The sequence below is a fragment of the Opitutus sp. sgz309028 genome (genome assembly GCF_059821195.1).
In genome coordinates, this window is the sequence record NZ_JCAMRR010000002.1 from 345,266 (window position 1) to 460,608 (window position 115,343).

Consider the following 115,343-nt stretch of genomic DNA (forward strand, 5'->3'; position numbering starts at 1 on the left):
GCATGCGCGACGCGCAATCGATCCTCGATCAGATGATTTCGTTCTGTGGCGGCGAGATTTCCGAAGCGGACGTGCTCGACGTCTACGGGCTCGCGTCGGCCGAGAAGATCGCCGAGCTGGGTGCAGCGCTGGCGGCGGGCGATCACGCGAAGATCGTGGCGGTCGTCGACGATTGCGACGCCAACGGTCGCGATCTGGTGCGCATGTTGTCCGATTTGCAGGTCGTGGTGCGTAGCGCGCTGCTCGACGCGATCGCGCAGGGCGGACGCAGCAAGGCGCTCGGCACGGAGCTCTCGACGGAGCAACTCACGCGCATGCTCGACGGGCTGCGTGAGGGCGAGGGCGCGGTGAAACTCGGCCTGGCGGAAAAGATCAATTTTGAAGTGACCTTGTTGAAGGCGGTCGAGGCGAGCCGTGCGCGCGCCATCGACAGTTTGATCAAAGAACTCGCAGCGCTGGCGGACGAAACGCCGGCGGCGGGTGCCGACGAAAAAAAAAAGACCTGATTGACCGGCTCGAGGACGCGCTGGGCGCACGAGTCGCCGAAGCGGAGGCAGCAACTCCGGCGGCAACTAGCGAACCGGCGCCAGCGGCGCGGAATGAGGCTCCGCCCCCCGCGGCCGAAACGCCCGTCGCAGCGAACGACGTCCCAGCATCCACCGAGGAAGTGCCGGACTACAGCGAGACGAACGCCTGGCCGAGCGAAGCGGAAGAATCGGCGTTTCTCGCCGAATCGCGCGAGCGCGGCGAACCCGTCGTGCCGGCGGCGCGGGCCGCGGCCGATGACGACGCGGAGGACGATCGGAAAGCGCTGCCGAAACTCGACGAACTTGTGACCCGGATTCCGGCCGAGACGCGCGAGCTGCTCGACGAGTTGTTTCGCGCGAAATTCGTCACGGTCCGTCGCGTGCGCAAAGCCGACTTGAAATCGTCGGCTTCGAACTGACCCGGCGGCATGGCGCAAGCGGGCGCTGCTCGCGAGCGCGAGCTCAGCTCGGCCAGTGGCCGCTCGGAATCAGCGGCCGTTCGCCAACCGGGGGCAAATAGAGATAGGTTTCGACCGCGTCCTCCGCGAACGGCGGCAGCAGGCGCACGCGGTCGCGGCGATACAGTCCTTCGCCCGTGCCCTCGAAGGCGTCGAGCCGCGCGAGCGCGGCGGGCGAGACCCGCCAGACCTCACCGCCGACGCCGTGGCGGTCGGCGGCGGCCGCGACCATGCCCGGGTATTCGCCGAGATGATACAAACGGTAGCCGGGCTCGGTGCGGGCCTCGCCGACGAACGTTTCGCCGGCGAGCACGTGGTGGTTGAGGGCGCCGCGTTTCAGCGTGCCGTAGACGAAGACGAGCGTGTCGTCCGCGCTCACGCGTCGGATTCGCCGAGCAGCTCGACGACCACCGCGGTGGTGTTGTCGCGGCCCGAGCTTTGCACCGATTCCTCGACGATGCGCTTCGCGATCGATTCGCCCGGCGGCGTGGTGCGCACGAGTTCCTCGATCTGGCGGTCCCAGAGCCCGTCGACGAGGCCGTCGGAGCAGATGAGGAAACGATCGCCGGGTTCGTGGCCGACGGCGCCGAGTTGCGGTTCGACGAACTGGTTGCCGGCGCCGAGCGCCTGCTGGAGGGCGTTGCGGCGCGGATGCGTGCGCGCTTCGCGTTCGTTGATGGTGCCGTTGCGGCGGAGTTTGCCGACGAAGCTGTGATCGTGGCTGACCTGCGTAAGCCCGCCTTCGCGCGGCAGGAAGTAGATGCGGCTGTCGCCGACGTGGCCGAAATACATCCACTGCGGCGTGAACCAGCCGAGACTGAGCGTGCAGCCCATCCCGGCGCATTCCTCGTAGGCGTAACCGAGCTTGAGCAGGTCGTTGTGAATGTCGCTGAGCAACTCCTGCAGGACGTCCTGGAAGCCGGTGGTGATGCCGGTGGCGGAAAGACGGAAAGCGCGCGGCAGCAGCCGGGCGACGCGATCGACGGTGATGCGGCTGGCAAACTCGCCGGATTTCTCGCCGCCCATGCCGTCGCTCACGGCGAACACGAAGTCCGTTCCCGTCAGCGAAGCCTCGCCGGTTTTGCCGAGGTAGCGCAGTTCGTTGCCGTCGAAATTGAGCGCGAGAAACGTGTCCTCGTTGTTCGGGCGGAAGCGCCCGACGTGCGTCAGGCCGGACCAGCGGATTCGGCTGGAGCGCGGCGCATCTGGAGGTGCGGGCGGGATGGCGGCAGAGCCGTCGGCGATGCTCATTGAGCGATGGTCGGTTTCAGCGAATGGCCTTCGCCGCCGTCTTCCAGCAGCGTGGCGAACTCGAAATCGATGATGCAAAACCGACCGTCGGAGATGCGGTAGGTGATGTTGCGCAACTCGCGGTCCTCGTGGCGGACGCCGTATTGCTCGAGTTCGGCGAAGATCTCCTTCTGGCGCTCGGGATTAAGCGTGTCGACCCTTCCGCCACAGTGAGTCGTGACGATCTTCAGATGCGCGGGGTCGACCTCGAGAAGCTTCGGCACGAAATTGCAGCCGCGTTCCTCGAGCCGGCGCAACACCCGCACCTCGTGTTCGAAGCGCTCCTTCGCCATGTGTCCCCGAAACGTCTTGTGCACGCGTCCATCGTAGCCGATGCGAACGAGGGCGCGGGCGGTGTCTTTGACGTCTTGCATTCCGGTGCGGGGAGGAAACGAAACAACTCACGCCCGAAGTCGCTGGCAAGCGCGGGTCGCGTCGCCCGGGGTTCGGAGACGAAAATGAATGTTTTTCATCTGAAACGCAGAAACATGCGTCATATGTTCATAAGTTGGTGAGGTCGCTGGGGGTGGTGGCATACCACGTGCTAATCTCCAAAGCGGTTCTCTGACCGGGTTTGAACAAGGAGGCTGGGCCCCTAGCCACTTGACGATCCCGGCGCAGCAAGCCCAGAAACAACCCGCTCAATCCGACCTCCTCTATGGCCAAATACAAATTGGAATACATCTGGCTCGACGGCTACACGCCCCTGGCCAACTTGCGCAGCAAGACGCAAATCAAGGACTATGCCAGCTTCCCGAAGCTCGAAGAGCTCCCGAATTGGGGCTTCGATGGCAGCTCCACGAAGCAGGCGGAGGGGAAGAGCTCGGATATCGTGCTGAAGCCGGTCGCCGTTTTCCCGGATTCCACCCGCAAGAACGGCGTGCTCGTCATGTGCGAGACGTATCTCCACACCGGCGAGCCGCACCCGACCAACTCGCGGGCGACGATCCCGGACGATCCGGATACGTGGTTCGGTTTTGAGCAGGAGTATTTCTTTTTCCAGGACGGCGCGCCCCTCGGCTTCCCGCGGGACGGCTATCCGGCGCCGCAGGGCCCGTATTACACGGGCGTCGGCTACAAGAATGTCGGCGCGCTCGCGCGTGACATCGTCGAGCAGCACATCGACATCTGCCTCGACGCGGGGATCAATCTCGAAGGCGTGAATGCCGAGGTCGCGAAGGGCCAGTGGGAGTTCCAGATCTTCGGCAAGGGCTCGAAGAGCGCCGCCGACCAGATGTGGGTTGCCCGTTACATCCTGACCCGCCTGTGCGAAAAGTATGAGATCGACATCGAGTGGCGCTGCAAACCGATCCTCGGTGCCTTCAACTCGCCGCTCGATTGGAACGGCTCCGGCATGCACTCCAACTTCTCGACGAAGTATATGCGCGAGGTCGGCGGCAAGGCCTACTTCGAGAAGCTCATGGCCGCTTTCAACAAGCACATGGACGAACACATCGCCGTCTACGGTCCGGAGAATCACCTCCGCCTCACCGGTCTCCACGAGACGCAGTCGATCGACAAGTTCACGTATGGCGTGGCCGATCGCGGCTCCTCGATCCGCGTGCCGCACAGCTTCGTCAACAGCGGCTACAAGGGCTACCTCGAAGACCGCCGTCCGAACTCGGCCGCCGACCCGTATCTTGTCGCCGGTCGCATTCTCAAGACGATCCTGACGGTTCCGACGACCTGAGGGCAGCGCCTTTTCTGAATCACCGACGCCGCTTCCGCGAGGAAGCGGCGTTTTTTTTTCTCGGAGGCGCTGCGCGTTCTCGCAAGCGTCCGGACGTCGCCTGCGAAAAGGCGTTCTCCTTGGATTCCCATCGCTTCAACCCCGTTGCTCGTCCGTCGTTCTGGGAGTGGGCGCAGGTGGCCCTGCTCGGCGCAAATCTGGCGTGGACCACGCTCTGCCTCGGCGGCTTCCGGCCCGAGACCCAGGCAATCACGACTGCCCTTACGGCGGCGCTGCTCCTGGTGCATCTGCTGGCCGCCGGGCTGAATCGCGCCCGGATCCATCCGGCGGGCGCGTGGCTGCTGCCGTTTCTCGTTTTTGCCGCGATCAACGTCCTTTGGGTCACGCCCGTGCCGTGGCTCGGCTGGAGCGACTGGATCGGCTGGGCGCAGCTGCTCGCGGTGTTCTGGGTGGTTTTGAACGGCATCCCTTCGCGGCCCGCGCGGCAGACGCTTTTCTGGATGCTGGTGACGCTTGCGGCCGTCGCCGTGTTGCTGGCCTGTTACCAGCGATTCGTGCGGCCCGACTGGCTGATGCTCGGCCGCCGGCAGGCGCCGCAGTTCATCGGACGAGGGAGTGGATCGTTCGGCATTCCCAACAGTCTCGCGGCGCTCCTGCTGTTGCTGCTGCCACCGCTTGCCGCCGGCGCGGTCAGGCGGGGCGCGAGCGCAGTCGGGCGAACGCTCAGCGGCTATCTCGCCGCGGTGCTCGCGTTCGGTCTGTTTCTCACGATCAGCCGCGGCGCCTGGCTGGCGCTTGCGCTCGTGCTCGCGGCCTGGCCGTTGTGGGGATTGCGCGGCTCGCTGGGTCGGCGGCTCGCGGTCGTGGCCCTGGTCGCCGTCGCGCTTGGCGGCGTGATGACGGTTCTGTATCTCAACGTGGCGCCGGTGCGGGAGCGGCTCAGCCTGTTGCAGCGCGATCTCGGCGAACGCTCGCGGCCCATTCTCTGGCGCGGTGCTTGGAAAATATTCGAGGAGCACCGCCTGTGGGGCGGCGGCGCCGGCAGCTTCAATCTTCGCTTCGAGAAGCACCGGCCGGAATCGTTTCAGGACAACCCGCGCTGGGCGCATAATGATTATCTGAATACGCTCAGCGATTACGGCGTCGTGGGATTCGTCCTGCTGTTCGGCGGCGTCGGCGGGGTGGTCTGGCAGGCGGCGCGGGCGCGTCGGGCGGCGAGGCCTGCGCCAGGCCCGCCTTCGTCGTCCCGGTTGCAGCCGCTCGTCGCGGGGCTGGCGGCGTTTGCGACGCAGCTCTTCGTGGACTTTCATTTCAAGATTCCCGCACTCGCGCTCGCATTTGCGACGATGGCCGCGCTCGCGGTGCGCGAAGCCTGGCCGCACGATGAAGCCGGCTCTGGCGCCGCGAGGCCTGGCGTCCGCTGGCGTCCGATGCTGGCCGGTGGCGTGGCGTTGGCGATCGCGGTTGGATTTTTCGGGTTCATCGCTCCGCTTCAACGCGCGGAGGCGTTGCGTTATGGGGCGCGCGAAGCGATCGATCGACTCGCGATCTGTGGTGCGGACGCCCCCACCTGGCCGCCCGTGCTGGCGGGCGCGGCTGCGGAGTTGCGGCGGGCGACGGAGCTTTCGCCCCGTCATGCCGGAGCGTGGGCCGACCGCTCCTATGTCACGGCGCTGCGCGCGAGCGTCGAGCCCGCGAACAGGAAATCCCTGTCTCATGAGGCGGAAGCGCAGGCGCGCCGCGCACTCGCGATCGCGCCGGCTGTCCCCGAATTCTGGATTCGTTTGGGGGTGGCGCTGGATTTGCAGGGTCGTTCGCGTGAGGCGGGAGCCCCGTATGTCGAAGCGCTGAAGCTCGCCCCGGCCAGCGCGCTGATGTGGTATTATCGCGCGTATCACCTGAGTCTCGACGCGCGCCGAGCCGACCTGGCGCGTGCGGCGGTGGAGTTTTCCTTGCGCCTTGACGGCGGAAATCGTGCCGCGCATGCATTGCGTCAGCGATTGGCCGAACGCAGCCGCGCTCCTTAATCCCAGCTCACATGCGCCTGACCCAATTGCTCCCGTGGCTGCTGCTTTGCGGCGTGTTTTCCTTCGTCGCTCCCGCGTCCGCGCAAACCGCGCGTGTGCCTGGTCGCATCGTCGTCGCCAAGCTCGTGGGCAACGTCACCGGCAGAAGCCAGGCCGACGGAAGTGTGCGCGAGCTGAAGAAAGGCGACGAGCTCGCGCAGCAAACCGTCGTCACCACCGGCGCCGGCTCCAGCGTGATCCTGGTGTTTTCCAACGGCGCCTCGCTGAACCTCGGCGCCGACTCGTCGATGTCGATCGACGAATTCCTGCAGGATCCGTTCAGCTCGACGATCGCGGTGGCCGAACTGACCGCCGAGCCGACGTCCTCGCAGACCAAGCTGAATCTCACGCGCGGCGAACTCGTCGGCAACGTCAAGAAGCTCAATCAAGGCGCGGGCTCGAGCTTCACGATCAACACGCCGGTTGGCGCGGCGGGCATTCGCGGCACGACGTTCCGCATCGTTTTCCGACCGGATGCCAGCGGCAAAGTTTTCTTCACCCTGAGCACCGCGGAGGGCTCCGTGTTGTTCGAGGCGCCGGCCGCCGAAGGGGTTGCGGTCGAGACCGGCAAGGAAGTGGTCGTGAACGTGGAGGTGGAGGTCGACCCCGATACCGGCACCGTCACGGTGACTTCGCCCCCTGAAGTCCAGGCACCGCAGGATATTCCCGTGGAGACGCGCGTGCAGATCGAGCAGGCCGCGCAGGATATCGTGACCACGTCGACGGAGGTCATCGTGACCTCCGTGACGAACCCCGACAACTCCTCCGGCAATAACCAAAACGGCAACAACCCGGAAAACGATCCGCCTCCGGGCAACGATCCGCCCGCTGACAATGCTCCGCCATTTACGCCACCTCCTCCGCCGCCGAATACGACTCCGGGCGACGGACTTTAAGCGCCGCGTTCAGAACCTTTGCGCGGCCAGCGTAAACTGTTTTGCCCCGTAGGAAGCGCCTCCTAGCGTCGCGAGCGTGGTCCGGCCGAAAAAGACATCTGCGCTCGCGTCGCTGCGCTGGCTGCTGCTGCTGGCGATCCCGGCGTTCTGGTGCGTCGTCGCGCAATTCGGCGGACTGGCGTTCCTGGAAAACAAGTTGCTCGACTGGCGGTTTCGTTTTCGCGGCGAGATCGATGCGCCGGTCAAACTGGTTTACGTCGATCTGGATTCGCAGTCGTTGAGCGAGATCGGCGGGATGCCATGGAGCCGCAGCTATTTCGCGCGCGTGGCGTCGGTGCTGCTCAACGAGGCCAAGGTCCGCGCGATCGGCATCGACGTGGTCTTCTCCGAGAACGGCGTCGCCGAGGTGACGGATCAGCGCAAGCAGGTGGCGGGCAATCGCGAGTTCGCGCAGTTCCTCGTGAAGGCACCGCCGGTCGTGCTCGCGGCGTCTTACGCGGCCGCGGTCGACCGCGACATCAATCATGCGATCGTCGTGCGCGAGTTGCCGCGCGTGACGCAGCTCCGCCAGGGCGAAACCGGCGAACTGCCCGAACTGCCGAGTTTTCGTATCCATGAACAGAATGCGAATGCGCGTTGGTCGCCGCCGCTCGTCGGTCTGATCGACACGATCGACGGACAAACGCGCACGGTGCCGGCGTTCGCGCCGACGCCGGTCAGGAATTACCTCCACCTCGCGATCGAGCTCGCGCGTTTGTATTATGGCGTTTCGCCAGACGGCGTGGTCCTCGAGCGCGACCGGCTGGAACTGAAGCGCGAGGACGGATCGGTGGCGGCGCGCTTGCCGCTGCGCGAGGGACAACTGCTGGAGGTGAACTGGTTCTCCGCCTGGCTCTCGCCGACGCGAAATCCGCGGATCTCGTTTTCCACCGTGTTTGGTTACGCGGAACTGCTCGGTTCGGCGGACGAGGCAGAACGAAAGGCCGCGGCGGAGTTCTTCGCGCAGCCGGAGTTTCGCGATGCGATCGTGCTGATCGGCCCGGTCGATCCGCTGCTGCAGGATCTGGCGCCGACGCCCTTTGACGAAGCGCCCGTGCCCAAAGTTGGCGTGCATGGCAATGTGCTCAAAACGATCGTGGCGGGAAAATACCTGCGGCGTCTGCCCGACTGGAAGGGCGTGCGCTGGGGCGATTTCGCGATCGTCTTTGCGCTCTCGTTTGCGGTGAGCGCGCTTGCCACTGCCGGCGGAGCGCGGGCGACGCTGAGCAAGCTCGGGAGCTTGTTGCTGCTCGTGGGTTTTGCGGCACTCGGATTCTGGTTGTTTTCGGCGTATCAGTTCGTGTTGCCCCTCGCCGCACCGCTGGGAGCGGCGTTCACGACGAGTTTTGCGGGTGTGATCTGGCAGCTGATCGAGGAGCAACGGCAAAAGGGCCGGATCAAGGGGATGTTTGGCACGTATGTTTCTCCGCAATTGGTGGAGCGCATGATCGAGTCGGGCGAGGATCCGCAGCTTGGCGGACACGAGGAGGAAATCACCGCTTACTTCAGCGACATCCAGTCGTTCTCGAGTTTTTCGGAACGACTCGCGTCGGGTCCGCTGGTCGAGCTGATGAACGAATACCTGACCGCGTGCACCGACATCGTGCAGGAGGAGGGCGGCACGCTCGACAAATACATCGGCGACGCGGTGGTGGCGATGTTTGGCGCGCCGATCGCGCTGCCGGATCACGCCTATCGGGCGTGTGTCGCGTCGCAACGCGTGCACCAGCGGCTGGGTGAGTTGCGCGCAAAGTGGAAAGCGGAGGGCGGACGCTGGCCGGAGATCGTGTGGCACATGCAGTCGCGCATCGGGCTGAATTCGGGGCCGGCGACCATCGGCAACATGGGCAGCCGCACGCGTTTCAACTACACGATGATGGGCGACAACGTGAACCTCGCCGCCCGCATGGAGAGCGGCGCGAAGAGCTGGGGCGTCTTTACGATGTGTAGCGGGGCGACGAAACGCGCCTGCGAGCAACACGGCGGTGACCGGTTGGTGTTCCGGCCGCTGGGCCGCATCGTGGTGAAAGGCCGCACGCAGCCGGTGCCGATTCACGAAATCGTCGGGTTGAAGGAGCACGTGACGCCCCGCGCGCGCGAGTGCATCCAGATTTTTGAGACGGCGCTGGCGCGCTACTACGAACGCGATTGGGAAGGTGCCGGCCGCTTGCTGGCGCAAAGTCGCGAGTTGGAGCCGAACCTCCCGGGTGAGGTGCCGGGCGTCGCGAGCAATCCGTCGCTGGTGTATCTGGATATCGTCGCGCACTATCGCCGCCAGCCCCCGCCGGAGGGCTGGGATGGCGTGTATGTGATGAAGGAAAAGTGATGCCGAGCTGCGTCCGGCGGCGGCGGATTCCGGTGGCGTAGCGACGGAAAAATAGTGTCGCCGCGCCCGCGGCAAATTGCTGCCATGGCGTGCTTCCCATGACTACCCCAGCTGACGCTCTTGCGGTGATCGACGGTTCGCTCTGCGAACTTGACCGGACGGGAGATCGCATCTTGCGGCACGCCCCTTTGGCGACCGCGGTGGTGGAGTTTCGCCGGAGTCCGTTTCGCACTTACGTGCGCGAGCATCCTTACGGCCTGCTGCCGGGCCTGCCTAATCTCTACTGTCTCGACGGCGACGATCGTCTGCTGTGGATGGCGGAGTGGCCGGCGACGAACGATCCTTGCGCCGTGATCGTCGGCGAGGAAAACGGGGAACTGCACGTGATGTCGGTGAGCGGCGCCACGGTGCGGCTCGATGCCGCGACGGGCCGGCTGCTCAGCTGGCGCGCGCACGTGGCGGCAACGGCCTGAGCCTGCGCCGCTCGCGGAACCATCGCCGGGCGGGCAAAAAAAACGAATCCAGGCTTCGTATTCGAAACCTGGATTCTTCGAGAGGCGGCGGGCCGCCGCGATGCGTCGGGTCGTTTACGACGGCATCGGCAGCGGACCGCTGCGGGCCGGCATGGGCGCGAAATCCGGCGGCGTCAGGCCGCTGACGAGGTCGGCGACCTTGACCGGCTGGCCGGTTTCGAAGCAGCGATTCGCGGCGATGCCGACGAGGATCGACGCCGCGCCGCCGCGCTCGTCCGAGGCGCGCCGGTATTTGTCGGCCGGAGCTTCGGGCAGGAAGATCTCGTCGAGCATGACCTTGTCCCCGCCGCCGTGGCCGCCGGTGCCCGTCCACGGCTGCACGGTTCGCGGCGCGCCGCGCAGGGGAATGACGCGGGTGCTGATTCCTCCCGCGGCGATGCCACCCTGCACGGTGTCGGTGCCGCTGACGTAGATCTGCTCGGCAATCGAATGCTCGAGGCGGCCCAGGGTGCCGTTGAAGGCGATGGTGTAGCCCTCCCAGGCATTGAAGGCGTTGAGCGAGTAGGCGAGGGAGACGTTGTTGTCGTATTTCACCAGCACGTTCATCGTATCCTCAATGTCGATGCGCGGATTCCACACGCATTGGTCGCGGAAGTAGCCGTCGTATTTTTCCTGGTCGAGATAGAGCGCCTTGAGATTGGGATTTGCGGCGAGATCCATGAAGAAGCCGCATTTGTCCTTCTCGGGGCAGGTGTGGCAGCGTTCGTGGTGGCTCTGCAGGCCGAAGCGCCGCGCCATCTCGGGCGTGTAGAACTCGCGCTTGCCGGTGGCGAAAACCGAGACCGGCATCGCCCCGAGCCACCAGTTCACGAGGTCGAAGTGGTGGGTGGCCTTGTGCACCATCAGGCCGCCGGAGTTTTTCTTTTCTCCGTGCCAGCGGCGGAAGTAGTCGGCGCCGTGATGGGTGTTGAGCAGCCAGTGAAAATCGACCGAGCGCACCTCGCCGATCTCGCCGCTCATCAGGATGTCCTTCACCTGGGTGCGCGGCGGCGAATAGCGGTAGTTGAAGGTGACGCGCAGGTTGCGGCCGGTGTTCTTTTTGGCGTCGAGGATGCGCTGGCATTTCTCCGCGGTGGTGGTCATCGGCTTCTCGGTGATGACATCGAAGCCCGCCTCCATCGCGCGCACGATGTAGTCGTCGTGCGTGGAATCCATCGTGGTGACGATGACGACGTCCGGCTTCGTCTCCGCGAGCATCCGATCGAAATCGGCTGCGGCGTAGCCGCGCGGCGGCGTGGCGCCATTCAGCTTCGAGCGGGCGCGGGCGTGTTCGATGCGACCGGCGTTGAGATCGCAGAGGCCGACGAGCTCCGCGTATTGGCGGTAATCGCGCTCGATCGCGTTCTGATACATGAAGTGACGCGAGCCGGTGCCGACGATCGCGTAACGCTTGCGCCGCGCGCCGGCGGAGTCCGCCGCGAAGAGCGAGGGGCCGAGTGCGGCGACACCGACGCTGGCGGTGGAGAGGGTTTTTACGAACGTCCGACGATCGATCAGGGTTGGGGTATTCATGAGGAGAAACGCAGTCAGCTTGACGCCGTTTTTCCCGCCAAGTTGCGGGGTGCGCTCGTTGTTGCCCGGCTTCCTCATCATCCACCAACGCCCTGCAATGGTGCGCAGGCGCCGAGTGGAAGTGTCATACATTATATGACACTCTGGTTCGGTGAAGCGGGAATGGGAGGCGTCGAGGTGGGAAGGGGGGCGAAAGAAAAGGGCCGGTCGACGACCGGCCCCGAGGGAGATGAAACTCTGCCCGTGCGCTTACTTCAGGAGCATGTCCTTCACGGTGCGGCCGGCGGGGATCATCGGCAGCACGTGCTCGGTGTAGGGCACGATCACGTCGAGGACGTAGGGACCGTCGTGATCGAGCATCTCCTGGATGGCTTCCTTGAGCTCGCTCTTGAGGTGCACGCGCCGGCCTTTCACGCCGAAACCTTCGGCGATCTTGACGAAATCGGGGTAGAGGCCGGAGAGGTTGTCGGGGCTGCCGACATTGGTTTCGTCGCCGAGAACCGTATTGCCGCGGACACTACCGTAGAAGCGGTCCTCCCATTGCACGACCATGCCGAGGTGCTGGTTGTTCAGGATCATGGCCTTCGCGGCGATCTTCTCGATCTTGCAGGTGGCGAGCTCCTGGATGTTCATCACGAAAGAGCCGTCGCCGTCGATGTCGATGACCTGCTTGTCGGGACACGCGACTTTCGCGCCCATCGCCGCGGGATAACCGAAGCCCATCGCGCCGAGCCCGAGCGAGCTGATGTAGCGGCGCGGTTCGTCGAAACGGTAGAATTGCGCGGCCCACATCTGATGCTGGCCCACGCCGGTGCAGATGATGGCGTCGCCCTTGGTGAGCTCATAAAGAGCCGCCACGGCCTCCTGCGGGACGATGTGCTTGCTGGCTTCGTAGCGGAACGGGTGTTCCTTCTTCCACGTGGCGATCTGCGCGTGCCACGCGGCGGTGTCGGGCGGGGTGAACTTGTTGGCGGCGGCGAGCTCGTTGAGGCGGCCGAGCGCGTATTTGATGTCGCTGACGATCGGGAGCAGGACGCGCTTGTTCTTGTTGTGCTCGGACGCGTCGATGTCGATGTGGACGACCTTGGCTCCGCCGGCGAACTTCGAGGTGTCGCCGGTGATGCGGTCGTCGAAACGCGCGCCGACTGCGAGGAGGAGATCGCTCTGGTCGACCGCCCAGTTGCCGTAGGCGGAACCGTGCATGCCGAACCACTGCATCGAAAGCGGGTGAGTCTCCGGGAAGCCGCCGACGCCCATCAGCGTGGTGGCGACCTGGATGTTCATCTTTTCGGCGAAGGCCTTCAGCTCGGCGCTCGCGTCGGCGGAGATGATGCCGCCGCCGGCGTAGATCACCGGGCGCTTCGCTTCGGCGATGAGCCCGAGCACGTGCTTCAATTGCTCATCGCTCGCGTGCTGCGTGGCAATGGCATAGGGATTGCGAAACTCGATGGTGGGCGGGAAAACCGGCTGGAACTTCGCCTGTTGCACGTCCTTCGGGAGATCGATGATGACCGGTCCGGGACGACCGCTGCGGGCGAGGTGGAAGGCCTCCTTAAATACGCGCGGAATGTCGTGCACGTTCATCACCAGATAGGAGTGCTTCACGATCGGCAGCGTCATGCCGTAGAAGTCCGTCTCCTGAAACGCCATCTTGCCAATGTATTTCGAATACACCTGGCCGGTGATCGCGACCATCGGGATGGAATCCATGAACGCGTCGGCGATGGCTGAAACGAGATTGGTCGCGCCCGGGCCGGAGGTGGCCATGCACACGCCGACCTTGCCGGTGGCGCGGGCGTAACCTTCGGCGGCGAAGGAACCGCCCTGCTCGTGGCGGGGAAGGATGGTGCGGATCTTGTCGGTCCGCGCGAGCGACTGGTGCAACTCCTGCGAGGCACCGCCCGGGTAAGCGAAAATCACGTCAACTCCTTCGCGGATCAGGCACTCGACGACGGCGTCGGAGCCCTTCATTTCGCGGCCGATTTCGGCTTTCGGAAAGGCGGAGGGAGAGGTCGTGGATTTCATGGTCGGCTAGGTTGGGAAAAAGACTGGCGAGCAAAAACCCTGTGCCAGGGAGTGGCAAGCTTCCGAATGGGAAAGGTTGCCCGCGCCGCCCACCGGAAAAGAGGCTCGCGCCGGGCTTTCGCGGTTCGCACGGTGATGGCATGCTGAAGCTGCTTTTCATCGGCGACATCGTGGGCCGACCAGGCCGCGACATCGTGAACGAGAAACTCGGGCGATTGCGCACCGAACACGCGCTCGATTTTGTCATCGCCAACGGAGAAAATTCCGCCGCCGGCAGCGGCATCACGGCGACGATCGCGCGGTCGCTGCTCGAGGCCGGAGTCGATGCGATCACGCTCGGCGACCATGTCTGGGATCAGCGCGGTTGGGAATCGGAGATCACGCAGATCGAGCGCGTCTGCCGTCCGGCCAACCTGCCTGCGTCGAATCCGGGCTGGGATCATCTCATCATCGAAGCGCGCGGCTTCCGGCTCGGTGTGTTCACCGTGCTCGGGCGTCAGTTCATGGGCTTGAAAGCGGATTGTCCGTTTCTTTGCGCGGATCGGATGATCGATCAGCTGCGCGCGCAGTGCGACGCGATCATCGTCGAAGTTCACGCCGAGGCCACGTCGGAGAAGCAGGCCCTGGGCTGGTATCTCGACGGGCGCGTGACCGCCGTGATCGGCACGCACACGCACGTGCCGACGGCGGATGCCTGTGTGTTGCCGAAAGGCACGGGGTTCATCTGCGACATCGGCATGACCGGTCCGTATCAGGGCGTGCTCGGCCGGCAGATCGAACCGGTGGTGAAAAAATTCGTCGACGGCATGCCGCGACGTTTCGAGATCGCGACCGAGGACGTGCGCCTGTCCGGGGCGATGCTCGAAATCAGCGCGTCGATGGCGCGCGTGGAAAAGATCGAGCTGCTGACGGTGAGGCGCTGAGGCGGCGCGAGCCGGCCGGGCGTGGAGGCAAAACCCGCGCCCTTCGGTGTTCGCCTCAGGAATGCGCGACGCCCGCTTCCTCGAATACGCCGAGGTGGCGATAGCGTTGGTAACGGGCGTCGAGCAGCTTCTCGCCCTTGAGCGATTGCAGCTCGCGCAGGTGCTTTTGCAGGGCTTTCTGCAAGCCCGCGGCGGCGGTTGGGAGATCGTTGTGGGCGCCGCCGAGCGGCTCGGGAATGACTTCGTCGACGACTCCCAGCTCCGCCAGTTTGCCGGCGTTGACGCGCAGGGCCTCGGCTGCTTTGGGCGCCGCGGCTGCGTCTTTCCAGAGAATGGCGGCGCAGCCTTCGGGCGTGATGACCGAATAGTAGCTGTTTTCGAACATCAGCACGCGGTCGGTGACGCCGATGCCGAGGGCGCCGCCGGATCCACCTTCGCCGACGATGACCGCGATCGACGGCACGCGCAGCATCGCCATCTCGCGAAGATTCACGGCAATCGCTTCCGAGACGTGGCGTGCTTCGGATTCGACGCCGGGATAGGCGCCGGGCGTGTCGATGAAAGAGAGGACGGGAAGGCCGAACTTTTCGGCGAGGCGCATCAACCGGAGCGCCTTGCGGTAACCCTCGGGCTGCGGCATGCCGAAGTTCCGCTCGATGCGCTCCTTCGCTTCGCGGCCCTTCTGCTGGGCGATGATCATGATCGCCTCGCCGTTGAGGAACGCGGTGCCGCCGATCAAGGCCCGGTCGTCGCGATACTGGCGATCGCCGTGCAACTCCTGGAAATCCTCGCAGAGGAGGTTGACGTAATCGAGGGCGTAAGGGCGCTTCGGATGACGCGCGATCTGCACGCGCTGCCACGGCGTGAGGTGCGTATAGATCTGGCGCCGGGCCTGGTCGATCCGCTGTTCGATGCCCGCGATCTCTTTCGAGAGATCGAGGTGTTGTTCGAGCGATTTTTGGTGAAGCGAATCGAGCTCTTTCGCGAGTTCGCGGAGCGGTTTCTCGAACTCGAGCACGTAAGCGGACTGGTCCATAAGCAAGAAGGGAGAGGGAAGGCTACGGGTGCGCCTTTGCGGCTGTCAACGGGCTCGACAACGCCAGCGCTTCACAACGTGCCCGCTCCGGTCTCCGGATTCTTGAGCTGATCCTTCCAGCTGAGGATCTTTGCCTGGGCGCCGAAATGCTCGGCGCGGGCTTTGTCGCCGCGTTCCATCCAGATCCGCGACAACGTGGTGTTGATGAACAAATCCGACGGCCGCAGCGCGTGCGCCTTTTCGGCGGCGGCGAGCGCGGCGTCGAGATGCCGGCGCGAAAAATTAACCTCGGCCAGCGCGTGCCAGGCTTCGAACGACGTCGGCGTGACGGTCGTGGCCTGCTCGAGTTTGGCGATGGCGGCGTCCGTCTCGCCCAGCGCGAAGTCGGCAGTGGCGTCTTCGATGAGGTGTTGAAGTTCGTCGGGCGTCATGATCGTGCGCCAGTGTGGGACGATTCGCACAAAAAGAAAGGACGGCCTTGCGGGCCGTCCTCGTGGGAAACGGAGGAGCGTTGCGGTTACTTTTTGCCGGCTTCGACCGCGAGGCGCAGCTTGACCTCGTCGCCAAGCGCTGTGGACAGCATCGCGGGGCCGCTGAGATTGAAGTCGGATTTCTTGATGGTCGTGGTCGCCTCCCAGCCGGACAGCGTCGAGCCGCGCGGTCCGGGGCCGACGCCGAGCAACGTCGTCGCCAGCACCACTTCCTTCGTCACGCCCTTGATCGTGAGATCGCCGGTGACGTCAAAGGTGTCCGCCCCGGTTTTCTTCCAGCTTTTGCTTTTGAAGGTGGCGGTCGGGAATTTTTCGGCCTCGAAAAAGTCACCGCTGCGAAGGTGATTGTCGCGTTTCTCGCTGGCGGTATTCACGGAACCGATATCGACGGTGGCCTCGACGGAGTTCGCCGCCGGGTTCTCCGCGTCGTAAACGATCGTGCCGTTGAACTTCGTGAACGTGCCCGGGACTTTGCTGACGAAGTGACGGATGTCGAAGCCGACCGAGGAGTGGACCGGATCGATGACATACGTTTCGGGGGCGGCGGACACGAACGTGCAGGGCAGCAGTCCGAGAACGGCGAGCGGAAGAAGACGGGGGATGCGGATCATAGTGAAGGGATTGGGTTCAGATGTGCGGCGTGGAGTGAGCGGGATTCCGGATCAAGTGCAACTGGAATTATTACATTTCGCCGGGGTCACAGGATCAGCATCGCGTCGCCGTAACTGAAAAAGCGATACTCGCGAGCGATCGCCTCCGCGTAGATCTCGTGCAGCCACGCGATGCCGTCGGTCGTTCCGGGCGCGAGAAACGCGGCCACGAGACAGAGCAGGGTCGAGCGCGGTTGGTGAAAGTTCGTGATGAGCGCATCGACGCCGCGAAAGGTTCGCGGCGGATAAATGTAGATTGCCGCCTCGTGCGCGAAGGACTGTTCGTCCGCGAGCGGCGCGGCGTGGTGCGACAGGAAATCCTCGACCGTGCGCACGGTGGTGGTGCCAACGGCGACGCGCCGGCCGGCGAGCGGCGGAAAGAGCGCGCGCTGCGTGGCGGGCGGCAGCTCGTAGAGTTCGCGGTGAATGGCGTGGGCTTCGACGGTGTCGCTGGCGATGGGCTTGAACGTTCCCAACCCGACGTGAAGGGTGACGTCCGCGGTGCGCACGCCCTGCGCCGCGAGCGTGGCCAGCAATTCGGGCGTGAAATGCAGACCGGCCGTGGGCGCGGCGACGGCGACCTGGCGGCGACGGTCGGCGTAGACGGTTTGATAGCGTTCGAGATCCTCCGGACGGCGCGTGCCCGCCTCTTTTCTTTCGATGTAGGGTGGCAGCGGCACGTCGCCGAGGCGGTTGGCGACTTCCGTGATCGGTGTGTCGTTCGGCGTGGTGAAGCGCACGAGTGCCGAACCGTCATTTTCGCGTCCGACGATTTCGCCGGAAAAGTGACCGGCGGGATCGGCGAAGGTGGCGCCGGCGGGCAATTTTCGACCGGGTTTGACGAGGCACCGCCAGACGCGATCGCTGTCGACCGGGCGGAGCAGGAAGCATTCGATTTTCCCGCCGGTCGGCCGTTGGGCGCGCAGCCGGGCGGGGAGCACGGAAGCGTTGTTGCGAAAAAGAATGTCACCCGGGGCAAGAAATTGCGGCAGATCGGAAAAGCGGTGATGCGAGATCCGGTGGGCGGCGCGGTCGATGACGAGCAGCCGCGATTGATCGCGGCGCGCGGCGGGCGTTTGCGCGATCAGGTGAGGGGGGAGGGAGTAGTCGAACAGGTCGGTGGAAAGAGGCACGAGGCGCAGGATTTTGACAGTCGCATGGCTCGAAGAATTGGAGCTGGTGCGGCGGTTTGCCATTTGAGGCTTGCGCCCGGAACGCTGGCGAGTTTCTTCCGCTCCTTCACAGGCGCGCCAACATAGCTCAGCTGGTAGAGCAACGCTTTCGTAAAGCGTGGGTCGCCGGTTCAAATCCGGCTGTTGGCTCCAGTTTTCCCCGCGTTCTTCGGAGCGCGGGGTTTTTAATTTTCGCTGATCCGCTCGTCCGGCAGCCCGCCCTGCAGTTTCCGCTGCAGTTTCAACGAGCCGATTTCGGCCTTCAGCTGGCGGGTCAGCATGCCCAAACGCGAGCGAATATCCAAGGTCTCCAGCAGCCGCTGTTTCATGGGCGGATCTTCACAGATGCTGAAGGCGGCAAGGTCCACAAACGTCTCCGGGTCCTCGACCGTGCGGAGGAATTTCGTGACCTCGGTCGTATCCCCGCCGCCCAGTTTTTGCTTGAGCGCCAGCAGGCGCACCACCTCGCCGCGAAGACGCACGTTTTCGTCCGGCTCGCCGCCCGGATCGCTGGCCAGGGCGCGCAGGCGCACGCGTCGATATGGTTCGTCGGTAAGGATTTCCAGAAATTCGACGCGGCACAGGCCTTGCAGGAGCAGGTTGGAAGTGCCGTCGGTGTTCTCCTGACAGGCGCGCACGATGCCGACGCTGGCGATGCGATGCGGGGGCTCGAAGAGCTCCGGCTGGCCGAGCAGTTTGGTGTTGAGGCCGGCCACCGCGAAGAGGCGGTTGGTAGCGAGCACATCCTTCAACATCGCCCGATAGCGCGGCTCGAAAATATGCAGCGGCATCAAGGCCTGCGGGAAGAACGCGACATTGGGCAGCGTCATCACCGGCATCTCTTCGGGCAGCACGATCTCGAGTTCCATCACCTTTTACGTTGGGAGAGGAAACGCGAAATTCAACCGGCGCGTCGAGGGAGAGCTTCTAAACTCACGCGGGCGAAACCGTTGAAGTTGTGTTCAATCGTTTGCGGGCGCCGCGCTCGGAGTGGAGGATGGAAGGCGGTTGAGCCGTTCCGTGACTTGCTGGAGGGCGTCGGCGAAGCGCGCCTGAATCGCAGGATCGATGACCAACTCCCCGCTTGGCGAAAAGGCGACCTGATCGTCGGTGGCGTAAATGCCGGGAAGTATGTCGGTCGAGCCGAGGATCGAAAGCAGAGGCTTCAGCGTGTATTCGATGGCGAGGAGATGTGCCGGGGAACCGCCCGTGGCGATCGGCAGCGCGATTTTTCCGCGCAGCGCGTATTGCGGCAGGACGTCGAGAAACGTTTTCAGCGTTCCCGCGTAGGCCGCTTTGTAGACCGGCGTGCCGACGATGATCGCGCGGGCAGTGGCGACCAGCCCGATGGCCGGCTGCAGCGCCGGGCTGTCGTAGCGGGCCGCGATCAAGTCCTCTGCCGGCAGATCGCGCACCGACAGATAGGCGGCGTCGAAGCCGCGCGCGACAAATTGTTCGCGCAACGTTTTCAACAACGACGAAGAGCGGGACGTGGGGGAGGGACTGCCGGAAAGAAGAAGGATGTCAGGCATGCGTCTCGAATTCAGACCAGGAGCCTGAACGCCGCAACCTCGCGCTTCTGCACGCGATCATGGAGCCACCGTGACAGCACTGTCGCACTGCGCTCGAGCTCGCTTGGCGTGCTGTGTCACGCTGGCACAATCCGCGGTCACATCGCGGCAAGCGGAGGGGGAGCGTGGTTTTTCTAACAGTTTGAGTATAACGTCTTACGAATACGCGCTGAATTGGGCACAGCCGTTGCTAAACTTTCAGCATGAGCCGAATTTTAGGTATCGATCTAGGCACCACGAACTCGTGCATGGCGATTATGGAGGGCGGCGAGCCCGTGGTGATCCCCAATGCGGAGGGCGCCCGCACCACCCCGTCGGTCGTGGCATTCACGAAATCCGGCGAGCGTCTCGTCGGCCAGGCGGCAAAACGCCAGGCTGTCACCAACCCCCGCAACACTGTCTTTTCCTCGAAGCGTCTGATTGGCCGTAAATTCACCGAAGTCCGGGAAGAGGCCAAGAACATGCCCTTCAAGGTGGTCGAAGGCAAAAACGGCGACGCCTACATTGAAGTCCAGGTGGGCGACAAGACGGAGCAATTCGCTCCGCAGCAGATCTCCGCGTTTGTGCTCGGCAAGCTGAAGGCCGATGCCGAGGCGTATCTGGGCGAAAAAATCACGCAGGCGGTCATCACCGTTCCGGCCTACTTTAACGATTCGCAACGCCAGGCCACCAAAGACGCCGGCAAGATCGCCGGTCTCGAGGTGCTCCGCATCATCAACGAGCCGACCGCCGCCTCGCTCGCTTACGGTCTCGACAAGAAGAAAGACGAGAAGATCGCGGTGTTCGACTTGGGCGGCGGCACGTTCGACGTGTCAGTGCTCGAAATCGGCGACGGCGTTTTCGAGGTCAAGGCCACCAATGGCGACACGCACCTCGGCGGCGACAACTGGGACGAGGCGTTGATCACGTGGCTCGTCGACACGTTCAAGAAGGAAAACGGCATCGACCTCCGCAAGGACCCGATGGCGCTCCAGCGCCTGAAGGAAGAAGCCGAGAAGGCGAAGATCGCCCTTTCGTCCACGCAGTCGGTCGACATTAACCTGCCGTTCATCACCGCCGACGCGTCGGGGCCGAAGCACATGAATGTGCAGCTCACGCGCGCCAAGATGGAGCAGATCTGCGATCCGCTGTTCGAGCGCTGTCTGCCGCCGTTCAAGAACGCGCTCAAGGACGCCGATCTCAGCTCCTCGCAAATTGATGAGCTCGTGCTCGTCGGTGGCATGACCCGCATGCCGAAGGTCGTCGACGTGGCGAAAGGCCTCGCCGGCAAGCAGCCTCACCAGGGTGTCAATCCTGACGAAGTGGTTGCCGTCGGCGCCGCCATTCAAGGTGGCGTGCTGAAGGGCGAGGTTCGCGACGTGCTGCTGCTCGACGTCACCCCGCTCACGCTGGGCATCGAGACGGCTGGCCAGGTGGCCACGCCGATGATCCCGCGCAACACCACTATCCCGGCGAAGAAGACGCAGATCTTCTCGACCTACGCGGACAACCAGCCGGGCGTCGAAATCGTGGTGCTTCAGGGCGAGCGTCCGATGTCGCGCGACAACAAGGTGCTCGGCACCTTCAAGCTCGACGGCATCCCGCCCGCACCGCGCGGCACGCCGCAAATCGAGGTCACCTTCGATATCGACGCCAACGGCATCCTGCACGTCTCAGCCAAGGATCTGGGCACCGGCAAGGATCAGAAGATCACGATCCAAGGCTCGTCCGGCCTCTCCAAGGATGAGGTCGAAAAGATGACCAAGGAAGCGGAGCTTCATGCCGAGGAGGACCGCAAACGCAAGGAAGCGGTCGAGACGAAGAACCAGCTCGATTCGACGATTTACCAGCTCGAGAAGACCCTCAAGGACGCGGGCGACAAGCTTCCCGCCGACAAGAAGTCCAAGATCGAGTCGGCCATCGCCGATGCGAAGAAAGAGCTGGAAAGCGAAGACGCCGCCCGCATGAAGTCTGCGATCGAAAAGCTCACCTCCCTCGGCGGCGAACTTTACGAAGAGGCGCAAAAAGCGGCTCAGGCCGCGGGTGCCTCCGCCGGCGCCGCTCCGAGCGGAGAGGAAGCGTCCTCCGGCGGCTCCTCGAAGAAGACCGAGAAGAAGGCCGACGTCGTCGATGCCGACTTCGAGGTCGTCGACGACGACAAGAAGAAGTAAGTTTTCACCTTTTGCGCGCCGGCTGCGCGATCGCGCAGCGGGCGTGCTTCGTTGAACCAAAACACACCTCTAGTTCAGAAACCCAACCCAATATGGCTAACGTCAATATCAAGCCCATCGGCGATCGCGTGCTCGTGGAGCACATCGAAGAAAAAGAGCAGGTCCGCGGAGGAATCATCATCCCGGACAGCGCCAAGGAAAAGCCCCAGGAGGCCAAGGTGATCGCCCTCGGCACCGGCAAGAAGGGCGATGACGGCAAAGTCACCCCGTTCGAGGTCAAGGTCGGCGACCGCGTGCTGATCAGCAAATACGGCGGCACCGAGGTGAAGCTCAACGAGAAGAAATATACGCTTGTGCGCGAGGACGACATCCTCGGCGTGATCGGCTGAACGCCGCGTCACCGTTACTTGAATACGCAATCCTCAACTCTCAACTAAGACACAATGGCTGCTAAACAACTCCTGTTCGACGAGGCCGCTCGTCAAAAAGTTCTCCGTGGCGTCGAGCTCCTCTCGCGCGCGGTGAAGGTCACCCTCGGCCCGAAGGGCCGCAATGTCGTCATCGACAAGAAATTCGGTTCCCCGACCGTCACCAAGGACGGCGTCACCGTCGCCAAGGAGGTCGAGCTCCCGGATCCCTACGAGAACATGGGCGCCCAGATGGTGAAGGAAGTCGCTTCCAAGACCTCCGACGCCGCCGGCGACGGCACCACGACCGCGACCGTGCTCGCCGAGGGCATCTACCGCGAAGGCCTGAAGAACGTCACCGCCGGCTCCAACCCGGTTTACCTCAAGCGCGGCATCGACAAGGCCGTTGAGGCCGCCGTCACCGAGCTCGCCCGCGTCTCCAAGAAGGTCTCGGACCGCGAGGAGATCCGCCAGGTCGCGACCGTGTCCGCCAACTGGGACGACACCATCGGCAACATCATTGCCGACGCGATGGACAAGGTCGGTAAGGACGGCACGATCACGGTCGAAGAAGCCAAGTCGATCGAGACCACGCTCGACGTCGTCGAGGGCATGCAGTTCGACAAGGGCTACCTCTCGCCGTATTTCACGACCAACGCCGAGTCGCAGGAAGCGGTCCTCGAGGACGCCTACGTGCTGATCCACGAGAAGAAGATCTCGAACCTGCAGGAATTCCTCCCGCTGCTCCAGACCGTCGCCAAGAGCGGCAAGCCGCTCCTCGTCATCGCCGAGGAAGTCGAGGGCGAAGCGCTCGCGGCTCTCGTCGTTAACAAGATCCGCGGCACGCTCAACGTGTGCGCGGTGAAGGCGCCTGGCTTCGGCGATCGCCGCAAGGCCATGCTCGAGGACATCGCGGTCCTCACCGGCGGCCGCTGCATCACTGAGGATCTCGGCCTCAAGCTCGAGAACCTGCAGATCGCCGACCTCGGTCGCGCGAAGCGCATCGTGGTCGACAAGGAAAACACCACGATCGTCGAGGGTTCGGGCAAGAGCTCCGATATCCAGGCGCGCGTGAAGCAGATCCGCCGCCAGATCGAGGAAACCACCTCCGACTACGATCGCGAGAAGCTCCAGGAGCGCCTCGCGAAGCTCGCCGGTGGCGTGGCCGTCATCAATGTCGGCGCTGCGACCGAAGCCGAGATGAAGGAGAAGAAGGCTCGCGTCGAAGACGCGCTGCACGCGACCCGCGCAGCCGTCGAAGAGGGCATCGTCGCCGGCGGCGGCGTTGCGCTGCTCCGCACCGCGAAGGTCATCGACGCGCTCCAGCTCGAGGGCGATGAAAAGATCGGTTCGCAGATCGTGCGTCGCGCGATCGAGCACCCGCTGAAGCAGCTCTGCTCGAATGCCGGCATCGACGGTGGCGTCATCGTCAAGGAAGTCCTCGGCTCGAAGGGCAACAACGGTTACAACGTGGCCACCGACAAGTTCGAGGACCTCGTGAAGGCCGGTGTCGTCGATCCGACGAAGGTCACGCGCACCGCGCTGCAGAATGCGGCGTCGATCGCGGGCCTGCTGCTCACGACCGAGTGCATGATCACCGAAATCCCCGAGAAGGAGAAGGCCCCGGCCGCTCCCGCGGGCGGTGGCATGGGCGGCATGGATTACTAAGTCCAACGTCAGCGACAAACTCGTATCATCACTTCAAGGCGCTCCGGCAACGGAGCGCCTTTTTTCGTCTCAAAGATCCCGCGCGCCCGCACGAAATTTGGGTGTCGCCGCAGATTTGCATATTGATTTCATGCGTTCTGCCCCAATGAGAACGTATTCGCGTTTCTGCACCGCGGCGCGCCATGGCGTGCTGCTTCTCGCGACGACAGCGCTCGCCTTGGCCGTCGCCGACAACGTTCCAGCCCATCGCGCTGCAGCCGAAACGCGCGCGGCCGAACTGCGCGCGCAAATCGTGCGAGCCGACGAGCTGTATTTCAAAAAGGCGGCGCCGGAAATCAGCGACGCCGCTTACGACGATTTGAAACGCGAGCTCGCGTCGATCGAGCATGCGTTTCCCGAACTGGCGCGTCCGGCCGACGCCTCCATTGGCGACGATCGCACCGGCGAGTTTCCGACTGCACGCCATCGCGCGCGGATGTTGAGTTTGAAAAAAGCCTACAGCGAAGCGGAGCTCCGGGCGTTCGTGGAAGGGCTTGAAGAGCAGCTCGGCCGCCGGGATCTCGCTTTCGTTGTCGAGCCCAAGTTCGATGGCGTCGCCATCAGCGTCACGTATCGCAACGGCAAATTCGTCCGTGCCATCACGCGCGGCAACGGCGACGAAGGCGACGACGTGAGCGAAAACGTCCGCGCGATCCGCACGCTTCCGCTCACGTTGGAGGAGCCGAAGCTCCCCCGCCCGGCCTGGCGGCCGAAAAAAGAGGTTTTCCCGCTGCCAGACCTGGCGAGCGCGCCACTGCCAATTCCGACGTTGCCCGTGCCCAAGGTGATCGAACTGAGAGGCGAAATTTTCGTGAGCTATCCGGAGTTTCGGCGGATCAACGCCGAGCAGGAGGAACTCGGCTTGGAGCTGTTTTCCCATCCGCGCAATCTCGCCGCCGGCACGCTGAAACGGCACGACGCGACGGCGCTGAGCGATCGCCGGCTCGAGATAGTGTTCTACGGGATCGGAGCGTGCGAGCCCGCGCACGAGAGTCCTCGCTCGCAGATGGAGCTGCACGCGGCGCTGCGGGCCTGGCGTGTCCCCGGCGCGCGCATCGTCAGCGCGGCACGTGGCGCTGACGAAATATGGCAGGCGATCGAGGCAATCGCGGCGCAGCGCGACCGTCTGCCGTTTCCGATCGACGGAGCAGTTGTGAAACTCGATGACTTCGCCGCTCAGCAACAACTCGGCGCCTCAGCCGGCGCGCCGAACTGGGCAATTGCCTACAAGTTTCCGGCCGCACGCGTGTCGACGCGCCTGCGGGCGATCACGCTGCAGCTTGGACGCACTGGCGTGCTGACGCCGGTTGCCGAGCTCGATCCCGTGGAACTGAACGGATCGGTCGTGCGGCGAGCGACGTTGCACAATCGCGACGAGATCCGCCGCCACGATCTGCGGGTGGGCGATTATGTGTTCGTCGAGCGTGCCGGAGAGGTCATCCCGGCGATCGTAGGCGTCGATGTCGCGCGGCGAACCGAGGCGTCGGAGCCGTATTCATTTCCTGAACACTGTCCGGCCTGCGCCACCGCGCTCGTGTCGGCGCCGGGTGCGGCGGCGGTGCGTTGTCCGAACGACGATTGTCCCGCGCAGCTCAAGCGGCGGCTCGAGCATTTCGCGGGCAAAACCGGCGTCGAGATCGGCGGCCTCGGACCTGCGACTGTGGCGGCGCTGGTCGATGCCGGCGTGGTGCGCACCCCGGCGGATTTGTTCACGCTCGATGCCGACAAGCTCGACGTCGTGAGCCCCAAATCCGCGGAGCGCTTGCTGGCGGAAATCGAACGCGCCCGGCAGGCGGAACTCTGGCGCTATCTTCAAGGCCTGAGTATTCCCGGCGTCGGTCGCGTGGCGGCCAGGGAACTCGCCCTCGGCTTCGATGATTTGGGCGAAATCGCCAGGGCCAGCGAAGCGGAGATGGCGCAACGTTGCCCGCGTGTCGGGCGCACTACAGCCGCGGCCGTGATCGCGTTTTTTGCCCAAGAGAAAAATCGGCGGATGATCGCGACCATGACGGCCGCGGGCGTGCGTCCGCAGCGCTCCGAGTCGGCGCGGTGAAGCGGCTCGCGGCACGGGACGGATTTCGTTTTCGTTCTCCGTCATGGAAGTCGTGTTTCTCGGAACGGGCACCTCGCAGGGCGTGCCGATGATCGCATGCGATTGCGCGGTGTGCCGCTCGCCGGATCCACGCAACCGTCGCACACGCGCGTCGATTCACGTGGTCATGGACGGATTGCATGTGCAGGTCGACGCGGCGCCGGAACTGCGGCTGCAGTGTCTCGCCAACGACATTCGCTGGGTGGATTTTTTCATCCTCACGCATGGACATGCGGATCACATCACCGGCATGGATGACCTGCGGCGCTTCTGCGATCTGCACGGCGGCAACGCGCTCACGGTGTATACGACCGACGAAGGCATGGGGCGCGTGCTGTCGATTTTTCCATATGCGATCGCGGAGCGTCCGGTTTCGCGCGGATACGCGGCGTTCCGGCTCCTCGACCTGCCGCCGCAACTCGACCTGCCGCAGGGCACGATCCAGTCCACGCTGCTCCCGCATGGCGGCGTGAATACGCTCGGTCTCGTTTTCACCGAGCGAAGCAGCGGGCGGAAGTTCGTTTACTACACGGACTGCAAACGCGTGCCGCGAGAAGCAGTGGAGCTCGCGCGCGGCGCGGACGCCGTGGTCCTCGATGGTTTGCGGCCCAACCCGCACCCGTCGCACATGAGCATCCCCGAAGCCGTCGCCGTGGCGGCCGACATCGGCGGCCGGCAAACCTGGCTGACGCATTTGACGCACCTCAGCGATCACGCCTCGACCGAGGCCGATTTGCCGCCTTCGGTGCGGCTCGCCTACGACGGATTGAAGCTGACGATCTAGACCGCGAAACAGCGTCGCGGCGGTCGCCGAATCGCGAGAAACCGCGAAATACACGAAACACACGAAAAGCGATCCGCCGACCCGCCTACTGAACACGCGGAGCGCCGGAGCGGAGGCGATCCGCACTCTCATCCGTGTTTTTCGTGTGCTCTATGAGTCCTGTTTCGGTCGGTTTCGTGTCTTCGTGTATTTCGTAGTTCTCTCAGGGAGTGCTCCGGGAATTTACGGAACCCTCAAATTTGCGCTTGCTTAAATCCCTACTGAATCAATGTAGATTCAACTCACGGGTATGAAACTCTCCAAGAAAGGCGAATACGCTCTCCGCTCGCTCATCAACCTCGGCATCGCCGGGGAGGTGGGGCGGAGCTTGGTGCAGGTTTCCGAGCTCGCGGATCAGGAGCAGCTGCCGATCAAGTTCCTCGAACAGATCATGCAGGCGCTTAAGGAGGCCGGCTTTGTCGTCAGCGTTCGCGGCAAGTTCGGCGGCTATCGCCTCGCGAAGCCCGCGAAGCAGATCACGATTGGCGAGGTCGTCCGGCTGATCGACGGACCGCTCGCTCCGATCGGGTGCGTCAGCCAGACGGCTTACGAGCCGTGCACCTGCCCGGACGAAACCCACTGCGGTCTGCGGATGCTGATGCTCGATGTGCGCAACGCCATCGCGAACATCCTCGACCGCTACACCCTTGCGGATGTCGTCGAGATCACGCTGCGCAAACTGCGGCGCGATCAGGTGCCGCTGCCGTTTTCGGCGGAAGCCGAGGCGGCGGCGACGACGAATCCGCGCCTGCCTGCCCGGCTCGCGCGCAAACTCGCCGCGAGCAAACCCGCGCCGCGTCTCACCGAGGCAGACGGCGTGCTTCATCAAATCCTCGGAGATTACTCCATCTAGACCGTTGTGCCTCATGGCTTCCGCCGCTGCCGATTCCAATTTTTCCGCGTCCGCTCCGTTGCCGGAGTGGATTGCCCTGGTCCGCGAAAAGGTCGAAGGCCTGCGCTTCGGCGTCGTCCAACTCGTCGTTCACGACGGTCGCGTGACGCAGATCGAGCGCACCGAGAAAACGCGCCTGCCCGCGTCGGGCGAAAAGAGCGTCGATTAAATTTCCGCCCACCGGCCCACCGGCGGCGTTGACCGAACCCACCTCCCGCTGACGGGAAAACGACCAGTCCACTGGAGTGCTCCTGAGAACCCATCCCTCAGATCATCATGAACGCATTCCGACCGGCCCGTGTGGCCGTCCTTCTCTCCGCCGTGGTCCTGCACGGCTCCTTGTTCGCGCAAGCGGACCCTGAAATCGAAGCGCTGCGCGAGCAGATCCGCCAGCTCGACCAAAAACTCCGCGTCCTCGAGCGGAAACAGGAGCTCAAAGACGAGGAGGCCGCGGCGAAATCCAAAGCTGCGCCCAAAGTCACCGCCAGCGACGGACGCGTCGAAGTGACCTCCGGCGACGGCGCCCATTCGCTGCGGCTCCGCGGTCTCGTGCAGGCGGACTACCGCTATTACGCCGATTCCGCGAACGACACGCCCGACTCATTTCTGCTCCGGCGCGCCCGCCTCGTTTTCGAAGGCAAGTTCAGCAATCTGTTCCAGTTCGTCGTGCAGCCCGAGTTTGCGAGCACGATCCAGATTCTGGACGCCAACGTGAACGCCGCGTTTTCGCCGGCCTTGCAGCTGCGCGTCGGCAAGTTCAAGACGCCCGTCGGGCTCGAGCAGCTCCAGTCCGATCCGGTCGCGTTTTTCAACGAGCGTTCCGTGGCGACGAATCTCACCCCCAACCGCGACGTGGGCCTTCAACTTCACGGCGATCTTTTCGACGAGCGTCTGAATTACGCCGTCGGTGTGTTCAACGGCGTGCCGGATGCGGGCAACAATGTCACGGGTTCGTCCGACTCGGATCACGGCAAGAACGTCGTCGTCCGCTTGTTCGCCACGCCGTTTGCGGGAGAAGCCGATTCGGCGTTTCGCGGCCTGGGCGTCGGCGTGGCTGCGAGTCGCGGCACGTTCTCCGGCACTGCGGGTCGGGCGTCCGGTTATCGCACGGATGGCCAGCAGACGTTCTTCACCTATCTGTCCGGCGCGACACCGGCCGACACGGTCGCCGCGGTCGGTCGCGGCACGACGGTGTCGCCGCAGGCGTATTTCTATTCCGGCCTGTTCGGCGTGCTTGCCGAATACGTTGTCTCGTCGATCGAGGTCCAGCGCGGCACCGGTCGCGTCGCCGACGTGAAGAATCACGGCTACAATCTTTCGTTCGGCTACGTGCTGACGGGGGAGGACGCGAGCTATCGCGGCGTTTCCCCGAAAACCAGTTTCAACGCCGCCGCCGGCACCTGGGGTGCTTTCGAAGTCGTGGGACGGATCGCCGGTGTCGACATCGACGACACGGTGTTCACGGGCCCGGCGACGCTCCGCCTGGCAAATCCGAACGTCAGTGCGACCGCGCTCACCTCCTACGGCCTCGGCCTGAACTGGTATTTCTCCAAAGCCGCGCGCGCGAATTTCAACGTTTTCCACAACACCTTCAAACTGGCGCCCGGCGCCACGCCGGCCCCGACCGCTCTGATCGGCGACGATGAAACCACCTTCATCAGCCGCCTGCAGCTCTCGTTCTGAATTCTCTCCTGATCTCAACGCTTCCTCTCATGAAGACCAAAATCTTTCTCTCCTCCCTTCTCGCCGCCACGCTCGCCGTTGCCGCGTCCGCTAAAAAAATCGAACTGCTCAACGTCTCCTACGACCCGACGCGTGAGCTCTATGTCGAGTTCAACAAGGCGTTCGCCGCCCATTGGAAGGCGACGACCGGCGACGACGTGACGATCAAACAATCGCATGGCGGTTCCGGCAAACAGGCGCGCTCCGTGATCGACGGCCTGCGAGCCGACGTCGTCACGCTCGCCCTCGCGGGCGACGTCGATGCGCTGCATCAAAACGCGAAACTCATTCCCGCCGACTGGCAGAAACGGCTGCCGCACAACTCCGCCCCCTATACCAGCACGATCGTGTTTCTCGTTCGCGCCGGGAATCCGCAGAAGATCAAGGACTGGGACGATCTCGCGAAACCGGGTGTCTCGGTGATCACGCCCAATCCGAAAACCTCCGGCGGCGCGCAATGGAACTACCTCGCCGCGTGGGAGTATGCGCGACGCAAATACGGCAGCGAGGAGCAGGCGAAGGCCTTTGTTGCTCGCCTCTACAAAAACGTCGCCGTGCTCGATTCGGGCGCGCGCGGCGCCACGACGACCTTCGTGCAGCGCGGCATTGGCGACGTGTTTATCTCGTGGGAAAACGAGGCGTTTCTCGCGCTGCACGAATTCGGCAAGGACAAGTTCGAGATTGTCGTTCCGTCGATCAGCATTCTCGCCGAGCCGACGGTTGCGGTCGTCGACCAGGTGGTGAAGAGGAAAGGCACAGAGGCCGTCGCGAAGGCGTATCTCGAATACCTGTATTCCGAGGAAGGTCAGGACATCGCAGGGAAGCATTTCTACCGGCCGGCGGTGAGCGACGCCGCGAAGAAGAAATATGCGTCGGTGTTTCCGAAGGTGGAGTTGTTCACGATCGACGAAGCGTTCGGCGGCTGGACGAAGGCGAAGAAGACGCATTTCGCCGACGGCGGCACCTTCGATCAGATCTACGCGCGGTAAACGAAATTCCCCATCCTGCGGCGGGCCAAACCGGGCGACGGCGCGCCCGCCGCGGGACTTCAAACCATGAGCAATGTCATGACTTTCCGTCGATCCTCCGCGGCCGCCCGAGCGCTCGAGCCGCCGGCCGCCTCTTCCACGCCCGCCGTTTTGGGCGAGCAGCTTTCCCGACTGTATGAACGGGTCCAGGGTTCGCCGCACGTGTTCGCGTCGCCAGCCGGCCCGTTCGACGCTCACGGACCGCACCATTTGCCGCGCTTTGTCTATTTCGGTCCCGAAGCCACCGATGCCGCGCTGCGACTTTCCTTTCTCGCCGGGCTCGATCATCGCGACCTGCGTTCCACGCTGGCGTTGCTGCGGTTCGTCGAAGGTCTCGCTGCGCGCCCTGACCTCGGACAGGGGCTGAACCTTTCGTTTTTTCCTTTGCTCGACGTGCTTGGTCTGGCGGGTGCGACGCCGGGGCGCGATCTGTCGCGGGCGCACTGGGCGCGTTCGACTGCGCCGGAGATCGCGCTGCTGGAGAAAGACGCGCGCGGCCGCGCGTATCACGGGTTCGTCCGGATCGAATCGGCTGTCGGCGAGGATGTCGTGACGATTCGCCTGAGCGCAGCGGAGCCGCTGGAGAATCTGGCGCCGGCGCTCGAGCTGATTTCCTCCGAAGACCTCGCGCCGCTCGACGTTCGGTGGGAAAGCGCGGCGTCGGCCGAATTTCTCTCGGGGCCGCTCAGCATCGCCGACGATCTGCCGATTCGTCCGTTCGAGCTGCTCGTGCGCATTCCGGCGAACTGGCCGCTGGAACTTTATGCGGAGGCGACGGCATCGATTCTCCGTCGCTTTGTGCTTCGTTACTGCGGCTTCTTCTCCTACGCACAACATCTCTGAAACGCCGCGACCGAGCCCGCTCATTCGCCGCCTTCGCTTCCATTTATCCCGTCGTTGCCATGTCCACGCTCGCCAACCCTCCGCTAACGAAGGCCTCCGCGCTGCTCGCTCCGCTGCGCGCGCTCGTCCGCGAGGACGCGGCGCTGGCCGCGCGCAGCCGGCTGCGCCTCGATGCGGTCGCGACACTGACACACGACGGCAGCAGGTATGCGGTCGAGCGCGTCCGGCTCGCGGGAGCCTACGCAGGGCACGATCCGATCCGGCTCGGACTTTTCGCGGGCATCCACGGCGACGAACCCGCGGGTTGCGCGGCGCTGGTGGAACTCGCGTCCGCGCTCGTGCGCGATCCCGCACGAATCGCGGGTTACGAGCTTTTCCTTTATCCGGTGCTCAATCCCGTCGGCTACGAGCGCGGCACCCGCGTCAATCACTCGGGCCAGGATCTGAACCGCGAATTCTGGCGCGCTTCGCCGGAAATCGAGGTGCAAGCGATGGAACGCGAGCTGCGCGCGCATGCGTTTCACGGCATCATCACGCTGCACGCCGATGACACGTGCGAAGGCGTTTACGGTTACGCCCACGGACGCACGCTGAACGAGGCGCTGCTGGCGCCGGCGCTCGCGGCAGCGCGGGCGTTTCTGCCGATCGACGAACGTGCGGTGATCGACGGATTCCCGGCCCGCGCCGGTCTGATCCGCGATTGTTTCAAGGGCGTTCTCTCCGCGCCGCCGGACCAGTGGCCGCAGCCGTTCGACGTGATTTTCGAGACACCGGCGTGCGCGCCGCTGTCGCTGCAAACGGCCGCGACCGTCGCGGCACTCGACGCGATCGTCGCCACGTATCCCGGCTTCATCGCCTACGCCCAGGATCTCTGATGTCACACCGCGTCTCACGCTCCGTTCTTCCCGGATTCGGGCTCTCGCTCGGTTTCACGCTGACTTATCTCGGCCTGATCGTGCTCGTGCCGTTGTCGGCCGCGTTTGTGAAAACGGCGGGCATGAGCTGGGCGGAGTTTGTGGACGCCGTCGCCTCGCCGCGCGTGCTGGCGTCGTATCGGTTGAGCTTCGGCGCGTCGCTGGCGGCCGGGGCGGTGAACGCGTTCTTCGGTTTGATCATCGCGTGGGTGTTGGTGCGTTATTCGTTTCCGGGCCGGCGGATTGTCGACGCGCTGGTCGATCTGCCGTTCGCGCTGCCGACGGCGGTGGCGGGCATCGCGCTGACGGCAATCTATGCGCGCAATGGCTGGGTCGGGCAGTGGCTGGAGCCGCACGGAATCAAAATCGCGTTTACCGAGATCGGCGTTTTCGTGGCGCTCACCTTCATCGGTCTGCCGTTCGTGGTGCGCACGCTGCAGCCGGTGCTCGAGGAGCTCGAACCGGAGATCGAGGAGGCGTCGGCGAGCCTCGGGGCGAACCGCTGGCAGACGATCACGCGCGTGATCGTGCCGGAGTTGTTTCCTGCGCTACTCACCGGCTTCGCCCTCGCGTTTGCGCGGGCGCTTGGCGAATACGGTTCGGTGGTGTTCATCTCGGGCAACATGCCGATGCGCACCGAGATTACGCCGCTGCTGATCATCACGAAGCTGGAGCAATACGATTACCGCGGCGCGACCGCGATCGCGGTGGTGCTGCTGATGGTGTCGTTCGTCATGCTGCTCCTCATCAACCTGCTCCAGAAATGGAGCCGTCGCGTCCACCGCCTCTGAACCGGACGCATCTTCATTTTTCAACATGGCTTCTGTTGTCACTCGTTCTCTCGCGGCTGAGCCGGCGGCGCCGCGCAGCCAGCCACCGCGTGCCACGCACGATCCGGTCTGGGTGCGCTGGCTGCTCACCGGCGTGGCGCTGGTCTTTCTGCTCTTCTTCCTCGTGCTGCCGCTCGCGGCGGTGTTTGCGGAGGCGTTTCGCCGCGGCGTGGCGGCGTATTTCGAATCGTTCGCGGATCCGGATGCGATCGCGGCGATCAAGCTCACGCTGCTCACGGCGGCGATCGCGGTGCCTGCCAACGTCGTGTTCGGTGTGGCGGCGGCGTGGCTGATCGCGAAGTTCCAGTTCCGCGGCAAGAGCCTGCTGACGACGCTGATCGACCTGCCGTTCGCCGTCTCGCCGGTGATTTCGGGCCTGATCTACGTGCTCGTGTTCGGCCTGCAAGGCTGGTTCGGGCCGTGGCTGGCGGAGCACGATCTGAAGATCATCTTCGCCGTGCCCGGCATCGTGCTGGCGACGATGTTCGTCACGTTTCCGTTCGTGGCACGCGAGCTGATCCCGCTGATGCAGGCGCAGGGCCCGGACGAGGAGTATGCCGCGATCACGCTGGGGGCGAGCGGCTGGAAGACGTTCTGGCGGGTGACGCTCCCGAACATCAAATGGGGCCTGCTCTACGGCGTGATCCTCTGCAATGCCCGCGCCATGGGCGAGTTCGGCGCCGTCTCCGTGGTGAGCGGACACATCCGCGGCGAAACGAACACGATGCCGCTGCACGTCGAGATCCTTTATAACGAATACAACTTCGTGGGCGCCTTCGCGGTCGCGTCGCTGCTCGCGTTTCTCGCCGTCCTCACCCTCGTCCTGAAGAGCCTCGTCGAGTGGCGCCACGCGCGCGCGCTCCGCTGAACCTCGAATTTCCAACTCCGATGAGTATCCAAGTTTCCAGTATCTCGAAGAAATTCGGCGCTTTCACCGCGCTCGACGGCGTGGACCTCACCGTGCCGCGCGGCAAGCTCGTCGCGCTGCTCGGGCCCTCGGGTTCGGGCAAGACGACGCTGCTGCGCATCATCGCGGGCCTGGAGTACGCCGATGGGAGCGCGGGCCGCATCCATTTTCACGGCGAGGACGTGACGGACCTGCCGGCGGGCAAGCGGAAGGTCGGTTTCGTTTTCCAACATTACGCGCTGTTCCGGCACATGAACGTGTTCGAGAACGTCGCCTTCGGCCTGAATGTCCGCCGGCGTCGCGACCGGCCGTCCTCGCACGAGATTGCGGAGCGGGTGCACAAGCTGCTCAAGCTGGTGCAACTCGAGGGGCTCGAGCGCCGGTTTCCAAGCCAGCTGTCAGGCGGCCAGCGGCAGCGCGTCGCGCTGGCGCGGGCGCTGGCGGTCGAGCCGAAGGTGTTGCTGCTCGACGAGCCGTTCGGCGCGCTCGACGCAAAGGTGCGCAAGGAACTGCGTCGCTGGCTGCGCAGGTTTCACGAGGAGATCCATCTCACGACGCTTTTCGTGACCCACGATCAGGAGGAGGCGCTCGAGATTGCGGACGAAGTCGTGATCATGAACAACGCGCGCGTCGAACAGGTCGGCTCGCCGCAGGAAGTCTACGACCGGCCGGCGTCGCCGTTCGTGTATGAGTTTCTCGGCAACGTGAACGTGCTGCGGGCGCGCACCCTGGCGGACGCGGGACTGGCGTCCAGCGGCGCGGCGGTCGCGGCGAACGGGCAGGTTTACGTGCGACCGCACGACATCGAAGTGCTGCCCGACGAGCCGGGAGCGACCGGCGTCGTCGCGGTGTTGCGCTACATCCACGCCGCGGGCGCGCAGGCGCGGTTGACGCTGGAGCAGGTGCAGAGTCGCGAGCCCATCGAAGTGGAAATCGCGCGCATCGAGCTCACGCGCCTCGGATTGAAAGTGAACGACCTGGTCCGGCTGCGACTGCGGCAGTCGCACACGTTTGCCGAGGATTACGCGATTTGACGCGGGTTCGGAACCGGGGCGTTGACTTCGAATCGCGGGCACGGAACCGGCTGTGGAGGCGAGCGCCTCTTGTCCCGGAGGCGTTCTCCAACCCTGAAATTTTGATTCATGTTCGAAGATAATTCATCCGTCCGGAGCGTCGCGATCGTGGGCGCGGGTTTCAGCGGGTCCGCGGTGGCGATCCATCTCCTGCGTCGCGCCACGACGGCGCTGCGGATCGTGCTGATCGAGCGTCGTCCGCCGTTTGGCGGCGGCGTGGCCTACGGGACGAAGTCGCCGGACCATTTGCTGAACGTGCCCGCGGACCGCATGGGACTCTGGCCGGCGGAACCGGACCATTTTGTCCGGTGGTTGCGGGAGCACCGCGAGGTTGAAGGCGTGCCCGAGGAATTCGATCCCCGCGGCTTTTTGCTGCGACGGCTGTATGGCGCCTACCTGGCGGCGCAGCTGAACGAAGCGGAGGCGGATCGGGCGTCCGCGGTGGATTTCGCGCGAGTCGAAGGCGAGGTCATCGACATTGAAGAACGGACCGGCGGCGGTGGCGTCCTGCTGCTGCAGGACGGCCGGCGGATCGAGGCGGATCAGGTCGTGCTCGCGTTGGGTAATCTGCCCGGCCCATATCCGATTCCGCGTCCGCTGCCGGTGTATCGGAGCAATCGATACGTGCATGTGCCCTGGCGGGCGGATGCATTAGGCGGCATCGGTCCGGACGATCCGGTCCTGCTGGTCGGGCAGGGACTCACGGCGGCCGATCTGATCGTGGAGCTCGACCGTCGCGGGCATCGCGGGGTCATTCACGCGCTCTCAAGGCGAGGGATGCGCCCGCAGGTCCATCGGGAGGCGGGGCCGTATCCATCCTTCATCGAGCGGCCGGCGCTGCCGGTGACGGCGCGCGAACTGCTCGGACGCGTGCGGCGGGAAGTGCGGACGGCGGCGGCGCGGGGGATCGACTGGCGGGCGGTGGTCGACAGCGTGAGACCGCACGCGCAGGCGATCTGGCAGGGATTCTCCGAGGAGGAGCGCAGCCGGTTCCTGCGGTATGTGGCGCCGGTTTGGGAAGGCCACCGGCACCGGATCGCGCCGGAGCTCGCGGGGGTGTTGCAGCAGCTCGAAGCAGAAGGCCGGCTGCAGTATCATGCGGGGCGCCTGCAGACGCTGGAGGCGGAGCCGGATGCGGTCGGCGTCGTGTTTCGCCGGCGTGGAACGAACCAGCACGTCGCGCTGCGGGTCGCGAAAGTGATCAACTGCACCGGGCCGCGGACGGATTATTCGAAATACCAGCATCCGCTTTTCATCCACCTGCTCGCGCGCGGATTGATCGACCACGATCCGTTGGCGCTGGGCATCAACGCGCGTCCGACGGGCGAGGTGTTGCGCTATCGCGGACCCGAAGTCGGCTGGCTTTTCACGTTGGGAGCGCCGTTGAAAGGCGTGCGGTGGGAAACGACCGCGGTGCGTGAGATTCGCGAGCAGGCGGAAGCACTGGCCGGCCGGCTGCTCGCTGCCCTGCCGGCGGCCGCCGCGAGTGCGCCTACAACGGCCAGACCTTGGGAATGACCACCATCGCGACGATGAAACAGAGGATGTTCATCGGAATCCCGATGCGCAGAAAATCGCCGAAGCGGTAACCGCCGATGCCGTAGACGTAGGTGTTGGTCTGATACCCGATGGGCGTGGAGAACGCGGCCGAGGCGGCGAACATCACCGCAATGACAAAGGGACGTGCATCGACGCCCAGCTCGGTGGCCACGCCGATCGCGATCGGAGCCATGAGCGCGGCGACGGCGTTGTTGGAGAGGATTTCGGTGAACAGCGCGGTGATGAGATAGATGCAGGCGAGCATCACCATGGCCTTGTGCTGATAGGGGGCGATGTGGTGCACGAGCCCGACGATCTTTTGTGCGACGTAGGCGGCGGCGCCGGTATGCTCCATGGCGAGCCCCATCGCGAGCATGCCGAAGATGAGGAACAGGATGTTCCATTCGATCGCGTCGTAGGCGTCCTTCGGCTTGATGCAGCCGGTGAGGCAAAGGATGACGCTGCCGGCGAGCGCGCCGAACTCGATGGGCACCCAGTTGAACGAGGCCGTGATCACAATCCCCGCGGCGACGGCGAGGGCGATCGGGAGCCTCTTGTTGCGAGCGCGGGCGGGGAGCGGCGGCTGGTCGAAAAGGATGATGTCGTCGCCCGCGCGAAGCGTCTGGATCGCCGGATCGGTTCCCATCATGAGCAGCACGTCGCCGGCCTGGAGCGTGGTGGTCTCGAGCTTCTCGCGGAGGTTGCGGCCGTGTCGGTGGATGGCGAGAACGACCATCCGGAAGCGCTGGCGGAAGTTGATCTCCCGCAGGGTGGCGCCGACGATGTCCGACGTCGGGGTGACAACGCCCTCGACCAGCGAGCCCTCGTAAGCGGCGATTTGTTCGAGGCCGATGTGAAGTTCGGAAGTGAGGTCGACCCCGGCGATGCCGCGGGTGTGGACGATGCCCTTGGGGCGGCAGGCGAGAATCAGGCGATCGCCGGCCTGCAGGCGGAGCCGCGCGGGATCGAGCGAGATGCCGACCCCGTCGCGCACGAGCTCCAGGACACGAATGCCGCGGGCGGTGACGAGGCCGGCTTCCGCGAAGGATTTGCCGAGGACCTTGGAGTCGGGCTGCACGAACGCTTCGGTGATGTATTCCCGGCGTTCCTCGACGGAGAGGATCGACGTGAGCATTTGCCGGTCGGGCAGCAGGCGCCGCCCCATCAACGCGAGATAGATCGCGCCGATGAGCGCGGTGGGCACGCCGAGCCAGGCGAGTTCGAACATCGACATCGGCGGCTGGCCCCGGGCGGTCGAGATGCTGTTGACGATCAGGTTGGTGCTGGTGCCGATGAGGGTGCAGGTGCCTCCCAGGACCGCGGCGTAGGAGAGCGGGATGAGGAGCTTCGAAGGCGAGAGCTTCATCCGGCGGGCAAGATTGAGCACCACCGGAAGGAAAACCACGACGACGGGGGTGTTGTTCACAAAAGCCGAGATCGTCGCGACGAGAGCCACGAGGAGAAGGACGACGACCACGTAGGACCAGCCAGCCGCATATTCGATCAGGTGGACGAACCGGTCGATCGCGCCGCATTTCACGAGGGCGGCGCTCAGCACGAACATGGCGGCGATGGTGATCGGCGCGTGATTGGAGAAAACGGAGAAGGCCTTGTCGCTCGGGAGCAGGCCCGTCGCGATGAGCACGACGAACAACGCGAGCGCGATCACGTCGGGCGTGAATTTTTCCCGGACGAAATTTACGAGCGCCAGGCCCAGCAGGATAAAGACGGAGGCGATCTGCCAAGTCATCCGTCTTAGCAAAGTGCGCTGGACGGATTCGCCGAGAGGAAAATCCCGCGAGCGCGTCTTATCTGACGGTTTGCCAGCGACGGTTTATGCCACAATTTGGGACGGCATTCGCGCGTCGATTGCGCTGAATTTCTTCTCAACAACCCAAACCACGATCATGGCCAAAATCCATAACGACATCACCGAAACGATCGGCAACACCCCCCTCGTGCGCCTCAACCGCACGGCGGCGGCGCACGGCGCGCAGGCGGAGATCCTGCTCAAGCTCGAGTTCTTCAATCCGCTCTCCAGCGTCAAGGACCGCATCGGCTTCTCCATGATCGACGACGGAGTGAAGTCGGGGAAGATCACGAAGGACACCGTCCTCATCGAGCCGACGTCCGGGAATACCGGCATCGCGCTGGCGTTCGTTGCCGCGGCCAAGGGATTGAAGCTGATCCTCACGATGCCGGAGACGATGAGTGTCGAGCGCAAGAAGCTGCTCAAGATCCTGGGTGCGCGGCTGGTGTTGACGGAAGGCGCCAAGGGCATGAAGGGCGCGATCGCGAAGGCCGAGGAGCTCGCCGCCAAAATCCCGAACAGCGTCATCCTGCAGCAATTCGCGAATCCGGCGAATCCCGCGATTCACCGTCAGACGACGGCGGAGGAAATCTGGCGCGATACGGACGGTAAGGTGGACATCATCGTCTCGGGCATCGGCACCGGTGGGACGATCACCGGCGTCGGCGAAGTGCTGAAGCCCCGCAAGCCGTCGCTCAAGATCGTCGCGGTCGAGCCGGACGCGTCTCCGGTGTTGTCCGGCGGCACGCCGGGCCCGCACAAATTGCAGGGCCTTGGCGCCGGTTTCGTGCCGGCCGTGCTGAACACGAATGTCTACGACGAGGTGATCCGTGTGAAGGAAGTCGACTCGGGTCCCATCTCCAAGCAGGTCACGCAGCAGGACGGCATTCCGGTCGGCATCTCCTCGGGTGCGGCGGTCTGGGCGGCGCTGCAGCTGGCCAAGCGGCCTGAAAACAAGGGCAAGCAGATCGTCGTGATCATCCCGTCCGGCACGGAGCGTTATCTTTCGACCTGGCTGTTTGCGGACGTCAACGCGGAGAGCGATTCGATCGACGATCTCCTCCCCGCGAGCGCCTGATCGCCGCGAAAGTTCGTCTTGCTCGCGCCGGCTTCCCGCCGGCGCTTTTTTTTTACGCCCGGAACGGCTTCGGCTGCTGGCCGGCCTGATACCAGCGGTAGAAACTCACGGCCACGGCGCCAAGGGCGACGAACATGCCGACCAGCTTCATGCTGACACCGGCGAGGAGTTGATCGTCCGCCGGCGAAAAGTCGGCGATGACGCGCGGCGCGAATTCATAGGTTGGATACAGAATGTCCTGCGAAAAGGTGATGTAGGCGAACAGCGGGGTCATGCCGACCAGCACCCCGAAAAAATAAAGCATCTGCACGCCATATCCGATCGGGGGCAGGACGCGCGACGGACTGAGCATCGGCCACCAGTAGAAGAGGGAGGCGGTGAAGAACATCACGTGCTCCAAGACGTGGACGAGTTTGTCGCGCAGCGCCCAATCGTAGAAATAAGGCATGTGCCACACCGAGGTGACGACGGTGTAGATAAGCCCGCAGGAGATGGGGTGGGTGAGCACGCGGAAAATCAATCTCCGCCCGGGGGGCGCCAGCACCGGATCGATCATCCAGCTCGGGAGCCCGAGCAGAAAGAGAATCGCGGCCGGATACATGAGCAACTGGTGTTGCAGCATGTGCGCGCTGAAGAGGAAGCGTTCTCCGATCTGGTCGAGCGGCGAGCCCACCGCCAAATAGAAGATCACGAGCGCGGAGTAGAACTTCCACGCGTGCGCGCGCGGGAACGGCGTGCCTGGCGCCAGCCGCGGCCGCAGCGGACCCGCCAGGATGGCCCAGAGCCAGCCGAGGAGCACGAGCCCGCCCACCAGATAGGGTTCGTTATGCCAGTGGGACCATTCGATCATACGCGAAGTTTTTAGCGCGGGATTTGGCGGAGCAACGAACTTCGGTTCCGCGTGGCGCGAAGTAGCGCCGTTTCATGTGCCGCCAGGACGGATGATATGGCGGGAAGCAAAAAAAACGGCGGCCGAAAAGGCCGCCGCGACAAGTGAAACGTGAATCGCCCCCGTCAGGCGGTGCGTGCCGCGTCGGACGCGACGACGAGCGACGACAGCTCAACCGAGGTGAGCGGTTTGCTGTTGTCGACTTTGAAGAGGTGGAGCAGCGCCCACATCGTTCCGCTGGCGAGCACCAGACCGATGAAAAAAAGGATTGTGCAGAAGGCTTTGTCCCACCGCAGGTGCATGAAGTAGAAAATAACGAACAGGAACTTCACGACCGAAAGGACGACGAGGGCGGAGACGAGCAGCCATTTCGCGAACGGCAGGCCGATCGCGACGATCTCGACGCCGGTGATGACGGCGAGGAGCATCGCGATCTGGACGTAAGCCCAGAACTTGCTCTCGCCGGCGTGTTCGCGCGGTTCGGTGGCAAGGGCGACATGGGGATTGGGAGCGCTCATGGAGTGAGGGGAGAGTGACAGTGAAGTGAGAGTGACAGTGAACGCGCGAGGGTGGCGGGAAGAAAAAGCGGAGCGTCGAGATTACCGAGCGGGTGCCGCTACTTTCCCTTCAACCTTCGCCATGTCCTTTAGAGGTATTCGAGCAGGTAGACGGCCGTGAAGATCACGATCCAGACGATATCGACGAAGTGCCAGTAAAGACCCATGGTCTCGACATCGATGGCCTCCTTGCGACCGACGCGGCCGCTGAAGGAGTAAAAGTACATCGACATCAGCCAGACCACGCCGATCAACACGTGCAATCCGTGGGTGCCGGTGAGGGTGAAGAACGTCGTGCCGAGGATGCTGTTGGTGATCGTCATCTTCTTTTCGACGACGAAGTGCCAGAATTCGTAAACCTGGCAGCCGAGGAAGATGGCGCCGAAGAAGGCCGTCGTGAGCAGCGAGAAACGCATGCTCCGGAGATTGCCCTTCTGAATCGCGTTCACGGCCAGCGCCATCATCAGCGACGACATCAGCAGGATGAACGTCGAGAACGAGGTGAGCGCGATGTCAAAGATTTCGGTCGGGTTGGGATTTCCCGCCGGCGGATACAGGCGGTAGACGAGGTGCGTGGAGATCAGGGTCCCGAAGAACATGCAGTCCGACGCCAGAAACGCCCACATCAGGAGCTTCTTGTTCGGAATGCCGGTGGACGTCGTGACGTCCTGGTGATGGTCAATGGGGCCGGAAACGGCGGGACTGCTCATGGGCGGAAATCGATTGCGAAGGTCGGGATTGCGATGACGGAGACCGGATGCGCGCTCAGTGCTTCGCGTGCGGGTCCTCGACGATCTTGCCATCCTTGTCGAGGTGGAGGTGGTAGCCGTCGGCGCCTTCGAGCGACCAGAGGAAAATACCGACCAGCATGATGACGCCGCCCGTGATCGCGAACGCGAGCTTGTGCTGGCCGGCGTTGGAATCGAGAGCCGACGAGGCGAGCGCGCCGATCAGCATGCCGACGCTGGCGATGAACGGATAAATCGACTGATGCGGCATGTGAATGCCGCCGTGCTCGCGCTCGGCCTTGGCGTGTTCGGCGTTTTCCTTCGCGATCTCCTCCTTGTGATGCTTCTCGTACCAGAAGGCATCGCGGGCGTGGACGGTAGGCGTGACGGCGAAGTTGTAAGCCGGCGGCGGACTCGAAATCGACCACTCGAGCGTGCGACCGTCCCAAGGATCGCGGCCGACTTTCTCACCCTTGAAGTAGGTGTAGATCATCACCGCGAAGTAGATCGCGATGCCGATGCCGAGGGTGAAGGCGCCGATGGAGGCGATGAAGTTGGGGGTGTTCCAGCCCATGTTGCCGTCGTAGGTGAACGTGCGGCGCGGCATGCCGTTCAGACCGAGGAAGTGCATCGGGAAGAACGTCACGTTGAAGCCGATGAAGATGACCCAGAACGAGAGCTTGCCCCAGAACTCGCTGACCTTGCGGCCGAACATCAGCGGGAACCAGTAATGGATGCCGGCGAGCAGCGCGAAGAGCGAGCCGCCGATCAGCACATAGTGGAAGTGGGCGATGACGAAATAGCTGTCCTGCTGCTGCGAGTCGGCCGGCGCCGCGGCGTGCATGACGCCCGAGAAACCGCCGATCATGAACATCCACACGAAACCGAGCGCGAACATCATCGGAGTGCGCATCCGCAGGTGACCGCCCCAGAGCGTGCCGATCCAGTTGAAAATCTTGACGCCGGTCGGCACCGCGATGGCCATGGTCGCGAGCGCGAAGGCCGCGGTGGCAACGGTGCCCATGCCAGTGGTGAACATGTGATGGCTCCAGACGGCGAAACCGAGGAAGCCGATGCAGGCGCCGGAGAAGACGACGATCGGATAACCGAAGAGCGGCTTGCGCGAGAACGTCGGCAGGATTTCCGAAACGATACCCATCGCCGGCAGAATCAGGATGTAGACCTCAGGATGGCCGAAGACCCAGAAAAGATGCTGCCAGAGGATCGGCATGCCGCCGTTGGAAACTTCGAAGAAGTTCGTGCCGAACTGGCGGTCCATCATCAACTCGACCAGCGCGATGGTGATGGCGGGGAAGGAGAGGATGATCAGGAAGGACGTGATGAGCGTCATCCACGTGAACACCGGCAGGCGCATCATCGTCATGCCGGGAGCGCGCATGTTGATGATGGTGACGATGAAGTTCAGCGCGGCGGCGATCGAGGCGACACCGAGCAGCTGCAGGCCCATGACCCAGAAATCGATCGAGTGCCGCGGGATGAACTGCTTGCTCGTAAGCGGAGCGTAGCCGAACCAACCGCCATCGGGCGCGCCGCCCGGGTGGAACCAGCCGATGTTGATCACGATCGCGCCGGCGACGAAGGTCCAGAGAGAGAATGCATTCAGCCGCGGGAAGGCGACGTCGCGCGCGCCGATCTGCAGCGGCATGATGAAATTGAAGAACGCCGAGCTCAGCGGCATGACGGCGAGAAAGATCATCGTCGTGCCGTGCATCGTGAACATCGTGTTGTACTGCTGCGCGGTCAGCACGTTGTTGTTCGGGAACATCAGCTGCGCCCGGATCAACAGCGCCTCGACGCCGCCCACCAGGAAGAAGAAGAGCGCGAAGACGCCGTAGAGGAATCCGATGCGTTTGTGATCGACCGTGGTCAGCCAGCTGATCAGGCCGGTCGTGGCGGTGGGTCGCCAAAGCACGAGCGGCTTGGCGGGAGCTTTGGGCTCCTGGGCGATCAAATGAGTCTTAACCGTGGCGTCCATGGCGGGAAAGGGTTCGGCGGTGCGGGAAATTTTACTTCAGGCTCTCGAGGTAGGCGACGAGCGCGCCGATGTCGTCCTCGGTGAGGTGGATGTTGTTTTTCTGATAACCTTCGGTCCACATCTTGTTGCCCGGCTTCACCTCGTTTGGATGCCGCAGCCAGCGGGCGAGCTGCTCGGAATTGTTCTCCAGCAGGCCGGCGCCGACAGTGGTGCGGGAACCGAAATGAGTCAGGTCGGGGTAGGCAGCGCTGCCGCCGACGAAGTGACCGCGGACGACGTGGCAGGAGAAGCAGGTCTTCGCTTGGAAGAGCTCCCGTCCTTTGGCCACCAATGCCGGATTTTCGTTTTTCTCGGGGAACTGCTTCTGTTTCCAGTTTTCGAGCGGGTTCAGGTCGAAATTGGGATCATAGCCGGCTTCGTTGCGCTTCCAGTCGGTGCGATAGGAGGCGAACTGGGCCTTGGTTTGTTCGGCCCCAGCCACGGCCTGCACGGCGCGGGCGGCGGAGGTCTGCTGTTCCAGCCATTCGTTGAACTCGCGCGGTGCAAGCGCGATCACGCGGAAGCGCATCACCGCGTGCGAATCGCCGCAATATTCCGCGCACTGACCCCAGAAATAACCGGGCTCATCCGCTTTCAGCCACAGGTGGTTCGCGCGGTTCGGGATCATGTCCACCTTGCCGGCGAGACGCGGGACCCAGAAGCTGTGGATCACGTCCATGCCGCGGAGATCGATCCGCACCGGACGGCCGGCGGGAATGACGAGCTCGTTGCTCGTGGTCAGCTGGCCGACGTTTTCGATCTGTTCGTTGTTATATTCGAAGCGAAACCACCACTGGTATCCCTGGGCGGTGACGTGGTAGGCGTTTTCTTTTTCCGCTTCCGGAACGTCATAGGTGAACCAGATGCCGCGCAGGGTGGGGACCGCGATGATCACCAGCGCCAGGACCGAGGCGCCGATGAGACCGAGCTCCACGAGCGGGTTGCCGTGGCTCTGCTCCGGCGGTTCGGCGTGTTCGTCGGCGTCGCTGCGGGCGCGAAACTTAAATGTCGCATACGTGAGCACCGCCGCGACGAGGACAAAAATCGTCAGGGTCACCCAGACGGTGGTGTAGAACACCTGCAGCTGGGAGTGGGCGACCGGCCCGGCGACGTCGATGGTCGATTGGGGGCCATCCATCCGCCAGAAATTGAAGTCGCAGCCGCTGAGCAGGCTCAGCGCGCTCACCACGAGAGCGAAACGACCGGCAAGGCCGAAGCTGGCTCGGCGCGCCGAGCGGGGAGGGAGGGAAAACAAACGCATGTGTGCAGTCGGAAAGGGACGGAACTGTCGCGACAATACCGCCCGAAACACTCCGGGATGGGCAGGGCATTTCAAGCCATATTCCGCATTTTTTGTCCTCGTTGGGCAAACGCTGCGCATATTTTGTCCGGCTAACACCGGATATTAGCGAGACGCACATCTGATTCTGGGGCTTCGGGTTTGCATTTCTCCAAGGCGTGCCCGACTTTGCGCGCGGTTATGAAAATCCGTTCCCTCTTCGTCACTATCTTTGCGGCACTTGCGGCTTTTGGCTGCGGTAAAAGCGACACTTCGTCCGGAGCCTCGGCTTCGGCTTCGGCTCCGGCGGCCCAAACGGCCGGCCCGCGCACGATCGAAATCACGGCCGGCGACAACATGAAGTTCAGCGTGACCTCGATCGAGGCCAAGGCGGGCGAGGAGCTGAAGATCGTCCTCGTCAACGTCGGCTCCCAGCCGAAGGAAGTCATGGGGCACAACTGGGTGCTTTTGAAGAAGGGGTCCGATACCGCGGCCTTCTCGACCGCGGCCGCGACGGCCAAGGCCAGCGACTACATCCCGGCGGCGCTGCAGGGTGAGATCATCGCCCACACCGCTCTGATCGGCCCCCGCAAGTCCGACGAAATCACCTTCAAGGCCCCGACGGAGCCGGGCGATTATCCGTTCCTTTGTTCCTTCCCGGCCCACTACCAAGTCGGCATGAAGGGCGTGCTCACCGTCAAGTAAACGGCTGAGACCTGACGTTTGCGTTATCGGCCGGGCCTTCGCGCCCGGCCTTTTTATTGCCTCAATGGCCGCCGGCGGGCCACCAGCGATAGAGGAACAGGTAAACCAGCACGCCGGTCACGCTCACATAAAGCCAGATGGGATACGTCCACTTCGCCCACGCGCGGTGTCGCTCGAATTGACCGCTGAGCGCGAGCAGGAAGGTTTTCGGCACGAGAAACGCGATCGCGATCGCGAGCACGATGTGTGTGAGGAGCATCACGTAATAAACCGTGCGGATCGCTCCCTCCCCGCCAAACGGCGTGTGCACGCCGCGGACGAGAACCTTGTGCGTGACATAGCCGACGAGAAACACCGCCGACACAAAACCCGCCGCGAGCATCAGCCGCCGATGGGTTTGGATCCGGTGCGAACGCACGGCGGTGTCGTGCGCACGTTGGGCCGCCTTGATCTGGACGAAACCCAGGACGATCAACACCGTGGCCAGCCCGTTCAGCAGCGCGTTCAGCGCCGGGATATCTTGAATGCTCATGGCACAAAAATCAGCCGATCCGCGACGAGCGCGCAAAGCACCAAGGGCAGGTAGGCGATCGAGCAGAGGAAAAGCTTCCGCGCCGCGTGGTCGCGTCCGTCCGGCCGCAGAAACACGATCGCCCGCCACAGGAACCAGGCGCCGCACAGCGCTGCCACCGCCGTGTAAACCCACGTGGTCAGGCCGAGGATTTGCGGCAGCACGCTCAGCGCCACCAGCAGGATCGTGTTGATCAGCGACCAGACCGCGACCTTGCCGCCGCTTTCGTCGCGCACGGGTAGCATGGGGAAATCCACCGCCGAGTAATCGCGGCGATACGTCCACGCGATGGCCATGAAGTGAGGGATCTGCCAGAACGCCAGAATCCCAAAGAGGATCCAGCCGAGCGCGGTGACTTTGCCTTCGCCGGCCGACCACCCGATGAGCGGAGGAAACGCGCCCGCGATCGCTCCGATCTCGGTGCTCCAGCGCGAAAACCGTTTCGCCGGCGTATACCAGCCAAGGTAGGAGAATATGGTCAGCAGCGTGAACAGCGCCGCGAAACGGTCGACCTTCGCAAACAGCAGAAAAAGCGACGCGATGCACATCAGCACCCCGAGCACAAACGCCGAGCCGGTCGGCACCTTGCCGGCCGGAATCGGACGCGTCGCGGTGCGCTTCATCCGCGCATCCGTGTCGTGCTCCATCCATTGGTTCAACGCCGCCACGCCAGCCGCCGCGAGCGACGTGCCGAGCACGAGCAGAAAAAGTTTCACGCCGTCGATCGGTGGCTTCGCGGCGAGATAGCCGACGAGCGCGGTGAGCACCGACAGCAGGCTCAGCCTCGGCTTGGTGAGCTCGACGTAATCGGAAAAACGGGCGCGCGGCGCGGACTCGTCGGTCATGCGGCGGATTTTCCTGCGATCAAATCACGATGCGCCAGCCACGTCAGCCAAAACGTCGTCGCCAGCGTCAACGCTCCCACCACCACGTGCGCGGTCGTCACGCCCGGCGAACGCGTGGTCCAGATGATCTGGGCGCCGAGCAGGATTTGCACGGCGATCAGGCTCACGATCGTCGACGCCCCGAGCCGCATGCCGATGGAGGCCGCGCGGTCGGTCCGGATCTTCACCGCAAACCAGACCAGCGCGGCGGTGAGAATCACGGCCATGACGCGGTGCGCAAAGTGGATCCCGACGCGGAAATTCCAAACCTCCGGCAACCAACCGCCGTCCGGCGTCGAATGCGGAAACGTGGGGATTGCCAGCCCGGCAAAGCTATGCCGCATCACTGCGGCGATCGCGAGTTGCAGGAACAGCAGCGCGCAACAAATCGTGCCCGCCCGGCGCACCTCGCAGCGCACCGGCACGCTGCGCGTCAGCCAGCCGCGCGAGCAGGAAATCGCCACCGCAAAAAGCGTGCACACGAACAGCTGGGCGAGACACGCGTGCAGCATCGCGAAAAGCCGGCCGACGCTCGTGTCGACCATCTCCACATGCAAGTGATCGAGCAGAACCCGCAGCCCGCCGACGAGCGCCTGCACCAGGACCAGCGCGACGGCGAACCACGCGAGCTTGCGCAGCCACGCGCGCGACTCGGTGCGATGCAGCCACACTGCGAGACCGATCGTCACCGCGCTCATCACCGCCGCGCTCAAGCGATGCGAGTGTTCCGCGAACATCGCGAGGTCCTGCAGCCAGCCTTCGGGATTGAGCGAACCGTTCGATAGCGGCCAATCGGGAAACACCATGCCGGCGCCGATGCTCGTGGTGAACGCGCCGAGCAACACCAGCAGAAACACCCAGATGCTGCCGAACGCGGCGAACCAGGCGAGCGCGGGCTTGTAGGCCGGCGTGCGTTGAAGTGAGTTGGCGGGGGCCATGAGAAGGGGAGCCTGCCAGCAGAAGAGGGCTTATCTTCGTCCGCAAACCCTTTGACAATTTTTTCCGCGCACGAATCCGTTCCCTCATGGCAGCTAATAGTCGAACGCATTTCCCGCGGCCTCCCGGTGCAGGCTGGCCGCTCTTCCTTTTGTTGGCCGCGTTGGCGCTGGCCGGCTGCTCGCGCTCCGATTCCAGCACGTCCGCCGCGACGAGCGGCGAGAAACGCCATCCGCTGCAGGGCGAGGTCGTGTCCGTCGATCCCGAGCGCAACGTGCTCGTCGTGAAACACGAGCCCATCCCCGACGTCATGCCGGCGATGACGATGGAGTTCGCTGTGACGCACGGCGACGCGACGACGTTGAAGACGGGCCAGCGCATCCGCGCGCAGCTCGTGCAGCCCGCGGAGGCGGACGGCGAATGGCGCCTCGAACAGATCTGGCCCGACGACGACGCGAGCCGCAACGCCGTCGCCGCGCAGGCCAACTCCCTGCGGCAGGAGACCCTCGCGCGCGGCAAGTCCGCGTATCGGGAAGTTGGTGACAAGATGCCGGATTTCGCACTCTACGATCAGAACGGCACGGTGGTGAACAGCGGCCGCTTCCGCGGCAAGAAGGTGATGCTCAACTTCATCTTCACCCGCTGCCCGGTCGCGACGATGTGTCCGGCGGCAACGGCGAAGATGACCATGACGCAAAAGCTCGCCCGCGAAGCCGGCGTGGAAAACATCGAGTTCGTTTCCATCACGCTCGATCCCGCCTACGACACGCCCGGAGTGTTGAAGGACTACGCGCAGACCCGCGGCATCGACACGACGAATTTCAGCTTCTTGACCGGGCCGGAGAATGCGATCAAGGACCTCCTCGCCAACTTCGGGGTTCTCGCCGAGTTCGACGGCGATTTGCTCAAGCACACCCTCGCCACCGTGCTGATCGACGAATCCGGCCGCATCGTCCATCGCGCCGATGGCAGCGTCTGGGAGCCGAAGGACTTCGTGGCGAAAATGAAACGATGAGCACACACGCCTCCTCCCCCGCGCTTTCCGCCCGCCAGTGGCGCCAGATCGGCATGATCACGCTCGCCGCCGTCGGCACGTATGCGTTCATGCGCTGGCTGCCGACCGGGACGAATCTCAGTCACATGGATTTCCGCGTCGACGCGCAGAATTCCATCGAGTTCTGCGATCCGCTGAATCCGCAGTTCATCCCCGTGGTCGCGGTGGCCTCGCCGATCGCGATGAGCATCGCGGCACCTCCGGCGGTGGCTGGCCGGCCCGTGCGGGCGACCGTCGTGCTGAAGACGGCGAGCGGAAAACCCATCGCGCCCGCCGACCTGCTCGTCGTGCATACGCGACGGCTGCACCTCATGATTGTCGATCCGGCGCTGAAGGATTACCAGCACCTGCATCCCGATCCGGTGGGCGATGGCGGCCGGTGGGAATTCGAGTTCACCCCGCTCGCCAGCGGCGTGTATCGGGTGTTTGCCGACTTCACGCCGGCCGCGACGAATCGCGGACTTTACGCGCATGCCGACCTGCGGGTGGCTGCGCCCGAGGGCGCGGCGCCGGAGGTTCTCGCCGCGCGCACCGCGGCGTCCGGACTCACCGATGATTACGATTTCAAGCTTACGCCGCGCACGCTGCCGCTGCGGGCGAAACAAACGATCGATCTGCGTTTCACCGTGGCGCGCAAAGGCGGCGGCGCGGTGCCGCTCGAGCCGGTGATGGACGCCTACGCGCATCTCGTGGCCTTCGACGAGTCCCGGAGCGGTTTCGCCCATCTGCATCCCGCCGAGGCGGACCTCTCGCAAAAGCCCGACGCCACGCATCCCGAGCTGAACTTCAAGATCACCATCCCGCGCGCCGGACGCTACGTGATCTGGTCGCAGGTGAATCTCGGCGGACACGAGGCGTTCGTGCCCTTCCGGTTCGACGTCGTGGATTGACGGATACGAGACGCGCGAGGCCGGCACCGCCGCGTCAGAACTTCAGGTGCTTCACGGTCAGCCGGCGCTCGATGAGCTGCTTCAACGAATCGATGCCGATGCGGATGTGGTCGTCGACGTAGTTGCGGTCCACGACGACGTCGCTCTCGGCGGTTTTCACGCCCTCGGGCGTCATCGGCTGGTCGGAAACGAGGAGCAGCGCGCCGGTCGGGATCTGGTTGTAGAAACCCGTCGAGAAGATCGTGGCGGTTTCCATGTCGACCGCCATCACATGCACCGCTTTCAGGTAGCGCTTGAACTTCTCGTCATGTTCCCAGACGCGTCGGTTCGTGGTGTAGACGACGCCGGTCCAGTAGTCGTGGCCGTGCTCGCGGATCGTGGTCGAGATCGCCTTTTGCAGCGCGAACGCGGGCAGGGCGGGCACTTCGGGCGGAAAGTAGTCGTTGCTCGTGCCCTCGCCGCGGATCGCCGCGATCGGCAGGATGAAACCGCCGACCTCGGCGCGGTGTTTCACGCCGCCGCATTTGCCGAGAAACAGCACGGCTTTCGGAGAAATGGCACTGAGCAGGTCCATGACCGTCGCGGCGGTCGCGCTGCCCATGCCGAAATTGATGATCGTAATCTCGCCGGCGGTCGCGCTCGACATCGGTTTGTCGAGACCGCGAATCGGCACGCGGTGCCAATCGGCGAACAGCGCGACGTAGCGGTGAAAATTCGTGAGGAGGATGTAGTCGCCGAACTCCTTCAGCGGCACGCCGGTGTAGCGCGGCAGCCAGTTCTCCACGATTTCTTGGCGCGATTTCATGCGCGCCAGCCTGCGATCGCGGATTCGCGTTTGCAGCCGAAAAAGCGCCCGGCGCCGGCGTCGCGCCGGCGGAAGCGCACCCGCGAACATCGCTTGCGGCGTGAACGCGGACGGCTCGGAGAGCCGTCCCTACCTACGCGCTCGCGAGAGCGTTCTGGGTGTTGAGGTGATCGATGCCGGTGTATTTCACCGACTGCTCGTCGGCATGATAGCTGGAGCGCACGAGCGCTCCGCTCTCGATTACGCCGATGCCGAGCGAAAGTCCGAACTCCTTCCAATGCTGAAACTCCTCGGGCGTCGCCCAACGCGCGACGGGCAGGTGTTGCGGCGTCGGCTGCAGATACTGGCCGATGGTCACGATGTCGGTCTTGTCGGAGGCGATGTCGCGGAGGGTCTGCTCGATCTCCTCACGCGTCTCGCCGAGCCCGAGCATGATGCCGGTTTTGGTCGTGAAACCGCGGCTCTTGGCGTGACGCAGCACCGAGCGCGAGCGCTCGTAGCGCGCCTGCACGCGCACGGGTTTCTGCAGTCGCTCCACCGTTTCGATGTTGTGGTTGAAGATGTCCGGCTTCGCGTCGAGCACGACGTCGACATGCGCGGTGTTGCCCTTGAAGTCGGGCGTGAGCACTTCGATCGCGGTGCGCGGGTTGCGATGGCGCACGGCGCGGATCGTGGCCGCCCAGGCACTCGCGCCGCCGTCGGCCAGTTCGTCGCGGGCCACGCTGGTGATGACGCAATGGCGAAGATTCATCTTGGCGACCGCGTCGGCGACGCGCGCGGGCTCACCCCAATCGACCGCCGTCGGACGGCCGGTGGCGATCGCGCAGAAGTTGCACGACCGGGTGCAGATGTTGCCCAGGATCATCACGGTCGCCGTGCCGCGGGACCAGCACTCGCCCAGATTCGGACACTGCGCGCTCTGGCAGACGGTGTGCAGCTTGTTCTCGTCGACCAGACGGCGCGTGGCGGCGTAGCCGGGACCGCTCGGCAGTTTCGCTCTCAACCAGGAAGGCTTGCGCGTGGTGTCCATGAGGGGATCCATGGCCGCAAAAAGGCACAAAAAGCGCAAAAGAAAACTGCGCCGCTCACTTCGCTCGACGCAGATGACCTGCGATGCCTGGAACGCCTCAGTGCGCGAGCAGCCACGCCACGCCGACGGCGGCCGTCGCGCCGAGGACAATCGCCACGCGAGGCCGCAGGCCGGGTGAGCCGAGCGCGACTGCGAGGCCGGCCTTGAGCAGGGTATTCGCGATGCCGGCGACGATCACCGCCCGGGTGGCGAGGTCGAGCGCGGTCGGCTCGGGGCTGTTGCGAGCCATGGAAAGCGCGATGGCGTCCATGTCGGTCAGACCGGACACGAAGCTGAGCGGCAGGATGCTCTGTGCCAGGCCGAGTTGTGGCGCGGCTTTCACCAAAAACGCGATCACCGCGTAGAGAATCGCGAACTTGATGGCCGTTTTCAGATCGAGCGGATTGCGCAATCGCACCGCGGGGCCGGCCTCGCCGGTGCGGCGCTGCCGCCACCACAGCCACACGCCGAAGATCACGCCGGGCACGGCCATGCACGCGAACGGTGCGACCAGGCTTGAGGCGAGTTCCGTATTGATCACTGCGATCGCGACGAGCACGCGCGGCAGCATCACCGTGCAGGCGATCGCGACCGCGAGCGCATACTCGCCGGCGAGCTCCGGTTCTTCGCGGCTGCGGCGGGTGAACGCGAGCGTGCTGGCCGTGCTGGAGGCGAGGCCGCCGAGCAGGCTCGTGGCCAGAAGGCCGGCGCCCGCGCCGAGCAGGCGCATCGCGAGATAGCCCGCGAAGCCGAGCCCCGAAATCAGCACCACCATCAGCCACGTGGAAAACGGATTGAACGCTTCGAACGGCCCGAGGTCCCGGTTGGGCACGAGCGGAAGAATCACCCCGGTGATCGCCACAAACTGCAGCGTGCCGCGCACATCGTCGCGGGTGAACGTGCGCGTCCACTCGTGCAACGGTTGTTTGCTGCCGAGCAGCACCATCGTCGTCGCCGCGACGAGCACGGCCGCCGGCAATTCCTCCCAATACACCAGGCATCCGGTCAAAACGGTGAGCAGCGTCGACGCGAAGGTGGTGCCGCCGGGGGCATTGAACTTCGCGACAATCTGCTGCGCCCCGACGATGCCGAACAGGACCGCGATCAGCGCGGGCGAGGTGAGTTCGGTGACGAACGCTCCCACGCAGCCGAGCATCGCCCAGAAGGTGTAGGTGCGCACGCCGCCGAAATCGACGGGGCCGGACGCGGTTTTCTGGTCGCTCCATTGGCGGATCAGACCGACGAGCGCGCCCAGGCAGGCGCTGGCGACAATGGCAGTGAGCAGGGGCGGCATGGACGCGAAAGCCTGGAGGCGCGCCGGTCCGCGCGCAAGCGGGACCCGGCCGCGCGCCGCGAATCCTCGCGAACGCGCGTCAGCCGCGCGATAGCGCGGCGCGAATCGCGTCGCCGAGCCGGGCGGCGTCGAAGGGCTTTTGCACGAAACCGGCGAGCCCGCGTCCGGCGAATCGCTCGGCGGATTCCGTGCGATTGTAGCCGCTCATGAGAACGACCGGCACGCGGGGATCGAGCCGGTGGATTTCGCGAAACGCCTCCTCGCCGTCCATCACCGGCATCGAGAGGTCGAGCAGCACCAGCTGAAAACCGCCGGCCTCGCGCCGGAAAACCTCCACCGCCTCGCGGCCATCCGCCGCCGGCGCCACGGTGTAGCCGAGCCGCTCGAGAATCTTGCTCGCCGTCTGGCGCACGGACGGTTCGTCGTCGACGACGAGAATGCGACCCGCACCCGCCGCCCGCGGTGGATTCTCCGCGAGAGTAGGGGCGGAGGGCGACAGACCGGTGGCCGCGGGCAGCAGGAGTCGAAACGTCGTGCCTTCGCCCGGGGCGGAATCGACGCGGACCGCACCGCCGTGGCTGCGCGCAATGCCGAGCACGGCCGAAAGCCCCAAGCCATGGCCGCTGAACTTCGTCGTGAAGAACGGCTCGAAAATATGGTTCAACACGTCGGGCGCGATGCCGGAGCCGTTGTCGCTCACCTGCAGGAAGACGAACGGGCCGGGCTCCAGCGCGGGCGCGAGGTAGGTGCTGGCGAGATACGCGCGATCGGCGTGCAGCAATCCGGTGCGCACCACGATGCGTCCCGGATGGTCGCCGCAGGCGTCGGAGGCGTTCATCACGAGATTCATCGTGATCTGGCTCAACTGCGTCGGATCGCCGGTCACCAGCGGAAGGTGGGGCGCAAGATCGAACTCGAGCTGGCACTTCTTCGAGATGGAAACCTTCAACAGATGCGTAGTGTCCTCAACAATACGCGAAAGATCGACCGGTTCGACGGAGAGCCGGCTGCGACCGGAATAAGCGAGCATCTGGCGGCAAAGGTCGGCCGCGCGCAACGCCGCGAGTTCGATCTGGTGAATGGCGGTCTCGGTCGGGCTGTTGGCGGGCAGATCCAGCCGTGCGAGCGTCGCGTTGCCGAGCATCACCGTGAGAAGGTTGTTGAAATCATGCGCGATGCCGCCGGCGAGCACGCCGAGACTCTCGAGTTTCTGCGCCTGAAGGAGATTGCGTTCCGATTCGAGGCGGGCCCGCTCGGCCTCCTTGTAGGCGCTGATGTCGCGGGCGACGGCAGAGAGCATCGCCGGCCGGCCGGCACGATCGTAATGCGCGACGATCAATTCCGACACCGGCACCTCGCGGCCGTCGCGATCGAGAAACGCCGTTTCGCCCTGCCAGCGTCCGTTCGCGATGGCGGCGGGGATCCCTTCGTTCAGCACCTTGTTGGCGGCCCACGGCGGATGCGCATCCACGAGCGTGCGCGCGTCGGCCGGCCGGTCGGCTTTCTGGCCGAGCAGACTCAATAGCGCCGCGTTCCGGAAAAGCACCTTGCCGCTCAGATCCGCGGTCGCGACGAAGTCCGGGGAGGCTTCAAGAATCGCGAGCAATCGGGAGCGCTCGTTTTCGGCGGCAGCGCGACGGGTCACGGTCGCACCGAGACCCAGTCCGATCGTCGCGATCGCGATTTCGAACAGCAGCAGGTCCGTTACCACCGAGGCCGACGCGGTGGTCCATTGCAGCGCCGCGAGCGTGCCCATCGTGAGGGCGAGGATCGCGATCGTTGCGCCGGAGAGACCGTGTCGCAGACAGATCCACACCAGCGGGACGATGCAGATGTAATAGGCCTCGTGCGGATGAATAAATGTGAGCCCGTGCACGATGCCGAGCGTCGCAAACAGCGAGAGCCCCTGCGCCACCACTTCCCAGCGTTCCCGTGCGGTCCAGTGACGCCGCTTGCGCTGCCCTGGTTCGAACAACCGCGGCGCCACGTGCACGAGGCAGATCGGCACGACCGTCAGCACGCCGGTGAGATCGCCGATCCACCAGTTGAACGCGACCGCCGGAAACTGGCTCGGGGGATAGTGTCCACCGACGATCACCAGCAGCGTGCCCAGCAGCGCCGAAACCGTCGGCGCGGCGAGGTAGGTGCCAATGACCGCGGCGGTCGGGAGCGGGCCTTTGGGTTTCGGCACCGGTCCGAACCAGTGGCGCACCACGCTACCGGCGGACACGTAACTGACGGTGATGAGCAGCGGCAACGCCACCTGCGTCCAGCTGTCGGGACTGCCGCTCATGACGTAGCCCGAATACAGATTGGCGATCAGGACAAAAGGCAGCGACCGCAGCCCGGTGAACGTCGCGAGAGCGAGCGCCAGGCCGACCGGCGGATACCAGATGGACACGCCGTGCATCACTTCGAACAGACGCGCGCTCGTATCGAAACCCAAATGGAGGACGAGATACGCTATATAGACGGCGGCAGCGCGACGACCGGAGAGGGACTGCATGGGCCTGGAAGGCCGCATTGCACGGCGTGGCGCCGCACAGCGCAAGGGGCAAGCGCCACCCGGGCCCAAATGCCAACGGGAGACGTTGATCGACCGCGGTTAGGACGCGGCCACGCGGCTCCCGCCGTTCGCACCGGATCGCGAACCGTTGCGTTTCCGCCCGTCGTCCCCCTCGAGCTTGGTCTTCGCCTGCTCGGCGAGTTTCACGTAGTTGGCATGCAACTGCTCGAGCTGTTCGTCGGTGAGATTGTCGAGATCGAGGAGCGTGTTTTTCGCACCTTTCATCGCGCGGATGAGCTCGTCGAGCTTCACGTGGATCGCCTGCGAATCGCGGTTCTGCGTGTTCTGAATCAGGAACACCATCAGGAAGGTGACGATCGTCGTGCCGGTGTTGATCACCAGCTGCCACGTGTCGCTGAAATGAAAAGCCGGACCGCTCGCCGCCCAGACGAGGATCGTGCCGGCGGCGAGGGCGAAGGTGATGGGACGTCCGGTGGCTTGCGCGATCGCTTTGGCGAAGCAGGTGAACCAAGGGGCTGATTTCGGCCGGTTTTCTTCGGCGGACGACATGGAAGACTTGGACCGCGCCGGATCAGGTCGGTGCGCCCGAGCGGATGTTCGGGAAATCTCCGGGACGAACTCCGGCAACCGTGTCAGGCCAGCGCGGCGATCTTTTCGCGCAGGTGCGTGAGGCGCTGCTTCGATTCCGAATTGCGCACCGCCATCGCATAGGCGGCGGGTTCGCCCACGAGGAAAACCTTTTTCCGGCCACGCGTGATCGCCGTGTAGATGAGATTGCGCTGCAGCATCATGAAATGCGCCTTCAGCAGGGGCACGATGACGATCGGGTATTCGCTGCCCTGCGATTTGTGGATGCTGATCGCGTAAGCGAGCGCGAGGTCGCCGAACTCGCCCCGCTCGAAGGTATGCCGGTTGCCGTCGAACTCCGCGTCGAGCGTCGAGGCCTCGGCATCGATCGTTCGCACGGCGCCGATGTCGCCGTTGAAGAGGTTTTTGTCGTAGTTGTTGCGCAGCTGGATGACTTTGTCGCCGGGACGATACTCGCCACCTGGCCCGCGGAGGCCGCGGGCGTGAGGGTTGAGCGCACCCTGGAGCTGCGCGTTCAGATTCGCGACGCCGGCCACGCCCTTGTGCATCGGCGCGAGCACCTGCACGTCGGCGACCGGGTCCGGCCATTTCAGTTTCTGCGGGACGAACTCCGTGCAAAGCCGGATGACTTTGCGCACGCAATCTTCGGCGTCGGTCGCGGTGATGAACGTGAGGTCGCTCCAGGCCTGCACCTGGTCGATGTCGGTCACCGCGGGCGGCAGCGAGGGATCGCCGGCGTTGATCGCGTGCGCGGTGGTGACGATTCCGCTCTGGCCTTGCTGGCGGTAGATGACCGCGAGTCGCGTCACTGGCAGGGCCGTCGAACCGTGCGGCGAACCGGCGCCGGACGATATCAGGTCTTTCAATACATTCCCGGCGCCGACGCTTGGCAGCTGGTCGGTGTCGCCGACGAGCAACACGTGCGCGCGGGCGGGCACGGCCTGCAAAAGCGCGGAGGCGAGCCGCGTGTCGAGCATCGACGCCTCGTCCACGATGAGGAAATCGGTGCCGAGCGGCGCGTGCTCGTTGGCGACGAAGCCGCCGCCGGCGGGATCGTATTTCAGAAGGCGGTGAATGGTGGAAGCGAAGCCGCCGGTCGTCTCGGCGAGACGCTGCGCGGCGCGGCCGGTGGGCGCGGCGAGATGCACGCGGACCTTTTTCGCACGGAGAATTTCGACCAGCGCGCGCAGGATGGTCGTCTTGCCCGTGCCCGGACCGCCCGTGAGAATCGAGAGCTTGTGCGTGAGCGCGTGTTTTACGGCGGTGCGCTGCAGTTCGTGAAACGCGAAACCGGCCTTCTTCTCCGCCCACTCGACCGCGGCGTCGACCTTGATCGGGGGCAGCCCGCTCGCGACGCGCGCGAGGCGGGTCACGACTTCGGCGATCTTGCGTTCGAAACGGTCGTTGTGCGGAAGTTGAATGAGCCGGTCGGCGGATTGAGCGTGGCGCACCAGCTGTTTCGCCTCGACGAGAGCGTCGATCCGCGCGGCGACGAAGCGCGTTTCGGTCTCAAGCTGGTTCGCGGCGTGATCGATGAGGTCGTTTTCGGGAAACGCGGTGTGGCCCTCCTCCTGCAGCGTTTCGAGGGCGAAGATGATGCCGGCGTCGAGCCGCGGCGGCGCGTCGTTGGCGAAGCCGAGATTGATCGCGATCCGGTCGGCGGTCTTAAAACCGATGCCGTCGATCTCGCGGGCGGCGCGATAGGGCTCGGTCGTGAGGATGTTTTTTGCGGCCGGTCCGAAATGCTTCGCGATCTTCACACACTGCGCGGGCGTGACGCCGTAGGTCTGGAGAAAAATGTAGAGCTCGCGCTCGGTGCGTTTCGAGTCCCAGGCGGCCTTGATCGCCGTCGCGCGCTTGCGGCCGATGCCCTCGACGTCGCGCAGCCGCGCGGATTCCTCGCTGAGGATGCGAAAGGTGTCGGTGCCGAAGGCGTCGACAATCTTGTTGGCGTAAACCTTGCCGATGCCGGGCACGAGGCCGCTGCCGAGGTATTTGCGAATCCCATACACGCTCGACGGCAGCTCGCTCTTGAAGCCGGCGATTTTGAACTGCGCGCCGTGCTGCGCGTGACGGGTCCATTCGCCGCTCAGGTGCAGCGTCTCGCCGCATTCGACGCCGGGGAGCAGGCCGACGATCGTCACCGGCTCCGCACGCTCCTTCGCGCCGGGCGCCGCGTCCGGGCGAAACTCCGCGATCGTGTAATGATTTTCCTCGTTGAGGAAAATGATCCGCTCCACGACGCCAGTGAGCGCGTTCGGGGTCGGGTTGGCGGCGGAAGGGGGCAAGGGAGGAAACGTCCGGGGGAAGGTCCTACACCCCAAGTTCGCGGGCGAGGGCGAACAGATCGTCGAACACCCGCTCGGCGCCCGCGGCCTGGAGCTGCGCGGCATCGTGGGTGCCGGTGATCACGCACCAGCACGGGAAACCGCCGGTGCGGCCCGTCTCGACATCGAAAGGCGAGTCGCCGACGAGCAGGGTGTCCGCGGCGGAGGCCTGCAGCGTGGCGAGGGCGTGCTGCGTGAATTCGCGCTGCGGCTTGAGCCACGGCGTGTCGGTCGCGCCGAAAATGCCGTCCAGGAGCGCGCTGATCCCGAGGTGGTCGCAGATTTTTCGCGACGAAGGACCGTGTTTGTTGGTGAGGACGGCGAGCGTGGCGCCGCGCGCGTGGAGTTTTTCGAGCAGCTCGCGGGCGCCGGGCAGCAGGCTGACGTCGTCGAGCATGGTGGCGTCCCAATACGGCCGGTAGATCGCAAGGGCCTCGGCCGTGCGTTCGCGGCCGACGAGCCGCGTCACGGCCAGCTCGACGCCGCCGCCGACGGCGGCGCGCACCTGCTCCAGCGTGGGCGGAGGCAGTCCGAGCTGCTGCATCGTGTGCGAGTGGGCGCGGTGGATCGCGTTGAAGTGGTCGACGAGCGTGCCGTCGAGGTCGAAAAGGAAGGTCTTGAAGGCAGGCATGAAGCGCGGGCCGGCGGCGGCCGCACCGAGAAATTTGATTTGGCGGCGGGGTATGTCACGAGTGAAGTGAACGCCATGCCTGTCTCTCCGGAAGTGCGCACAGCCCAGGTCTCCGTCGCGACGGACGGGGGCGCGCTGCAGCTCACGGTGGCGGGGATGTGGCGAATCACGGCGCCGCGCCCTTCGTGGAGTGCGATGGTGGGCAAGCGGCGGCCGGCGAGCGTGCGGGTGAGCGCGGGCGAGTTGGAGCGCTGGGACAGCTCGCTGGTGCTGTTCCTGTTCGAAGTCCAGCAATGGTGCCGGGCGACCGGCGTGGCCTTTGCGGTCGGTGAGATGCCGGCGCGCGTGCTGGCCATGCTCGACCAGCTCGGCGTCTCGCATCAGACCAGCGTGCCGCGAGATCGCGCGCAGAACTTCGTCGAGATCGTCGGCACGGCGACCATGAGCCTTTCGCGCAAGGTCCGCGATTTTCTCCAGTTCGTCGGCGAGTGCGTGATCGGCGCGACGCGGGTTTTCAAGACGCCGGAAAAATTCCGCTGGCGCGACTGCCTGAACGAAATGCTGCAATGCGGCGCCATGGCGCTGCCGATCGTGAGCCTCGTCAGTTTCCTGGTCGGCGTGACGCTCGCCTACACCGGGGCGCTGGTCCTGCGCCAATACGGCGGCGATATCTACGTGGCCGATCTCATCGGCATGGCGACGTGTCGCGAGATGGGCGCGGTCATGACCGCGGTGGTGCTCGCCGGCCGGACGGGCGCGGCGTTTGCGGCGACGCTCGGCAACATGAAGGCGAACGAGGAGATCGACGCGTTGGAAACGCTCGGCATTCCCGCGATCGATTTTCTGGTGCTGCCGCGGCTGCTGGCGCTCGGGGTGATGATGCCGCTGCTGACGCTCTATGCGAACGCGCTGGGAATTCTGGGCGGCATGGTGGTGTCGATGGGGGTGCTGAACATCCCGCCCGCGGCGTATTGGGTCGAAATGGGCACGATCGTCGGCCTGGGCGATGTGGCGGTCGGCGTGATCAAGGCGATCGCCTTCGGCCTGATCGTGGGCTTTTCCGGCTGCCTGCGCGGGCTGCAGGCGGAGCGCAGCGCGGCGGGCGTCGGCCGGGCCGCGACCTCGGCGGTGGTGACGTCGATCCTGCTGATTGTGGTAGCCGACGCGGTGTTTGCAGTTTTGTTCAACGTCATTGGGTTGTAAAAACGATGAACGACGCGCCAGCTCCGGATTCCCCCGCGATCGAGGTGGCCCACCTCACCTGTGGCTACGAAGGGAAGGTGGTCCTGCGTAACGTCTCCTTCACGGTGTCCCGGGGCGAAATCTTTTTCATCATCGGCGGATCGGGCTGCGGCAAGAGCACGCTCTTGCGGAACATGATCGGCATTCACACGCCGATGGAAGGGCGGGTGAATTTTTTCGGCGAATCGTTCAGCGACGCGCGGACCCGGCAGCGCCGGGAGCTGCTGAAGACGTTCGGCGTCCTGTATCAGGGCGGCGCGCTCTGGACCTCGCTCACGCTCCGGCAGAACGTGGAGCTGCCGCTGGAGGAATACACCACGCTCGACCGGCGTGAGCGCGAGGAGATCGCGACGTTCAAGCTCGGGCAGGTCGGTTTGAAAGGCGCCGAAGATCTTTATCCGGCGGAGATCAGCGGCGGCATGAAGAAACGCGCGGGACTCGCGCGCGCCCTCGCGCTGGATCCCGCGATCCTGTTTCTCGACGAACCGTCCGCCGGACTCGATCCCATCACCTCGCGGAAACTCGACGAACTCATCGTCCAGCTCCGCGAATCGCTCGGCACGACGATGGTGGTCGTGTCACACGAACTCGCGTCGATCTTCAGCATCGCGGACCGCGTGATCATGCTCGATCGGGATCAGCAGGGGATCGTCGCGGAGGGCGATCCGCGGGAAATGGCGGTGCGCAGTCCCGACCTGCGCGTGCGCGAGTTCCTCCAACGCGCTGACCTGGCGCCGACGACGACATGAGGCGCGCCCGATTTTCTTTTCTGTTCAGCCTGACGCCGTTGGCGTTCACTGCCGGCATCGCGCCCGGATCGTCTCCGATCGCGTTGCGCTTCCGCCCATGAAACCAAAATCCGGACCTCTCATTGTCGGCGCTTTCGTGATCGGAGCGTTCGTGCTCGGGTTGATCGCGCTGCTCGCGTTCGGCGGCGTGAGCTTCTTTTCGAAGCCGCAGCGGTTCGTCGTGTATTTCGACGAATCGGTCCACGGCCTCGATCTGGGCTCGCCGGTGAAGCTGCGCGGCGTGCGGCTCGGACGCGTCGTGGAACTGAATGTGCGTTACGAGGCGAACCGGAATCGCTCGATCGTCGGCGTGGTCTGCGAAATGAACCGCGACACGATCACCGACGCCGAAGGGCGGCAGCTGGATGTCTCGAGCCGCGCGGAACTGCAGAAGCTCGTCGATCGCGGCATGCGCGCGCAGCTCGGCGTGCTCGGTCTCGCCACCGGTTTGTTGTTCGTCGAACTCGATTTCCTCGACCCCGCGGAGCACCCGATGCCGAAGCTGGATTTTCAGCCGCGCTACGTCGTCGTCCCGGCGATGCCCTCCGCGATTTCGGAGTTTCAGGCGAACCTTACCGAAATTCTCAACGATGTGAAACGGATCGATTTCGCGGGGATCTCGAACGAATTCAAGGGCCTCCTGGTCGACTCGCGCCAGCAGCTCGCGGGCCTCGACCTGAAAGGCACCGTCGCCCAGTGGCAACGCACCGGCGCGGAATTCGAAGCCCTGGCGAAGACGCCCGAAATCAAGCAGACCTTCGAGAATCTCAACGCCGCGATCGCCGATCTCCGCGGGGTGCTGCAGACGATCGACGGCCAGGTCGCGCCGGCCGGAAAAGAGCTGGCGGCGACGCTCGTGCAGGCGCAGACCGCGCTCGAGACCTTCAACACCACCGCCAGCGCGGCGCATCGCTTCATCGCTTCGCAAAGCGGACTCGGCGACGAAGCCGCTCGCACGATGGAGCAACTGCGCGCGACGGCCGAGGCCGTGCAGCGGCTCGCCGATTTCCTCGAGCGGAATCCCCAGGCCTTGATCACCGGCAAGAAACGCTGACGCCCCAGCCGATTTCGCACGCACGCTCCAACGATGAACGTTTCCGCCAAATCCTCCTCCCTTCGCTCCTCGGCGCTCGCACGTTTTGGCGCGGGCCTTGCGTTGTTGTTGCTCGCCGCCTGCTCCCTGCCGGAGGCGATGCCAGACCCGACGCGCTTCTACGTGCTCACCTCGAACGCGGTCGCCGCCAGCCCGGGCGCCGCTTCGCAGCCTGTGCGCGTTTACCTGCGCTCCGTGCTCGTCCCGGATTATCTTCGCGGCAAGCTGATGCAGGTGCGGCTGGCCGAAAACGAAGTGCGTTACGTCGATCAGGCGCGCTGGGCGGAAACGCTCGAACCGGGACTTGGGCGCGTCGTGCGCGAGAACCTCGTGAAGTCCGGCGCCGTGGACGTGGTGCCGCGCACGGGCGACGCGCATGCGTTCGAGATCGTGCTGCAGGTGCGGCGTTGCGAAGGCGTGCTGCCCGCGGGCGTGGCGCGACTGGCCGTCCGCATCGAAATTTATTCGACCGATCTCGATCCGCAGTTGCTGGCGACGGACGAGTTTTCCACGGACGTCGCCGGTTGGGACGGACAGGATTACGGGCAGCTCGCCGCCAAGCTGAGCGAAGCCGCGACCCAGCTCGCCGAGCATGTTGTCGGGTTGTTGCCAAAGACATGAACGACGTCGCGCGCGCATGCGGTTTTGCCCGACCGCACGACCCGGGAGTCGCCCCGCGCACTCCGGCGAGCGGGCCGTGTCGGTTGCCGTGGCATGATTTCCGCTAAACTTTCCAGCCATGGACTCGCCTGAAACGGGGACGTTCGCCGTGCTCAATTTCTCCCTCGCGCGCGAGGATGACGGCAGGCCGACGCAGCGCACCGCGACCTGCGGAACGTATCTCCGGGTTGAACAGGCTTTCGAAGTCGCCCGCGAAGAAGCCGAGCGCGAGTTGATGCGCCGCCGCGCCGCGGCTCCGCAGCCGGCCACGATCATCGAGCTGCTCGACACGGAGTGGGGCTATGACGTGCGGCAAAACTTCCTCGTCGTCTCACGCTACTGGGTGCACGACCGCGCACCGACCGAGCTGAAATAAAAAGCCCGCCGCGGAAACGGCGGGCGGAAAACGCGACGCGGCGTTTGGCGTCTATGTCTACTTGAGCGCCGCCGCGATGCGGGTGAGCGCGGTGGTGACGTTCTCGCGCGAGTTGAAGGCGCTGATGCGCACGTGGCCTTCGCCGCACTTGCCGAAGCCCGCGCCGGGCGTGCAGACGACCTGGGCCTGGTCCAACAGCAGATCGAAGAACTCCCACGAATCGCGGCCGACGTTGACCCAGATGTAGGGCGCGTTGTCGCCGCCGATGCACGAGAAGCCGAGTTTCCCGATCGCGTCGCGGATCAGCGCGGCGTTGCCGAGGTAGAAATCCGTCAGCGCCTTCGTCTGCGTCTTGCCGGCGTCGGTGTAGATCGCCGCGGCGGCCTTCTGGATCGGGTAGGAGACGCCGTTGAATTTCGTCGTGTGGCGGCGGTTCCAGAGCGCGTGCACCAAGTGTTCGTTGCCCGCGGCGTCCCAGGCCTTGAGTGACTTCGGGACGATCGTGAACGCGCAGCGCGTGCCGGTGAAACCCGCAACCTTCGAATAGCTGCGAAACTCGATCGCGACGTCGCGCGCGCCCTCGATCTCGTAGATGCTGTGCGGGATCTGCGGATCGCGGATGTAGGCCTCGTAAGCGGCGTCGAACAGGATGATCGCCTTGTGCTTCTTCGCGTAGTCGACCCAGGCGGCGAGCTGCGCCTTGGTGGCCACGGCGCCCGTCGGATTGTTGGGAAAACAAAGATAAATCAGATCCGTCGGGACGGACGGGATCGCGGGCACGTAGCCGTTGGCCGGAGTGGAATCGAGATAGACGATGCCCTCGTAACGACCGTCGACATTGCGGCCGGTGCGGCCGGCCATGACGTTCGTGTCCACATAAACCGGATACACCGGATCCGGGATGGCGAGGCGGAGATCGTGCGAGAAGATTTCCTGGATGTTGCCGCAGTCGCACTTCGAGCCGTCGGAGACGAACACCTCGTCGGCCTCGATCGGGCAGCCGCGCGGCGCGAATTCGTTTGCGACCACCGCCTCGCGGAGAAACGCATAACCCTGCTCCGGGCCGTAGCCCTTGAACGTCGCGCGCTGCGCCATCTCGTCGGTCGCGGCATGCAGCGCCTCGATGCAAACGGGCGGCAGCGGCTCCGTGACGTCGCCGATGCCGAGACGGATGACGGGCTTTGACGGATTGGCCGCGACGAACGCGTTCACGCGCTTCGCAATGTCGCTAAAAAGGTACGAAGCCTTGAGTTTCGTGTAGTTCTCGTTGATTCGGATCATGGCGGAGGCGCAAAACCTTGAACAAACCTCCGGCGCCTCGTTAGTTCAAGCCCGCGTTGCTCCCCACCCCGGTGCCCTCATGCAAATCATCGCCACTGTAGCGGAAATGCGGTCGCTGGCCGCGCAGTTCAAAAAAGAAGGCAAGACCCTTGCGCTGGTGGCCACCCAAGGTGCGCTGCACACCGGCCAGGAGGCGCTGATCCGCGCGGCCAAGGAAAACCCGAAGGTGGACGTGGTGGTCGTTTCGATCTTCGTCAACCCGCTGCAGTTCGGTCCCAACGAAATCACCGCCAATTATCCTCGCAGCTTCGAGGCCGATCTCGGGCTGTGCGAGCGCTGTGGCGCCGACATCGTGTTCGCGCCGAAGGCCGAGGAAATTTATCCGAAAGGTTCGTCTACGCTGGTCATCGAGGAGGTGACGAGCCGGTTGATGTGCGCTCCGTCGCGACCCACGCATTTTCGCGGGGTGACGACGCTGATGGCGAAGTTGTTCAACATCGTGCGGCCGGAGTTCGCGTTTTTCGGCCAGAAAGCGCTGCAGCGCGCGGTCGTGGTGCGCCGGATGATCGAGGACCTGCATTTCGGCGTGGAGATCGTCGTGGTGCCGACGGTGCGCGAACCGGATGGCCTGGCGGCGGGCGTGCGGAATCGCGATTTCACCAGCAGCCAGCGGCAGGAGGCGCTGGGGATTTACGCGGCGCTCACCCGGGCGCGCGAGATGGCGGAGTCGGGCGTGCGCAGCCCCGACCGGTTGATCGCCGAGGCCACGCATGTGATGAGTCAGCGGCGCCGGCTGCGGATCATTTACGTGTGTATCGTCGATCCGGAGACGATGGAATCGATGCGCGAGGTCGTGCCGGGCCGTAGCGTGATGGCCGTCGCGGCGTGGATCGACGAGATCCGGTTGATCGACAACATCGTCCTTTAGCCGCGCCCGGCCGGCGGCGAAAACGAAACTGGCGCCGGCGGTTGCGGCGGGTTTGTCTGCGCGGATGAGCCTGGCTTTTCCGAAAATCGCAATCGTGGGCGCCGGAGCGATCGGCACGTATTACGGCGTGCGACTCGGGCGTGCCGGAGCGGAGGTGCGCTTTCTGCTTCGCGGCGATCTCGCGGCCGTGCAGGCGCGGGGCGCGATGGCGATCCACGAACGTGACGCCACGCTGGAGTTGAAGCCGGTCCAGGTGTTCGCGCGCACCACCGAGATCGGTCCGGTGGATTTGGTGCTCGTGACGCTGAAGGCCACCGCGAACCGCGAACTCGCGCACCTGCTGCCGCCGTTGCTCGGGCCGCAGACGGCGGTGCTCACGTTGCAAAACGGACTCGGCGCGGACGAGGAGATCGCGGCGCTCGTCGGCTCCGAACGCGTGCTCGGCGGTCTGGCGTTCATCGCGTCGACACGCACCGCGCCGGGCGAGGTGACGTGTTACCATCCCGGTTCGGTGACGATCGGCGAATTCGGCCGGCCCGCGACGGAACGCACGCGCGCGCTCGCGCAACAATTCACCGACGCCGGCGTGAAGATGCGGGTCGTCGACAATCTTTTATCCGCGCGCTGGCACAAGCTGGTGTGGAACATCCCGTTCAACGGGCTCGCGATCGCGGCGGGCGGCGTGACGACCGACCGCATTTGCGCGGATTCCGGGCTGACGGCGCGGGTGCGGGCGCTGATGCAGGAAGTGCAGCGCGCCGCCGCGGCGTTCGGCATCGCGATCGCAGACGACTTTCTGCGGCAGCAGTTCGACGTCACTCCGCCGATGGGAGCGTATCGGCCGTCGAGCCTGGTCGACTTTCTCGCCGGACGCGAGGTGGAGCTCGACGCGATCTGGGGTGAGCCGCTGCGGCGCGCGCAGGCCGCGGGGGTGGAGATGCCGGAGCTGGCGCAGCTATACGCGGACCTGGTGAAACGCTTGCGAGCCTGACGCGCGCAAACCGCGCAGCAGGTGAAAGCGCGAAGAATCTACAATTAGAGTCACGTCACGCCTGCGGCGGCGTTCGGGGCGGTTTTATTGCCGAAACTCCAGAGGACTTCGCGCGCTCGCGCGAAACCGACCCCACCCCGATTCAACCCGAAAACACCGTGACCGGTGTGCTGCAGGCGAGGCCTCCGATCGCCGTGGCGTGTCGCGCCGGTGTCCATGCCCATGACTCTGACGAAGCTGATCGCATCCTGGTTCTGCGTCGCTGCCGCGGCGACGACGCTTTCGGCACAAACGACTGCGGTGGTGGTGCAGACCGAGACGGGCACGCGCGGCGCCGAGGTGGCGACGGCGACGGAAGGGGCGACGCAGTTTGTGCGGGCCACGACCACGAGCGCGGGAAACAATCCGGGCAGCGCCGCGCGCGTGGTCACGCTGACGGTCACGTTTCCGGCGGCGGGTAACTACGACCTTTACGCGCGGCTGCGGGTGGGGGCGGGCGGTTTCGACGACGACAGTTTTTTTTACGGCAACGGATTCGGTGCAAAGTCCGCGACGACGGACGCCGACTGGATCACGGTCAACGGGCTCGCCGCCGCCGGCTACGCGACGGCCGACGAGGTTGTCGGCGGCGTTGGCACCGCGGGCAACGGCGAATGGAAATGGCTGAAGCTCTCGTCGTTCGCCGGCGGAATTTCGTTCACGGTGCCGGCCGGCGCGCTGACGCAGACTTTTCAGATCGGCGTGCGCGAAGACGGACTCGATCTCGATCAACTCGCGTTCGGCCCGAGCGGCCTGCACTTCACCGTCGCGAATCTCGACCACGGCCAGCCGGGCAGCGCGGCGCCGGGCGACGCGCCTTACACGCCGAGCGGGCCGCCGCTGGCCACCGGGCACACGAAATTCCTCGGGAGCATCTACAGCGCGTCGCAGATCCCGAACTTCACCGCGTATTTCAACCAGGTGACGCCGGAGAACGCCGGCAAATGGGGCAGCATCGAAAACGTGCGCGACACGATGAACTGGACCGAGGTCGACGCCGCCTACGCCCTCGCGAAGGACCACGGATTCCCGTTTCGCTTCCACGTGCTCGTTTGGGGCAGTCAGCAGCCGGCGTGGATCGAGACGCTCTCCACCGCCGACCAGCTTGAGGAGATCACGGAATGGTTCGATGCGGTCGCCGCGCGGTATTCGGATATCGACTACATCGAGGTGGTGAACGAGCCCCTGCATGCGCCGCCGAATCAGCCCGGCAATGGCCGTGGCAACTACATCAACGCCCTTGGCGGCACGGGCGCGAGCGGTTGGGACTGGGTGTTGACGGCGTTCCGCATGGCCCGCGCGCGCTTTCCGGCGACGACCAAACTTGTGCTGAACGATTACGGCATCACGAGCGGCGCCGCGAGCACGCAGAGTTATTTGAAACTCATCAATCTGTTGCAGGCGGAGAACCTGATCGACGTGATCGCGGTGCAGCAGCACGCGTTCGAGACGCGCGTCTCCAACGCCGCGCTCAAAGCCAATCTCGACCTGCTCGCGGCGACCGGCCTGCCGATCATGATCACGGAAATGGACATCGATGACGGCGCGAGCCCGGCGCAGCACGACGACCAGATCCAGCTCGCGGAGTATCAACGTTTGTTCCCGCTGTTCTGGGAGCATCCCTCGATCATCGGCATCACGCTGTGGGGCTATCGTCCGGGGCTGTGGCGCAACGAGAACGGTGCGTATATCGCGCGCGAAAACGGCTCGGAACGCCCCGCGCTGCAGTGGTTGAAAACATATCTGCGGACTGGCCATCCGACCTTCACCGCGCACCCGCAAAACCAGAGTGTCGACGAGGGTGGGAACATCACGCTGACCGCCGCCGCGAACGCGACCGCGACGCCGACGTTTCAGTGGCGGCGCAACGGCCGCGACGTGGCGGGGGCGACGAATTCCGCGCTCGTGTTGAACAAGGTGCAGCCGGCCGATGCGGGCGTCTATACCGCGGTCGCGACGAACAAGACGGCTTACGCCATCAGCCAGCCGGCGATTGTCGGCGTCACGACCTTGGATCGCGTGATCGGCGCCGGCGAAGTAGTCTTGGACGACGTCGAGCATCCGAACGGCAATCACTACGACCAGGTGCTGGTCACCGGCGCCGCCGAGACGATCACCGCGACGCCGGGCCGCGTGATGCGCACCTCGTTCATCGATCTCGATGACGACATCGTGCAGGTCGAGTTCAGCGGCCCGGGCACGCTCTCGCTTGTGTTCGACGACCTCGGGAACGCGGAGCGAGCCGCGCCGGTGAACTACAACCAGTCGAACGTGAAATATGTGAAAGGCCACGCCGGGATCGTGATCGTCGGCGCCAACGAATTCACAAACGTGTCGGTCTTCACCGTCGGTCGCGCGACTGCGGTCGACCCGACGGGCGCGTATGATATTTTGGAAGGCCCCGGTCCGGACAACGAACCGGCGAAAAACGGCAGCCCGTTGTTTGTCGGTCATGAAGCGACGAACTACGACGGCATCGCGGACCTCGCGTTCATCGCGATCGCGAGTGAGAACGGAAAATTCGGCGGCGTGCGCGCGGCCAACGCACACTTCTTCGCGGAGAGGGGACTCACGGGCGTTTACGCGCCGGGCGTGGCGTTGCAGGGTCCGCTGAATGTGGGCGACATCACCGCGTTTCGCGACGCGACGCCGGTGTTGCGGGTCGGTTCGGTCGGCAGCGCGCTCATCGCCGGCGGCAACCTGGCGCAAGCCAATGCGCAGCCTGTGCAAGTGAGCGGACTCACCAAATTGAATTTCACCGCGGGCAGTGACTCCGCGGGCCGCCGGATCGAAGCGCAAAACAACCAGGCGGTGCTCCAGCAGGACGGTGTGGATGTGACATCACAGGTCGTGGTGAACCCGTAAGCGCGTCGGTTGGAGCGTCGCCGGCGATTTCCCGGGCGCGAACTCCGGCGAAACACTCCGCGTCGCGGCGGGGTTTTGCTGAACGCCGTCCGGATGCCGGACAATGCCTTGCACGAGCGGCCGGCGCTGATGCGTTGCCTCATGCGCTTGGAAATCTTGAGGCAGCGGGTCGGTTCGGCGATTCGTTTCGCCATGGCGTTGGCCATGTCGGGCAGCGCTGTGGCTTGGTCGCAGACGGTTTACGACGTGAGCACGTTTGCGGGGGTGATGCCGGGCAGCGTCGACGGACCGGGTGGGGCGGCGCGTTTCAACGGCTTGGGCGGGCTCGATGTGGACGCCGTCGGCAATATCTACGCCGCGGATACGGGCAATCACACCCTCCGCCGGATTTCGCCGAACGGTTACGTGACGACCGTGTTGGGAACGGCGCGACAAATGGCCGGGACCGCGACCGCTCCATCACAATTACTCCTCGCCAATCCGTCGTCGGTTCAGGTCGGGGCCGCCGGCACGCTCTACGTCGCGCAGGCGAATCAGGTGCTGCGGTTCACCGCCGCGCACGAAGTGGCCTCGGTGCTCACTCTCGGTTTGTATCTGCCGGATTTCGCGCTGGCCGCGGACGGGTCGATCTACGCGACCGATTTTTATGCCAACCAAGTGTGGCGGTCGCCCGCCGGCGACGGTTCGTCCATGCGGGTGGCCGGTTCGCCGGCGGGCGAAAGCGGCAGCGTGGACGGCGTGGGCGACGCGGCGCGCTTCAAAACTCCGTGGGACGTCGCGATCGGGAAGAACGGAACGCTCTACGTCGCAGATCTGGGCAATCTCACCGTCCGTTCGATCGACGCCAACGGCCGCGTGACAACCCTGGCCGGTTCGCCGGGGGCAAGCGGCGTGGTGGATGGCGCGGGCGCGGCGGCCCGGTTTCTCGGACCGTCGCTGATCGACACCGATGCGGCCGGGAATGTTTATGTCGCCGATGGCTATGCCGTGCGAAAGATCACGCCGGCCGGAAGCGTCACCACACTCGCCGGCCGCGTGGACGAACCCGGCTTGGCGGACGGCAACCCAGCCGTCGCCCGTTTCTTCGACCTCGCCGGACTCGCCGTCGATGCTGAAGCCAACGTCTTCGTTTCCGACAATGACGCCCTGCGGCGCATCGCTCCCAACGGAACGGTCACGACGATCGCCGGTGCGGCTTCACGGGGGCATGCGAACGGTGCGCCGGCGGAAGTCCGTTTCGAGCATCCCACGGATCTCGTGCGGACGGCCGCGGGCATCACCTATGTGATCGAGGAGTTCGGCACTGCCATCCGCAAGATCGATGCCGCGGGGACGATCACGACGTTCGCCGGTTCGTGGACGGAAACGGGATCCGCGGACGGCGCCGGAACCGCCGCGCGTTTTGGCGCGCTGGGTGGTATCGCGGCGGACCAGGACGGAAACGTTTACGTCAGCGATCGAGAAAACTCCACGATTCGCAAGATCACTGCCGCGGGCGTTGTATCCACGTTGGCGGGACAGCCCGGAATTCCGGGAAACGCGAATGGCACCGGCGCGGCGGCGAGCTTTTCGGGGCCCGCCGGTCTCGACGTAGACCATGCGGGCAACGTTTATGTCGCCGACCAGACGAATCGTCTCATCCGGAAAATCACCCCGGCCGGGACGGTAACGACCATGGCGGGTCCGACGGATCTTCAAGGTCCGCAGGATCTCGCGGTCGATGCGAACGGGGTGGTGTGGGTCGCCGATGGCGCGGCCGTTCGGAAAGTGGCCGCCGGCGGAGCTGTGACGACCGTGGCAGACTTCGGCCCCAACGGCGGACCGGGCGACCTCACGATCGCCGCGAATGGCGACATTTATGTGACCGATTTGGCGTATCACGTGATTCGGCGGATCGATCCGGCGGGGAATGCTGGCATTGTCGCGGGTGCTTATGACCAGCCGGGCGCGGTGGACGGACGCGGTGCGAGCGCGCGTTTTTCCAATCCACGCGGCCTTCACGTGGACGCTTCCGGCGCGCTCCTTATTGCCGACACCGGCAACGCCGCCATCCGTCGTCTCACGGTGGGAACTCCGCCGGTCTTCGACACGCAGCCGCAGAGCCTCGCGCTGTCGGTCGACGGCGCGCAAACCCTCACCGCGCGGGCGGGCGCGAGCGGCGTGAGCTACGCCTGGCGGCATGACGGCGCGACGATCGCGGGGGCGACGGGCGCGTCCTTGAACCTGGCGAACGTCCAACCGCGCGATGCCGGCGTTTACACGGTGGTGGCGGACAACAGCTCCGCCCGCCAGGACAGCGCTCCGGCCGTTGTCGGCGTGCTGACGAGCGCGAAGGTCGCTGGCGACGGGCGTCAACTCACGCCCGACGTCTTGCATCCCAACGGCAATATTTACGACCAGCTGCTGCTGGAAGGTGCAGCGGCTTCGCTCACGGCCGACGCGGGCCAGATCACCCGTATTTCGTATATCGATACAGACGACGACATCGTGCAGGTGGAGTTCAGCGGGCCGGGCACGCTTTCGCTCGTGCTCGACGGCTCGTCCGCCCCGGCGGCGCCGCGATATTACAATCAGAACGTCGACTATGTGAAAGGCCGCGCCGGAATCGTGATCGCCGGGGCCGACGAGCGCACCAACGTGAGCGTCTTCAGCGTGGGCCGCTACACGGCGGTGAATCAATCGCTCTTCAAACCTGAGGTGAATTACGACGGTGTCGCGGACATAGCGTATATCGCGATCCTCAGTCGGAACGGGAAATTCGGCGGAGTCCGCGCAGGTAATGTGCGGTTCTCCGCGGCGCGGGGCGTGACGGGCGTTTATGCGCCGGGCGTGCAGTTCTCCGGGCCGGTTTTCGTCGGCGGGATCACCGCGTTTTCCGTGGCGATGCCGGTGCTGGTCACGGGAGCGGCAACCGACGCGCGCATCACCGGCGGCAACCTGTTTCAGGACAACGGCCGGCCAGTGGCGGTGCACGGGCTGTCGCAACTGCGTTTCGTGGACGGCACCGATTCGCACGGAAACCTTCGTCCCGCGCAGCGGAATCTCGGCGTGCTTCAGGACGGCGAGGTCGATGTCACCTCGCAGATCGTGGTGAATCCTTAAGCCGGGGGAGCGGGGTGAGTCTTGCTGAATTTTCGCAGCGGAGCGTTCGCAAGCCCGCGCTTGCGGACGATCGTTGTGTCATAAAAGGTGGCGGCATGCGTTTTCTACTTTGCGCGGTTGCGACCGCGATGGGGTTCGCCGGTCCGACGGCGTTGGCCAGCATCGATCTGGCGAATCTTGACCGCACGATTTCGCCGGCGGTCGATTTCGATCAGTTCGCCAATGGCGGATGGAAAGCGGCGAATCCGATCCCGGCGGCCTACAGCCGCTGGGGCGCGTTCGACGAACTGGCCGAGCGCAATCGACAGGCGGTGCGCACCATTCTCGAGCGTGCGGCCGCGGCGAAGAATCCGGATGCGATCGAGCGCAAAGTCGGCGACTTTTATGCGAGCGCGATGGACGAGGCGGCGATCGAGGTCGCCGGGTTGAAGCCGCTCGCACCGGAGCTGGCGTGCCTCGACGCGATCGAGAGCGTGGCCGACGTGCAGGCGGCGATCGCGCGGCTGCACCGGCTGCGGATCTGGGCCGGGTTTCAATTCACGTCCGAGCAGGACCCGAAAAACACGGCGATGATGATCGCGGTGAGCCGGCAGGACGGACTGGGCTTGCCGGACCGCGATTATTATCTTCGCGAGGACGGGAAATCGGCGGCGTTGCGCGAGCAGTATGTGGCGCATATCGCAAAAATGTTCGAGCTCGCCGGCGACACGCCGGCGTCGGCGGAAAGCGCCGCGGGGGCGGTGATGAAACTCGAGACGGCGCTTGCCCAGGTTTCAAAGACGAATGTCGCCCTGCGCGATCCCGTCGCCAACTACCACAAGACGACGAGCGCCGAGCTCGCGAAGCTCGCGCCGCAGTTCGACTGGCCGGCGTATTTCAAGGCGATCGCGATCGAGCCGCCGGCGGAACTCGATGTGGCGCAACCGGAGTTCGTGACCGGCTTCGGCGAAGCGCTCGCGAGTTTCGCGGTGGCGGATTGGCGCGCCTACCTGCGGTGGCATTTCCTCCGGGAGATCGCGCCTTACGGCCCTCGGGCCTTCGTCGATGAATCGTTTCGTTTCTATGATCACACGCTCACGGGCGCGGAGGTGTTGCGCGAACGATGGAAGCGGGCGTTCGACGCAGTGGACGATTCGATCGGCGAGGCGCTCGGCCAGCTTTACGTGAAGGAGTATTTTCCACCCGAGTCGAAGGTGCGCATGTTGAAACTGGTGGAGAACCTGCGCGCCGCCCTGCGCGACCGGCTGCAGACGTTGGAGTGGATGGACGAGCCGACGCGAGCCAAGGCGCTCGCGAAACTGAACGCGTTTGCCGTCAAGATCGGTTATCCGGACAAATGGATCGACTACCGCCCGCTTGCGGTCGATCGCGGGCCCTACGTTTTGAACGTGCTCCGCGCGCGCGAATTCAACACCGGCCGCGAACTGGCTAAAATCGGTCAGCCCGTCGACCGCACGTTCTGGCAGATGACGCCGCCGACGGTGAACGCCTACTACGATCCGACCATGAACGAGATCGTGTTTCCCGCCGGCATCCTGCAACCGCCGTTCTTCGACGCCAACGCCGACGACGCACTTAACTACGGCGGCATCGGCGCCGTGATCGGACACGAGATGACGCACGGTTTCGACGACGAGGGCCGGCAATACGCGGCCGACGGCAGCCTGACCGACTGGTGGTCGCCGGAGAGCGCGGCGCGCTTCCAGGAGCGCGCGGAAGGTATTGTGAAACAGTTTGGCGGATACGTGGCGATCGACGACCTGCACCTGAACGGCGCGCTCACGTCCGGCGAAAACATCGCGGACCTGGGTGGATTGAAGATTGCGTATGCGGCCTTGCAGAAGGCGCTCGCGGGCCAGCCGCGGCGCGAGATCGACGGCTTCACGCCGGAGCAGCGGTTCTTCCTGAGCTGGGCGACCGTGTGGCGGCAGAACATCCGCCCGGCGATGCTGCGCCTGCGGGTGAATACGGATCCGCATTCGCCGGCGCATTTCCGGATCGTCGGACCGCTCTCGAATCTCGAGGAGTTCGCGCACGCGTTCGACGTTCCTCCCGGCGCGCCGATGCGCCGCCCCGCCGCCGAGCGCGTCGTGATCTGGTAGGTGGCGCCTGGCGCAATACGCCGGTCGGGACAAAAGGTTTCCGATTTTTTTAGCGCCCCCCGCAGATATTCCGATTGTCGAAATCCGGACTGAGATCCGAAGCTGAGAGAATGTCTCACGTACGTTTCTTCGTCTCGATGGCCCTTGTGCTGCTTGCCGCTGCCACGGCGCGGGCGCAGGCTACTTTGCCCTCTCTTAAGCAGGCGTTTCCCGCTCGTTCCCTCGTCGCGGGTGGCGCTTATGTCGCCATTGATCTCAGTGACTATTTTACGGTTTCCGGAGTCGCCGGTCCGGTGGCGCAGTTCGACACGATCAAAGGCAAACTCAACGTCGAGCTGCTCTCCGCTGACACTCCGAAGACGGTGGAGAACTTTCTAAAGTACGTGAATCGTGGCGCCTACACGAAGAGCCTCATCCACCGGTCCGTCGCCAGTTTCGTGATTCAGGGTGGCGGCTACCAGTTGAACGGGACCACCATCGACCCGATCCCGACCGATCCGCCGGTGGTGAACGAGTTCAAGTACTCGAACACGCGCGGCACGCTTGCGATGGCCAAGACCGATGCCGGCCCCAACACCGCCACGTCCCAGTGGTACTTCAATCTCACCAATAACAGTTCCTCCCTCGACGGCACCAACGGGGGCTACACCGTGTTCGGCCGCGTGATTGGCACCGGGCTGACGATCGTCGACGCACTTGCCGCAATTCCGATTTACGATGCCAGCGCGCAGTTGGGTGCGGCTTTCAAGGAGATGCCGCTGACGGCGAACTCGCTGACGACTGACCATCTGGTGCTGGTGAACAGCATTAAAGTCATTCCGCTTTATCCCGAGCTGGCGAGTGCGACGTCCGTACTCGATTTCAACGCCAGTACCACGAGCTCCACCGTGGTCGGTGGCGAAATCATCGGGTCGACCCTGATCTTGAAGCCGCTCGCGACCGGCAGCGCGACGCTCACGGTGCGCGCCGCCGACACGAACGGGAATACCACCGAGTCTTCTTTTACGGTGACGGTCGCCGCCGCGCCCGCGTTCACCACGCAGCCGGTTTCGCAGGCCATCGCAGCGACCGAGAACACCAACTTGAGCGCTGCGGCGTCCGGCAATCCGACTTACCGTTGGCAACGAAACGGGGCCGACCTCTCGGCCACGACCGCAACGGTAAACGTCAAAAACATGGAGGCCGGGCTTGCCGGTCTTTACACTGTGGTGGCCACTTCCGGCGGAGTGAGTGCAGTCAGCGCGCCCGCCATCTTGGGCGTGACCACCACGTCCAAGGTCATCGGCAACGCGCGGGAAGTCGGAGCGGACATCCAACACCCGAACGGCAATTTTTACGACCAACTGCTGCTCGAGGGCACGACCGCGGCCCTGACCGCCGATTATGTGAAAGGCGATGTCACCCGCATTTCGTTCATCGATTTGAACGACGACATCGTGCAGATCGAATACAGTGGGCCCGGCACCGTCGCCGTCACGCTGGACGAGGCGACCGGCCCGGCCGCACCCACCAAGTACAACCAGCCCAGCGTCTTCTACAAGAAGGGCCACGCCAGCATCGTCGTCTCGGGCGCGAACGAGTTCTCCAACCTCTCCATTTTCACCGTCGGTCGGGCGACGGCGTTCGATCCGACGGGCATCTACAATATCCTCCAGCCGGTGAGCGCGACGAACAATCCCGCCAACAACGGCAGCCCCCTTTTCCAAGGCCACGCGTCGACCTCCTACGATGGTTTCGCGGGAATCTCGCGTATCTCGATTTCCAGTACGAATGGAAAGTTCGGCGGCATCCGTGCGGCGAATGCCACGTTCTACGATGTGAAGGGTTATACCGGAATCTACGCGCCGGGCGTGACGTTCGTCGGACCGGTGTATGTGCACGACATTTCCGCTTACGGCACGGCAACTCCGGCGATTCTTCTTGGCGGGGCGCAGAACAACACGTGGATCACTGGAGGTGATTTGTATCAGGATAACGGTCAACCGATCCAAGTGAGCGGGATCACGCAGCTGGCGATGAAGGACGGTTCCGATTCGCACGGGAATACCTTCGGAGCGAAGAGGAATCAGGGCATCCTCTATCGCAACGGCCAGAACGCCACCTCCGAGCTGATCGTAAACCCGCAGTGATTCAGCGGGCGGTGTGACTGCTCGCTCAGTGCGAAATCACGCCGCTGACGATCAGCAGCGCGATCAAGATTCCCATCAGACTTTCGCCGGCGATCAAACCGGACGCGACCGGGACCACTGTCTTCTCGGCGAGCGCCGGTCGGCGCCGGCGCAGCCATTCCGCCACCGCGGCGCCCAGAAACATCGCGATGCAGTTGCTGCCGGGAATGACCATCGCGATGCCCAAGCCGGACGGCGAGGGCAGCAGCGGACGCAACCGCCGCGGCGCAAATTTCTCCAGCAACGCGAGCGCTACGCCGAGCGCGAGCCCAACGACAATCGCCGTGCGCGCCGACGGCGGCAGCGCACCGACGCCGTCCGCAAACGCTTTCGACACGCCGGCCCAAACCACACACGACGGCGCCGGCCAGGCTTCCCCGCCGAGCACGCTGGGGTCCGGCAGAATCAGGTTGAACGCCGGCACCACCAGCGCCGCGCCCGTCGCCACGCCGATCAATTGCGCGTAAACCTGATGGCGCGGTTTCGCGCCAAGTAGCCAGCCGGTTTTCAACGTCGTCAGCAGATCGGCCGCGTGCAGTCCGATGCCGCCGGTCACATTGGCCGACATGATGTTGCCCGAGAGATTGCCGGGCGTGATCACGCCGTAGATCAGCTGCGTCACCGGACCGAGCGCTTTCGTGGGCGTGACATCGGTTTCGCCCGTGACGCGCGCGGCGACGAATCCCATCACGACCGCCAGCGGGACGGCGATGAGCCCGGCCCAGAGCGGAATCTGAAACAGCCACGCCATCAATGTGACGACGAAGGGCGTGAGCACGATGAAGCCGGCCGGAAACCACCATTCCGGCGCTTCGACCGCGGCGAGTTCGTTGTCCGCTGCCGCCGATGTGCGCGTGCGCCGCCGAAAGAGTCGCGTGAGGCCCGTGAAGGATCGCGCGATGCTGCGGTAATCGAGCGCGAACGACGTCAGCCCCGATGCCACGAGGATCGCCGCGCCGGGCCAAAGCGTCCAGGCGACGATGGCCTTGTAGCTGGCGGTTTCGATGGTGCCGTCGGCGAGCAATGACGGTGCGAGCACGGCGTAGGTCAGCACGCCGCCGAGCAGCAGCGACCAGCCGGTGCGAAAACTCATCAACGCACCCCCGCCCAGCAGCACGACTTCGGCTTTCAACGAGAGTGTCCACTCCGCGAGTTGCCGGCCGGCGAGCGTGAACGGGAGCCCGATTGTGCCGGGGACGATCTGCCACGCGTCGCGCAGCCAGGTGAGGGCCGCGGCGCCCGCGGCCGACCACGCGAGCCACAAGGCCTTGCTTCGGCCCGCGCCCGCGGCGGCGGCGTGGATCGAGCGGATCGTCTCGGCGGTCGCGGTGCCGGTGGGGAAGGCGAGACCTTCCTGGTTGATCAATTGACGCTTGATCGGAATCGCGGCGAACACGCCGAGCGCGGCGATGAGCGCGAACCACGCGATCATCGACAGGCTGTCGGGTCGGAACGACGTCACCATCAGCAGCGCGCCAAATGCCGCCATGTTGCCGCCGCCTGTCATGTAGCCCGCGCCTGAAGCGACGGTGGTCAGCGCATTGTTTTCGAGCGCACCGAGCGGGCGCTTCGTGAGGCCGAGCCGCTGGATCGCCTGAAAGCTGCCAAAGGCAAGGATGCAGGCGGTGAGCGTCACTCCCATGCTCCAGCCGGTTTTGAAAAACACGTAGAGGTTCGAGAGACACATCGCCGCGCCGATGAGCACGCCGACGACGGCGGCGCGCAGCGTGAGGTTGGGCTCGTGCGGCTGGTAGGTCTTCGCCAGCCATTCCGCTTCGCGCGGCGTGACGTTGCCCTCGGCATCAGAGGTTGCAGGCATGATGAAAAACGGCGCGAGCGGGGGGACACGATTCGGCAGGCGGCGCGCCCGCGACGGTGCCGCTGGCGGGAAGAGCGCACAAGACGTTTCGTCGTTCGGGAAGCGCTGATGCGCGTCCGCTTCGCGCGGGCAAATTTCGCGTATTGAACCGCGCTTATGACAAAGGATACTGCGCGCCAATCTTTCTGCCCATGCGTTCCCCCTCCACTCCTCGCGTCGAGCCGTTCATCGCTCCCGAGACGGTTATGCGCGAGTTCACGGTGCGCGCGGTCGTGACCGGCGCCATCCTGGGTCTGATCTTCGGCGCCTCGTCGCTTTACCTCGTGCTCAAGGTCGGCATCACCGTCAGCGCATCGATTCCGGTGGCGGTGATCTCGCTGGCGCTGTTTCGCGGCCTTTCGAAGGTCGGCGTGCGCGATTCGACCATCCTCGAGAACAACATCACCCAGACCGCCGGTTCCGCCGGCGAATCGCTGGCGTTTGGCATCGGCGTCACGATGCCGGCGATCTTGATCCTCGGCTTCGATCTCGAGCTCACCCGCGTAATGCTCGTGGCACTACTCGGCGGACTGCTCGGAATTCTCATGATGATTCCGCTGCGGCGCGCGTTGATCGTGAAGGATCACGGCGTGCTCAAGTATCCGGAGGGCACCGCGTGCGCGGCGGTATTGAAGGCCGGCGCCAACGCCGCCGATCGCGCGCTCGCTTCGCCGTCGGCGCAGGCGGAAATGCGGGCAGCCGCCGCGGCGGGGCTGGGCGAGTCGCCCGGCGCGAGGGTGATCTTCACCGGCTTCGGACTCGGCTTGCTCTACAAGACGCTCAACGTCGCCTTCAAGGGCTGGAAGGACGTGCCGGAAAAACTTTTCGGCGCGCCGCTCAAATCCGGTTCCGTCAGTGTCGAGGTTTCCCCGGAGTTGCTCGGCGTCGGCTACATCATCGGCCCGCGGATCGCCTCGATCATGTGCGCGGGCGGGGTGCTGAGTTATCTGCTGCTGATTCCGCTGATCAAATTTTTCGGCGAAGGGATGTCGGAGCCGCTGCCGCCGGGCACGATGCCGATCTCCGAAATGGGGCCGGGCGATATTCGCGGCGCTTACATCCTCTACATCGGTGCAGGCGCCGTGGCGGCCGGCGGGATCATCAGCCTGATCCAGGCCCTGCCGACGATCTGGCACGGTCTGCGGGCGGGTTTGAAGGATCTGGGCAACTCGCGCAACGGCGCCGCGAAGGCCGACGGCATCCCGCGCACGGATCGCGATCTGTCGCTCAAATTCGTCGGCATCGGCATCGTCGCCCTGATCGCGCTCGTGATGATCGTGCCGTCGCTGCACATGAATCTTCTGGGTGCGCTGCTGATCGTCCTCTTCGGTTTTCTGTTTGTCACCGTGTCGTCGCGCCTCACGGGCGAAATCGGCTCCTCGTCGAATCCGATTTCGGGCATGACCGTGGCGACGCTGCTGTTCACCTGCCTCGTGTTCCTGCTCGTGGGCTGGACGGGCGGCACGTATTACGTGACGGCGCTGTCGGTCGGCGCGATCGTGTGCATCGCTTCGTCGAACGGCGGCACGACCTCGCAGGATCTCAAAACCGGATTTCTGCTCGGCGCGACGCCGCGATTCCAACAACTGGCGATTCTCGCGGGCGCCCTCGTATCGGCACTGCTGCTCGGGCCGATCCTGCTCAAGTTGAACGACGCCGCGACGGTTTACGTGCCGGCGGCGCAGGTCGCGCCGGCGGGGTTGCACACCGACGCGAGCCAGCTCACCAAACGCGAGGCGTTGAAAGGCCCGCAGGCGCGCGACGACGCCAACGAATACCTTGTCTGGCAGAAAACGGATACGGCCGGCGGTCCCGCGGGACGCTATCTGGTCAATCCCAGCGGCGACGCCGTGTGGCTCGTCGATCCCGGCATCAACGGCGCCTACGACACGCGTCCGGATGGCACGACAGTGCGGAAGTTCGACGCGCCGAAGGCGACGCTGATGTCCTACATCATCAAAGGCATTCTCGATCAGAAACTGCCGTGGGCGCTTGTGTTGCTGGGCGTGATGATCGCCGTCGTCCTGGAGATGTCGTTTGTGCCCGCGCTGGCGTTTGCGGTGGGCGTATATTTGCCGCTGTCGTCGTCGTCACCGATCTTCATCGGCGGCCTCGTGCGCTGGCTGGTCGATCGTCGCGCGCGGAAGGATCCGGCGCGGGCGCATCTGACCGAGGAGCAGCTGGTCGAGCAGAGCGACAAGAGTCCGGGCGTGCTGCTGGCGTCGGGCTACATCGCGGGCGGTGCGATCGCGGGCATCCTGATCGCGTTTCTCGCCGGCGTGCTGGACCGGTTCGACGCGGCGCTCTTCACCTGGTCGAAGGAAAACAATCCTTTCTTCAACGGGCCGTATTCCGATGCGCTCTCGCTGCTGCCGTTTGTCGCGCTCGCGACGTTCCTGTTTTTTGTCGGTCGCGAAAAATGGCTCACGCCCAAGCGGCGGTGATTCCGCGTTACTCTTCGTCTTCGTAATACTCGACAGGCTGCGGACGGAAAAACATCCGCGGCTCGCGGACACCCCATTTGTTCGAATCGGGGTAGTGCCAGTAGTCGACGGGCGGATTGTCGGCGACCAACAGATACACGAGAGCGGAGTCGCCGGTGTTGGTGAATGCGTGCGGCTCGCGGGGCGGATGGATTACGACCTCGCCGGCGCCGAAAACGCGCGTGTCGGTGCCGGCGCGCACGGTCGCGGTGCCTGCGAGGAAAACGAGCATTTCCCATTGCGCGGCGTGACTGTGAAACGGACAGCCGCACTCGCCGGGCGCGAGCTGGCCGAGCTCGAGATCGAACGGATGGCCGCCGAGGCCCGTCGGCGCGTTGCGTTTGGCGCCGAGCGCGATCGAGAGCTCCCTGCTCCTGCCGTGGAATTTGCCCTTCGGCGAACGCCATTCTTCCCACGCAATGGCTTCGATGTTTCGGATGCGTTCCGCAAACGGCGACACAGGTGGCAGCGGTGGCGCGACCGCGATGGCGTGCGGCGGAGCGCCGGCCGGCAGGTTGTCCTCGCCGTCGAAATAATGCGCGTCTTCGATCCGAAAAATCCGGCCCGGCGGACGCAGCCCCCATTTGTTGGAGTCGGGATAATAACAGGCGTCGAGCGGCGGGTTGTCGGCGAAGATGAACACCTCGAGGTCGTCGCGCCCCGAGTTGATCAACTGATGCGCCTCGCCGGGCGGATGGACGAACACATCGCCGGCCCGGGCGGAAAAGGTTTCATCGCCGGCGCGGATTGTCGCCGTCCCGGCGCGAATGAGGAACGCCTCCCACTGCGCGAAGTGAACGTGAAACGGGCAGACCGCGGCGCCGGGCGGAATGCGGCGAATTTGAAAATCGAACGGATGACTGCCGGCCCACGTGCCGGCGTTGCGAATCGCTCCCAGCGCGACGGAGACGTTGCGGCTGAACGAATGAAACTTCCCGGTGGGCGAGCGCTGTTCGTGTTCCGGAATCGAGTCGAGCCGGGCCGATTGCATCGCCGGAGTCAGCGCAAAGCAGGCGCCGGCTGCAAGCGGACGATCGCGCGCGGACGCGCGATCGTCACGGTGCTGGCGTCCCTTATTCGTTGGCCGCGACGGAGCCGGCGGGGGAGGCCGGGGCCTCGCCCTTCAGCTCCAGCTGACCCTGCCGCGCGTAGTCGATCGCTTCGGCGAGGATGCGGGCGGTTTCCTGCGAGGCGTGAAAGCCCATCGAGTTTTCCGCGTAGACGAAATCGAGCCGCCACTGCGCCTTGCGCTGCAGTTCGCGAGCGGTCTTGAGTTGCTCGTCGCTGCGGCCGGCCTGGCGGGCGTCGGCGAGGGCGGTGATCAGTTGCACCACGGCGTCCTGGCCGCGGTCGAGTAGCGCGCGATTGCGATCCTGCACGAGCTCGACGCGAGCCTTGAGTTCCGTCTCCGGAATCCGGTGACACGACTGGCAGGCGGCGGCGAGATTGAGCAGCGGCGAGCGAACGTGGTGATTGCTGACCTTGATGGCGCCCTCGCGCTGGTAAGGCATGTGGCAGTCGGCGCAGGCGACGCCGCTGCGCGCGTGAATGCCCTGGCTCCACATCTCGAATTCCGGGTGCTGCGCCTTGAGCACAGGCGCGCCGGTCTCCTCATGGACCCAGTCCTTGTAACCCTCCTTGTCGTAGTAGGCCTCGATCTGCTCGACGCGGAGGCCGTTGTCCCACGGATGCGTGACGAGCTTCTTCTCGCCCTTGAAATAGTATTCGTTGTGACACTGCGCGCAGACGAGCGAGCGCATCTCCTGACGGTTGGCTTCGGAGTTCGGCGAGTATTCGCCTTTGCGGCCCTCGCGGCGCCAGCGTTCGATGCTCGGCAAGTGCGGCGTGGGATAATCGGACTTCGCGAGCGCGCGGATGCCGTTGAGAAACGCGGGGCGCGAGACCCGGAGATTCATGGTGTCGGCGTCGTGGCAATCGATGCACGAGACCGGATGTTCCACGAGCTTGGTGACCTCGGTGTAGGGCTGCGCGCAGATGACCTCGAAACCCTTTTGGATCTGCTCCTCGCGATGCTCCTTGCCGGCGGGCGCGCCGGCTTTCAGGCCCGCTTCGATGTAGGCGGGGATGACGGAGGCGTGGCACTGCAGGCAGGAGCCGGGCTGCTTGAACTTGTGCACGCGCTCGGTCTCGCGCTGGTCGCTCAACATGTAGGCGTGGCCGCGCTCCTCGCGATAATCGATGGCGAAGGCATAACCCGCGAAGATCCGCCGCCAGACGGGATCGCGATCGAGGTGCTGGAACGCCTCGCTGCCGCCGTATTTCGTTTCCACGGTGTCGACCGTGCGACGGTAGCTGTCGTATTGGCGCGGATAGTTTTTCCCCCACAGCACGGGATCGGTGGTGTTGTCGTCGACGTTGACGACGCGGAACACGTGCTGAGTGGCCTCCGCCTTGCGCGCCACGATGTTCTGATAAAGCAGCAGCACGAGGAAGGTGGCGATGCCGACGGCGGCGAGCACGGCGACATAGACCCATAACGCAAAGCCGCGACGATCGGAGAAACGAGGGACTTTCATGGCGAAGGAGAGGTTGGCGGGATAAAAATCAATGGATCGGGCCGTGACCGACATCGCGGTGACAGTGCACGCAATCGAGCATCTCGCGGCGCTGGCCCGGGTGGGTGTTGATCTCGGCGACGATCTGCTGGTGACAACTCACGCAGTTGCGCTGCAGCACGGTCGAGTTCTTCGGGCGGATCATGATCGGCTCGTGAAAATCCTGCAGGGTGAAACCCTTCGAATGCCAGTAGCCGTTCTCCGCCTTCGTCAGATATTTTCCGATAAAATCGTGCGGCGTGTGGCAGTCGTTGCAGGTGGCGACGGCGTGATGCGGCGATTTCAGCCAGCCATCGTATTGTTCGCGCATGATATGGCAGTTCACGCACGCCTGCGGGTCGTTGGAAAAATAGGACAGCCCTTCGGCGTAATAGAACGTGTAAGTGCCCACGCCGGCGAAGAGTCCGATCGTGCTGGCCAGCGCGAGCAGCAGTAAAACGCGGATGCGGGTGGTCGGGAATTTCACGGGCGAAGGCGGAGGGGCGGGTCGTTCGCGGTTATTTTCCGACGCACCGTGGACGGTTGTGGACGATTTTCAACCCCCATGTGGCACCATGGCTTGCGGCGTCGGCGGCCTCAGGGTAAAACGCGGCGTGAAGTCCGCCTTGCGAGATCTCGTGCATCGCGGGGCCCGGCCCGCGCTGGACCTGCCGAGGGGTTCTGCGAAGGCCGTGCACCGGGCCCGGCGGAGCTTGAAGCGCACGCGCGCGCTCCTCCGACTGGGCGAGAGCATCGGCGGAACGGATACACGAGTCGTGCGGCAGCGCCTCGCCCGGTATGCGCGGCAACTGTCGGCGGCGCGGGATGCGGCCGTCATCGGGAAATTGGCCGCCCACCTGCGGGAGAAATGCCACGGTGCCGAGACGCGCGCGGTCCTGACAAAAATGATACGCACCTCGGGCGGTGAAGCGCCGCCGCGTTCCCGCACGGAATGGCAGGCCGGGCTGCGCGCGACGTTGGCCGAACTCGAGAGCACCGAGTGGCGGAGCTTGCGACGGCAGCGGCTCCGGAGAGCCCTGCGGCGGGAACTGCGGCGCGCGCAAAAACGGTATGGCGAAATCGGCGACGGCGATGATGCGACGCGGATCCACGCCTGGCGGAAGGCGGTGGTGCGGCTGCGCGATCAGATCGAAATGGTGTGCGCCTGGCTTACGCGCCGGGAACGAAAAGTCGTGCGTAAGCTCGCTGGGATCGCGCGCCGCCTGGGCGTGGCGATGGACTGCACGGTGTTTCTCGGCGCACTGCGTCGGACGCGCGGCGTCCCCGCCGCGGCGCGGCGCCGCCTCGTTCACCTGGTCGAGAAGCGTCGCAAGAAGGCGTTGCGGAAAGCGGTGAATCGCTGGCCCCGCGTGCGCCGCGAAGCGAAGAAACGGTTGCGGTGAATTGCGTCTGAAGTGGACAGAGCCGGCCAGTGAGCTGGTTGTGCCGCAAAGTGCGTGGCGAAAAAGGCGTCCGCGAAAGAGCCAGCCGGCCCTCAGGTTCTTTTGGAACGGGTGCGTTTCTGCCGAGAGCCAGCCGATGCCTTGCCCGACGCAGGGTTCGAGGCGTATTCCGCCCGGTTTTCGGCCACGGCCGGCGCACTGAAATCGACCAGTTCGCTGAGCGTCAGACCCAAAGCTTCAGCGACCTTGATCAGCGTGGAGAGACGGACGTCGAATTTCCGGCCGGCTTCGACCTGCTGGTAGTGCTTGTAGGCGAGTCCGGCCCGTTCGGCGAAAGCCTCCTGGGTGAGGCCGTGAGCCTCGCGGAGTGCTCGGATGCGCGCCAGCAGGCGCTTCGCCGTGTCGTTTGCCACGCGCGAAGATAGCGGTCCGCCGCATCTTGATACACCCGGCCAAAGGTAGTGCAGGCTCGACACCCTGGCATCGGTAGTGCGAAGTGGCGCGGCTCAGGGGGCCGCTCTCGCAACATCCCGCTGCTCGCCGCAAATCCGGGCGGATCCTCCTGCGGCACGCGACCGTTACGCACTTTGGCTCTACATCCCAATTTTCCCACTTCTCCCTATGCGCCGCTGGTGCCCGCACAGCGGTGGTTTCCGGCCGATGAGGCGCTGCGCAGCACCGCTTACGACAAGCTCCTCCCGCCGCTGGTCGCGAAAATTCGCGAGGAGGTCTTCGCCTGGCGGTCCAAGGGCTATTCGGGCGCCTCTGCCACGTCTCTAGGACTGTTGTGCCACTGGTTCGAAACCGAGCACTTGATCGAGAACGCGGATCACACGCTCTCGCCGTTTCGCTACTACTTCGCCCAGCGTGAAGCCGTCGAGACCGTCATTTGGCTCCACGAGGTCCTTCGTGCGCGGGACAAATATGACCTCATTCGCTTTGACGCCTCGGGGGATGTCTCGAGCAGCATGTTCGCCGAGGACTGGCCGCGCTACGTCCTCAAGCTCGCGACCGGCGCCGGCAAAACGAAGGTCCTCTCGCTTCTCATCGCCTGGAGTTTTTTCCACCGCCTCTACGAGGCTGACTCCACGCTCGCACGCAACTTCCTCCTCATCGCGCCCAACATTATCGTCCTCGATCGTCTGCGCGCCGATTTCGACGGACTGAAAATCTTCTTCAACGACCCGATCCTCCCGCCCAACGGCCACGAGGGCCGCAACTGGCGCGACGATTTCCAGCTCACGCTGCACATCCAGGACGACGTCCGGCTCGTTCGCGAAACGGGAAATCTCTTCCTCACCAACATCCACCGCGTCTTCCTCGGCGAGGTTCGCGAACCGTCGCTCGAGGACGACGATCTGCGCGACTACTTCCTCGCCGATGCCTTCGGCGAAAAGCCGGCCGGTAAGACAACCGACAGCAAGACCGACCTAGGCGAGATCGTTCGCGAAATCGAGGAGCTCGCTGTGTTCAACGACGAGGCGCACCACATCCACGACGAGCGGATGGCGTGGTTCAAATCGATCCAGGACATCCATCACAAGTTGCTCCATAAAGACCGTCGTCTCGCCCTCCAGATCGACGTCACCGCCACGCCGCGCCACGATAATGGCGCGATCTTCGTCCAGACCGTCTCCGACTATCCGCTCGTCGAGGCGATCCACCAGAACGTCGTCAAGCACCCCGTTATTCCTGACGCGACGAGTCGGGCAAAACTGCGCGATCCGGACACAATTAAGACTCCGATCTTCACCGAAAAATACGACGACTACCTCCGCCTCGGTGTGGAGGAATGGCGCAAGAGCTACGCCGAGCACCAAACCTTGGGAAAGAAGGCCGTGCTCTTCGTCATGGTCGACGACACGCGCAACTGCGACGAGGTCGGCGAGTATCTTCAGAAAATCTGCCCTGAGCTGCAGAATGGCGTCCTCGTCATTCACACGAAGAACAACGGCGAAATTTCCGAAGCCGCCTCCGGCAAGAAAAAGGAAGAGTTGGAAAAGCTCCGCAAGGAGGCCAACGGCATCGACACCCTCAAGTCGCCCTACAAGGCGATCGTCTCCGTCCTCATGCTCAAGGAGGGCTGGGACGTTCGCAACGTCACCGTCATCTGCGGCCTCCGCGCCTACGCTTCGAAGAGCGACATTCTTCCCGAGCAGACGCTCGGTCGTGGCCTGCGCCGGATGTATTTCGGCAGCGAGGCCGTCCGCGAAACCGTGTCCGTCATGGGCACGCCGGCGTTCATGGACTTCGTTGAGTCGATCCAGAGCGAGGGCGTCAGCTTCGACCGCGTGCCTATGGGCAAGGGCACCGAACGCCACGAATCGCTCATCGTCGAAGTCGACGCGGAGAACGACACGAAGGATGTCGAAGCCCTCGACATCGCGCTTCCGCGCCTCACGCGTCGTTACCAGCGCGAATTCAAAAACCTCGCCGCCCTCGATCCCGCGACCTTCGGCAATCGCACGCTGCCGCTGAAGCCCTTCACGCCGGAGGAGACGCGCGAGATCGTTTTCAAGACGATGCTCGATGCCGAGGTGCATCACACCATCGCGCTCGATGGCACCGGTGTCGCCGACTACCGCTCCGTCGTCGCCTTCTTCGCGCGGCAGTTGCTGAAAGACCTGCGTCTCGTCGGTGGCTACGACGTGCTTTATCCGAAGGTCCGCGACTTCATGCGCGAGCGCCTCTTCGCGCCGTCGCCTGTCGATCTCGAAGACCCGGTCATTCTCCGCAACCTTTCGGAGCCCGAGGCCGGCAAGATTCTCTACGACGCCTTCAAGATCGCCATCAACGCGCTCACCATCGAGCAGACCGGCACCACGCGCATCGAGGACCGCATCCGCCTGCGCGATACCCGGCCGTTCCGCACCGACTATCGCCAGCACGTCATCCCGAAGAAGAGCCTCTTCAACAAGATCGTCGGCGAGCCGCGCGCGGGAAACTTCGAACTCCGCTTCGCCTACTTCCTCGAAGCCGCGCCTGACGTGTCCGCCTTCGCCAAGAACTACCTGGCCGTCGGCTTCAGGCTCGATTACGTCCGCGCCAACGGCGACCTCGCCAACTACCACCCCGACTTCATCGTCCGGACCGCCGACGACGTCGTTTGGCTTGTTGAGACCAAGGGTCGTGAGGAACTCGACCTTCCGCAGAAGATGGCGCGACTGAAACAATGGTGCGCCGACGCCACCGCCGCCGAGTCCGCCGAAGGCGGCGTGCCCTCCCGTCGCTACGACTTCGTTTACGTGGACCAAGTCGGCTTCGAAGAGCACCGCCCCATGACCTTCGCGGCCCTCGCCGCCAGCTTCACCGACTTCAAATCCTGACCATGGCGCGCCCGACCGAATCCGACCGCTACGAACTCTCCGACGCGGAGAAACGCGACCTCATCAAGCTCATCGAGCAGGGCAAGCCGCTGCCCGAGAAATACCGCTTCCTGCTATTCGCCGACAAACGCGAGGTCGAACTCGTCTGGAACGGGAAGACGCGCGAAGTCTGCACCGCCATTCTCCCGTTTCAGACGCTCGAACACATCGACGAGCCGCGGAAGGAAAAGTCCGCTGACGCCGAACTATCGCTCGGCACCGGCGGCCGGCAGGTGAAGGGCTGGACCAACAAGCTGATCTGGGGGGACAACAAGCTCATCCTTTCCTCACTCAAGTCAGGCGCGCTCCGCCGCCAGATCGAGGAGGCCGGCGGCCTCAAGCTCATCTACATCGACCCGCCCTTCGACGTCGGCGCGGATTTCTCGATGGATATCGAGATCGGTGGCGAGACGTTCCACAAGGAGCCGAATCTCCTCGAACAAATCGCCTATCGCGACACGTGGGGCCGTGGAGCCGATTCATTCATCGCGATGATCTACGAGCGGCTGATCCTGATGCGCGATCTGATGCACAGCGACGCCAGCATCTACGTCCACATGGGTCCGACCGTTTCGCCCGCGATCGAAACGGTGATTCGTGAGGTGTTCGGTTTAACGGGAGCAAGCGCGATGATTACTTGGAAAAGAGTAACTGCTCACGGCGACAGCCAACGCTGGGGTGTGATTCACGACTCGATTCTTTGGCGGACGAAAGGCGAAAACTACATTTGGAATCCGCAGTATGAGCCTTACGACGAAGGTTATCTTGGCTCGAAATACACGAACACGACAGCGGACGGTCGCCGCTACCGGCTCGACAATCTCACGAGCCCGAATCCGCGTCCGAACATGATGTATGAATGGCGCGGCTGCTCTCCGCCTGCGATGGGTTGGCGTTACGAGTTAGCGACGATGGAGAAGCTTTTCGCCGAAGGCCGAATCGAATTACCGAGGAAGGAGGGCGGGCGTCCACAGTTGCGGCGATTTTTGGACGAAGGCAAAGGAGTGCCGATCGGGACAGTTTGGGCGGACATCGCGCCTGTGAATTCGCAAGCGAAGGAGGACACTCGATACGCTACGCAAAAGCCGGAGACGCTTGTTGAACGCATTCTTAAAGCCAGCAGCAACGAGGGTGACCTCGTTGCCGATTTCTTCTGCGGCAGCGGCACGACGGCGGCGGTTGCCGAAAAACTCGGTCGCAAGTGGATCGCCACCGACCTTGGAAAGTTCGGCATCCATACCACGCGCAAGCGGCTCATCGGCGTGCAGCGCGAGTTGAAGTCCGCCGGCAAATCCTTCCGCGCCTTCGAGGTGCTCAATCTCGGGCGCTACGAGCGCCAGGCTTACCTCAATGTCGGCGCCAATCTCTCCGCGAAAAAGAAGGCCGATGCGCTGGCCCGCAAAGAACGCGAATTCCGTGAACTGATTCTGAAAGCTTACCGGGCCGAGCCGTTGTCCGACGCCGGGTTCTTCCACGGCAAGAACGGTGGCCGGCTTGTCGTCGTCGGGCCGATCAATCTCCCCGTGGGCCGGCTCTTCGTCGAGGAAGTCATCACCGAATGCCGCAAACGCGGCGCCTCGCGCGTGGACGTGTTGGCGTTCGAATTCGAGATGGGCCTGTTCCCCGCCGGGCTCGATGAGGCGAAGCACAAGGGCATCGATCTCGCGCCGAAAACCATCCCGCCCGAAGTTTTCGATCGTCGCGCCGTTGAGAAGTGCCAGGTTCGCTTCCACGACGTCGCCTACATCGAGGTCACGCCGCGTTTCGACAAAAAGAACAAGCTCGCGCTCGCGGTGGAGCTGTCCGACTTCTCGGTTTACTATTCCCAGGGTATTGCTGAAGCGATCACCGCCGAGTTGAAGGAGGGCAAAAGCGAGGTCGTGTGCGACCAAGGCAAGCTCATCAAAATCAGCAAAGACAAGCAGGCCGTCGTCTCGCGCGACGTCCTCACCAAAAAGTGGACAGACTGGGTCGATTACTGGGCCGTCGATTTCAACTACGAAGGCCGTCCCGAGATTATCAACCGCACCCGCAATCTTGCGACCGGCGAAGACATCGACAACTGGGACCCGAAGGATCCGACGCTGGTCGAACATTACGCGCAGAACACCGGCGCCTACATCTTCGAGAACGAGTGGCAGAGTTTCCGCACCCGCCAAGATCGAGCCTTGGAGCTGACGACTGTGACCCACGTTTACCCAAAACCCGGCCGCTATGTTGTCGCCGTAAAAGTCATCGACATCTTCGGGAACGACACGATGACGCTTATGCCCGTGACGGTCGGTTGATGCCCCGATGATCGGGTCGCTGGCGCTCGCCGCTACGGGCGGAGTTTGAATTCAGCGTGGAGCGGAAAGCGTGAGCGACGCGGCGGCTAATCAGGCCGACGCTTCGGCGTAGGCTTCCATGCCGACGCAGGAGCAGACGAGATGGCGGTCGCCGTAGACGTTGTCCACCCGGCCCACGCTCGGCCAGAATTTGCTCACGCGGGTCCAGGGCGACGGATAGGCGGCGAGCTCGCGCGAATACGGACGGTTCCACTCGTCGCCGCAAACGACTTTCGCGGTATGCGGCGCGTGTTTCAGCGGGTTGTTGGTTTTGTCCGCCTCGCCATTCGCGACCGCCTGCATCTCCCCGTGGATCGAGATGAGCGCGTCACAGAAGCGGTCGAGCTCCACCTTCTCCTCGCTCTCGGTCGGCTCGATCATGAACGTGCCGGGCACCGGAAACGACATCGTCGGCGCGTGATAGCCGTAATCCATCAGACGCTTCGCGGCGTCCTCGACCTCCACGCCGAATTTCTTCCAGCCGCGCAGATCGACGATGCACTCGTGCGCGACGAGGCCGGCGTTGCCGCGATAGAGGACGGGGAAAAATTTTTCGAGCCGGCGGGCGAGGTAGTTTGCCTTGAGAATCGCAAACTTCGTCGCCTCGGTGAGACCGGCCGCGCCCATCATGCGGATATACATCCACGAAATGACGAGGATGCTGGCGGAGCCGAACGGCGCGGCGGAGACCGCACCGCTGGTGCGGGGTTGAGCGTCGAGGGCTGAGAGTTGAGAGCCGGACACCGAGGCGGAGAACACGTGTCCGGGCAGGAACGGCACGAGATGTTGCGCCACTCCGATCGGGCCCATGCCGGGGCCGCCGCCGCCGTGAGGGATGCAGAAGGTCTTGTGAAGGTTGAGGTGGCAGACATCGGCGCCGATGTGGCCGGGCGAGGTGAGGCCGACCTGTGCGTTCATGTTCGCGCCGTCCATGTAAACCTGGCCGCCGTGCTGGTGCACGATGGCGCAGATGTCCTTGATGCTGCTTTCGAACACGCCATGCGTCGACGGATACGTGACCATGAGCGCGGCGAGATCGGCGGCGTGCGCGGCGGCTTTCGCCCGGAGATCGGCGACGTCGATATTGCCGCTCGCGTCGCAGGCGACGGGCACGACCTTGAAACCGCACATCGCGGCGCTCGCGGGATTGGTGCCGTGCGCGCTGGTGGGAATCAGGCAGACGTTGCGTCGGTCCTCGCCGCGCGCCGCGTGATAATCGCGGATCGCGAGCAAGCCCGCGTATTCGCCCTGCGAACCGGCGTTGGGCTGCAGCGAGATCGCGGCAAAGCCGGTGATCTCGGCGAGCCACGCCTCAAGATCCTGGAAAAGCTTCCGATAGCCGCGCGCCTGCTCCGCGGGGACGAACGGGTGCACCTTGCCGAACTCCGGCCACGAAACGGGAAACATCTCGCTCGTCGCGTTCAGTTTCATCGTGCAGGACCCGAGCGAGATCATCGAGTGGCAGAGCGAAAGATCCTTCGCCTCGAGCCGCTTGATATAGCGGAGCATCTCGTGCTCGGTGTGATGGCGATTGAAGACCGTCGCGGTGAGAAAATCCGAGGTGCGCGCAAATGGCGCGGCGAAGTCCGCGAGTCCGGCGTCGAGCACCGCCACCTGGGCGTCAAAGTTTGCGGCCGCGGATTCGCTGAAACACGAGAGCAACGTCTGCACCTCCTCGAGCGTGGTCGTCTCGTCGAGCGAGAGACCGATGGTGTAGACGTCGAGGCGGCGGAGATTGAATTTTTTCGCTGCCGCGGCGGCGTGGACGCGGGCGGCGGAGACGTTGCCGACGGTGAGCGTGTCGAAAACCGGTTCGACGTTCACCGTGGCGCCGATCTCGCGGAGGCCTTGCGCCAGCAATTCGGTGAGGAGCTTCACGCGGCGGGCGATGCGCCGGAGTCCGTCGGGCCCGTGATAAACCGCATACATCGACGCCATCACCGCGAGGAGTACCTGGGCGGTGCAGATGTTGGACGTCGCCTTGTCACGGCGGATGTGTTGCTCGCGCGTGCCGAGGGCGAGGCGCAGCGCGGGATCTCCCTGGGCGTCCTTGGAGACGCCGACGAGACGGCCCGGCATCTGGCGCTTGAACGCGTCCTTGGTGGCGAGAAAACCGGCGTGCGGTCCGCCGAAACCGAGTGGCACGCCGAAGCGTTGCGCGGAGCCGACGGCGACGTCGGCCCCGAATTCGCCCGGCGCGCGCAGCAGTGTGAGCGCGAGGAGGTCCGTCGCCGCGATCGTGAACGCACCCGCGTCATGCGCCGCGCGGAAAAACGTCTCGAAGTCATGGATCGAGCCCGTCGTGTCCGGGTATTGCACCAGCACGCCGAAGCAGGAAGGGGTCGGCGTAAACGTGCGGTGATCGCCGACGATTACTTCGATGCCGAGGGGCTTGGCGCGGGTTTTGACGATGTCGATCGTCTGTGGATGGCAGGCGGCGGAAACGAAGAACGTGCGGTGCGCGGCGGCGTCGCCTTCCTTCAACCGGTGGCACATCATCATCGCCTCGGCCGCGGCGGTGCCTTCGTCGAGCATCGAGGCGTTGGCGATTTCGAGTCCGGTCAGATCGGTGACGAGCGTTTGGAAATTCAGCAGCGCTTCGAGCCGGCCTTGGGAAATTTCAGCCTGATAGGGAGTGTAGGCCGTATACCAGCCGGGGTTCTCCAGAATGTTGCGCTGGATGACCGGCGGCGTGTGCGTGTCGTAGTAGCCGAGACCGATGAACGAGCGGAAAACCTGATTCTGGCCCGCGATGGCGCGGAGTTCCGCGAGCGCGGCGCTTTCGCCCAGCGCCTCGGGCAGATTCAGCTCGCCGCGGCGGATGTGCGCCGGCACGGCGGCGTCGACGAGTGCGTCCACTCCCGGATAACCGAGGACCTCGAGCATGGCCGCGGTGTCGGCCGGGATGGCGCCGGTATGGCGGCGGGCGAAGGTGTCGGTCGGGGCGAGCAGAGCGCGAGAGGACATGAGCAGATAAATGGCCTACGCTAGAGCCGCGCCCGGTCCGTGCAATGGCGTTCTGGCCGCGGCGCGGCCGGGACGAAGAAAGTTGTTTCACGCGGCGAATCGGTTCTGTTTCGCGTGCCCGTGAAGAAAACCGGACCCTTTCCAACCCGCCAGGATCGCGCCGCTTACGTCGACCGACGGCTGGCGGAATTGTATCCGCATCCGGCGATCCCGCTGGAGCACAAGGATGCGTTCACGCTGCTGATCGCGGTGCTGCTCTCCGCACACACCACGGACAAATCGGTGAACCGGGCGACACCGGAGCTGTTCGCCCTCGCGGATACGCCGGAAAAGATGGCGGCGCTGCCCGTCGAGGAGATCCTGCGCATCATCCGGCCGGTGGGCTTATCGCCGACGAAATCGAAGGCGATCGCCGCGCTGTCGCGTTTGTTGGTGGAGAAACACGGCGGACAGGTGCCGCAAACCTTCGAGGAGTTGGAGGAGCTGCCCGGTGTGGGGCACAAGACCGCGAGCGTGGTGATGGCGCAGGCGTTTGGCGTGCCGGCGTTCCCGGTGGACACGCATATTCACCGGTTGGCGCAGCGGTGGAAACTGACCGATGGCCGCAGCGTCGAGCAGACCGAGCGCGACTTGAAGGCGATATTTCCGGAGGCGCATTGGAACCCGTTGCACCTGCGGATCATTTATTACGGCCGCGAACACTGCACGGCGCGAGGCTGCGATGGCACGGTGTGCGGGATTTGTCGCACGCTGTTTCCCGAGCGGACCCGGCCGGTGGCGACGAGGAAATAACGCGAACCGCGGGATGGTGGACGCTTGCGGACTCGAACCGCAGACCCCCTGCGTGTGAAGCAGGTGCTCTAACCAACTGAGCTAAGCGTCCGACGTGGAGGCGAGACGGTGGCGGGCTCGTTTCGCCGAATCAATCAGTTTTTGCGGAAGAGTGACGGCGCCGGCCCTCGTGGGGAAATCCCCGAAAGACCGGTGGCACGCTGGAGGAGGCTTCCCCACGAGTAGGGGCGCAGACAGCCTGCCGGAGCAGCACCGCTCACTGGTCCACTTTCTTCGACTCATGGAAACGTTTACCTCCCTCATCAATCTGGTCGGCCGTCTCAACGCGGGCGCGGCTTTGGTTCGCCTGGCAGCGGAGGTGCTGCCGCGCTTGTCGAGCACCGGACGGATGCCTCCGCTGGACGCGGTCCGGCTGCTGGCCGAGATCCCGGCCTTGCAGCGCGACATCGAGGTGCAGCTCCAAGCTGCCAAACAATCGGCCGAAGCGGTGCAGGATCGGGTCGAAACGCTTGCGCAGTTCCTGCTCCTGCATCGGGCGTCGTTGTCGGAGGACGAAGTCAACCAGGTCGAGCGATTGTTGATGGCTGTCCGGGGCTGACGGATACGGCCGCGTCGCCGAGCGGTAATCCCTTTCACGGCGGCCAGGTGAAAACTGCGGTGGCCCGGCCAAGGTAATCGGCGCGCGTCATCCGCCACGCGCTTTCGTAGTGGCGATTGTGCAGGCCGGTCATGATCCAGCCGTCGGAACTTTTCAGGGCGGCGCTGTGCAGCACCGGTTTCCGGCCGCACCACCCGGCGCGATAGAGGCAGAGTGTACCAGGCTCGATGGTGTCGTAACTGGCGCACCGATCCATGATGGCGAGGGCGACGACGGTTGTCTCGGGATCGGCGCCCGGTTTGGCCGCGGCGATGTAGGGCGCCATGCTGCCGGTGCCCATCACGAATTTCAACTCGCCACCATGGCGGTGCTGCCAGAGGTCGGCTCGCGCGACGGCGTCGGCGGCGCTCAAACATTCGAAGCGTGGCGGAAGTCCGCGGACGCTTGCGCGCGGAGACTGGCACGCGCTCGCGAAAAATTGCACTGCCACCGCCAGCACTCCCAGGACGAGAGAAAGCGCGGGCGGCGTCGGTGGACGTGAAAACGACATCGGTCGGACGACACCGGCGCGGCACACGCGGGCGACCGAAGGCAGGCGGGTGCGAACCGGCGCGACGCCCGCATTCTAGTGGTGCGCGCGCACGAAGCGATGGCGGAGTGAGCCGCGTCGGAACGCCGTCGGAAGAATCGCGTCAGCTGACGCGCACGCCGTCCGCCAGCCGCACGATGCGGCTGCCGTAGGACGCGTTTTCCTCGGAGTGCGTGACCTGCACGATCGTGACGCCGTCCTCCTGATTCAGCTTTTTGAACAGCTGCATGATCTCGCGCCCTTGGTCGGAATGAAGATTGCCGGTGGGTTCGTCCGCGAGGATCAGCGCCGGCTTCGCCACGAGAGCGCGCGCGACGCCGACCAGCTGCTGTTGTCCACCGGAAAGCTGGCTCGGATAGAGATCCTTTTTACCGACGATGTGAAAGCGATCGAGCGCATCGCAGACGATGCTGTCGCGGTCCTTCTTCGGCGTGTCGCGATACGAGAGCGGAATCTCGAGGTTCTCGTAAACGGTGAGGTCGTCCAGCAGGTGATAGCTTTGAAACACGAAACCGATGTGTTTCTTCTGAAGGTCGAAGCGGCGCTTTTTGTCGAGCTGGTGAACCGCGTGGCCGGCGAGGGTGTATTCGCCCGTCCAGGCGCTGTCATGCAGGCCGAGGATGTGAAGCAACGTCGATTTCCCCGAACCCGAAGGGCCCATGATGGAGAGGAAATCTCCCGCGCTAACCTCGAGATGGACGTCGCGGAGGGCATAAAAAGGACCGCCTTTGAGCGGATAAACGCGGCTGACGTTACGGAGTTGAATCATGGCGGAGCGCAGGAACGGAGGAGCGGGGGAGACGGGAGTCGCGTGAGGTTTTACTGGAGGCGTGAGGCACAGGTTCGTCGAGCTTGGGCGCGGCCGGGGCTGCGGTCAGCGGCGCGGTGGCCGTAATGAAGTCAGATCGCGGGGCGGTCTCGACGGCAGCGGGTTCAGGGTCGAGGGGCAACGCCGGGAAGACCGGCGCCAGGAGAATCGTGAAGAACAGGAAGACGTGCTTCAGAAGCATGGTCGGGGAAGGGGTGCAAACGGAGCAGCGTATATGCCATGCGTCGCCGCTCGGTTATAAACACCTGAAAGCGAGCGGGAAGTAGAATATGACCGACGCGGGGCGAGGGTGGCTCTGTCCGTCCGCGGAATTTTGGCGTCCCGAATTCGGGAAAGCGACGCGCGCGGCCGCGCCGAAAAGATGTCTCCAGAATTTGGAGACGGCCGGCGGCGGGGTAGGGTGAAAACCGGGTAAAAGCCCCGCCCGCGACAAGACCGGGCTGGCCAAGCGGGTGGGGGAAGTTCCAAAGAGAATATATCCAGCCAAACCCTATGTCTTCTTTAGGAAAATCTCCCAGGTATTGTTCAGATGAAAGTTTTATTCCGGCTGGCTTGTTTTGGTCTTGGTTTGGGCGTGGCGCTTCCGTTCGCGGATGCGGCCGTTGAGTCGACCTCCCGGCTCGTCAATCTCTCCACGCGCGCGTTCGTCGGCGATGGCGCTGACGTGTTGATCGCGGGTTTCGTGGTCGATGGCAGTGCGCCGAAGAACGTGCTCATTCGCGCCCTCGGGCCCGCCATCGGGCAAGCCGGCGTGAACGGCGCGCTTCACCAAGTGCGGCTGCAGGTGTTCGACCGTGCAGGGCGGGCGGTGACCAGCAACGATCGCTGGTCGGGGGAGTTGAAGGCCTCGTTCGCGCGGGTCGGCGCGTCCATGCTGCCGGACAACAGCGGCGATGCGGCGCTGCAGCTTTCGCTCGCTCCGGGCAACTACACGGCGCAGGTGAACGGACTCGGTGCCAAGGGCATCGCTCTCGTCGAGATCTACGAAGTCGACGGCGCGGCGCGGTTGCTGAACCTGTCCACCCGCGCGCGCGTTGAAACGGGCGACGGTATTCTGATTTCCGGACTGGTGATTTCCGGCGCCGGATCGCGGCGCGTGCTGATCCGCGCCCTCGGGCCGAATCTGGCCGAGGTCGGCGTCGCCGGCACGCTGGCGGATCCCATGTTCACCGTGATGAGCGCCGGTGGCGCGGTCCTGACGAGCAATGACAACTGGCAGCAGGGCGGCAGCGCGTCGCATCTGCCGGGCGTGTCCGCGGCCGCCGGGGCCGGTCCGCTCAAAACCGGCAGCAAGGACGCGGCGCTGATCGCGGAGCTGCCGCCGGGCATTTATTCCATTCACGTCCGTGGTCGCGACGAAACCAAGGGCGTGGCCCTGCTCGAGGCCTATGATGTGACGGCAATCACCACCTCGGCGCAGGCCGTGCCAGTGACCGGTCCCTACACGCCCTACACCCCGCAGGCCCTCAGCTGGTCGGTCGGCGAGGTGAGCGCGCGGCTGGGGCCGACGTTCGAGGCGCTGAATCCCGGCGCGCGGGATGACCGCCCGACGATCTTCACCCGCGAGTCGAAGATGCCGCCGAACAGCTACTATGTCCGCATCAAGCCCTACGAGCTTGGTGAACCCGGTTGGGACAACGATTACTGGAGCGACACGGGCCAGGTGGGCTACGTGCCGGACGATCCGGTCAACGATCCGGGCCTCGATCGCATCCAGCTTTACGCCTACTACAACCGCGTCTTCGCGATCAGCCCGCGTTTCGACTGGCCGAGCGGCAAGCCGCATCCGGACCCGCAGACGCGCGAGCCCTACTACGTGAAGCTGAACGGCGGCACGATCCCGCTCCAGCCGGTCGCGATGGTACGCGGCTACGGCATGCAGCAGAACGAGCAGCTGACGGTGTATCGCGACGGCCTCTTCGCCGTCGCCGGCATGCAGACGAGCCGCAACGGCTCCGAGCGGCCGTATCCAGGATTCAAATTCCCCGCGCACAAGGTCCCCCGCGGCATCGCGGTGACGACGAGCAACGAATTCGCGCTCGTCACGATCTGGGACACGCAGCGCAACCAGGGCCAGCTCGCGGTCGTGGCGCTCGAGGGCAAATACCTGCCGTTCCACACCTGGCCCTACATGGGCCTGCCGAACCAGGGCAGCTTCTCCGATTTCAAGCTGCTCGGCTACATCGACCTGCCGATGAAAGCGCCCGAGGCGGTCGCCGCGGCGAGCAACGGCCTGTGGCGCGGTCCGTCGTCCACCGACAACAAGGTGCTGAGCCAGATCGACCTCTCGAACGACGGCCGCCGCGCGCTCGTTTACGACGGCGCCTGGCAGTTCGTCGTCGCGAAAGGCGGTTACGCGGTCGTGTCGTCCGCCGAGGACAATAAGGCGGTGGTCGTGGACCTGTCTCCGCTCTTCAACTACATGCGCGAGAGCTGGCTCGGCTCCGCGGCGAGCTTTCAGCGGACGCTCGCCGCGCGCGGCGCCGCGGCCGAACAGTTTCCGCAGACCTTCGACGTGAATCCCGCGATCATGCCGAAAGTCGTCTGGCAAACGCAGCTCGACCAGCCAACCGCGGTGCTCGCCGGCCAGAAGATCGATCGCTGGACGAAGGATCATTTCAAGGCCTACGTCGCGACCCGCGACGGCACCATCCATATCCTCGACACTTCGTCGCTGATGAACCGCAACTCGTGGGAGCTCGGCGGCGCGTTGCGCGAGATCGGGACCTTCCAGGTCGGCCGCAATCCCGTGAGCATGGTGTTCACGCGCCGCGCCGAAGGCGGACTCCCCCTGATCCCTTATCTCGACAGCGGCGAGCAGCGCGACCCGGATCCGTATAACAACCAGTTCTACGTTGCTTGCCGCGGCGACCGTTGTGTCGACGCCGTCGTCACCTTCCAGGGCAAGGGCCAGGTGTATCGACGGATTCGCGACAGCCGCATGGGCGACCCGGTCGCGTTGAGCACGGCGGTGCGCGGCAACATTCTCACGGTGGCGGATTTTGCCGGCAAGAAGCTGATCAGCTTCCGCATGGGCACGCTCGTCGATTCGCGCAACAACCAGGTCTATCCGCCCGGCGATCCGCGCTTCCCCTACGAGTTCGCCGGCGAGCTCCTGCTCACGGGCTCGCCGTTCCTGGTGAACTCGGCGAACTTGAACTGACGTCAGGCCCACGGAACACACGGAAGGAACGGAACAGGCGGACAACGCCGGCAGCGGATCGGCGTTCATTCGGTGGGTTGTCGAACGAAACGGTTCCGTTCGCCGTGCTCCGCGGGACCGCTATTCCGCGCGCAGCGCATCCATCGGACTGATACGCGTGGCGCGTCGTGCCGGCAGCCAGCACGCAACGGTTGCGACGATGGTCAGCACCAGCGGGGCGAGGACAAACGTCACCGGATCGAACGGGCTGACTTCGTAAAGCAGCCCCGCGCAGGCCTGGCCGATGGCGCACCCGAGACCCGCGCCGAGGGCGAGGCCGGCGAACGTCATCGCGAGGCCTTCGCGTAGGACCATGCGTTGCACGGCGCCCGGTTCGGCGCCCAATGCCATCCGAATGCCGATCTCGCGGGTGCGACGGCTGACCGAATAGGCCTTCACGCCGTAAATGCCGACCGCCGCGAGCAGCAGCGCGAGGCCGCCAAACAGGCCGAATAACGTGGCGCCGGTGCGCACGGTCCAGAGCTGCGCGCTGCTGTCGAGGTGCTGACGGAACGATTTCACGCCGAACAGCGGCAGGTTCGCCGCGACGCTGCGGATTTCCTTCCGGATCGTGTCGAACAGCGCACGTTGCGCGGCCGGCGACAGCGCGACGGTGCGCACGTGGAAGAAGGCGTTGCTCTGAAAGCCCTGCGCGAACGGCACGTAGATCGCGCCACGCGCGGAGTGGTCGAAGAGATCCCAGCGGGTGGCGGGCACGATGCCGACGATCTCGATCGTGGACGCCGCCGCGTCCTTTGGCGGATCGCGTTCGACGAACTGGAGGCGCTGACCGAGCGCGTCGCCATCCGGGAAAAGCCGTCGCGCGAGCGTTTCGTCGACGATCGCGACAAGCGGCGCGCCTTCGTTGTCGGCCTCGGCGGCGGTAAACGCGCGTCCGCGCAAGAGCGGCAGACCCATCGCGGAAAAGTAGTCGGCGCCGACACTCGTCCAGCGCGCGCTCTGCCCCTTGGGGTCGGCCGGGCCGTCGCTGGGGGAGGACGCGACGCCGGTGGGACGAATTTCGCGTTCGATCGTGCTCATGCCGAACGGCACGAGCGAACCGATGGCGGAGGCCTGCACGCCCGGCAGCGCGGCGAGCCGCTCGTTGATGGCGCGATAGAGCAGGAGCGTTTGCGTGCGGTTGTAGTTGCCCAGCGAGGCGTCGACTTCGGCGAGCACGGTGTCGTCGGCCTTGAAACCCGTGTCGATCGCGGCGGCCTTGATCGCGCCGCGGACGAAGAGACCGGCGGCGGTGAGCAACGCGAGCGAGAGCGCGATCTGGATCACGACAAGCGGGTGACGCGGCAGCCAGCGCATGTGTGGGCGGCGGAGAAAATCCTGGCCGGCCTGTTCCTTCAAATCCGGCGCGGTGTCGCGCCGCGTGAGTTTCAGCGCGGGGCCAAGAGCGAAAAACACGGTCGCCAGCGCGCAAAAGCCGAGCGTCGCCCCGAGGATCGCGGGATTCGTCACGCCGCGGAAGGCCAGCGCCACCGGCATCAGACGCGCGAGCGATCCGGCGAGCAGGCCGGTGCTCCATTGCGCCAGCAGCAGCCCCGTCACTCCGCCGAGGGTCGCGAGCACGAAGCCCTCGGTGAGCAGCTGACGCACGATGCGCAGACGACTGCCGCCGAGCGCGAGCCGGACGGCGACCTCCTTGCGCCGGGCGGCGCCGCGGGCGAGGAGCATGTTGGCGAGATTGAGGCACGCGATCAGCAGCACGATCGCCGCCATCGAAAGGAGCAGCGTGCCGATGATCGTGAGCTGCGTTTCGCGAGTGGGATTCGTATTCGCGCTGAGACGAGGCAGCTCGCCCACGATCATCGTCTGATCCTTTTGCTCGACCGGGAAAATCGTTTCCAGGTTTCGTGCGAGCGGACGCAGCGCGGCATTGGCGGCGGCGGGTGAGACGTCGGAGCGGAGGCGTCCGACGAGAAACAGATTATAGGCATCGGCGCGGTCGAGCGTGCGCTGGGCCGCGGCCGGATCGTAGTCGTTGGCCAGAAGACCGTAGGCGCCGAGCGGAAAATAAAGTTCCGGTCCGAACAGCATCATGGTGCCCGTGAAGTGTTCCGGCGCGATGCCGACGACGGTGAACAGGCGCTCGTTGACGCGGATGGTTTTGCCGACGAGCGCAGGATCGCGGCCCGTGCGCTGCCAATACAGGTCGCTCGCGATGACGACGTCGGCGTTGCTGCCAGGTTTTTCCTCGTCGGCGGAAAACGTTCGGCCGGCCGCGAGCGGCACGCCCAGAACGGAGAAATAATTGCCGCTCACGATGGCGGAGAACGTGCGGCGCGACGCCTCGCCGTCGTTCAGTCCGACCATCGCGAGATTATACGCCAGAATGCCGGCGAACGGACTGTCGGTCGCCGCGGCGAGCTCGCGATAAGCCGGATACGACGCGAGCCGGAAGGACGAGGGATTTTTCGAGTCCTGCGTGTAGAGCTGGACGACCTGAGCGGCGTCGCGATACGGGCGCGGGCTCCAGAGGAGCTCGTGCACGAGGCTGAACACGGCGGTGTTGGCGCCAATGCCGAGCGCCAGCACGGCGACGGCGGCGAGGGTAAACGCGGGAGCGCGGCGGAGCAGCCGCAAGGAGAAGCGAAGGTCTTGCAGGAGGGTTTCCATGGAGCGGCGGGGTTTGGGCGCAGCGGACTTACACCCGGCGCGCCGCGAAAGTTGCGCACGTCGCGTTCTTCGCCGCGGGAAATGCTCACGACGCAGAAATCTCAGCCGCACGTGCCGTCCGCGCGTTGATGCAGGATCAAGGGATTGCCGTCCGGATCGAGGACATCGAGATGACGGCACACGCCGTGATCCTCGGGCGGACCGCCGACGCTCGCGCCGCATGCGACCAGATGCGCGTGAAAGGCCTCGATCTCGTCGACTCCCAGCGCGAGACACGGACCGCCGGTGCCCGGATGCGGGTTCGCCCCGCCGTGGAGCGCGAGCGTGACATTGCCGCAATCGAACTCGGCCCACTGCCACTCGGGGCTGAAAAGGGTGAGCTTCAACCCCAGCACATCGCGGTAAAAGGCGACGGCGCGGTGGAGATCGCCGACTTCGTGGCGAACGAAATCCATGGCGCGGATCTTCATGGGACTACGCCCGGTAGTGCGCGAGTTTGGCGGCGAGCAGCACCGCGAAAATGCCCGCATCGAACGACTGCCGGTCGAAGACGAAGGAGGTGCCCTCAGGGTAGCGGCGGGCGGTTTTCAACCGCGCGCCGATCTCGCGTTGGTGCGGGCCGGCAAGGAGCGAGGCGATGGCGTTGCGACCAAGAAGAATTGAGAGCTGGAAATTGCCCGGCTTGGGCACGAAATAAAACAGACGGCGCTGCTTCTGGAGGGCGACGCGATACCAGCCGACCCCGGGCGAATATTGCCACGACAACGTGGCCGCCGGATAAGCCGAATACAACTGGTTGAGGATTTCTTTTTGCAGCGGCGCGGCGAGGCCCAGCGTTGAGACGAGGGCCTCCTCCGCGGGCTCGTGGTCCCGGTCGGGAAACGCCGCGACCGCGACAGCAGACGTGGTTTTCATGCACAGGCGATCAGTGGCCGGGGCGTGTGTGACGAACCACCGGAGTCTAGCGCCCGGCCGAGCGATGACGAGCGGAATGCCGTCCGCCGCGCTTGAAACGGCCCGACCTCACTCCGCCCGCAGCGCGACGATCGGATTCACCCGCGTGGCACGACGGGCGGGAAGATAACAGGCCAGCAGCGCGGTCAATGCGAGCGCGAGCGGCACACCGACAAAAACCGTGAGATCGAAGGGGCTTACGCCGTAAAGAAATCCGGCGAGGAGGTGCGTGACTGCCAGCGCTCCGGCCAGGCCGGCAGCGATCCCGACCAGCGCCAAACCCAGCCCGCGGCGCAGGACGTCCGCGATCACGTCCGCCGACGTGGCGCCGAGCGCGATTCGCACGCCGAATTCCTGGGTGCGCTGCGCGACGGCATAGGCCATCACGGCGTAGACGCCCATCGCCGCGAGCACGAGTGCCACGGTGCCGAGCAACGCGAGCAGGCTGGAGGCGATCTTCTGCGTCACGACCGCCGCCTCGATGTAGGTCGCGAGCGGCAGCGCCTTCCAGATCTCGACGGCGGGATCGATCGCGTGGATCTCGTTGCGCACGGCTTCGAGCATCGCGGCGGGCGATCCGCCGCTCACGCGCACACACAAGCCAAGGTCGAGCGACCACGGCGCCTGCAGGCTGGGCTGGTAGAAAAACGATTCGGGCGGGTCGTTGAGCCCGCGGTATTTCCCGGACTTGGCGACGCCGATCACGCGCGTCTCCGTGTCGTTGATACGGAACGTGCGTCCGATCGCATCCTGCCGGGGCCAGAGCCGCTGCGCCATGGTTTCGTTGACGATCGCCACGCGCGGGGCGTCGAGCGAGTCGCGCTCCGTGAAGTCGCGGCCCGCGAGCAGCGGGATGCCCATTGTGTCGAAGTAATGCGGCGAGACGATCGCGAGCCGGAAATTCATCTGTTCGCCCGCGCGGCGCGGCTGGTCCGGAAGTTCGACGTAGCTGGTGCCGGTGTCCTCGAAGCCGAGCGGGAACCAGTTGGCGAGCGCGGCCGCTTCGACGCCGGGCAGCCCGGCGACGCGCTCACGCAGGACGCGGTAAAATTGCGGCGCCGTCTCGCGGGTGTAGCCATTCATGCCGACGCGTAGGCCGACGAGGAGCACACCGTCCGGCTTGAGTCCGGGATCGATGTGGCGCGAACTCTTCAGGCCCTTCCAGCACAGCCCGGCGCCCACGAGCAGAACGAAGGCGAGCGTGACTTCCACGACCACGAGGATCTGCCGGGCACGATGATGCTCGCCGCTGCCGGACGAACGTCCGCTTTCCTTCAGGGTATCGTTGAGATTGGGACGCGAGGCGCGGAGGGCGGGCACGAGTCCGCACAGTACGCCCGCCACCAGTGTGAGCCCCACGGTCGCGAGGAGCGTCGGCGTCTCGATCTCGAGCGCGAGGCCGATCGGCAGCGGCGTTTTGGGCACGAAGAGCACGAAGAGGTCGACCATCCAATACGCGAGCAGCACGCCCAGCGCGCCGCCCAGGGTCGTGAGCAGCAGGCTTTCGGTGAGCAGCTGGCGGATGAGTCGCGCGCGGCCGGCCCCGACGGCGAGCCGGATGGCGATCTCCTTGCGCCGGCTGGTGGCGCGGGCGAGGAGGAGATTGGCGACATTTGCGGTGACGATCAGGAGCACGCCGAGACTCACGGCCAGCAGCAGTCCGAGCACCGGTCGGAAGATTTGCGCCGCGCCATACGTGGCGTCCCACAGCGGCCGCAGGTGAAAGCGGATGTCGCGGTTGGTTTCCGGATACGCCTGTCCGAGTCGGAGCGACAGCGCGGTCAGCGCGGCGCGGGCCTGGTCGAGACTGACGCCCGGCTGGAGCCGCGCGAGCGTGTGATGCCAGCGGGCGTAGCGACGGAGAATCTGATTCGCGTCGAGACCCGAGTAGGCGACCTCGCGGTGCATCATCGTGGGCGCCCAGAAATCGCAGCGCAGGCCGGTGACGTCGCCGTAGAAGGCCGCCGGCGCGACGCCGACAATCGTGAAGGCGTGCCGGTTCAGTTCGACGACGCGACCGATCACGTGCGGATCCCCGCCGAAATGCGTTCGCCACAAAGGCTCGCTGATGACCAGCACGGGATGACCGCCGGGCTTCTCGTCTTCCGACGGAAGAAACGTCCGACCGAGCAGCGGTTTCACCTCCAGCACGTCGAAGAAGTTGGCGGTGACGATCTGTCCGTAGAGCCATTCGAGCCGGCCGTCGATCGCGAGACAGGCGGGGGTCTGCTGGGAGCCGGTGACGCCGCGGAAGACCTCGGTCATCGCGGCGGCGTCGCGCAGGTCGGGCAACGAAACGGTGTCCCACATCCGCTCGCCGTGGCTGGTGGTGATGAACGCGAGCTCATGCTGGCGCGCCACCGCGGGCAGCGGCCGCAGCAGGATCTTGTCGATCCAGCACAGCACGGTCGTGTTGGCGCCGATGCCGAGCGCGAGGGAGAGGACCACCACGGCGGTGAAGCCGGGTGCCTTCGCGAGTTGGCGGAACGCGAATTTGAGATCGGCGATCATGGCGGGGAAACCGCCCTAAGAGCGGGAGCAGAGGCAACCAGTTATTCGACGCGGAGCGCGGCTTGCGGATCGATGAGCGTCGCGCGGCGGGCGGGCAGCCAGCAGGCGAGCAAACCGACACCGGTCAGGACCAGCGTCACGTAGACGAACACCAGCGGGTCCGGCGGGGCGGCGTTCGATATCAGCCGGCTCAACAACCAGCCGAGGGCGACCGCCCCGGCGAGTCCGATCGCGGTGCCGAGCAAGGCCATGCGCAAACCGGAAAACAGGATCATGCGAACGATGTCGCCCGGCTGGGCGCCGAGCGCGATGCGCACGCCGATCTCGGGCGTCCGCCGCACCACGATGCGGGCCACGACGCCGTAGATGCCGAGCGCCGCGAGAAACAAACCGAGCAGCGAGAAGCAGACCAGCACGGTGCTGAACAAGGACGCGGTGCCGATGACGAGACGCGTCACGTCTTCGATGCGGCCGAACTGCTGCGGCACGAGATCCAGGTCCAGGGCGGCGATGGCCTGTCGCATCGGATCGGTGAGCGCGGCCGGATTCCGGGCGCGGACGGCGACGGTGACGTAGTTCCAGGTTTCCTGCGCGAGCGGACGCAGCAGCAGCAGCTTGGTCGTCGTCGGCACGACGCCGGTGGCGAAGTCGACATCGGCCACGACGCCGACGATTTCGCACCAGCCGGGATTGTTCGGGTCCGGCGTGCCGATGCGCTGGCCGATCGGATCCTGGTTGGGAAACAGCGCGGCGGCCATTGACTCGTTGATAATGGCCACGGGCAGCGAACTCGCATTGTCGGCTTCGGTGAAGCCGCGGCCGGCCTTCAGCTTGATCCCGAGCGTGGAGAAATAGGACGGCGCGACGCCGTTGATGAAGGCGAGCGGTTCACGGCCGGGATGTGCCGGCGGGCGGCCTTCGACGGCCATCGAGCGGCTCGTGAGGTATTGGAAAATGGGCAGCGTCCACGCCACGGTCGCGTCCTCGACGCCGGGCAGCGCGCGCAGTCGCTCCTGCAGGCGGGTGTAGAAGAGGTAGCTCTCCTGCGGCGTCGAATATTTGGCCGGCGGCAGGTTGAGGACGGCCTGGATGATTTTTTCCTGATCCCAACCGGGATGGATCGTGACGAGCCGGTCGACTCCCCGAATGAAGCCCGCGGCACCCGCGAGGAGAATCAAGGCGTTGGCGAACTGGCTGACGATGAGCGCCTGTTGCATCCGGTTGTGGCCACGATCGGCGGTGTTGCCGCGGCTGCCGCCCTTGAGCGTCTCGCTGACCCGCACCCGGCTGACGCGCCAGGCCGGAACGAGCCCGAAGAGGATGCCGGTGAAAACCGACAGCAGGACGGCGAACATCAGCACGCGCCAGTCGAGTTGCAGCGTAAGCCGGAACAGGCCGCTGGACGAAAGCCGGCTGGAAATCCAGTCGTTGCTCCACGCAGCGACCATGATGCCGAGCAGCCCGCCGGCCAGCGAGAGCACGAGGCTCTCCGCGATTTGGGGGCGGATGAGTTGTTGACGCGACGCGCCCAACGCGGCGCGGACGGCAAACTCATGGGATCGGGCGATGGCGCGGGCGAGCTGCAGGTTGGCGAGGTTCGCGCAGGCGATGAGCAGGACGAACGCCGCGAGGGAAAGCATCATCCAGGAAATGGTCTTGGTCGCCGGATTGCGGGCGACGGAAGCGAGTGTCACGGCCCGCAGCCCGTCCTCGCTGCGATTCGCCGGGCGCAGCTCGGCGAGGTTGCGCGCGAGGGTGGCGAGTTGGGAATTGTATTGCTCGAGCGTGATCCCGGCGGGGCGTCGCGCGATCAGCGACAGTTCCATTTCGCTCAGCTGCATCTTTTCCTGCGGCGTGAAGCCCATCGGTCGGAGGCAATCCGCCGGGCCCCAGAGGAAGATTGACGAAAAGTCCCGCGGCATGACACCCACGATCGTGGTGGGCTCGCCGTCGATGCGCACCGAACGGCCGACGATCGCCGGATCGCCGCCGAAGTGCGCCTGCCACGTGTCGTAACTGAGAATCACGACGTGGTTGCCCGGCTGGTCCTCCTCGGCGGTGAACCAGCGGCCGAGCTCCGGCTTGAGGCCGAGCGTCGGCAGGAACGTAACCGAAACCCGGATACTGTTGAGATTCACGGGCGCGCGGCCCTCCGGCATCATGGTGTAGCCCCAGCCGCGAAACGCCGCGAGCTGCGTCGAGCCGGCGGTGGCGCGCGTCAGCTCGAGGTAGTCCGAGGCGGAGTGTCCGCCGTTGGGATTCTGCGGATTCGTGCGATAGATGCGGACGAGGTCATCACTTTGTGGATACGGCAGCGGCTTGAGGATGAGCAGATTCATCAGGCTGAACATCGAGGTGTTCAGGCCGATACCGAGCGCGAGCGTGAGGATGACGATGGCGGTGAAGGCCGGCGTCTTGGCGAGGGAGCGGAAAATGACTTTCATGGTGGGGCGGTCGTGGAGAAGGACGGAAGATCCGTGCCTGCCTCATTGCAGGGTGCATGCCGCGGCGGTGGAGCCGTTGTTAGTGGCTAATGATAAACGGAATAAAGTTTTCCTTGTCGGCGCGGTGCGAAAGAAGCGTTCGGATTCGAAACGCAGCTTTCCCATCCATGGGACGGCCCGGGGCTGGGTCGTCGCGTTACTCAGCGCGGAGAGCGGTCAACGGATCGACTCGCGTGGCGCGGCGGACGGGCACGAGGGACGCGCCGAAAACGACGGCGAAGAGCAGTCCGACCGTGCCGGCGAGGGCGAGCGGATCGGCGCCGGGCAGACCCGGAATGCGCCTGCTCAGGAAGATCACGAGACCGGCTGCACCGACGAGGCCGAGCGCGACGCCGGCGGCGGCGAGGCCCAGGCTCTGGCGAAGCACGAACCATTGGACGTCGCGCGGCTGGGCTCCGAGCGCGAGCCGGATGCCGAACTCGGTCGTGCGCTGGATCACGAGCGTGGAGATCACGCCGTAGAGGCCGATGGCGGCCAGCGCGAGACCGAGCGCGGCAAAGCCCGCCAGAAGATCGTTGGCGACCTGAAGATTCCGACGGGCGTTGTCGACGGACTCACGGATGGTCTGCAAATCCGCCAACGGCAGATCGGGATCGATCTCCGCGACGGCGCGGCGGAGCGGCTCTGCGAGCCTCTCCGGGTGCTGTGCGCGCACCGAGACGGCGAGATAGCCCCAGGGCTCCTGCACGAGTGGCCGATAGACCTGCAGACGGGTTTCCGGAAGGCCGAAATTTGCGACGAAGCCGACATCGCGCACCACCCCGATCACCTCGGTCCAATTGCGCTGTCGCGGATCGGTATCGCCGATGCGTTTGCCGACCGCGCTTTCGCCCGGCCAGAATTGCCGGGCGACGGTTTCGTTGACCACTGCAACGCGCGGACCGTCGGCGCGAACGTCATCGGGAAGCAGACGGCCCTCGAGCAGTTGCAGACCGAGCGTGGGGAAAAAATCCGGCGTCACCATCACGTAGTCCGCGACCGGTTCCAAACCCGGCGGCGGATCGGCGCGACCCTCGACTGCGAGTTTGCGTGAGCCCTCGTAACCGCGGATGGGGACGGACGAGGACAGCGCCACATTTACCACGCCCGGGAGGATGGAAACCCGTTGCAGCAGACGCTCGTAAAACTGGAGCCGGGCTTCGGCCGTCACGTAGCGGTCCGTAGGCAGCGCGTTGGGGAGCGTGAGCGTGCCGATAAGGAGGCCGTCGGTGCGCCAGCCCGGATCGCGGGCGGCGAATCGTTGAAGGCCCCGAATGAAGAACGCCGCGCCGGCAAGCAGGACGAGAGCAAACGCGATCTCGGCCACGATCAGCAGCCGACGAACCCGGTGCCTCGAAAGGTCGCCCGTCGAGCCGCGACTCCGGCTCTTGAGCGCGGTGTTGAGGTCTGTGCGCGACACGAACAACGCGGGCGCGATGCCGGAACCGATTCCGGCGCCAACGGCGACCAGCAGCGCAAAACCGAGGACGTTCCAGTCGAGAGAGAGGGGCAGCGGCACACCGCCGACGAAATCCAGGCGGCGGGAGAGCAGGTCGTTGAGCCAGAGGGCGAGCAGGATGCCGAAGACGCCACCGGCGAGGGCGAGGACAAGGCTTTCGGTGAGCAACTGGCGCACGAGCCGACTGCGGGAGGCGCCGAGTGCCGCCTGCACGGCGAAATCCCGGGCCCGGGCGGAACTGCGGGCAAGCTGGAGATTCGCGAGATTGGCGCAGGCGATGAGAAGGACAAAACCCGAAAGCGCCAGCGTCAGCCAGGAGACGTCGCGGCCGGTCTGGTCCAGCGCGGTCTCGTGCAACGGCACGAGCTGCAACCCGGTGCCGGCGTTGGTATCCGGGAACTGCTGGGCGAGGCTCGCGGCGATCGCGGACGTGCCTGCTTGCGCCGAAACGAGCGGCATGCCGGGCCGCAGCCGCGCGATGGCGCCGAGCCAGTGCGTGCCGCGGTCGTGCTGCCAGTCGGCCGAGATCACCAGCGGCCGGATCGCCTGCAACCGACCCCAGAAAAGCGGATAGGCAAAGCCGGGCGGCATGACGCCGATCACGGTCTGCGGCACGCCATCGATGCGCACGGTGCGGCCGATGATGTCGGGATCGGCGCCGTAACGATCACGCCAGAACGCGTCGGTGAGGACGACCACGCGGTCGCGTCCAGGTTGTTGTTCTTCGGCGGTGAACGCGCGGCCCAGCGCGGGCTGCAGGCCGATCGTCGCAAACAGATCCGCCGATGCGAGCACACCGCGCAGACGTTCCGGAGGCTGGCCGGGCTCCGCGAGGCTGAACTGCCACCACTGGAAGGCGGCGAGCGAGGCGAAGGCGGGGTTCCGGGCGCGAAGATCCTCAAGATCGGGGAGCGAATGCGGCCAGGTCCGGGATTGCGGCGAAGTGCGGTAGACGCGGACGAGGTGTTCAGGTTCTGGATACGGGGCGGGTTGCAGCAGGAGGGTGCGAACGACGCCGAACATCGCGGTGTTCACACCGACGCCGAGGGCGAGGGTGAGAAGCGCGATCGCGGTGAAACCGGGCGATTTGGCGAGCGAGCGGAGGGCGGCCTTCATGGAACGTGCGGATTGAAGATCTGCGTTGCGAGCGCGACGGCGGGCGTGGGACCTGAGCGCGAATCTCCGGGGTGAACGTCTGAGTGAATCGCATCTATTCGGCACGCAACGTGATCATCGGATCGATCCGCGCCGCGCGCCGCGCGGGCAGATAACAGGCGAGCGCGCCGACGGCGGTGAGGCCGACCGCCACCGCGGCAAAGCTGAGCGGATCGAACGCGGACACACCGAACAGGATCGAGCCGAGCACCCGCGTGAGCGCGACGGCGGCGAACAGCCCGAGCACGAGGCCCGCCGCCGCGAGTTTGAGACCATGCCGCAGAATCAGCGCGACGACCGAGTTCGGTGTGGCACCGAGCGCCATGCGGACCCCGACTTCGCGCGCGCGCTGACCGACGTTGTAGGCCAGCACACCGTAGAGGCCGAGCGAGGCGAGCGCGACCGCGAGCGCCGCGAACGCACCGAGCAGGAACACCGTGAGCCGCTGCGTAGAAACGCTCGCCGTGAAAAGTTCCTCCATGCTTTGCACGCCGAAGATCGGCAGCTCGGGCGCGACCTCGCGAATCGCCTGACGAATCGCCGGGACGAGGATCGCTTCGTTTTGGTCGCTGCGCAGAACGAACGTGAGCGACGTCGGCACCGATTGCGTGTGCGGAACGTAAGTTTGCTCGCGCGTGAGCAAGCCCGAGGCGAGGCCGTAGTTTTGAATCGGCGCGACGATGCCCACGATCTGAATCCAGTCGCTGCTCTCTTGCGGCGGCGTGCTGCCGTAGACGAAACGCTTCCCGAGCGCGTCGGTGCCGGGAGGGAAATTTTTTTCGACGAAACGGGTATCGACGATCGCGACCTTCGGCGCCGTCGCGCTGTCCCGCTCGTCGAAGGCCCGGCCGGCGAGCAGCGGGATCCGCAGCGTGCCGAAAAGACCACCGCTCGTCTGGAAGAATTCGGCCGATGGCTGCCGTCCGGCCTCCGGGAGCCGGCTGCCTTCCACGTAATAGATCCGCTGATTGCCGCCGCCGCTGAGCGGGAGCGGATCGATCAGCGCGACCGAGCTCACCCCGGGCACCGTGGCCAGCCGGTCGAGGGCGCGGCGGATAACGGCCGGACGTTGCGCGGCATCGGTCGAGCCGTTGCCCGGCACATTCCAGTTCACGGTCAGGATGCGCTCCGTCGCGTAGCCCGGATCGGCGGAGTAAAGATTCGACAGCGTGCGAATCATGAGCCCGGCGCCCACGAGCAGCACCGAGGTGAGGGCGAACTCGCCAACGATGAGTCCCGCCCGCCAGCGATTGCCCGCGCCGGAGGAGCCGCGCGTGCCGTCGACGAGCGTCGCACGCAGGTCCTGTTTCAACACGTGCACGGCCGGGACGAGTCCGACGACGACGCTCGTAATCAGGGTCGCGACGGCGGCGAACGCGAGCACGGGCGCGTTGAGACTGACCTCGTCGATGCGGGGGACGTTGGCGGGCAGCAGCGAGCGCAGAGCATCGAGTCCCCAAACCCCGAATACGACGCCCACGATGCAGCCGGCGCCGCCGAGCATCAGGCTCTCGACGAGAAGCTGGCGCACGATTTGCGCACGGCTGGCGCCGAGCGCGGCGCGAACCGCGAATTCGCGCGCCCGGCCGTGGGCCCGCGCGAGCTGGAGGTTGGCGACATTGGCGCAGGCGATCAACAGCACGAAACCGGCGGCGCCCAGCAGCACGAACAGCGCGGGGCGGACCCGGCCGAAGGCGCGGTCGGCGAGTGGCTGGACGGCGGCGGACTGGTGCGCGTTGGTGGCCGGATATTCACGCGCGAGCTGTTCGGCGATGCCTTTGATGTCCGCGACGCCGGCCTCGTAGCTGACGCCGGGCTTGAGTCGCGCGACGCAGTAAAGTCCCGGATGATTCCTGCGCTCCTGATACCCGTCCGCGAACAGTCCAAGGGGAAGCCAGACGTCCACGCTGGCGGCGGGAAACTGGAAGTCGGCCGGCATCACGCCGACCACGGTGTAGAAATCGCCGTTGAGCTGGAGCTTCTCGCCGAGAGCGTCGGCGCGGCCGGAGAAGAGCCGGCGCCAGAGCCTCTCGCTGACGAGCACGGTGCGTTCGGCGCCGGGTTTGTCCTCGTCGCCGGAGAAGACGCGCCCGAGCAGCGGCGGGACGGCCAGCGCTGCAAAGAGATCGTGGCTGGCCATGATGCCGGTGAGCCGTTCGCTTTCGGTCGGACCGACGTAGTTGACGCCGTGAAACCGGAAGGCGCCGAGCGCGGTGAACGCGCGCTGGCGCTCGCGCCAGTCGGTGAAATTCGGATACGACACCGACATGTTGGGCACCTGCTGCGACCATTCTCCGATGAACAGGAGCCGGTGCTGTTCGGGATAGGGCAGCGGCCGCAGCACGACGCCGTACACGACCGAGAAGATGGCGGTATTCGCGCCGATTCCCAACGCGAGCGCGAGCAGCGCGACAACGGTGAAGCCGGGCGATTTGCAGAGCGAACGGAAGGCGTGGCGCATGACAGGAAAGGGACGGCGAGCGGGTGAGGGAAAAGGCGATGCGCGGGGGCGCGTGATCGTTTTGCAGACTCTGTGCCAAGGCCGTAATGCCTCCATCATGGCGCTGCACCTCAGGAGCTTGCGATTCTGAGTTGTGCCGCGGGCGAAGCGACGCCGCTTGAAAACGGAACGGCGCCGTCCCGCGAATGGGAAATCGGCGCCGGGCTGACACGCCGCGATCGCGGCGTGAGTTGAAGGGGTAAGTTGAAGCGGAAGCGGAACTGGCGCGGCGAGTTTCGTCGCCGAGCCTCGTCTTCAACTTAAACTTAAAACTTAAAACTCCGCCCTGCGGGCGGCGGCGGCGCTATTCGGCGCGGAGGGCGATCAGCGGATCGACCTTGGTGGCGCGGCGCGCCGGGATGAGCGATGCGAGCGCGGCGACGACGAAGAGCAAGGCCGACACCATCAGCAGGCCGAGCGGATCGGCGCTGACCAGCCGCGGCATGAACGCACTGAGAAAACGCGACAAACCCCACGCGCCGGCGAGCCCGACGGCGAGTCCGATGCCCGTCAGCCAGAGGCCGCGGGCGAGCACATGGCGCAGGATGTCGCGCGGCTCGGCGCCGAGCGCGAGACGGATGCCGAACTCGGACGTGCGTTGCGCGACGATGTGGGAGATCACGCCGTAAAGTCCGACCGCGGCGAGCGCGAGGCCGAGCGCGGCGAAGCCGACCAGGATCTTCGCAATCACGATCAGGTTGTGATTCGCCTCGTCGGTGAGCTGCGGCACGGTGCCGACGCGATCGAGCGGAAGGTCGGGATCGAGCTCGGAGACGACCCGGCGGACCGCTTCGCGCAACGCGGCCGGCTGGCGGCTGCGGACGAGGACGTTGGCGTAGCTCCAGGGCTCCTGCACGAGCGGCTTGTAAACGGTGAGCGAGGTGGACGGATTGGCGACGTTGGCGACGGGTTCGACATCGGCGACCACGCCGATGACCTCGCGCCACTCGATCTCCTTGTTCTGGGTGCTGCCGATCCGTTTGCCGATCGCGCTCTCCTTCGGCCAGAAACGTCGCGCGAGCGATTCGTTGATGATGATGTAGGGCGGCCCGTCGCGTTCGAGGTCGCGCGCAAAAAGCCGGCCCTCGCGCAACGGGATCCCGAGCGTGGCGAAGTAGTCCGGCGTGATCATGACGAACGACGCGGTTGGATTATCGTTGCGGCCGGAAAACTCCGCGTCGGCGAACACCTGGTGGTCGTTGTAATAGCCGAACAGCGGGACGGCGGTGGACAACGCCACGTGCTCGGCGCCGGGCAGCAGCGCGAGCCGGTCCTCGAGCTTGCGGAAGAAATCGATGCGTTTTTCCGGCGTGGTGTAGCGTTTCTCCGGCAGCGGCATCGTGCCAGTGACGACCTGCGCGGTGTCCCAGCCGACCTGGCGCTGCAGCAGGCGCGTGAAACCGCGGTTCATCAGGGCGGCGCCGCCGAGCAGAACGAGGGCGAGGGCGACCTCGCCGACGATCAGCGCATGGCGCATGCGATGATGGCCGCGCCCGGAGGTCGAGCCCCGGCCCTGCGACTTGAGGGTCGCGACGACGTCGGTGCGCGACGCGAAGATCGCCGGCACAATCCCGAACAGCACGCCCGTGACGAGGGCGACCAGCAACGTCGCGACGAGCACGCGCGTGTCGGTCGCGATTTTGAACGACGCCTCGTTGCCGATCAGGATGCTGCGCTCGATCAGGCTGTTGATCCAAAGCGCGACCACAAAGCCGAGCGCGCCGCCGGCGACGGACACGATCACGCACTCGGTCAACTGCTGCGCGATCAGCCGGCCGCGGGTGGCGCCCAGCGCGGCGCGAATCGCGAAATCGCGGAGCGCGGTCGTTGCGCGGGCGAGTTGAAGATTCGCGAGATTCGCGCAGGCGATGAGCAGGACGAAGCCGGAGAGCCCGAGCAGCATCCACGAGATCGCGCGCCCGGTGCTGTCCATCGCGGCCTCGTGCAAGGGCCGCACTTGAAATTTCAGTCCGGAGTATTCCTGCGGAAACTCCTTCTCCCAGCGCGCGACCAGCGGCGACAGCTGGGCGACGATGTTTTCCGGCGAAAGACCGGCGGCGAGGCGCGCGACGAGAAAGGTGTTCCGATAGCCGCGAAACGTGAGCTGATCGGGCGTGTAGTTCAGCGGCCGCCAGAACGCCACCGGTCCCCACATGAGCTTGTAGTCGAAACTGGGCGGCATGACACCGACGATGGTGACCGTCTCGCCGTCGAGCCGCATCGTGCGGCCGAGGACGTTCCGATCGCCGGCGAAACGCGCC

The 115,343-nt window shown here is 64.9% G+C and carries 89 protein-coding genes and 2 tRNA genes (2 of these 91 running past the window's edge); 46 read left to right on the forward strand and 45 right to left on the reverse strand.

Annotated features, from left to right (window positions below; all coding sequences use genetic code 11):
• On the forward strand, positions 1-506 hold the end of the coding sequence (gene dnaX, locus AC6RV7_RS07260; protein ID WP_500093250.1) for a DNA polymerase III subunit gamma/tau. Its footprint begins 646 nt before the window's first position; 506 of the gene's 1,152 nt are visible here — the last part of the coding sequence; the start codon falls outside the window, past its left edge; its stop codon occupies positions 504-506.
• 161 nt (positions 507-667) lie between these two features.
• Positions 668-946 (forward strand): hypothetical protein, encoded by a 279-nt coding sequence (locus AC6RV7_RS07265; RefSeq protein ID WP_500093251.1) that lies wholly within the window; start codon positions 668-670, stop codon positions 944-946.
• Between the two features lie 43 nt (positions 947-989).
• Here the strand turns inward: AC6RV7_RS07265 and AC6RV7_RS07270 are convergent, their stop codons facing one another.
• Genes AC6RV7_RS07270 through AC6RV7_RS07280 form a run of 3 tightly spaced genes read right to left on the reverse strand, consistent with a single transcriptional unit; the run spans position 990 to position 2,649 of the window.
• Positions 990-1,364 (reverse strand): gamma-glutamylcyclotransferase family protein, encoded by a 375-nt coding sequence (locus tag AC6RV7_RS07270; RefSeq protein ID WP_500093252.1) that lies wholly within the window; start codon positions 1,362-1,364, stop codon positions 990-992.
• Complete coding sequence (locus AC6RV7_RS07275) at positions 1,361-2,236, reverse strand: PP2C family protein-serine/threonine phosphatase (RefSeq protein WP_500093253.1); 876 nt, start codon at positions 2,234-2,236, stop codon at positions 1,361-1,363. The genes AC6RV7_RS07270 and AC6RV7_RS07275 overlap by 4 nt, the downstream gene beginning before the upstream one ends.
• Entirely contained in the window at positions 2,233-2,649 is a 417-nt protein-coding gene (locus tag AC6RV7_RS07280) for a BUD32 family EKC/KEOPS complex subunit (protein WP_500093254.1), read from the reverse strand. The genes AC6RV7_RS07275 and AC6RV7_RS07280 overlap by 4 nt, the downstream gene beginning before the upstream one ends.
• Positions 2,650-2,933: 284 nt before the next feature.
• On the opposite strand from AC6RV7_RS07280, the gene AC6RV7_RS07285 reads away from it, so the two are divergent.
• The 5 genes from AC6RV7_RS07285 (at position 2,934) to AC6RV7_RS07305 (ending at position 9,765) form a co-directional block, all read left to right on the forward strand.
• A complete protein-coding gene (locus AC6RV7_RS07285) occupies positions 2,934-3,965 on the forward strand; it encodes a glutamine synthetase beta-grasp domain-containing protein (RefSeq protein WP_500093255.1) in 1,032 nt (343 codons plus the stop codon).
• Positions 3,966-4,084: 119 nt separating this feature from the next.
• Complete coding sequence (locus tag AC6RV7_RS07290; RefSeq protein ID WP_500093256.1) at positions 4,085-5,992, forward strand: O-antigen ligase family protein; 1,908 nt, start codon at positions 4,085-4,087, stop codon at positions 5,990-5,992.
• A gap of 11 nt (positions 5,993-6,003) precedes the next feature.
• The gene (locus AC6RV7_RS07295) at positions 6,004-6,927 is read left to right on the forward strand and encodes a FecR family protein (RefSeq protein WP_500093257.1); all 924 of its coding nucleotides are present in this window, start codon (positions 6,004-6,006) and stop codon (positions 6,925-6,927) included.
• Positions 6,928-7,003: 76 nt separating this feature from the next.
• Positions 7,004-9,292 carry a CHASE2 domain-containing protein gene (locus AC6RV7_RS07300; RefSeq protein WP_500093258.1) on the forward strand — a complete coding sequence of 763 codons (2,289 nt, stop codon included), beginning with the start codon at positions 7,004-7,006 and terminating at the stop codon, positions 9,290-9,292.
• A gap of 98 nt (positions 9,293-9,390) precedes the next feature.
• Complete coding sequence (locus AC6RV7_RS07305) at positions 9,391-9,765, forward strand: hypothetical protein (protein WP_500093259.1); 375 nt, start codon at positions 9,391-9,393, stop codon at positions 9,763-9,765.
• 114 nt (positions 9,766-9,879) lie between these two features.
• On the opposite strand, the gene AC6RV7_RS07310 is transcribed toward AC6RV7_RS07305, so the two are convergent.
• Positions 9,880-11,337: a Gfo/Idh/MocA family protein gene (locus tag AC6RV7_RS07310; protein WP_500093260.1), complete on the reverse strand. Its 1,458-nt coding sequence runs from the start codon at positions 11,335-11,337 to the stop codon at positions 9,880-9,882.
• Between the two features lie 249 nt (positions 11,338-11,586).
• Complete coding sequence (ilvB, locus tag AC6RV7_RS07315) at positions 11,587-13,362, reverse strand: biosynthetic-type acetolactate synthase large subunit (protein ID WP_500093261.1); 1,776 nt, start codon at positions 13,360-13,362, stop codon at positions 11,587-11,589.
• 140 nt (positions 13,363-13,502) lie between these two features.
• Between ilvB and AC6RV7_RS07320 the strand changes: the two genes are divergently transcribed.
• A complete protein-coding gene (locus tag AC6RV7_RS07320; RefSeq protein ID WP_500093262.1) occupies positions 13,503-14,285 on the forward strand; it encodes a TIGR00282 family metallophosphoesterase in 783 nt (260 codons plus the stop codon).
• Between the two features lie 55 nt (positions 14,286-14,340).
• Here AC6RV7_RS07320 and AC6RV7_RS07325 read toward each other — a convergent pair whose 3' ends face one another.
• From AC6RV7_RS07325 to queA, 4 genes are all read right to left on the reverse strand, one after another.
• Positions 14,341-15,321: an acetyl-CoA carboxylase carboxyltransferase subunit alpha gene (locus AC6RV7_RS07325; RefSeq protein WP_500093263.1), complete on the reverse strand. Its 981-nt coding sequence runs from the start codon at positions 15,319-15,321 to the stop codon at positions 14,341-14,343.
• A gap of 71 nt (positions 15,322-15,392) precedes the next feature.
• Complete coding sequence (locus tag AC6RV7_RS07330; RefSeq protein ID WP_500093264.1) at positions 15,393-15,782, reverse strand: tetratricopeptide repeat protein; 390 nt, start codon at positions 15,780-15,782, stop codon at positions 15,393-15,395.
• A gap of 56 nt (positions 15,783-15,838) precedes the next feature.
• The gene (locus tag AC6RV7_RS07335) at positions 15,839-16,423 is read right to left on the reverse strand and encodes a YceI family protein (protein ID WP_500093265.1); all 585 of its coding nucleotides are present in this window, start codon (positions 16,421-16,423) and stop codon (positions 15,839-15,841) included.
• Positions 16,424-16,509: 86 nt separating this feature from the next.
• Positions 16,510-17,595, reverse strand: coding sequence for a tRNA preQ1(34) S-adenosylmethionine ribosyltransferase-isomerase QueA (queA, locus tag AC6RV7_RS07340; RefSeq protein ID WP_500093266.1), 1,086 nt, complete (start codon positions 17,593-17,595; stop codon positions 16,510-16,512).
• Between the two features lie 116 nt (positions 17,596-17,711).
• On the opposite strand from queA, the gene AC6RV7_RS07345 reads away from it, so the two are divergent.
• Positions 17,712-17,787 (forward strand) — tRNA-Thr (locus AC6RV7_RS07345).
• A 32-nt stretch (positions 17,788-17,819) separates the two neighbouring features.
• Here the strand turns inward: AC6RV7_RS07345 and AC6RV7_RS07350 are convergent.
• Positions 17,820-18,503, reverse strand: a complete 684-nt coding sequence (locus AC6RV7_RS07350; protein ID WP_500093267.1) for an LON peptidase substrate-binding domain-containing protein — start codon at positions 18,501-18,503, stop codon at positions 17,820-17,822.
• A 93-nt stretch (positions 18,504-18,596) separates the two neighbouring features.
• Positions 18,597-19,166, reverse strand: coding sequence for an NADPH-dependent FMN reductase (gene ssuE, locus AC6RV7_RS07355; protein ID WP_500093268.1), 570 nt, complete (start codon positions 19,164-19,166; stop codon positions 18,597-18,599).
• Between the two features lie 242 nt (positions 19,167-19,408).
• Between ssuE and dnaK the strand changes: the two genes are divergently transcribed.
• From dnaK to AC6RV7_RS07430, 15 genes are all read left to right on the forward strand, one after another.
• Positions 19,409-21,355: a molecular chaperone DnaK gene (dnaK, locus tag AC6RV7_RS07360; RefSeq protein ID WP_500093269.1), complete on the forward strand. Its 1,947-nt coding sequence runs from the start codon at positions 19,409-19,411 to the stop codon at positions 21,353-21,355.
• Positions 21,356-21,447: 92 nt separating this feature from the next.
• Positions 21,448-21,744: a co-chaperone GroES gene (locus AC6RV7_RS07365; RefSeq protein ID WP_500093270.1), complete on the forward strand. Its 297-nt coding sequence runs from the start codon at positions 21,448-21,450 to the stop codon at positions 21,742-21,744.
• A gap of 54 nt (positions 21,745-21,798) precedes the next feature.
• Positions 21,799-23,430 (forward strand): chaperonin GroEL, encoded by a 1,632-nt coding sequence (gene groL, locus AC6RV7_RS07370; RefSeq protein ID WP_500093271.1) that lies wholly within the window; start codon positions 21,799-21,801, stop codon positions 23,428-23,430.
• Between the two features lie 130 nt (positions 23,431-23,560).
• Positions 23,561-25,522 carry an NAD-dependent DNA ligase LigA gene (gene ligA, locus AC6RV7_RS07375; RefSeq protein ID WP_500093272.1) on the forward strand — a complete coding sequence of 654 codons (1,962 nt, stop codon included), beginning with the start codon at positions 23,561-23,563 and terminating at the stop codon, positions 25,520-25,522.
• 43 nt (positions 25,523-25,565) lie between these two features.
• The gene (locus AC6RV7_RS07380) at positions 25,566-26,345 is read left to right on the forward strand and encodes an MBL fold metallo-hydrolase (protein ID WP_500093273.1); all 780 of its coding nucleotides are present in this window, start codon (positions 25,566-25,568) and stop codon (positions 26,343-26,345) included.
• A gap of 289 nt (positions 26,346-26,634) precedes the next feature.
• Positions 26,635-27,237, forward strand: a complete 603-nt coding sequence (locus tag AC6RV7_RS07385; RefSeq protein WP_500093274.1) for an RrF2 family transcriptional regulator — start codon at positions 26,635-26,637, stop codon at positions 27,235-27,237.
• A 13-nt stretch (positions 27,238-27,250) separates the two neighbouring features.
• On the forward strand, positions 27,251-27,445 hold the full coding sequence (locus AC6RV7_RS07390; protein WP_500093275.1) for a YezD family protein: 195 nt from the start codon (positions 27,251-27,253) through the stop codon (positions 27,443-27,445).
• 107 nt (positions 27,446-27,552) lie between these two features.
• On the forward strand, positions 27,553-28,959 hold the full coding sequence (locus AC6RV7_RS07395; RefSeq protein ID WP_500093276.1) for a porin: 1,407 nt from the start codon (positions 27,553-27,555) through the stop codon (positions 28,957-28,959).
• A 29-nt stretch (positions 28,960-28,988) separates the two neighbouring features.
• Positions 28,989-29,987: a sulfate ABC transporter substrate-binding protein gene (locus AC6RV7_RS07400; protein WP_500093277.1), complete on the forward strand. Its 999-nt coding sequence runs from the start codon at positions 28,989-28,991 to the stop codon at positions 29,985-29,987.
• Between the two features lie 78 nt (positions 29,988-30,065).
• Positions 30,066-30,869: a hypothetical protein gene (locus AC6RV7_RS07405; RefSeq protein WP_500093278.1), complete on the forward strand. Its 804-nt coding sequence runs from the start codon at positions 30,066-30,068 to the stop codon at positions 30,867-30,869.
• Positions 30,870-30,928: 59 nt separating this feature from the next.
• Entirely contained in the window at positions 30,929-31,744 is an 816-nt protein-coding gene (locus AC6RV7_RS07410; RefSeq protein WP_500093279.1) for a M14 family zinc carboxypeptidase, read from the forward strand.
• The gene (gene cysT, locus AC6RV7_RS07415) at positions 31,744-32,574 is read left to right on the forward strand and encodes a sulfate ABC transporter permease subunit CysT (protein WP_500093280.1); all 831 of its coding nucleotides are present in this window, start codon (positions 31,744-31,746) and stop codon (positions 32,572-32,574) included. The genes AC6RV7_RS07410 and cysT overlap by 1 nt, the downstream gene beginning before the upstream one ends.
• A gap of 25 nt (positions 32,575-32,599) precedes the next feature.
• Positions 32,600-33,481 (forward strand): sulfate ABC transporter permease subunit CysW, encoded by an 882-nt coding sequence (cysW, locus tag AC6RV7_RS07420; RefSeq protein WP_500093281.1) that lies wholly within the window; start codon positions 32,600-32,602, stop codon positions 33,479-33,481.
• A gap of 20 nt (positions 33,482-33,501) precedes the next feature.
• Complete coding sequence (locus AC6RV7_RS07425; protein ID WP_500093282.1) at positions 33,502-34,554, forward strand: sulfate/molybdate ABC transporter ATP-binding protein; 1,053 nt, start codon at positions 33,502-33,504, stop codon at positions 34,552-34,554.
• 108 nt (positions 34,555-34,662) lie between these two features.
• Positions 34,663-36,111: an FAD/NAD(P)-binding protein gene (locus AC6RV7_RS07430; protein WP_500093283.1), complete on the forward strand. Its 1,449-nt coding sequence runs from the start codon at positions 34,663-34,665 to the stop codon at positions 36,109-36,111.
• On the opposite strand, the gene AC6RV7_RS07435 is transcribed toward AC6RV7_RS07430, so the two are convergent.
• Complete coding sequence (locus AC6RV7_RS07435) at positions 36,086-37,882, reverse strand: SLC13 family permease (RefSeq protein ID WP_500093284.1); 1,797 nt, start codon at positions 37,880-37,882, stop codon at positions 36,086-36,088. The genes AC6RV7_RS07430 and AC6RV7_RS07435 overlap by 26 nt on opposite strands.
• Positions 37,883-38,039: 157 nt before the next feature.
• Here AC6RV7_RS07435 and cysK point away from each other — a divergent pair, with 157 nt between their 5' ends.
• Positions 38,040-39,020: a cysteine synthase A gene (gene cysK / locus AC6RV7_RS07440; protein ID WP_500093285.1), complete on the forward strand. Its 981-nt coding sequence runs from the start codon at positions 38,040-38,042 to the stop codon at positions 39,018-39,020.
• A gap of 52 nt (positions 39,021-39,072) precedes the next feature.
• On the opposite strand, the gene AC6RV7_RS07445 is transcribed toward cysK, so the two are convergent.
• The 5 genes from AC6RV7_RS07445 to coxB all read right to left on the reverse strand — a co-directional run bounded on the left by AC6RV7_RS07445 (position 39,073) and on the right by coxB (position 44,490).
• Positions 39,073-39,870: a cytochrome c oxidase assembly protein gene (locus AC6RV7_RS07445; protein WP_500093286.1), complete on the reverse strand. Its 798-nt coding sequence runs from the start codon at positions 39,868-39,870 to the stop codon at positions 39,073-39,075.
• Between the two features lie 164 nt (positions 39,871-40,034).
• Positions 40,035-40,427 (reverse strand): cytochrome C oxidase subunit IV family protein, encoded by a 393-nt coding sequence (locus AC6RV7_RS07450; RefSeq protein WP_500093287.1) that lies wholly within the window; start codon positions 40,425-40,427, stop codon positions 40,035-40,037.
• Between the two features lie 128 nt (positions 40,428-40,555).
• Positions 40,556-41,176, reverse strand: coding sequence for a cytochrome c oxidase subunit 3 (locus AC6RV7_RS07455; protein ID WP_500093288.1), 621 nt, complete (start codon positions 41,174-41,176; stop codon positions 40,556-40,558).
• A 55-nt stretch (positions 41,177-41,231) separates the two neighbouring features.
• On the reverse strand, positions 41,232-43,190 hold the full coding sequence (gene ctaD / locus AC6RV7_RS07460; protein ID WP_500093289.1) for a cytochrome c oxidase subunit I: 1,959 nt from the start codon (positions 43,188-43,190) through the stop codon (positions 41,232-41,234).
• A gap of 31 nt (positions 43,191-43,221) precedes the next feature.
• The gene (gene coxB, locus AC6RV7_RS07465; protein ID WP_500093290.1) at positions 43,222-44,490 is read right to left on the reverse strand and encodes a cytochrome c oxidase subunit II; all 1,269 of its coding nucleotides are present in this window, start codon (positions 44,488-44,490) and stop codon (positions 43,222-43,224) included.
• A gap of 219 nt (positions 44,491-44,709) precedes the next feature.
• Here coxB and AC6RV7_RS07470 point away from each other — a divergent pair, with 219 nt between their 5' ends.
• Complete coding sequence (locus AC6RV7_RS07470) at positions 44,710-45,213, forward strand: plastocyanin/azurin family copper-binding protein (protein WP_500093291.1); 504 nt, start codon at positions 44,710-44,712, stop codon at positions 45,211-45,213.
• Between the two features lie 61 nt (positions 45,214-45,274).
• Here the strand turns inward: AC6RV7_RS07470 and AC6RV7_RS07475 are convergent, their stop codons facing one another.
• From AC6RV7_RS07475 to AC6RV7_RS07485, 3 genes are read right to left on the reverse strand one after another with little or no spacing between them, the layout of a single operon-like run.
• Complete coding sequence (locus AC6RV7_RS07475; protein WP_500093292.1) at positions 45,275-45,745, reverse strand: DUF420 domain-containing protein; 471 nt, start codon at positions 45,743-45,745, stop codon at positions 45,275-45,277.
• Positions 45,742-46,629, reverse strand: coding sequence for a heme o synthase (gene cyoE / locus AC6RV7_RS07480; RefSeq protein WP_500093293.1), 888 nt, complete (start codon positions 46,627-46,629; stop codon positions 45,742-45,744). Before cyoE ends, AC6RV7_RS07475 begins: the two co-directional genes overlap by 4 nt.
• Positions 46,626-47,606 (reverse strand): COX15/CtaA family protein, encoded by a 981-nt coding sequence (locus AC6RV7_RS07485; RefSeq protein WP_500093294.1) that lies wholly within the window; start codon positions 47,604-47,606, stop codon positions 46,626-46,628. Before AC6RV7_RS07485 ends, cyoE begins: the two co-directional genes overlap by 4 nt.
• A gap of 86 nt (positions 47,607-47,692) precedes the next feature.
• Here AC6RV7_RS07485 and AC6RV7_RS07490 point away from each other — a divergent pair, with 86 nt between their 5' ends.
• Positions 47,693-48,619 (forward strand): SCO family protein, encoded by a 927-nt coding sequence (locus tag AC6RV7_RS07490; RefSeq protein ID WP_500093295.1) that lies wholly within the window; start codon positions 47,693-47,695, stop codon positions 48,617-48,619.
• Positions 48,616-49,548 (forward strand): DUF8832 domain-containing protein, encoded by a 933-nt coding sequence (locus AC6RV7_RS07495; RefSeq protein WP_500093296.1) that lies wholly within the window; start codon positions 48,616-48,618, stop codon positions 49,546-49,548. The genes AC6RV7_RS07490 and AC6RV7_RS07495 overlap by 4 nt, the downstream gene beginning before the upstream one ends.
• Positions 49,549-49,582: 34 nt before the next feature.
• Here the strand turns inward: AC6RV7_RS07495 and AC6RV7_RS07500 are convergent, their stop codons facing one another.
• The 7 genes from AC6RV7_RS07500 to AC6RV7_RS07530 form a co-directional block, all read right to left on the reverse strand.
• Complete coding sequence (locus AC6RV7_RS07500) at positions 49,583-50,353, reverse strand: AMP nucleosidase (RefSeq protein ID WP_500093297.1); 771 nt, start codon at positions 50,351-50,353, stop codon at positions 49,583-49,585.
• A gap of 133 nt (positions 50,354-50,486) precedes the next feature.
• Positions 50,487-51,395, reverse strand: a complete 909-nt coding sequence (lipA, locus tag AC6RV7_RS07505) for a lipoyl synthase (RefSeq protein WP_500093298.1) — start codon at positions 51,393-51,395, stop codon at positions 50,487-50,489.
• Positions 51,396-51,480: 85 nt separating this feature from the next.
• Positions 51,481-52,716 carry an MgtC/SapB family protein gene (locus tag AC6RV7_RS07510; RefSeq protein WP_500093299.1) on the reverse strand — a complete coding sequence of 412 codons (1,236 nt, stop codon included), beginning with the start codon at positions 52,714-52,716 and terminating at the stop codon, positions 51,481-51,483.
• Positions 52,717-52,795: 79 nt separating this feature from the next.
• The gene (locus AC6RV7_RS07515; RefSeq protein ID WP_500093300.1) at positions 52,796-55,222 is read right to left on the reverse strand and encodes a hybrid sensor histidine kinase/response regulator; all 2,427 of its coding nucleotides are present in this window, start codon (positions 55,220-55,222) and stop codon (positions 52,796-52,798) included.
• 99 nt (positions 55,223-55,321) lie between these two features.
• Positions 55,322-55,792: a low affinity iron permease family protein gene (locus AC6RV7_RS07520; RefSeq protein ID WP_500093301.1), complete on the reverse strand. Its 471-nt coding sequence runs from the start codon at positions 55,790-55,792 to the stop codon at positions 55,322-55,324.
• A gap of 83 nt (positions 55,793-55,875) precedes the next feature.
• Positions 55,876-58,119 carry an SF1B family DNA helicase RecD2 gene (gene recD2, locus AC6RV7_RS07525; protein WP_500093302.1) on the reverse strand — a complete coding sequence of 748 codons (2,244 nt, stop codon included), beginning with the start codon at positions 58,117-58,119 and terminating at the stop codon, positions 55,876-55,878.
• A 25-nt stretch (positions 58,120-58,144) separates the two neighbouring features.
• The gene (locus AC6RV7_RS07530) at positions 58,145-58,789 is read right to left on the reverse strand and encodes an HAD family hydrolase (RefSeq protein ID WP_500093303.1); all 645 of its coding nucleotides are present in this window, start codon (positions 58,787-58,789) and stop codon (positions 58,145-58,147) included.
• Between the two features lie 75 nt (positions 58,790-58,864).
• On the opposite strand from AC6RV7_RS07530, the gene AC6RV7_RS07535 reads away from it, so the two are divergent.
• The 5 genes from AC6RV7_RS07535 (at position 58,865) to AC6RV7_RS07555 (ending at position 62,948) form a co-directional block, all read left to right on the forward strand.
• Complete coding sequence (locus tag AC6RV7_RS07535) at positions 58,865-59,992, forward strand: MlaE family ABC transporter permease (RefSeq protein WP_500093304.1); 1,128 nt, start codon at positions 58,865-58,867, stop codon at positions 59,990-59,992.
• A gap of 5 nt (positions 59,993-59,997) precedes the next feature.
• Positions 59,998-60,780, forward strand: coding sequence for an ABC transporter ATP-binding protein (locus tag AC6RV7_RS07540; RefSeq protein ID WP_500093305.1), 783 nt, complete (start codon positions 59,998-60,000; stop codon positions 60,778-60,780).
• A 97-nt stretch (positions 60,781-60,877) separates the two neighbouring features.
• On the forward strand, positions 60,878-61,873 hold the full coding sequence (locus tag AC6RV7_RS07545) for an MlaD family protein (RefSeq protein WP_500093306.1): 996 nt from the start codon (positions 60,878-60,880) through the stop codon (positions 61,871-61,873).
• Positions 61,874-61,906: 33 nt separating this feature from the next.
• On the forward strand, positions 61,907-62,533 hold the full coding sequence (locus AC6RV7_RS07550; protein ID WP_500093307.1) for a PqiC family protein: 627 nt from the start codon (positions 61,907-61,909) through the stop codon (positions 62,531-62,533).
• A 118-nt stretch (positions 62,534-62,651) separates the two neighbouring features.
• Entirely contained in the window at positions 62,652-62,948 is a 297-nt protein-coding gene (locus tag AC6RV7_RS07555; protein ID WP_500093308.1) for a hypothetical protein, read from the forward strand.
• A 57-nt stretch (positions 62,949-63,005) separates the two neighbouring features.
• Here AC6RV7_RS07555 and AC6RV7_RS07560 read toward each other — a convergent pair whose 3' ends face one another.
• Positions 63,006-64,229, reverse strand: a complete 1,224-nt coding sequence (locus tag AC6RV7_RS07560; RefSeq protein WP_500093309.1) for an LL-diaminopimelate aminotransferase — start codon at positions 64,227-64,229, stop codon at positions 63,006-63,008.
• Between the two features lie 79 nt (positions 64,230-64,308).
• On the opposite strand from AC6RV7_RS07560, the gene panC reads away from it, so the two are divergent.
• The 6 genes from panC to AC6RV7_RS07590 all read left to right on the forward strand — a co-directional run bounded on the left by panC (position 64,309) and on the right by AC6RV7_RS07590 (position 76,385).
• Positions 64,309-65,157, forward strand: a complete 849-nt coding sequence (gene panC / locus AC6RV7_RS07565) for a pantoate--beta-alanine ligase (RefSeq protein ID WP_500093310.1) — start codon at positions 64,309-64,311, stop codon at positions 65,155-65,157.
• Positions 65,158-65,221: 64 nt separating this feature from the next.
• Positions 65,222-66,148 (forward strand): 2-dehydropantoate 2-reductase, encoded by a 927-nt coding sequence (locus AC6RV7_RS07570; protein ID WP_500093311.1) that lies wholly within the window; start codon positions 65,222-65,224, stop codon positions 66,146-66,148.
• 222 nt (positions 66,149-66,370) lie between these two features.
• Positions 66,371-69,052: an endo-1,4-beta-xylanase gene (locus tag AC6RV7_RS07575; RefSeq protein ID WP_500093312.1), complete on the forward strand. Its 2,682-nt coding sequence runs from the start codon at positions 66,371-66,373 to the stop codon at positions 69,050-69,052.
• Positions 69,053-69,193: 141 nt separating this feature from the next.
• Complete coding sequence (locus tag AC6RV7_RS07580; protein WP_500093313.1) at positions 69,194-72,154, forward strand: hypothetical protein; 2,961 nt, start codon at positions 69,194-69,196, stop codon at positions 72,152-72,154.
• A 95-nt stretch (positions 72,155-72,249) separates the two neighbouring features.
• The gene (locus AC6RV7_RS07585) at positions 72,250-74,256 is read left to right on the forward strand and encodes a M13 family metallopeptidase (RefSeq protein WP_500093314.1); all 2,007 of its coding nucleotides are present in this window, start codon (positions 72,250-72,252) and stop codon (positions 74,254-74,256) included.
• A gap of 110 nt (positions 74,257-74,366) precedes the next feature.
• Positions 74,367-76,385 (forward strand): peptidylprolyl isomerase, encoded by a 2,019-nt coding sequence (locus AC6RV7_RS07590; RefSeq protein ID WP_500093315.1) that lies wholly within the window; start codon positions 74,367-74,369, stop codon positions 76,383-76,385.
• 25 nt (positions 76,386-76,410) lie between these two features.
• Here AC6RV7_RS07590 and AC6RV7_RS07595 read toward each other — a convergent pair whose 3' ends face one another.
• Positions 76,411-78,243 carry an OPT family oligopeptide transporter gene (locus tag AC6RV7_RS07595; RefSeq protein ID WP_500093316.1) on the reverse strand — a complete coding sequence of 611 codons (1,833 nt, stop codon included), beginning with the start codon at positions 78,241-78,243 and terminating at the stop codon, positions 76,411-76,413.
• A 191-nt stretch (positions 78,244-78,434) separates the two neighbouring features.
• Here AC6RV7_RS07595 and AC6RV7_RS07600 point away from each other — a divergent pair, with 191 nt between their 5' ends.
• Positions 78,435-80,726, forward strand: coding sequence for an OPT family oligopeptide transporter (locus AC6RV7_RS07600; RefSeq protein WP_500093317.1), 2,292 nt, complete (start codon positions 78,435-78,437; stop codon positions 80,724-80,726).
• Positions 80,727-80,733: 7 nt separating this feature from the next.
• On the opposite strand, the gene AC6RV7_RS07605 is transcribed toward AC6RV7_RS07600, so the two are convergent.
• The 3 genes from AC6RV7_RS07605 to nrfH form a co-directional block, all read right to left on the reverse strand.
• The gene (locus tag AC6RV7_RS07605; RefSeq protein ID WP_500093318.1) at positions 80,734-81,756 is read right to left on the reverse strand and encodes a cupin domain-containing protein; all 1,023 of its coding nucleotides are present in this window, start codon (positions 81,754-81,756) and stop codon (positions 80,734-80,736) included.
• An 82-nt stretch (positions 81,757-81,838) separates the two neighbouring features.
• A complete protein-coding gene (locus tag AC6RV7_RS07610; RefSeq protein ID WP_500093319.1) occupies positions 81,839-83,302 on the reverse strand; it encodes an ammonia-forming cytochrome c nitrite reductase subunit c552 in 1,464 nt (487 codons plus the stop codon).
• Between the two features lie 28 nt (positions 83,303-83,330).
• On the reverse strand, positions 83,331-83,807 hold the full coding sequence (gene nrfH / locus AC6RV7_RS07615; protein WP_500093320.1) for a cytochrome c nitrite reductase small subunit: 477 nt from the start codon (positions 83,805-83,807) through the stop codon (positions 83,331-83,333).
• A gap of 88 nt (positions 83,808-83,895) precedes the next feature.
• Here nrfH and AC6RV7_RS07620 point away from each other — a divergent pair, with 88 nt between their 5' ends.
• The gene (locus tag AC6RV7_RS07620) at positions 83,896-84,723 is read left to right on the forward strand and encodes a CHAD domain-containing protein (RefSeq protein WP_500093321.1); all 828 of its coding nucleotides are present in this window, start codon (positions 83,896-83,898) and stop codon (positions 84,721-84,723) included.
• 92 nt (positions 84,724-84,815) lie between these two features.
• Here the strand turns inward: AC6RV7_RS07620 and AC6RV7_RS07625 are convergent, their stop codons facing one another.
• Complete coding sequence (locus tag AC6RV7_RS07625; RefSeq protein WP_500093322.1) at positions 84,816-85,136, reverse strand: helix-turn-helix domain-containing protein; 321 nt, start codon at positions 85,134-85,136, stop codon at positions 84,816-84,818.
• 174 nt (positions 85,137-85,310) lie between these two features.
• Between AC6RV7_RS07625 and AC6RV7_RS07630 the strand changes: the two genes are divergently transcribed.
• Together AC6RV7_RS07630 and AC6RV7_RS07635 are read left to right on the forward strand one after the other, a co-directional pair.
• A complete protein-coding gene (locus tag AC6RV7_RS07630; RefSeq protein ID WP_500093323.1) occupies positions 85,311-88,049 on the forward strand; it encodes a DEAD/DEAH box helicase in 2,739 nt (912 codons plus the stop codon).
• A 2-nt stretch (positions 88,050-88,051) separates the two neighbouring features.
• Positions 88,052-90,376, forward strand: coding sequence for a DNA methyltransferase (locus AC6RV7_RS07635; RefSeq protein WP_500093324.1), 2,325 nt, complete (start codon positions 88,052-88,054; stop codon positions 90,374-90,376).
• A gap of 90 nt (positions 90,377-90,466) precedes the next feature.
• Here the strand turns inward: AC6RV7_RS07635 and gcvP are convergent, their stop codons facing one another.
• Positions 90,467-93,382: an aminomethyl-transferring glycine dehydrogenase gene (gene gcvP / locus AC6RV7_RS07640; RefSeq protein ID WP_500093325.1), complete on the reverse strand. Its 2,916-nt coding sequence runs from the start codon at positions 93,380-93,382 to the stop codon at positions 90,467-90,469.
• Positions 93,383-93,487: 105 nt separating this feature from the next.
• Here gcvP and nth point away from each other — a divergent pair, with 105 nt between their 5' ends.
• Positions 93,488-94,174 (forward strand): endonuclease III, encoded by a 687-nt coding sequence (nth, locus tag AC6RV7_RS07645; RefSeq protein WP_500094192.1) that lies wholly within the window; start codon positions 93,488-93,490, stop codon positions 94,172-94,174.
• 14 nt (positions 94,175-94,188) lie between these two features.
• On the opposite strand, the gene AC6RV7_RS07650 is transcribed toward nth, so the two are convergent.
• A tRNA-Val gene (locus AC6RV7_RS07650) sits at positions 94,189-94,265 on the reverse strand.
• Between the two features lie 189 nt (positions 94,266-94,454).
• Between AC6RV7_RS07650 and AC6RV7_RS07655 the strand changes: the two genes are divergently transcribed.
• Complete coding sequence (locus AC6RV7_RS07655; protein WP_500093326.1) at positions 94,455-94,772, forward strand: hypothetical protein; 318 nt, start codon at positions 94,455-94,457, stop codon at positions 94,770-94,772.
• Between the two features lie 34 nt (positions 94,773-94,806).
• On the opposite strand, the gene AC6RV7_RS07660 is transcribed toward AC6RV7_RS07655, so the two are convergent.
• Positions 94,807-95,184: a hypothetical protein gene (locus tag AC6RV7_RS07660; protein WP_500093327.1), complete on the reverse strand. Its 378-nt coding sequence runs from the start codon at positions 95,182-95,184 to the stop codon at positions 94,807-94,809.
• Positions 95,185-95,464: 280 nt separating this feature from the next.
• Positions 95,465-96,130 (reverse strand): ABC transporter ATP-binding protein, encoded by a 666-nt coding sequence (locus AC6RV7_RS07665; RefSeq protein ID WP_500093328.1) that lies wholly within the window; start codon positions 96,128-96,130, stop codon positions 95,465-95,467.
• 589 nt (positions 96,131-96,719) lie between these two features.
• Here AC6RV7_RS07665 and AC6RV7_RS07670 point away from each other — a divergent pair.
• A complete protein-coding gene (locus AC6RV7_RS07670; RefSeq protein WP_500093329.1) occupies positions 96,720-99,353 on the forward strand; it encodes a hypothetical protein in 2,634 nt (877 codons plus the stop codon).
• A 120-nt stretch (positions 99,354-99,473) separates the two neighbouring features.
• Here AC6RV7_RS07670 and AC6RV7_RS07675 read toward each other — a convergent pair whose 3' ends face one another.
• The 8 genes from AC6RV7_RS07675 to AC6RV7_RS07710 all read right to left on the reverse strand — a co-directional run.
• Positions 99,474-102,020, reverse strand: a complete 2,547-nt coding sequence (locus AC6RV7_RS07675; protein WP_500093330.1) for an ABC transporter permease — start codon at positions 102,018-102,020, stop codon at positions 99,474-99,476.
• Between the two features lie 101 nt (positions 102,021-102,121).
• Positions 102,122-102,490, reverse strand: coding sequence for a VOC family protein (locus tag AC6RV7_RS07680; RefSeq protein WP_500093331.1), 369 nt, complete (start codon positions 102,488-102,490; stop codon positions 102,122-102,124).
• A gap of 4 nt (positions 102,491-102,494) precedes the next feature.
• Complete coding sequence (locus tag AC6RV7_RS07685) at positions 102,495-102,935, reverse strand: DUF3788 family protein (protein WP_500093332.1); 441 nt, start codon at positions 102,933-102,935, stop codon at positions 102,495-102,497.
• Positions 102,936-103,043: 108 nt separating this feature from the next.
• Complete coding sequence (locus tag AC6RV7_RS07690; RefSeq protein WP_500093333.1) at positions 103,044-105,485, reverse strand: ABC transporter permease; 2,442 nt, start codon at positions 105,483-105,485, stop codon at positions 103,044-103,046.
• A gap of 41 nt (positions 105,486-105,526) precedes the next feature.
• Positions 105,527-107,929: an ABC transporter permease gene (locus AC6RV7_RS07695; RefSeq protein WP_500093334.1), complete on the reverse strand. Its 2,403-nt coding sequence runs from the start codon at positions 107,927-107,929 to the stop codon at positions 105,527-105,529.
• A 196-nt stretch (positions 107,930-108,125) separates the two neighbouring features.
• The gene (locus AC6RV7_RS07700) at positions 108,126-110,543 is read right to left on the reverse strand and encodes an ABC transporter permease (RefSeq protein WP_500093335.1); all 2,418 of its coding nucleotides are present in this window, start codon (positions 110,541-110,543) and stop codon (positions 108,126-108,128) included.
• 94 nt (positions 110,544-110,637) lie between these two features.
• The gene (locus tag AC6RV7_RS07705) at positions 110,638-113,043 is read right to left on the reverse strand and encodes an ABC transporter permease (RefSeq protein ID WP_500093336.1); all 2,406 of its coding nucleotides are present in this window, start codon (positions 113,041-113,043) and stop codon (positions 110,638-110,640) included.
• 343 nt (positions 113,044-113,386) lie between these two features.
• Positions 113,387-115,343, reverse strand: partial view of an ABC transporter permease gene (locus AC6RV7_RS07710; RefSeq protein ID WP_500093337.1) — the 3' portion only. The gene runs 446 nt beyond the window's last position; only the last 1,957 of its 2,403 coding nucleotides appear in the window; its start codon lies beyond the right edge, outside the window; its stop codon occupies positions 113,387-113,389.

Bases quoted from the DNA above. Each gene is read 5' to 3' on its own strand.
- AC6RV7_RS07335 (WP_500093265.1), bottom strand. From the start codon at position 16,423: ATGATCCGCATCCCCCGTCTTCTTCCGCTCGCCGTTCTCGGACTGCTG.
- AC6RV7_RS07350 (WP_500093267.1), bottom strand. From the start codon at position 18,503: ATGGAACTCGAGATCGTGCTGCCCGAAGAGATGCCGGTGATGACGCTG.
- AC6RV7_RS07635 (WP_500093324.1), top strand. From the start codon at position 88,052: ATGGCGCGCCCGACCGAATCCGACCGCTACGAACTCTCCGACGCGGAG.
- AC6RV7_RS07295 (WP_500093257.1), top strand. From the start codon at position 6,004: ATGCGCCTGACCCAATTGCTCCCGTGGCTGCTGCTTTGCGGCGTGTTT.
- ligA (WP_500093272.1), top strand. From the start codon at position 23,561: ATGCGTTCTGCCCCAATGAGAACGTATTCGCGTTTCTGCACCGCGGCG.
- AC6RV7_RS07280 (WP_500093254.1), bottom strand. From the start codon at position 2,649: ATGCAAGACGTCAAAGACACCGCCCGCGCCCTCGTTCGCATCGGCTAC.
- AC6RV7_RS07445 (WP_500093286.1), bottom strand. From the start codon at position 39,870: ATGATCGAATGGTCCCACTGGCATAACGAACCCTATCTGGTGGGCGGG.
- AC6RV7_RS07690 (WP_500093333.1), bottom strand. From the start codon at position 105,485: ATGATCGCCGATCTCAAATTCGCGTTCCGCCAACTCGCGAAGGCACCC.
- AC6RV7_RS07435 (WP_500093284.1), bottom strand. From the start codon at position 37,882: ATGACTTGGCAGATCGCCTCCGTCTTTATCCTGCTGGGCCTGGCGCTC.
- cysK (WP_500093285.1), top strand. From the start codon at position 38,040: ATGGCCAAAATCCATAACGACATCACCGAAACGATCGGCAACACCCCC.
- gcvP (WP_500093325.1), bottom strand. From the start codon at position 93,382: ATGTCCTCTCGCGCTCTGCTCGCCCCGACCGACACCTTCGCCCGCCGC.
- AC6RV7_RS07680 (WP_500093331.1), bottom strand. From the start codon at position 102,490: ATGAAGATCCGCGCCATGGATTTCGTTCGCCACGAAGTCGGCGATCTC.
- AC6RV7_RS07580 (WP_500093313.1), top strand. From the start codon at position 69,194: ATGCGCTTGGAAATCTTGAGGCAGCGGGTCGGTTCGGCGATTCGTTTC.
- cysT (WP_500093280.1), top strand. From the start codon at position 31,744: ATGTCACACCGCGTCTCACGCTCCGTTCTTCCCGGATTCGGGCTCTCG.
- AC6RV7_RS07305 (WP_500093259.1), top strand. From the start codon at position 9,391: ATGACTACCCCAGCTGACGCTCTTGCGGTGATCGACGGTTCGCTCTGC.
- AC6RV7_RS07550 (WP_500093307.1), top strand. From the start codon at position 61,907: ATGAACGTTTCCGCCAAATCCTCCTCCCTTCGCTCCTCGGCGCTCGCA.
- groL (WP_500093271.1), top strand. From the start codon at position 21,799: ATGGCTGCTAAACAACTCCTGTTCGACGAGGCCGCTCGTCAAAAAGTT.
- AC6RV7_RS07325 (WP_500093263.1), bottom strand. From the start codon at position 15,321: ATGGACCAGTCCGCTTACGTGCTCGAGTTCGAGAAACCGCTCCGCGAA.
- cyoE (WP_500093293.1), bottom strand. From the start codon at position 46,629: ATGACCGACGAGTCCGCGCCGCGCGCCCGTTTTTCCGATTACGTCGAG.
- cysW (WP_500093281.1), top strand. From the start codon at position 32,600: ATGGCTTCTGTTGTCACTCGTTCTCTCGCGGCTGAGCCGGCGGCGCCG.
- AC6RV7_RS07500 (WP_500093297.1), bottom strand. From the start codon at position 50,353: ATGAAATCGCGCCAAGAAATCGTGGAGAACTGGCTGCCGCGCTACACC.
- AC6RV7_RS07485 (WP_500093294.1), bottom strand. From the start codon at position 47,606: ATGGCCCCCGCCAACTCACTTCAACGCACGCCGGCCTACAAGCCCGCG.
- AC6RV7_RS07605 (WP_500093318.1), bottom strand. From the start codon at position 81,756: ATGCAATCGGCCCGGCTCGACTCGATTCCGGAACACGAACAGCGCTCG.
- AC6RV7_RS07600 (WP_500093317.1), top strand. From the start codon at position 78,435: ATGCGTTCCCCCTCCACTCCTCGCGTCGAGCCGTTCATCGCTCCCGAG.
- AC6RV7_RS07535 (WP_500093304.1), top strand. From the start codon at position 58,865: ATGCCTGTCTCTCCGGAAGTGCGCACAGCCCAGGTCTCCGTCGCGACG.
- coxB (WP_500093290.1), bottom strand. From the start codon at position 44,490: ATGCGTTTGTTTTCCCTCCCTCCCCGCTCGGCGCGCCGAGCCAGCTTC.
- AC6RV7_RS07475 (WP_500093292.1), bottom strand. From the start codon at position 45,745: ATGAGCATTCAAGATATCCCGGCGCTGAACGCGCTGCTGAACGGGCTG.
- AC6RV7_RS07365 (WP_500093270.1), top strand. From the start codon at position 21,448: ATGGCTAACGTCAATATCAAGCCCATCGGCGATCGCGTGCTCGTGGAG.
- AC6RV7_RS07425 (WP_500093282.1), top strand. From the start codon at position 33,502: ATGAGTATCCAAGTTTCCAGTATCTCGAAGAAATTCGGCGCTTTCACC.
- AC6RV7_RS07430 (WP_500093283.1), top strand. From the start codon at position 34,663: ATGTTCGAAGATAATTCATCCGTCCGGAGCGTCGCGATCGTGGGCGCG.
- AC6RV7_RS07285 (WP_500093255.1), top strand. From the start codon at position 2,934: ATGGCCAAATACAAATTGGAATACATCTGGCTCGACGGCTACACGCCC.
- AC6RV7_RS07470 (WP_500093291.1), top strand. From the start codon at position 44,710: ATGAAAATCCGTTCCCTCTTCGTCACTATCTTTGCGGCACTTGCGGCT.
- AC6RV7_RS07540 (WP_500093305.1), top strand. From the start codon at position 59,998: ATGAACGACGCGCCAGCTCCGGATTCCCCCGCGATCGAGGTGGCCCAC.
- AC6RV7_RS07320 (WP_500093262.1), top strand. From the start codon at position 13,503: ATGCTGAAGCTGCTTTTCATCGGCGACATCGTGGGCCGACCAGGCCGC.
- AC6RV7_RS07510 (WP_500093299.1), bottom strand. From the start codon at position 52,716: ATGCCGCCCCTGCTCACTGCCATTGTCGCCAGCGCCTGCCTGGGCGCG.
- AC6RV7_RS07450 (WP_500093287.1), bottom strand. From the start codon at position 40,427: ATGAGCGCTCCCAATCCCCATGTCGCCCTTGCCACCGAACCGCGCGAA.
- AC6RV7_RS07655 (WP_500093326.1), top strand. From the start codon at position 94,455: ATGGAAACGTTTACCTCCCTCATCAATCTGGTCGGCCGTCTCAACGCG.
- AC6RV7_RS07570 (WP_500093311.1), top strand. From the start codon at position 65,222: ATGAGCCTGGCTTTTCCGAAAATCGCAATCGTGGGCGCCGGAGCGATC.
- AC6RV7_RS07585 (WP_500093314.1), top strand. From the start codon at position 72,250: ATGCGTTTTCTACTTTGCGCGGTTGCGACCGCGATGGGGTTCGCCGGT.
- ctaD (WP_500093289.1), bottom strand. From the start codon at position 43,190: ATGGACGCCACGGTTAAGACTCATTTGATCGCCCAGGAGCCCAAAGCT.
- AC6RV7_RS07560 (WP_500093309.1), bottom strand. From the start codon at position 64,229: ATGATCCGAATCAACGAGAACTACACGAAACTCAAGGCTTCGTACCTT.
- AC6RV7_RS07520 (WP_500093301.1), bottom strand. From the start codon at position 55,792: ATGTCGTCCGCCGAAGAAAACCGGCCGAAATCAGCCCCTTGGTTCACC.
- AC6RV7_RS07695 (WP_500093334.1), bottom strand. From the start codon at position 107,929: ATGAAAGTCATTTTCCGCTCCCTCGCCAAGACGCCGGCCTTCACCGCC.
- AC6RV7_RS07545 (WP_500093306.1), top strand. From the start codon at position 60,878: ATGAAACCAAAATCCGGACCTCTCATTGTCGGCGCTTTCGTGATCGGA.
- AC6RV7_RS07515 (WP_500093300.1), bottom strand. From the start codon at position 55,222: ATGCAGTCCCTCTCCGGTCGTCGCGCTGCCGCCGTCTATATAGCGTAT.
- AC6RV7_RS07405 (WP_500093278.1), top strand. From the start codon at position 30,066: ATGACTTTCCGTCGATCCTCCGCGGCCGCCCGAGCGCTCGAGCCGCCG.
- AC6RV7_RS07620 (WP_500093321.1), top strand. From the start codon at position 83,896: ATGGCTTGCGGCGTCGGCGGCCTCAGGGTAAAACGCGGCGTGAAGTCC.
- AC6RV7_RS07530 (WP_500093303.1), bottom strand. From the start codon at position 58,789: ATGCCTGCCTTCAAGACCTTCCTTTTCGACCTCGACGGCACGCTCGTC.
- AC6RV7_RS07700 (WP_500093335.1), bottom strand. From the start codon at position 110,543: ATGAAGGCCGCCCTCCGCTCGCTCGCCAAATCGCCCGGTTTCACCGCG.
- AC6RV7_RS07310 (WP_500093260.1), bottom strand. From the start codon at position 11,337: ATGAATACCCCAACCCTGATCGATCGTCGGACGTTCGTAAAAACCCTC.
- ilvB (WP_500093261.1), bottom strand. From the start codon at position 13,362: ATGAAATCCACGACCTCTCCCTCCGCCTTTCCGAAAGCCGAAATCGGC.
- AC6RV7_RS07395 (WP_500093276.1), top strand. From the start codon at position 27,553: ATGAACGCATTCCGACCGGCCCGTGTGGCCGTCCTTCTCTCCGCCGTG.
- ssuE (WP_500093268.1), bottom strand. From the start codon at position 19,166: ATGCCTGACATCCTTCTTCTTTCCGGCAGTCCCTCCCCCACGTCCCGC.
- AC6RV7_RS07275 (WP_500093253.1), bottom strand. From the start codon at position 2,236: ATGAGCATCGCCGACGGCTCTGCCGCCATCCCGCCCGCACCTCCAGAT.
- AC6RV7_RS07665 (WP_500093328.1), bottom strand. From the start codon at position 96,130: ATGATTCAACTCCGTAACGTCAGCCGCGTTTATCCGCTCAAAGGCGGT.
- panC (WP_500093310.1), top strand. From the start codon at position 64,309: ATGCAAATCATCGCCACTGTAGCGGAAATGCGGTCGCTGGCCGCGCAG.
- AC6RV7_RS07590 (WP_500093315.1), top strand. From the start codon at position 74,367: ATGTCTCACGTACGTTTCTTCGTCTCGATGGCCCTTGTGCTGCTTGCC.
- AC6RV7_RS07555 (WP_500093308.1), top strand. From the start codon at position 62,652: ATGGACTCGCCTGAAACGGGGACGTTCGCCGTGCTCAATTTCTCCCTC.
- AC6RV7_RS07390 (WP_500093275.1), top strand. From the start codon at position 27,251: ATGGCTTCCGCCGCTGCCGATTCCAATTTTTCCGCGTCCGCTCCGTTG.
- AC6RV7_RS07675 (WP_500093330.1), bottom strand. From the start codon at position 102,020: ATGGAAACCCTCCTGCAAGACCTTCGCTTCTCCTTGCGGCTGCTCCGC.
- AC6RV7_RS07380 (WP_500093273.1), top strand. From the start codon at position 25,566: ATGGAAGTCGTGTTTCTCGGAACGGGCACCTCGCAGGGCGTGCCGATG.
- AC6RV7_RS07400 (WP_500093277.1), top strand. From the start codon at position 28,989: ATGAAGACCAAAATCTTTCTCTCCTCCCTTCTCGCCGCCACGCTCGCC.
- AC6RV7_RS07455 (WP_500093288.1), bottom strand. From the start codon at position 41,176: ATGAGCAGTCCCGCCGTTTCCGGCCCCATTGACCATCACCAGGACGTC.
- AC6RV7_RS07410 (WP_500093279.1), top strand. From the start codon at position 30,929: ATGTCCACGCTCGCCAACCCTCCGCTAACGAAGGCCTCCGCGCTGCTC.
- AC6RV7_RS07685 (WP_500093332.1), bottom strand. From the start codon at position 102,935: ATGAAAACCACGTCTGCTGTCGCGGTCGCGGCGTTTCCCGACCGGGAC.
- AC6RV7_RS07575 (WP_500093312.1), top strand. From the start codon at position 66,371: ATGACTCTGACGAAGCTGATCGCATCCTGGTTCTGCGTCGCTGCCGCG.
- AC6RV7_RS07490 (WP_500093295.1), top strand. From the start codon at position 47,693: ATGGCAGCTAATAGTCGAACGCATTTCCCGCGGCCTCCCGGTGCAGGC.
- AC6RV7_RS07670 (WP_500093329.1), top strand. From the start codon at position 96,720: ATGAAAGTTTTATTCCGGCTGGCTTGTTTTGGTCTTGGTTTGGGCGTG.
- AC6RV7_RS07385 (WP_500093274.1), top strand. From the start codon at position 26,635: ATGAAACTCTCCAAGAAAGGCGAATACGCTCTCCGCTCGCTCATCAAC.
- AC6RV7_RS07495 (WP_500093296.1), top strand. From the start codon at position 48,616: ATGAGCACACACGCCTCCTCCCCCGCGCTTTCCGCCCGCCAGTGGCGC.
- AC6RV7_RS07705 (WP_500093336.1), bottom strand. From the start codon at position 113,043: ATGCGCCACGCCTTCCGTTCGCTCTGCAAATCGCCCGGCTTCACCGTT.
- lipA (WP_500093298.1), bottom strand. From the start codon at position 51,395: ATGGATCCCCTCATGGACACCACGCGCAAGCCTTCCTGGTTGAGAGCG.
- dnaK (WP_500093269.1), top strand. From the start codon at position 19,409: ATGAGCCGAATTTTAGGTATCGATCTAGGCACCACGAACTCGTGCATG.
- AC6RV7_RS07595 (WP_500093316.1), bottom strand. From the start codon at position 78,243: ATGCCTGCAACCTCTGATGCCGAGGGCAACGTCACGCCGCGCGAAGCG.
- AC6RV7_RS07610 (WP_500093319.1), bottom strand. From the start codon at position 83,302: ATGAAAGTCCCTCGTTTCTCCGATCGTCGCGGCTTTGCGTTATGGGTC.